Annotated in this window: 104 protein-coding genes, 1 tRNA gene, 2 other RNA genes and 5 pseudogenes (2 of these 112 cut by a window edge); 45 read left to right on the top strand and 67 right to left on the bottom strand. The window is 62.9% G+C overall.

Translation table 11 applies throughout. From position 1 onward, the window contains the following. Positions 1-983, top strand: the 3' portion of a protein-coding gene (locus ACCQ15_RS08440; protein WP_039417614.1) for a site-specific integrase. Its footprint begins 187 nt before the window's first position; only the last 983 of its 1,170 coding nucleotides appear in the window; its start codon lies off the left edge, out of view; its stop codon occupies positions 981-983. Between the two features lie 379 nt (positions 984-1,362). Here ACCQ15_RS08440 and ACCQ15_RS08435 read toward each other — a convergent pair whose 3' ends face one another. The 10 genes and pseudogenes from ACCQ15_RS08435 to ACCQ15_RS08390 form a co-directional block, all read right to left on the bottom strand. Next, positions 1,363-2,568, bottom strand: a complete 1,206-nt coding sequence (locus tag ACCQ15_RS08435) for a hypothetical protein (protein ID WP_039417612.1) — start codon at positions 2,566-2,568, stop codon at positions 1,363-1,365. Between the two features lie 207 nt (positions 2,569-2,775). Further along, positions 2,776-3,894, bottom strand: a complete 1,119-nt coding sequence (locus tag ACCQ15_RS08430; RefSeq protein ID WP_139370585.1) for a hypothetical protein — start codon at positions 3,892-3,894, stop codon at positions 2,776-2,778. 117 nt (positions 3,895-4,011) lie between these two features. Beyond that, positions 4,012-5,949: an N-6 DNA methylase gene (locus ACCQ15_RS08425; RefSeq protein ID WP_170913650.1), complete on the bottom strand. Its 1,938-nt coding sequence runs from the start codon at positions 5,947-5,949 to the stop codon at positions 4,012-4,014. Positions 5,950-6,113: 164 nt separating this feature from the next. Then, positions 6,114-7,253: a 5-methylcytosine restriction system specificity protein McrC gene (locus ACCQ15_RS08420; RefSeq protein ID WP_228884895.1), complete on the bottom strand. Its 1,140-nt coding sequence runs from the start codon at positions 7,251-7,253 to the stop codon at positions 6,114-6,116. A gap of 155 nt (positions 7,254-7,408) precedes the next feature. Then, positions 7,409-9,193 (bottom strand): AAA family ATPase, encoded by a 1,785-nt coding sequence (locus tag ACCQ15_RS08415; RefSeq protein WP_139370586.1) that lies wholly within the window; start codon positions 9,191-9,193, stop codon positions 7,409-7,411. Then, positions 9,190-10,146, bottom strand: coding sequence for a DNA adenine methylase (locus ACCQ15_RS08410; protein WP_170913651.1), 957 nt, complete (start codon positions 10,144-10,146; stop codon positions 9,190-9,192). The genes ACCQ15_RS08415 and ACCQ15_RS08410 overlap by 4 nt, the downstream gene beginning before the upstream one ends. Beyond that, complete coding sequence (locus tag ACCQ15_RS08405) at positions 10,115-10,351, bottom strand: hypothetical protein (RefSeq protein ID WP_078562081.1); 237 nt, start codon at positions 10,349-10,351, stop codon at positions 10,115-10,117. The genes ACCQ15_RS08410 and ACCQ15_RS08405 overlap by 32 nt, the downstream gene beginning before the upstream one ends. Before the next feature lie 225 nt (positions 10,352-10,576). Continuing rightward, positions 10,577-11,633, bottom strand: a pseudogene (locus ACCQ15_RS08400) (XVIPCD domain-containing protein); the annotation flags it as partial. Next, the gene (locus ACCQ15_RS08395) at positions 11,634-12,659 is read right to left on the bottom strand and encodes an SMEK domain-containing protein (protein ID WP_039418239.1); all 1,026 of its coding nucleotides are present in this window, start codon (positions 12,657-12,659) and stop codon (positions 11,634-11,636) included. It abuts the pseudogene before it with no gap. 200 nt (positions 12,660-12,859) lie between these two features. Beyond that, on the bottom strand, positions 12,860-13,540 hold the full coding sequence (locus ACCQ15_RS08390; protein ID WP_039418238.1) for a thermonuclease family protein: 681 nt from the start codon (positions 13,538-13,540) through the stop codon (positions 12,860-12,862). A 190-nt stretch (positions 13,541-13,730) separates the two neighbouring features. On the opposite strand from ACCQ15_RS08390, the gene ACCQ15_RS08385 reads away from it, so the two are divergent. Continuing rightward, complete coding sequence (locus ACCQ15_RS08385) at positions 13,731-14,153, top strand: hypothetical protein (protein ID WP_372381413.1); 423 nt, start codon at positions 13,731-13,733, stop codon at positions 14,151-14,153. Positions 14,154-14,394: 241 nt separating this feature from the next. Further along, positions 14,395-14,658: a hypothetical protein gene (locus ACCQ15_RS08380; RefSeq protein ID WP_372381412.1), complete on the top strand. Its 264-nt coding sequence runs from the start codon at positions 14,395-14,397 to the stop codon at positions 14,656-14,658. Here the strand turns inward: ACCQ15_RS08380 and ACCQ15_RS08375 are convergent. Continuing rightward, positions 14,655-15,742, bottom strand: a protein-coding gene (locus ACCQ15_RS08375) for an IS3-like element ISXac2 family transposase (RefSeq protein WP_089504397.1) whose coding sequence is annotated in 2 segments (ribosomal slippage) — positions 14,655-15,490 and positions 15,490-15,742 — 1,089 coding nt in all. Because the reading frame shifts where the segments join, the coding sequence is not laid out codon by codon here. The genes ACCQ15_RS08380 and ACCQ15_RS08375 overlap by 4 nt on opposite strands. Before the next feature lie 214 nt (positions 15,743-15,956). Between ACCQ15_RS08375 and ACCQ15_RS08370 the strand changes: the two genes are divergently transcribed. After that, positions 15,957-16,154 (top strand): hypothetical protein, encoded by a 198-nt coding sequence (locus tag ACCQ15_RS08370; RefSeq protein WP_372381411.1) that lies wholly within the window; start codon positions 15,957-15,959, stop codon positions 16,152-16,154. A gap of 120 nt (positions 16,155-16,274) precedes the next feature. Here ACCQ15_RS08370 and ACCQ15_RS08365 read toward each other — a convergent pair whose 3' ends face one another. The 6 genes from ACCQ15_RS08365 to ACCQ15_RS08340 form a co-directional block, all read right to left on the bottom strand. Continuing rightward, entirely contained in the window at positions 16,275-17,342 is a 1,068-nt protein-coding gene (locus ACCQ15_RS08365; RefSeq protein WP_078562082.1) for an ankyrin repeat domain-containing protein, read from the bottom strand. 93 nt (positions 17,343-17,435) lie between these two features. Next, complete coding sequence (locus ACCQ15_RS08360; protein WP_014089890.1) at positions 17,436-17,669, bottom strand: hypothetical protein; 234 nt, start codon at positions 17,667-17,669, stop codon at positions 17,436-17,438. Between the two features lie 170 nt (positions 17,670-17,839). Beyond that, positions 17,840-18,490 (bottom strand): hypothetical protein, encoded by a 651-nt coding sequence (locus ACCQ15_RS08355; protein WP_014089889.1) that lies wholly within the window; start codon positions 18,488-18,490, stop codon positions 17,840-17,842. A gap of 105 nt (positions 18,491-18,595) precedes the next feature. Next, complete coding sequence (locus ACCQ15_RS08350) at positions 18,596-18,952, bottom strand: ankyrin repeat domain-containing protein (protein ID WP_016851262.1); 357 nt, start codon at positions 18,950-18,952, stop codon at positions 18,596-18,598. Positions 18,953-18,961: 9 nt separating this feature from the next. Beyond that, positions 18,962-23,200: an RHS repeat-associated core domain-containing protein gene (locus tag ACCQ15_RS08345; protein WP_234703035.1), complete on the bottom strand. Its 4,239-nt coding sequence runs from the start codon at positions 23,198-23,200 to the stop codon at positions 18,962-18,964. 633 nt (positions 23,201-23,833) lie between these two features. Next, entirely contained in the window at positions 23,834-24,310 is a 477-nt protein-coding gene (locus tag ACCQ15_RS08340) for a JAB domain-containing protein (protein ID WP_041469569.1), read from the bottom strand. 402 nt (positions 24,311-24,712) lie between these two features. Here ACCQ15_RS08340 and ACCQ15_RS08335 point away from each other — a divergent pair, with 402 nt between their 5' ends. Together ACCQ15_RS08335 and ACCQ15_RS08330 are read left to right on the top strand one after the other, a co-directional pair. Next, positions 24,713-25,675: a chymotrypsin family serine protease gene (locus ACCQ15_RS08335; protein WP_139370570.1), complete on the top strand. Its 963-nt coding sequence runs from the start codon at positions 24,713-24,715 to the stop codon at positions 25,673-25,675. Between the two features lie 9 nt (positions 25,676-25,684). Next, positions 25,685-25,930 (top strand): hypothetical protein, encoded by a 246-nt coding sequence (locus ACCQ15_RS08330; RefSeq protein WP_014089883.1) that lies wholly within the window; start codon positions 25,685-25,687, stop codon positions 25,928-25,930. A gap of 165 nt (positions 25,931-26,095) precedes the next feature. Here the strand turns inward: ACCQ15_RS08330 and ACCQ15_RS08325 are convergent, their stop codons facing one another. From ACCQ15_RS08325 to ACCQ15_RS08310, 4 genes are all read right to left on the bottom strand, one after another. Further along, positions 26,096-26,491 carry an H-NS histone family protein gene (locus ACCQ15_RS08325; RefSeq protein WP_014089881.1) on the bottom strand — a complete coding sequence of 132 codons (396 nt, stop codon included), beginning with the start codon at positions 26,489-26,491 and terminating at the stop codon, positions 26,096-26,098. Positions 26,492-26,651: 160 nt separating this feature from the next. Continuing rightward, on the bottom strand, positions 26,652-28,133 hold the full coding sequence (locus ACCQ15_RS08320) for a site-specific integrase (protein WP_014089879.1): 1,482 nt from the start codon (positions 28,131-28,133) through the stop codon (positions 26,652-26,654). Positions 28,134-28,220: 87 nt separating this feature from the next. Continuing rightward, a tRNA-Ser gene (locus tag ACCQ15_RS08315) sits at positions 28,221-28,310 on the bottom strand. Between the two features lie 368 nt (positions 28,311-28,678). After that, positions 28,679-29,695 (bottom strand): LysR family transcriptional regulator, encoded by a 1,017-nt coding sequence (locus tag ACCQ15_RS08310; protein ID WP_003485786.1) that lies wholly within the window; start codon positions 29,693-29,695, stop codon positions 28,679-28,681. A 100-nt stretch (positions 29,696-29,795) separates the two neighbouring features. Here ACCQ15_RS08310 and ACCQ15_RS08305 point away from each other — a divergent pair, with 100 nt between their 5' ends. Then, positions 29,796-30,380, top strand: coding sequence for an FMN-dependent NADH-azoreductase (locus ACCQ15_RS08305; RefSeq protein WP_011347050.1), 585 nt, complete (start codon positions 29,796-29,798; stop codon positions 30,378-30,380). 321 nt (positions 30,381-30,701) lie between these two features. Here the strand turns inward: ACCQ15_RS08305 and serS are convergent, their stop codons facing one another. After that, positions 30,702-31,982, bottom strand: a complete 1,281-nt coding sequence (gene serS / locus ACCQ15_RS08300) for a serine--tRNA ligase (protein WP_008574929.1) — start codon at positions 31,980-31,982, stop codon at positions 30,702-30,704. 111 nt (positions 31,983-32,093) lie between these two features. Here serS and ACCQ15_RS08295 point away from each other — a divergent pair, with 111 nt between their 5' ends. Continuing rightward, on the top strand, positions 32,094-32,765 hold the full coding sequence (locus ACCQ15_RS08295; protein WP_008574928.1) for an energy transducer TonB: 672 nt from the start codon (positions 32,094-32,096) through the stop codon (positions 32,763-32,765). 358 nt (positions 32,766-33,123) lie between these two features. Further along, positions 33,124-33,591 (top strand): energy transducer TonB, encoded by a 468-nt coding sequence (locus ACCQ15_RS08290; protein ID WP_372381552.1) that lies wholly within the window; start codon positions 33,124-33,126, stop codon positions 33,589-33,591. Positions 33,592-33,729: 138 nt separating this feature from the next. On the opposite strand, the gene aroA is transcribed toward ACCQ15_RS08290, so the two are convergent. The 3 genes from aroA to serC all read right to left on the bottom strand — a co-directional run bounded on the left by aroA (position 33,730) and on the right by serC (position 37,552). After that, positions 33,730-35,052: a 3-phosphoshikimate 1-carboxyvinyltransferase gene (gene aroA, locus ACCQ15_RS08285; RefSeq protein ID WP_122273054.1), complete on the bottom strand. Its 1,323-nt coding sequence runs from the start codon at positions 35,050-35,052 to the stop codon at positions 33,730-33,732. A gap of 123 nt (positions 35,053-35,175) precedes the next feature. Further along, positions 35,176-36,384 carry a prephenate dehydratase gene (gene pheA, locus ACCQ15_RS08280; RefSeq protein WP_033478911.1) on the bottom strand — a complete coding sequence of 403 codons (1,209 nt, stop codon included), beginning with the start codon at positions 36,382-36,384 and terminating at the stop codon, positions 35,176-35,178. An 82-nt stretch (positions 36,385-36,466) separates the two neighbouring features. Further along, positions 36,467-37,552, bottom strand: coding sequence for a 3-phosphoserine/phosphohydroxythreonine transaminase (serC, locus tag ACCQ15_RS08275; RefSeq protein WP_011347046.1), 1,086 nt, complete (start codon positions 37,550-37,552; stop codon positions 36,467-36,469). Positions 37,553-37,728: 176 nt separating this feature from the next. On the opposite strand from serC, the gene msrP reads away from it, so the two are divergent. Further along, the gene (gene msrP, locus ACCQ15_RS08270) at positions 37,729-38,697 is read left to right on the top strand and encodes a protein-methionine-sulfoxide reductase catalytic subunit MsrP (protein WP_008576241.1); all 969 of its coding nucleotides are present in this window, start codon (positions 37,729-37,731) and stop codon (positions 38,695-38,697) included. A 125-nt stretch (positions 38,698-38,822) separates the two neighbouring features. Further along, entirely contained in the window at positions 38,823-39,479 is a 657-nt protein-coding gene (gene msrQ / locus ACCQ15_RS08265) for a protein-methionine-sulfoxide reductase heme-binding subunit MsrQ (RefSeq protein ID WP_122273055.1), read from the top strand. Here the strand turns inward: msrQ and ACCQ15_RS08260 are convergent. Next, positions 39,421-40,230, bottom strand: a complete 810-nt coding sequence (locus ACCQ15_RS08260; RefSeq protein WP_033479079.1) for an FHA domain-containing protein — start codon at positions 40,228-40,230, stop codon at positions 39,421-39,423. The two genes, msrQ and ACCQ15_RS08260, sit on opposite strands and share 59 nt — an antisense overlap. Positions 40,231-40,465: 235 nt before the next feature. On the opposite strand from ACCQ15_RS08260, the gene ACCQ15_RS08255 reads away from it, so the two are divergent. The 3 genes from ACCQ15_RS08255 to ACCQ15_RS08245 all read left to right on the top strand — a co-directional run bounded on the left by ACCQ15_RS08255 (position 40,466) and on the right by ACCQ15_RS08245 (position 43,001). Then, positions 40,466-40,741: a polyhydroxyalkanoic acid system family protein gene (locus ACCQ15_RS08255; protein ID WP_008576246.1), complete on the top strand. Its 276-nt coding sequence runs from the start codon at positions 40,466-40,468 to the stop codon at positions 40,739-40,741. Positions 40,742-40,903: 162 nt separating this feature from the next. Next, on the top strand, positions 40,904-41,464 hold the full coding sequence (locus ACCQ15_RS08250; protein WP_008576248.1) for a phasin family protein: 561 nt from the start codon (positions 40,904-40,906) through the stop codon (positions 41,462-41,464). A 538-nt stretch (positions 41,465-42,002) separates the two neighbouring features. Next, positions 42,003-43,001, top strand: a complete 999-nt coding sequence (locus ACCQ15_RS08245) for a restriction endonuclease (protein ID WP_372381410.1) — start codon at positions 42,003-42,005, stop codon at positions 42,999-43,001. A gap of 182 nt (positions 43,002-43,183) precedes the next feature. Here the strand turns inward: ACCQ15_RS08245 and hutC are convergent, their stop codons facing one another. The 3 genes from hutC to ACCQ15_RS08230 are packed head-to-tail and all read right to left on the bottom strand — an operon-like array spanning position 43,184 to position 45,608. Next, positions 43,184-43,921 (bottom strand): histidine utilization transcriptional repressor HutC, encoded by a 738-nt coding sequence (gene hutC / locus ACCQ15_RS08240; protein WP_372381409.1) that lies wholly within the window; start codon positions 43,919-43,921, stop codon positions 43,184-43,186. 28 nt (positions 43,922-43,949) lie between these two features. Next, positions 43,950-44,177, bottom strand: a complete 228-nt coding sequence (locus tag ACCQ15_RS08235; RefSeq protein WP_122273057.1) for a hypothetical protein — start codon at positions 44,175-44,177, stop codon at positions 43,950-43,952. 60 nt (positions 44,178-44,237) lie between these two features. Beyond that, a complete protein-coding gene (locus ACCQ15_RS08230) occupies positions 44,238-45,608 on the bottom strand; it encodes a formimidoylglutamate deiminase (protein ID WP_372167537.1) in 1,371 nt (456 codons plus the stop codon). A gap of 60 nt (positions 45,609-45,668) precedes the next feature. Here ACCQ15_RS08230 and hutI point away from each other — a divergent pair, with 60 nt between their 5' ends. The 5 genes from hutI to ACCQ15_RS08205 all read left to right on the top strand — a co-directional run bounded on the left by hutI (position 45,669) and on the right by ACCQ15_RS08205 (position 52,149). Further along, entirely contained in the window at positions 45,669-46,874 is a 1,206-nt protein-coding gene (gene hutI, locus ACCQ15_RS08225; protein ID WP_372381408.1) for an imidazolonepropionase, read from the top strand. A gap of 13 nt (positions 46,875-46,887) precedes the next feature. Continuing rightward, positions 46,888-48,429, top strand: a complete 1,542-nt coding sequence (gene hutH, locus ACCQ15_RS08220; RefSeq protein ID WP_372381407.1) for a histidine ammonia-lyase — start codon at positions 46,888-46,890, stop codon at positions 48,427-48,429. Between the two features lie 181 nt (positions 48,430-48,610). Next, positions 48,611-49,468: an N-formylglutamate deformylase gene (gene hutG, locus ACCQ15_RS08215; protein ID WP_136733805.1), complete on the top strand. Its 858-nt coding sequence runs from the start codon at positions 48,611-48,613 to the stop codon at positions 49,466-49,468. Between the two features lie 16 nt (positions 49,469-49,484). Continuing rightward, a complete protein-coding gene (hutU, locus tag ACCQ15_RS08210) occupies positions 49,485-51,152 on the top strand; it encodes a urocanate hydratase (RefSeq protein ID WP_014089866.1) in 1,668 nt (555 codons plus the stop codon). Between the two features lie 268 nt (positions 51,153-51,420). Beyond that, a complete protein-coding gene (locus ACCQ15_RS08205; RefSeq protein ID WP_008576266.1) occupies positions 51,421-52,149 on the top strand; it encodes a hypothetical protein in 729 nt (242 codons plus the stop codon). A gap of 389 nt (positions 52,150-52,538) precedes the next feature. Here the strand turns inward: ACCQ15_RS08205 and ACCQ15_RS08200 are convergent, their stop codons facing one another. From ACCQ15_RS08200 to mtnA, 3 genes are all read right to left on the bottom strand, one after another. After that, positions 52,539-55,007, bottom strand: coding sequence for a membrane-bound PQQ-dependent dehydrogenase, glucose/quinate/shikimate family (locus tag ACCQ15_RS08200; protein ID WP_372381406.1), 2,469 nt, complete (start codon positions 55,005-55,007; stop codon positions 52,539-52,541). A 224-nt stretch (positions 55,008-55,231) separates the two neighbouring features. Next, positions 55,232-57,931 (bottom strand): DNA gyrase subunit A, encoded by a 2,700-nt coding sequence (gyrA, locus tag ACCQ15_RS08195; protein WP_014089864.1) that lies wholly within the window; start codon positions 57,929-57,931, stop codon positions 55,232-55,234. Positions 57,932-58,140: 209 nt separating this feature from the next. Further along, a complete protein-coding gene (gene mtnA, locus ACCQ15_RS08190; protein WP_011347031.1) occupies positions 58,141-59,205 on the bottom strand; it encodes an S-methyl-5-thioribose-1-phosphate isomerase in 1,065 nt (354 codons plus the stop codon). 117 nt (positions 59,206-59,322) lie between these two features. On the opposite strand from mtnA, the gene ACCQ15_RS08185 reads away from it, so the two are divergent. Further along, positions 59,323-59,399, top strand: a non-coding RNA gene (locus ACCQ15_RS08185) — sX9 sRNA. 4 nt (positions 59,400-59,403) lie between these two features. Here the strand turns inward: ACCQ15_RS08185 and ACCQ15_RS08180 are convergent. The 3 genes from ACCQ15_RS08180 to ligA form a co-directional block, all read right to left on the bottom strand. Continuing rightward, on the bottom strand, positions 59,404-60,090 hold the full coding sequence (locus ACCQ15_RS08180) for a DUF3011 domain-containing protein (RefSeq protein WP_303400490.1): 687 nt from the start codon (positions 60,088-60,090) through the stop codon (positions 59,404-59,406). 108 nt (positions 60,091-60,198) lie between these two features. Then, the gene (epmA, locus tag ACCQ15_RS08175) at positions 60,199-61,161 is read right to left on the bottom strand and encodes an EF-P lysine aminoacylase EpmA (protein ID WP_041469562.1); all 963 of its coding nucleotides are present in this window, start codon (positions 61,159-61,161) and stop codon (positions 60,199-60,201) included. Next, on the bottom strand, positions 61,158-63,659 hold the full coding sequence (gene ligA / locus ACCQ15_RS08170) for an NAD-dependent DNA ligase LigA (protein ID WP_372381405.1): 2,502 nt from the start codon (positions 63,657-63,659) through the stop codon (positions 61,158-61,160). Before ligA ends, epmA begins: the two co-directional genes overlap by 4 nt. Before the next feature lie 344 nt (positions 63,660-64,003). Between ligA and ACCQ15_RS08165 the strand changes: the two genes are divergently transcribed. Next, positions 64,004-65,128: a pyridoxal phosphate-dependent aminotransferase gene (locus ACCQ15_RS08165; RefSeq protein WP_372381404.1), complete on the top strand. Its 1,125-nt coding sequence runs from the start codon at positions 64,004-64,006 to the stop codon at positions 65,126-65,128. A 181-nt stretch (positions 65,129-65,309) separates the two neighbouring features. Here the strand turns inward: ACCQ15_RS08165 and ACCQ15_RS08160 are convergent, their stop codons facing one another. The 7 genes from ACCQ15_RS08160 to ACCQ15_RS08130 all read right to left on the bottom strand — a co-directional run bounded on the left by ACCQ15_RS08160 (position 65,310) and on the right by ACCQ15_RS08130 (position 72,355). Further along, entirely contained in the window at positions 65,310-65,693 is a 384-nt protein-coding gene (locus tag ACCQ15_RS08160; RefSeq protein ID WP_031422049.1) for a hypothetical protein, read from the bottom strand. Between the two features lie 6 nt (positions 65,694-65,699). Continuing rightward, a complete protein-coding gene (zipA, locus tag ACCQ15_RS08155) occupies positions 65,700-66,431 on the bottom strand; it encodes a cell division protein ZipA (RefSeq protein ID WP_008576275.1) in 732 nt (243 codons plus the stop codon). A 56-nt stretch (positions 66,432-66,487) separates the two neighbouring features. After that, positions 66,488-69,991 (bottom strand): chromosome segregation protein SMC, encoded by a 3,504-nt coding sequence (gene smc / locus ACCQ15_RS08150; protein ID WP_011347026.1) that lies wholly within the window; start codon positions 69,989-69,991, stop codon positions 66,488-66,490. A 210-nt stretch (positions 69,992-70,201) separates the two neighbouring features. Next, positions 70,202-70,651 (bottom strand): 50S ribosomal protein L9, encoded by a 450-nt coding sequence (rplI, locus tag ACCQ15_RS08145; protein WP_003485864.1) that lies wholly within the window; start codon positions 70,649-70,651, stop codon positions 70,202-70,204. Positions 70,652-70,935: 284 nt separating this feature from the next. Further along, positions 70,936-71,166 (bottom strand): 30S ribosomal protein S18, encoded by a 231-nt coding sequence (rpsR, locus tag ACCQ15_RS08140; RefSeq protein ID WP_002804494.1) that lies wholly within the window; start codon positions 71,164-71,166, stop codon positions 70,936-70,938. 11 nt (positions 71,167-71,177) lie between these two features. Next, a complete protein-coding gene (rpsF, locus tag ACCQ15_RS08135; protein WP_003485869.1) occupies positions 71,178-71,609 on the bottom strand; it encodes a 30S ribosomal protein S6 in 432 nt (143 codons plus the stop codon). Between the two features lie 407 nt (positions 71,610-72,016). Continuing rightward, a complete protein-coding gene (locus ACCQ15_RS08130) occupies positions 72,017-72,355 on the bottom strand; it encodes a HesB/IscA family protein (protein ID WP_007966300.1) in 339 nt (112 codons plus the stop codon). A 204-nt stretch (positions 72,356-72,559) separates the two neighbouring features. Between ACCQ15_RS08130 and asnS the strand changes: the two genes are divergently transcribed. The 5 genes from asnS to ACCQ15_RS08105 are packed head-to-tail and all read left to right on the top strand — an operon-like array spanning position 72,560 to position 75,474. Next, positions 72,560-73,954, top strand: coding sequence for an asparagine--tRNA ligase (asnS, locus tag ACCQ15_RS08125; RefSeq protein ID WP_372172516.1), 1,395 nt, complete (start codon positions 72,560-72,562; stop codon positions 73,952-73,954). Next, entirely contained in the window at positions 73,955-74,212 is a 258-nt protein-coding gene (locus ACCQ15_RS08120; protein ID WP_029819147.1) for a hypothetical protein, read from the top strand. Further along, positions 74,209-74,514 carry a hypothetical protein gene (locus tag ACCQ15_RS08115; RefSeq protein ID WP_008576283.1) on the top strand — a complete coding sequence of 102 codons (306 nt, stop codon included), beginning with the start codon at positions 74,209-74,211 and terminating at the stop codon, positions 74,512-74,514. The genes ACCQ15_RS08120 and ACCQ15_RS08115 overlap by 4 nt, the downstream gene beginning before the upstream one ends. Further along, positions 74,511-74,837: a type 2 periplasmic-binding domain-containing protein gene (locus ACCQ15_RS08110; RefSeq protein WP_014089854.1), complete on the top strand. Its 327-nt coding sequence runs from the start codon at positions 74,511-74,513 to the stop codon at positions 74,835-74,837. The genes ACCQ15_RS08115 and ACCQ15_RS08110 overlap by 4 nt, the downstream gene beginning before the upstream one ends. Before the next feature lies 1 nt (position 74,838). Next, positions 74,839-75,474 carry an FMN-binding negative transcriptional regulator gene (locus ACCQ15_RS08105; RefSeq protein WP_014089853.1) on the top strand — a complete coding sequence of 212 codons (636 nt, stop codon included), beginning with the start codon at positions 74,839-74,841 and terminating at the stop codon, positions 75,472-75,474. A gap of 140 nt (positions 75,475-75,614) precedes the next feature. Here ACCQ15_RS08105 and ACCQ15_RS08100 read toward each other — a convergent pair. The 4 genes and pseudogenes from ACCQ15_RS08100 to ACCQ15_RS08085 all read right to left on the bottom strand — a co-directional run bounded on the left by ACCQ15_RS08100 (position 75,615) and on the right by ACCQ15_RS08085 (position 78,644). Next, positions 75,615-75,844 (bottom strand): annotated as a pseudogene (locus ACCQ15_RS08100) (hypothetical protein). Continuing rightward, a complete protein-coding gene (locus ACCQ15_RS08095; RefSeq protein WP_014089852.1) occupies positions 75,811-76,524 on the bottom strand; it encodes a response regulator in 714 nt (237 codons plus the stop codon). Before ACCQ15_RS08095 ends, ACCQ15_RS08100 begins: the two are co-directional and overlap by 34 nt. Before the next feature lie 371 nt (positions 76,525-76,895). Continuing rightward, complete coding sequence (locus ACCQ15_RS08090; RefSeq protein WP_039417640.1) at positions 76,896-77,765, bottom strand: hypothetical protein; 870 nt, start codon at positions 77,763-77,765, stop codon at positions 76,896-76,898. A 168-nt stretch (positions 77,766-77,933) separates the two neighbouring features. Further along, positions 77,934-78,644: a hypothetical protein gene (locus ACCQ15_RS08085; RefSeq protein WP_372381403.1), complete on the bottom strand. Its 711-nt coding sequence runs from the start codon at positions 78,642-78,644 to the stop codon at positions 77,934-77,936. Positions 78,645-78,696: 52 nt separating this feature from the next. Between ACCQ15_RS08085 and ACCQ15_RS08080 the strand changes: the two are divergent. Next, a pseudogene (locus ACCQ15_RS08080) lies at positions 78,697-78,885 on the top strand (hypothetical protein); the annotation flags it as partial. A gap of 11 nt (positions 78,886-78,896) precedes the next feature. Here ACCQ15_RS08080 and ACCQ15_RS08075 read toward each other — a convergent pair. The 5 genes from ACCQ15_RS08075 to ACCQ15_RS08055 are packed head-to-tail and all read right to left on the bottom strand — an operon-like array spanning position 78,897 to position 81,456. Next, the gene (locus tag ACCQ15_RS08075) at positions 78,897-79,370 is read right to left on the bottom strand and encodes a hypothetical protein (RefSeq protein WP_372381402.1); all 474 of its coding nucleotides are present in this window, start codon (positions 79,368-79,370) and stop codon (positions 78,897-78,899) included. Continuing rightward, on the bottom strand, positions 79,371-79,631 hold the full coding sequence (locus ACCQ15_RS08070) for a hypothetical protein (protein WP_008576302.1): 261 nt from the start codon (positions 79,629-79,631) through the stop codon (positions 79,371-79,373). Positions 79,632-79,677: 46 nt separating this feature from the next. Beyond that, a complete protein-coding gene (locus ACCQ15_RS08065; RefSeq protein WP_003485902.1) occupies positions 79,678-80,295 on the bottom strand; it encodes a DUF2589 domain-containing protein in 618 nt (205 codons plus the stop codon). 51 nt (positions 80,296-80,346) lie between these two features. Then, complete coding sequence (locus tag ACCQ15_RS08060; RefSeq protein ID WP_008576304.1) at positions 80,347-80,877, bottom strand: DUF2589 domain-containing protein; 531 nt, start codon at positions 80,875-80,877, stop codon at positions 80,347-80,349. Positions 80,878-80,919: 42 nt separating this feature from the next. Beyond that, positions 80,920-81,456, bottom strand: coding sequence for a glycoside hydrolase family 108 protein (locus ACCQ15_RS08055; RefSeq protein WP_014089846.1), 537 nt, complete (start codon positions 81,454-81,456; stop codon positions 80,920-80,922). Between the two features lie 155 nt (positions 81,457-81,611). Between ACCQ15_RS08055 and can the strand changes: the two genes are divergently transcribed. The 5 genes from can (at position 81,612) to ACCQ15_RS08030 (ending at position 87,928) form a co-directional block, all read left to right on the top strand. Then, the gene (can, locus tag ACCQ15_RS08050; RefSeq protein WP_008576307.1) at positions 81,612-82,274 is read left to right on the top strand and encodes a carbonate dehydratase; all 663 of its coding nucleotides are present in this window, start codon (positions 81,612-81,614) and stop codon (positions 82,272-82,274) included. A gap of 86 nt (positions 82,275-82,360) precedes the next feature. Beyond that, entirely contained in the window at positions 82,361-82,891 is a 531-nt protein-coding gene (locus ACCQ15_RS08045; RefSeq protein WP_008576309.1) for a 3-hydroxyanthranilate 3,4-dioxygenase, read from the top strand. A gap of 12 nt (positions 82,892-82,903) precedes the next feature. Then, positions 82,904-85,084, top strand: coding sequence for an FUSC family protein (locus tag ACCQ15_RS08040; RefSeq protein ID WP_372381401.1), 2,181 nt, complete (start codon positions 82,904-82,906; stop codon positions 85,082-85,084). A 33-nt stretch (positions 85,085-85,117) separates the two neighbouring features. Continuing rightward, the gene (kynU, locus tag ACCQ15_RS08035) at positions 85,118-86,389 is read left to right on the top strand and encodes a kynureninase (RefSeq protein WP_011347013.1); all 1,272 of its coding nucleotides are present in this window, start codon (positions 85,118-85,120) and stop codon (positions 86,387-86,389) included. 171 nt (positions 86,390-86,560) lie between these two features. Next, positions 86,561-87,928: an FAD-dependent oxidoreductase gene (locus tag ACCQ15_RS08030; RefSeq protein ID WP_277574989.1), complete on the top strand. Its 1,368-nt coding sequence runs from the start codon at positions 86,561-86,563 to the stop codon at positions 87,926-87,928. 34 nt (positions 87,929-87,962) lie between these two features. Here ACCQ15_RS08030 and ACCQ15_RS08025 read toward each other — a convergent pair. Beyond that, positions 87,963-88,039: non-coding RNA, sX9 sRNA (locus tag ACCQ15_RS08025), on the bottom strand. 147 nt (positions 88,040-88,186) lie between these two features. Between ACCQ15_RS08025 and sbcB the strand changes: the two genes are divergently transcribed. The 3 genes from sbcB to ACCQ15_RS08010 all read left to right on the top strand — a co-directional run bounded on the left by sbcB (position 88,187) and on the right by ACCQ15_RS08010 (position 91,006). Further along, entirely contained in the window at positions 88,187-89,632 is a 1,446-nt protein-coding gene (sbcB, locus tag ACCQ15_RS08020) for an exodeoxyribonuclease I (protein WP_209241996.1), read from the top strand. Continuing rightward, positions 89,629-90,315: a DUF2461 domain-containing protein gene (locus tag ACCQ15_RS08015; protein WP_218495638.1), complete on the top strand. Its 687-nt coding sequence runs from the start codon at positions 89,629-89,631 to the stop codon at positions 90,313-90,315. Before sbcB ends, ACCQ15_RS08015 begins: the two co-directional genes overlap by 4 nt. Positions 90,316-90,439: 124 nt before the next feature. Continuing rightward, on the top strand, positions 90,440-91,006 hold the full coding sequence (locus ACCQ15_RS08010; RefSeq protein ID WP_065627540.1) for a DUF2939 domain-containing protein: 567 nt from the start codon (positions 90,440-90,442) through the stop codon (positions 91,004-91,006). An 81-nt stretch (positions 91,007-91,087) separates the two neighbouring features. Here ACCQ15_RS08010 and ACCQ15_RS08005 read toward each other — a convergent pair. The 8 genes and pseudogenes from ACCQ15_RS08005 to ACCQ15_RS07970 form a co-directional block, all read right to left on the bottom strand. Further along, a pseudogene (locus ACCQ15_RS08005) lies at positions 91,088-92,053 on the bottom strand (5'-nucleotidase). Positions 92,054-92,220: 167 nt separating this feature from the next. Continuing rightward, entirely contained in the window at positions 92,221-92,997 is a 777-nt protein-coding gene (locus ACCQ15_RS08000) for an NAD kinase (RefSeq protein ID WP_008576325.1), read from the bottom strand. 220 nt (positions 92,998-93,217) lie between these two features. Continuing rightward, positions 93,218-95,353, bottom strand: a complete 2,136-nt coding sequence (rlmKL, locus tag ACCQ15_RS07995) for a bifunctional 23S rRNA (guanine(2069)-N(7))-methyltransferase RlmK/23S rRNA (guanine(2445)-N(2))-methyltransferase RlmL (RefSeq protein ID WP_057681557.1) — start codon at positions 95,351-95,353, stop codon at positions 93,218-93,220. Further along, positions 95,350-95,541 (bottom strand): hypothetical protein, encoded by a 192-nt coding sequence (locus ACCQ15_RS07990; protein ID WP_041469552.1) that lies wholly within the window; start codon positions 95,539-95,541, stop codon positions 95,350-95,352. Before ACCQ15_RS07990 ends, rlmKL begins: the two co-directional genes overlap by 4 nt. After that, a pseudogene (locus tag ACCQ15_RS07985) lies at positions 95,520-96,017 on the bottom strand (ATP-binding cassette domain-containing protein); the annotation flags it as partial. The gene ACCQ15_RS07990 and the pseudogene ACCQ15_RS07985, both read right to left, overlap by 22 nt. Positions 96,018-96,328: 311 nt before the next feature. Beyond that, positions 96,329-96,835, bottom strand: coding sequence for a GNAT family N-acetyltransferase (locus ACCQ15_RS07980; RefSeq protein WP_008576330.1), 507 nt, complete (start codon positions 96,833-96,835; stop codon positions 96,329-96,331). Positions 96,836-96,875: 40 nt separating this feature from the next. Next, positions 96,876-97,403 (bottom strand): alpha/beta hydrolase, encoded by a 528-nt coding sequence (locus ACCQ15_RS07975; protein ID WP_008576332.1) that lies wholly within the window; start codon positions 97,401-97,403, stop codon positions 96,876-96,878. Beyond that, positions 97,400-97,891: an MOSC domain-containing protein gene (locus tag ACCQ15_RS07970; protein ID WP_071118286.1), complete on the bottom strand. Its 492-nt coding sequence runs from the start codon at positions 97,889-97,891 to the stop codon at positions 97,400-97,402. The genes ACCQ15_RS07975 and ACCQ15_RS07970 overlap by 4 nt, the downstream gene beginning before the upstream one ends. Positions 97,892-97,914: 23 nt before the next feature. On the opposite strand from ACCQ15_RS07970, the gene ACCQ15_RS07965 reads away from it, so the two are divergent. Continuing rightward, a complete protein-coding gene (locus ACCQ15_RS07965; protein WP_008576336.1) occupies positions 97,915-98,490 on the top strand; it encodes an N-acetylmuramoyl-L-alanine amidase in 576 nt (191 codons plus the stop codon). Positions 98,491-98,709: 219 nt separating this feature from the next. Here the strand turns inward: ACCQ15_RS07965 and ACCQ15_RS07960 are convergent, their stop codons facing one another. From ACCQ15_RS07960 to ACCQ15_RS07945, 4 genes are all read right to left on the bottom strand, one after another. Further along, complete coding sequence (locus ACCQ15_RS07960) at positions 98,710-99,663, bottom strand: DUF1684 domain-containing protein (RefSeq protein WP_372381400.1); 954 nt, start codon at positions 99,661-99,663, stop codon at positions 98,710-98,712. 88 nt (positions 99,664-99,751) lie between these two features. Beyond that, positions 99,752-100,624: a sulfurtransferase gene (locus ACCQ15_RS07955; protein WP_372381399.1), complete on the bottom strand. Its 873-nt coding sequence runs from the start codon at positions 100,622-100,624 to the stop codon at positions 99,752-99,754. Next, positions 100,621-101,424, bottom strand: coding sequence for a CoA pyrophosphatase (locus ACCQ15_RS07950; protein ID WP_014089834.1), 804 nt, complete (start codon positions 101,422-101,424; stop codon positions 100,621-100,623). Before ACCQ15_RS07950 ends, ACCQ15_RS07955 begins: the two co-directional genes overlap by 4 nt. A 112-nt stretch (positions 101,425-101,536) precedes the next feature. Continuing rightward, the gene (locus ACCQ15_RS07945) at positions 101,537-102,235 is read right to left on the bottom strand and encodes an FKBP-type peptidyl-prolyl cis-trans isomerase (RefSeq protein ID WP_004429231.1); all 699 of its coding nucleotides are present in this window, start codon (positions 102,233-102,235) and stop codon (positions 101,537-101,539) included. Positions 102,236-102,398: 163 nt separating this feature from the next. On the opposite strand from ACCQ15_RS07945, the gene ACCQ15_RS07940 reads away from it, so the two are divergent. From ACCQ15_RS07940 to nth, 3 genes are read left to right on the top strand one after another with little or no spacing between them, the layout of a single operon-like run. Then, positions 102,399-103,181: an enoyl-CoA hydratase/isomerase family protein gene (locus ACCQ15_RS07940; protein ID WP_218195582.1), complete on the top strand. Its 783-nt coding sequence runs from the start codon at positions 102,399-102,401 to the stop codon at positions 103,179-103,181. A gap of 7 nt (positions 103,182-103,188) precedes the next feature. Further along, complete coding sequence (locus ACCQ15_RS07935; RefSeq protein ID WP_057681562.1) at positions 103,189-103,569, top strand: hypothetical protein; 381 nt, start codon at positions 103,189-103,191, stop codon at positions 103,567-103,569. Then, the gene (nth, locus tag ACCQ15_RS07930) at positions 103,566-104,276 is read left to right on the top strand and encodes an endonuclease III (RefSeq protein WP_057681563.1); all 711 of its coding nucleotides are present in this window, start codon (positions 103,566-103,568) and stop codon (positions 104,274-104,276) included. The genes ACCQ15_RS07935 and nth overlap by 4 nt, the downstream gene beginning before the upstream one ends. Positions 104,277-104,498: 222 nt before the next feature. Here nth and ACCQ15_RS07925 read toward each other — a convergent pair whose 3' ends face one another. From ACCQ15_RS07925 to ACCQ15_RS07915, 3 genes are all read right to left on the bottom strand, one after another. Next, positions 104,499-106,067: a SulP family inorganic anion transporter gene (locus ACCQ15_RS07925; RefSeq protein WP_008572157.1), complete on the bottom strand. Its 1,569-nt coding sequence runs from the start codon at positions 106,065-106,067 to the stop codon at positions 104,499-104,501. An 11-nt stretch (positions 106,068-106,078) separates the two neighbouring features. Further along, complete coding sequence (locus tag ACCQ15_RS07920; protein ID WP_011346996.1) at positions 106,079-106,759, bottom strand: carbonic anhydrase; 681 nt, start codon at positions 106,757-106,759, stop codon at positions 106,079-106,081. 115 nt (positions 106,760-106,874) lie between these two features. Then, the gene (locus ACCQ15_RS07915; protein WP_014089829.1) at positions 106,875-107,195 is read right to left on the bottom strand and encodes a hypothetical protein; all 321 of its coding nucleotides are present in this window, start codon (positions 107,193-107,195) and stop codon (positions 106,875-106,877) included. Positions 107,196-107,532: 337 nt separating this feature from the next. Here ACCQ15_RS07915 and ACCQ15_RS07910 point away from each other — a divergent pair, with 337 nt between their 5' ends. From ACCQ15_RS07910 to pstB, 6 genes are all read left to right on the top strand, one after another. Further along, a complete protein-coding gene (locus ACCQ15_RS07910) occupies positions 107,533-108,783 on the top strand; it encodes an OprO/OprP family phosphate-selective porin (protein WP_008572160.1) in 1,251 nt (416 codons plus the stop codon). A gap of 190 nt (positions 108,784-108,973) precedes the next feature. Next, entirely contained in the window at positions 108,974-109,993 is a 1,020-nt protein-coding gene (gene pstS, locus ACCQ15_RS07905) for a phosphate ABC transporter substrate-binding protein PstS (RefSeq protein ID WP_071118289.1), read from the top strand. Positions 109,994-110,341: 348 nt separating this feature from the next. Next, positions 110,342-111,433 carry a phosphate ABC transporter substrate-binding protein PstS gene (gene pstS / locus ACCQ15_RS07900; RefSeq protein WP_008572162.1) on the top strand — a complete coding sequence of 364 codons (1,092 nt, stop codon included), beginning with the start codon at positions 110,342-110,344 and terminating at the stop codon, positions 111,431-111,433. 112 nt (positions 111,434-111,545) lie between these two features. Next, complete coding sequence (gene pstC, locus ACCQ15_RS07895) at positions 111,546-112,520, top strand: phosphate ABC transporter permease subunit PstC (protein ID WP_003487154.1); 975 nt, start codon at positions 111,546-111,548, stop codon at positions 112,518-112,520. Next, positions 112,520-113,389 (top strand): phosphate ABC transporter permease PstA, encoded by an 870-nt coding sequence (pstA, locus tag ACCQ15_RS07890; protein WP_008572164.1) that lies wholly within the window; start codon positions 112,520-112,522, stop codon positions 113,387-113,389. Before pstC ends, pstA begins: the two co-directional genes overlap by 1 nt. A gap of 22 nt (positions 113,390-113,411) precedes the next feature. After that, positions 113,412-113,443, top strand: partial view of a phosphate ABC transporter ATP-binding protein PstB gene (pstB, locus tag ACCQ15_RS07885; RefSeq protein WP_005913798.1) — the start only. It continues 799 nt past the right edge of the window; only the first 32 of its 831 coding nucleotides appear in the window; its start codon is at positions 113,412-113,414; its stop codon lies beyond the right edge, outside the window.

Here is a 113,443-nt window from a genome sequence, read left to right as displayed (position 1 = left end):
TGCGTTGGGCGCCCGAAGACTTCATGACCAACCCCAAGCACCAGGGATTGAGCGTCGAAGCCTTGATCGCCAAGGGCCAACGTCAAGGACGCCCACAGCCGGCCAACGCAACACTCGAACTCCATCGGCGATTCCTCGCGTCCTTCTTCAACACCTTGGTCAAGGCGCGTGCCATCCCGCATTCGCCCTTGGATGCGTTCAAGCCTGCTAGGGAAGAGCTACTGGTTGATCAGGATGAGCCCGAGCGGCTGCTCTCACCAGAGGAAATCCAGAAGATCTTCAACCCCGAGACCTTCCTGCCCTGGGCCAAGAAGTATCCGCACCGTTGGTGGTGTCCGCTCATTGCGCTTTACACAGGCGCAAGGATCAACGAGATCGCGCAGCTCAAAGCCAACGACGTCGTCCAAGATCAAGGCGTGTGGTGCTTCTCGATCCAGAAGACGGTGGACGAGGACCTGGCGCAAAGCGCTGGCAAGCGCAGCCGGCAAAGCCTGAAAGGCAAGAGCGCGATCCGGAAGGTCCCCATTCACCCAAGCCTCATCCAGGCCGGCTTTCTCGACTTCCTGGCCGACATCAAGGCAAGTGGCCACAAGCGCCTCTTCCCTAACCTGTCGGCTGGCACTTGCCGCAAGACCGGTGAGCCTAACGGGCGCTACAGCCAGGGCTTCGTCAACCAATTTGCGGCCTACTTGAAGGGCTTAGGCTTTGGCAAAGGCATTGGATCGCATGCGTTCCGGCACACCCTTGCCACAGAGTTGGATGCAAAGGGCGTGCGCGTGGAGCACATTGCGCTGATCACGGGTCACGCGCTCAACAAGAAGGCTCCCGTTCTGCAGGACAACTATGTCCACAAATCGGTTGGGAACACTCGGAAGATCCAAGTCGAAGCGCTTGGCCACTATCAGCCGTCCGTGACGCTGCCGAGCTACGTGCGCGGGCAATTTAAGGAGCGGCTGAGGAAGGAGGCGAGAATGTATCCCTAAGACGAGCCATGTTTGCTACCAACGCCATGCCGCACAGATGCGGCATGGCTTGAGAACTTGTTCAGTGTAGGGGGTGCGTCACCGCATCATCAGGGTTTCCACGATCAATTCCCAAATCGGGCTAAATCCTAAGAGGAAGCGTGCCGGCTCAGCCTTCTGGCCAAATGCCTACGGGCACTCTGGACTCGTTGACATGTTGAAGACCTATGATCTACTCAAGCCCCATCGAGAGGAAGGTGGCCATTGGACCGTGAGTATGGCTGCTGCGTCTGATGCCGAGTAGATAGAGCAAAGTCAGGGGTGGCCGTTCAGCACCCGAGATAACGGCGCATGAGGTTCAAGATGCAAGCAACATTTGGGGATCACAAGATGCCGGCCGCTAGCCGTGGAAATTTATTATTGGAAGGTCTCGTAAATGCTTGATGCTTTCAACCATCTCTTCTGAGAATTGAAAAAATTTGTCAGGGTTGTGAACTCGATAGCACAACTCATAGAACATGCCATAAGAAATCACGTAGCAGGGGATACCGCGCTCCACCATCAAGGCATTCAGCACCTTCGCGTATTCCTCGCTCTCCCGCTCGAAGACTTCTTTGATGATCGTGATCGCAAAAAGCTCTCTCTGACCGATATCGATTGAATGCTCTTCGCCGTTGAGGATGTAGCGCAGCGTTCCTTTTCCCGCTTTGATGTAGCTATGCGCACCGCGAACCTGCCCCACTGCCTTCTTGAAAGCAGTCATCGCGTTCGTCTGCTTGCGACTGAGCTTCTGCTTTACGATGCGCTCGATGTTCGGACTGTCCTTAGCTTGGATGATGAGCAATCGATCGTCTGTGACGACCAAGACGTCACAAATTTCCTCTCTGTCAGTCGTTCGGAGGGGGCTATGATAGATCTGGCTTTGGGGAAAGCACATCGCCAGGCACTTGATGATGTCTTCCTCTTGGAAGTTGCCCGGCTCTTCCCGTTCCAACATCGAAATGCTGTAACCCTTTCCTCCATGGTGTTGATGGAGCGGATATCGCGAGTCCTGGATTGCTAGGCTCTCCCCAAAAGGGTTGTGCACCAACCTGACCGTTAGCGCTTCTTCGTCGTCCTGAGAGGTTCGCAGGCCGAACCAGTGAGCGACTCCATGCAGCATGTTCTGAGCCTGGATAAAATCGGACTCGAGCAGCCTCAACCCGTCCAGGCGAGCCCTGGTGACTTTTGGAAGATCAAGCTCAGCCTCATAGACTAGGAACTCTCTTCCATGCTCATCAAAAAAATGAACATTGACCAATGGACTCGTCAGTGTCGCCAACAGATGACGACTCTCAACGTCATCGACCAAAGGCGTGCGGATGATCAAAGGCTCGTCTTCGTCATCATAAAACGCGAAGACCAGCGCTAGCGTATCTGTTCCGCCAAGGTCAGCGGGACATACATAGACCTTGATGAAACCACTGATCTTGGCCGCGAGAAGAAACTCTTTCGTAGCCTTGACGATGAGGTAGGGATTACCACCGTCAGGATCAAGCGCAGCCATGATGCCGATTGGGTAGCTCAGAATCTGCTGGTATAGCTCAGGATGGAGGATTGTTAGCATCGGGCGAGCTTAGCGTCCTGCCGTTTGTCCGTGAAGTGGGAGTCATCATTCGACCACTCTGTGCACGGCTTGATCGCTAGCCGGGGTCAGCACGCCCAGAACATACTTTCGGAGCCGCTGGGGTATCGAGGTAAACCCAGGTAACTTAGACGCGCTGCTATGTTGTTCGAATTCAACGGGAGGACTTACCATTGATCACTGTCCGCATCAGTTGCCCTGAAACCACTTCTCTTTTGGCGCAGGTGGCTCTGTGGAGGGGAATCTCGGCAACTTCGGCGTTCCGCCGAGGGCCACTTCTGCCGCGTTGAACAACCGCGCCTGACATGCCTGTTCAATGTTCCTCCACGCTCGATCGAATAGCTCTGCGCTTTCCCGTTCTGCAACGATGCGGCAACTGATAGCAAGAATTTTGGCTTGACGCTTCCAATTGGCTGTTTTTCGCATCACTAGAATTTGTGTCAAGTTGAAACCTTGATCTTGGTAAACGCTCACCATACCCGAATCCACGCACTCGGAGAGTTGGGACAAGTAGCGTTGCCTGGTTCGAAGCCACGACTCCTTCCAAGCGTGGCGATCCACATTGGGGCACATCAAGCCATCCTTGTGCGTCAAGACGCCCTGACGGAATTCTTCTACCACTTGCTTGCTGATGTCTTGCGGGGCCGGGAGCCCGAAGTAGCTTTGATCCGCAATCTCCTTGTCAATAACTCCAAGGACGACTTGTGCAGGTTGAAGCGGGACTTTATTCACCCACTTATCTAACGCTTCATCGCCACCCGAAAACGGCAGGATATCGCGATCATCCAGCACACCCCTGGCCCAATAAAGCAAGGAACCCTTCAAGAGCGTTTTATGACCGTCCAGCAGCTGTTCGCGCTGATCGGCATTTTGGCCATTGAGGGTCGCCAGTTGTTGATCGAGCACACGACTAGATTGCCTAAGCTTTCCGACCTCCTGACTGAGACTACTTTGCTGCATTTGCAGGTCGGAATTTTGCTGCTGCAATGCTTCTCTGCGCACCTGAAGTTCGGAAAGACTCGCCTGCATCGCCTTTGCCTTGGCAAACGCTAGAGCATTCTGCTTTTCAAGCCTTTCTTTTTCCATTTGAAGCTTGGCGCTCTGCTCCTCCAAAAGATCCTTCTGATAGACCGGACGCACGGTGTAGAAATAACCAAAGCCGAGAAGGAGCAGCGTCAGAAGCTGGGACCAATTGGCAGCACGGCCACCCCAGCGGTCAAGCCAACTGGTGTGTTGTTCTTTAGGTTCACTCAATCTTCGCTGCGCCAGCAAACGCCGGTAATGCTCAACTCTTGATCGATCATCCATGCCACATCCCTTTGATGATTTGATGAGTTCTCAGGACTCGAAAGCTTCGCTCAGTTGCATGCCCTGCTGTGCCCGTTGAATTGAAGCTCTCAATAGCACCAATGACGTCCATTTCACTCAGAGCAACGCTTTGAACATAGCAGCTTCAATTACATCCAGAGCACGCGCGTCAGAATTGAAATGTCTCCAAAGTCCCCGGCGATCATTAACATTGCGATCGTAAATAACTTTGAGAAGTGTGACGTCGAGGCCAAGACCGGCTGCCACCGCTACTTCGATACTGGAAGCAGCCTCAATATAGTCCATCGGGCGTAGCTTTTTGGCAGTTGCGTGCCAGGGGGGAGAGCGTAATTCCTGAGAAGACAGGCCTGCGCGAGGGCTGTGGACACAAATGCTCCATGCAGCGGCAGCAATTAGTTCAAGCTCACTTGCTGAAACGCGGGGCCAGACGAGACCCTCCAAGATGAACTTGTTGAGATGCAGCCCGCTGATCATGCGGCGAGTAATCCAATCAAACACCATCGAATTCAATACGCCCAGACCAGCATATGCGCTCAGCGTGTCTGAGAATTCAAGCACGGGTGCCGTGTTACCGCATTGCCAGCCTTCTGGCACTAAGCTGGCAATCATGGTTCGTGTGTTAGTCGAAGCAGTGACATCGCAGAACGCGACGCGCGGCGGGACATTCATTTCCGCAGGCATCACATACTGTGGTGTGCACTGCGCAAGTAGTCTATCATCATTGTCTTCCCACACCGCAGTGCGACCAGAGCCGGATACCCAGCTTTTCTGGGCACAATCGTATGCGCCCACTAGACGGCCCTCCATCAAAGGAGCCAGCACAACTCCTTTTTTATTGCGGAATGTTCCATCCTTAAGTCTGGTCAGTCGCTCTTTGCTCACATGCTGAAAGCGGTCTCTTCCGAGACTTAAATCAACTTCGCGGCGATAGCGCACCCGACCAAGAGGACCAGGCTCAAACAGAGGAGTGCCTGAACTCAGAGCAGTTCGAAGCACATCTAGCTCACGCTTATGCGACAGCTCTGGAATGACGTGATGTTTGCCGCCAATCAACGCGATATCGCTACGTCGGAGCGGGATATGAGGCGCCTCAACCTCCTTGGGCTCGGTCGCGAAACTGCGCACCGACAACCGTTTGGTGCCTGCATTGGAGCGCGTCGCTGCCAAAAGACCAAACTTGTAGCGCCCGTCGATTGGGAAATAGCCCGCACGGTTCTCGTAGCCAGTCCATCGGGCTATTTCGAATTGTTGGAAATAGCGCTCTCGCAGTTCCGCCATGCCCGCATCAGACGCAAAGGCTGCCGGCAAAACCGCACCCAGTCGGCCGCCCTCAACAAGAAGATGAGGAACAAGCTCAACAAAACCCTTGAAGAGGTTGCGGTCCCCTTTACCCTGGGCGCTATAAAGTGGCGGCAGTCCAGGCGCTCCTTCTCCACAGACCGACATGCGCGCAATTGTCCTCGCTCGCTCCTCGTCGCCGCCCAAGCCAACGCTATGACGCAGTGATTCCCACGGGGGATTCATGAGAACTACATCATACAGCTCTTGCCCGGACCACCAATCACGCGTGAGCGCGTTATCCAAGCGAATATTTTCACTGACTTGTTGAAGGTTCACACCGGCATCGGCGCCAGCTAGCCACAGCAAGAGACAACAAAGCTCTCTTGCACGCGGATCAAGCTCGACACCATGCAACGAGAGGATAAAACGTTTGAGGTGGGACTTACTCCGCAGCCGGCCCCGCTGTTCGATTGCGGCGAGTAGCAAATTGCCCGCACCGACACTCGGATCAACTATCCGATGGATGCGATCCTCTGCCAAAGGCTCCAACGTGATCCGCGCTAACGCTGCGGCAAATGCGTCATGCGTGGCATACGCACCTAGGCTCTTCTGTGTGCTGGTTGCTCTCTGATAAGAAGCCGCCCAGGAGTGCATCCCTTCCAGCGCTTTACCCAAGAAAGAAGCGCTCAGTGCAAGTTCCGCAACACGTTGCCAGTCGTGACTGCTGCCATCGAATTCAGGCAGAGGCGACAACGCTAAATCGACGATCGCCGATCGCGCAGCCGAGCCACTCCAACGCTTTGCCCCTTCTCGCGCGCCATGGCGAGATGCAGCAGCAATCAGAAGGTTAGTCGCCCGAAGCGGCTCCTCTGGGCAAACGACATCAGCAGCCCGATACACAGCGTCCCAAGCTACTGTCATGGCGATGAGGCAACCAAAGCGTCACTCGCGCTGTCCAGTGCTGTATCAACTCCATCAAGAAATGCAAGCAGCTCAATTGCCTGCGACTCAACTTGAATGGGAGAGCGATACTTGAACAGATCTAACCCAACAGCCACGAGTTTCCTGGGAGTGTCACCGAACCCACAAGTATCCCACACCTGATGAGGAAAGGCTGCTGGGTAGATCAGAACAGAGAGCGGCGCTTGACAAGCCGCAGCGGTGCTGAGCGCTTGATAGATGTGCCCTCGCTCAGGAACTCGCTGATCAAACGCGACATACTTCGCCTCGAAAGCAGCTAATACCCGTCCCTCCTCCAGGAGAAGCGCGTCAGCACTAGGATTGAAAGCTCGGCCCATGCCCACGGGAGAAAGCAGCTGCACCTTGCTTTGCATTTGATAAGTAAGTGCTCTTCCTTGGCGAGCAGCAACTACGACTAGCGATCGGAGTGTTCTTTCCAGAAGGGTCTCCAAGAGAGGCCAACCCTCAACCGCCAATCCAAAGCCTGCGTGATGACCCGAAGCTCCTAACAATGAAGTCTTATTCAGGATTGCATTGGCAAGTGACCACGCAGGCTTATAAGCACTCCACTGCTCCGGGAGGGAACCCGCCCGTGCCTTGCTACTTGTGCCATTTGGGCCACTGCCTGGCGCTAGATCTCGAACCAATCGACGCAAACCGTTGCTAACGCGTGATTGGGTAGACGCAGCAGCGAGAGCCCTCGCAACGAAAACCAAGTTCTGCGTAAAGATATTGTCCGATACAAGAAGTGTCCGCGAAACGGGAAAGATATGAGGACGCCACAGCGCCGTTCGCGCCCAACGACTTACATCCAGTGTCCCTTGTAGGTGAGGAAGTTCGGACCTCCGACGCTCCATGATGGCAATTGGCCCTTCCTGTCGAAAAGCCCGCTCCAACCGATTGAGGTAGATGTCCGCCAAAACATCGAGCAAGGTGGCATGTGTCCGACTTGTCCCAGCCCTGCGCTCGCCCGCGATATGGATACCCTCGTCTCCCGTTAGGAGAGACACAACGGCCGTTGCCCAATCTTCGTTGCTGCTGACCTTAGGCGAAACTTGGATTGTCAAACCACGCCCAAGATCAATGGTTCCCAGCACATTTTGCAGACGCAACAATCCACCGTGCTCATATAGCAGCTTGAAACTAGGCCTTAGTTGAAGTCGAAGCAGTTCAGCTGCCGCCCTCAATCGCTCTGCATCTGCATTGGATAGCGCAAAATCTACCCCTTCGGTGACCTCGATAGTCCTCACTATCAGTCACGAGCAACAGCGAGAAGAACACGAAGCTGCTTCGTCGGATCGAACGCGCTGACTTCTCGTAAAACTAGCCTCTTAGGAGCGATGCTAGCAAGTGCAGACGGTGCGGAACGCCAGTAGCCTAATGCATCCTCGGGAGCCTCTCGATCACTGGAAACTCCGGTTGAATCTTTGATTCCCAGAACTACTGCTAGAACATCATCTTGGTCAAGGAACGTGGTGCGTAAAGTCGGAACGATTTTCGTATCCATTGCAATGGATAGTAGGCGCAAACGCGCAGCAGTGTCGCCTACACCTACATTCCAAACGAGGGCATGTCCAAGTAAGAAATCCTCGCCTAAGCAGAACTCGATGCGCTCATTAACGGTTCGAAGAACTCGAACAGCAAGCAACGCGACATCATCCGGCGTCCAATCGTCAGCGCTCTGGCTTGAAGGAAGATCCCTGTCAGCGTTCCCGGCATTTTCAAGCAGCCGCCTCACCAACAGATCATAGTCCGGGCCCACTCGAATAACGCTAAAACGGCGGCGCATTGCGGCATCAAGCGGCGCAACTGAGCGATCGGTGCTGTTCATTGCCGCTACAATGTGGAGCCCTGCCGGAAGCCTCAATTCGGAATCGAATTGCTCCTCTTCTGCCTCGTCCCGCCTGTAAATCGGGGCAACCAACATCTCTTGGTTGGGATAAGGACGCGAGATGTATGAGCCAGCCTTCCCCACGCCAGAGCGTTTATCGCCGTCCAAAAGTCCAAGCGTATCGCCAAAAATCGCAGCAGCCGAGCCACGATTGAACTCATCTAAAATCAAGAGCGCCTTTCGTCCAGGATCAGCGGAAGCCCAGTGACCTAAGGACAGCAGGGGCCCAGCCTTCGCTTCAAGCTTGATTGCGCCCTTACTGGTCGAGCTAGGGAAGAGCCCGGCTACGAACTGCTCGTAGCTATACGCAGGATGAAAAACCAGTGCCTCGCTTCGCGAATCCGAGGCACCCTCTTGCTGCACCTCAGAGCCATCAGTCCAGTTGCCAGGCCAAGAATCAGGGTCGAATTGCGGAGCCTTCTGAATTGATCGATAGTTTTCACGCAAATCTTCCAAAGCGACGCTTTTACCCGTTCCAGGCGGCCCAACGAGGAGCACGTTCGGTTCACGCTCCAAAGCCTCTAGCACCGCTTTGACGACCCCCGGAGCGCGAGGCTCACGCTTCTTGGGCTCTTCCCATCCCATCGCGCCAAGCCCAACACTTTGGGGCAGCGTCTTGATTGCAGCCAGGACCTCCGAAGGAAGTTGGTCCAATGCTCGATCCGAGAAATTTTCAGGTGGGTTTTCAAAGTAAACCCGCGTATGAAGCCTCGCACCTTCATCCGCAAGTTTTACAGCAATCAGCCAAGGCTTTGTATTTTGGCGACTGATCGCATCAAACACCGCATTTGCATCGGCCTCTGATTGCAAATCCGCAGCTCCTTCCAGGCTGATTTCCGGACGCGAGCCGACTTGACCGACACGCCAAGGAGAAGGTGGTTGGTTCGTCTCCCATCCCAAGTGGAGACGGTCGGCAGAAAATAGAAGGTAGCCATCTATTTGACCGCCATCGGGCCAAGCATAAGATAGATTGATTCTATCTCCCTCGAATCCCAGCGCGCCGGCAATTATCGAAGCCGCCTTTGCATTAATCTGAAAGTAGTCTTTGCTGTAACTATTGCCGCTCCTCAAGCGACCATAGAGCGCCTTGAAATTGGACAAGGTGTATCGCGCAAAGATCACGGCACGAACGCGCTGCTGGCTCATCGATTCGGCCCTCCTACAACAATGACTTCTGGCGAATCCTTAGGCTGAATATGCCTCTTGGCCTGAGCCGAAACCGAGCGACGCGTGGTGAATGAATAAACCTTGGCATGCGAGAAAATCTTGCGAATGTGCTCATTGTCTCTATTTGAGACAATCCAATGCACACCCCGCCTGGTTAGGCCCTCACATAAAAAGGCCAACTCTTCTAAATCGGCGGTTCGGAAGCGCTTCCCGTTGTAGCCTGCGAATTTACTGGTATCAGAAATGGGCAGATATGGAGGATCTAAATACACGAAATCACCCGGCTGTGCACGATTTACTGATTGACGGAAATCCTGCTCGACGATTTCCGTGTCTTTCAAAGTATCCGCTACCGCCTTCAAAGACAAAAAATCAATACCCCTGAAAGCACGTGCTCCCCAAGGCACGTTAAAGACGCCCCAACGATTTTCACGCCAAAGCCCATTCCATGAAGTCTGGTTCAGGTAAAAGAATCGTGCCGCTCGTTCAAGCGATCGAGTTGGCTCCTCGGCACGAATGGCATAATATTCATCCTCTCCTTGCCTATCCAGATAGGGCTGGAGACGGTTGAAAAGAGCGCGCGGTTTCGTTTGCACGACTTGCCACACATTGATAAGTTCGCTATTGAGATCGGACAAATAGCATCGATGCGCCCGCGCTCGAACTGCAAAAAACATTGCACCGGAACCCAAGAATGGCTCATGGAAATTTCTAAAACTTGTTGGGACGTGGGGGAGAATTGCGCTCAATAGCCGGGTCTTACCACCCGCCCAGCGCAGGAAAGGCTTTTGCGGTGGGCTGCTGTTAACAGCAACTGCCAGTTCTGCGTCTTCAATAGTAGGAAGCCCAGCCTCCTCATCTTGAAGAGAAAAAGAGCGGGAAATAGCTTCATTCATTTTTTTAACCGCGATGAGCGCGACTTGCGTCGGCATTGGTTGATTTCTCGGTGATCGTCCGGGTTTTGCGGTCGGATGCCAGCGAGGTATCAACCTGATGACCCGCATCAAAATAGCCTTCGATAAGGACCTCCAACATGTTGGAAAGTGTCCTATGTTCCCGATCGGCAGCCTCCCGGAGAAGCCCCTTGACTCTGGCGCTCATCCGCAGGTTCACGACCTCTGTTTTGCGCTCGGACATGTGGCCACCGTTGTCTTTACAATGTGTAGACAATACAGCCGCGATTCCGCTAAGGCAATGCGCGCAGGACGGCCTGACACGCATCGTGGAGGCAGTAAGGCTCACCAGGTGAGATTGCTCGACGCGCGCTCCGAACTCGATCAACTAGCCGAGCGGACGATCTGCAACCGTGGTATGCGCTGAGCGATCGGTAAGTGGAGGAAGCGCTGTGACCATCTCCCTACTTCATATCCCCCGAGTCGGCGCTGCCTGCTCTTGCGCTTGCTTCTGGGTCATCTCCACCTGCTGCTGGCGCACTTGGTCCTGCTTGATGACCTCTGCCTGCTGCAGATTCTGCTCCGCTGGCTGCTGGGCTGCTTCCCGTCCATCCACACGGGCATGGAAGAACGGGGATTTGTCGCCAAACGGCGCGTATACCGCCAGCACGTTCTCAGCCCCGTCCTTGCCCAGCGCACCGGTCACCCGGTCCACCCGCTTGATCAGAGGATCCTCTGCTTGCTGCTTGTAAAGCGCTGCTGAGACATTGCGGCTTTCTTCCGCGTTCCAGTTCCCGGTGCCTTTCACCCAGGAATGGATCGTCTGGTAGGTCGCATGGCCTGGGTGAGCGGGGTTGTCGGCTAGCAATGGACCAGATGGCGTTCTTTCCTGGGCCGGTTCGGCTTCGTGCTCTTTGCTACGGGGTGGCGCGGTCACCGAGACGGTGCCAAGCGTTGGCACATGCGCCATGGCGGGCTGACTGAGTTCAGCCTTGGCCTGACGCAACTCCTCAGGCGTGGTCAATGCGACCTGATGGGCCACGCCATCTTGCCCGACCTAGTGTGCACGATCGGGCTGTTGTAGCCGTATTGCCCCTGCTCGTTCGGCTTTAGCTGCTGCATCGTCGGGCCAGTGAGGCCTTCGGTCTCTTTCGTGCGCTGGGTGGCAAGTTTGACTGCCTCTAAGTTGTTGTCCTGAGCATTGAGGTCGACGCCTGCAGCGCGGTAGCGATGCAAAAGCTCGTTGCGCTCCATCTGCTCAGGAGTGGGTGCAGGACGAGCCTCAATGGCCGCCAAGGTCTCCTGCGCGCGTTCCAGCGAGGGCTGGCTCATCTGATTGGTGATTTCCAGCTCCACCGCCAGGTTGCCGGTGGCCCCCCGCCCTCTCCAAGCCACTGCCCGGCCTCATTGCGCTGGTAGGTATGACCATCGTGGCCTTGCACCCGGTCCTGCTTGGCACGAGCACTTTCCACGGCGGCAGGAACGCCGACCCCGTAGTCCTGCCCGCGCTGAGCACCAAGGCTCTCCTAAAATTGAGAGAGATCACCCGCACCTATTACGTTCCTGAGATTAAGGCCTTTTGCCTTTACAAAGCCTAGCAGCCCTATTGACAACGCGTCACTCTGGTGGGAAAGACGGACGCCAATCTCCGGTGCACGATCATAACCAGCGTCTACGCCCCTAATTTTGACAAAACCAGCGTGCTCAAGTATTCCCAGTTCATCGATCAAGTCCGACCCTCTGAATTCTCGCTTAACCTTTTCATAGAGCAGGTGGATCCACTTATCATCGAAGTATACCGAACCCTTCGACTCCCGCCGTTCAATTAGGGACACGAGGAATTCTCTCGAGACACGTGGGAGACGGGCAAGTTCCGCGCCCAAGATTTTCAGCCCACACTCTATCTCCGCGTGATCGACCTCCTGCACTGTGACTCGCCCCTCGGCAGCCGTGAACTCGACAAAGGCCGCGCCATTGCCTATCGCGGGCTCAATCCTCGGCTCCCACTGATCGTAACCATTGGTGGGGTAATCACCATTTTCGTCTGGTATCTCAAGTTCCACGCGCACTTTCGCGGAGTTCCTTCTAACCAAACGGTGCAAATCCGCGAGCCTGTCAATTTCCAGATCGATGGCCATGTGGGCAAGTGTGTCCATATCCCAAATATTGGCAACCTTAAATTTTACCGAATCTGCCAATCCCTTGTCCAAGGCGTAAGTGCTTTGTTTCCCACCAATAGAAAGCACAAAAAAATCTGTATATATCGACTTCATATCCTGGGTGAGCCCCAAAAGTGTGGAGTTCACCTTGCTCGCGTTTGCAGCGGAACTAATTTGGACCGCCAACTTTTTATTGCGATCCCCCAAATCGAGAGCGGGCGCATTTGGGATATCCTTATTCAGATTTTCGAAATTAGCCCCCAATAAACAGTTGAGAACGTCCCTAAAATAGTTTTCACAGAACTTTGACAGGTCGGTAAGGCCAAGCTTATTGCGCACCTTAACCTGAGCAGCAATTGAAGCGAACTCATCTACAATCTCGCCAATATACAATCCTCGACTAATCATGAATCAACGCCCCAGATAGATTGCACACAAAGTTGCCGCAGCTGGCTATCAAAGCTGCAACTCCATAAAAACGCAGGAAGCGCTACTTTGTCCTATACAGACATTACGGCAATCGTCTGCAACTTGGGAAGACAAAGTGGGCGAGTGTTCCGCCCCTCTCACCGACGACTGCCGCGCCAAAGGCATCAGCGCTTTGCCGGCTGCCAGCCTGCCCGTGCGGCCTCCTCCGAGCTGCAGAACATGCGCTCGCCACGGCTCAGATCAATGCTTGTGCGCTCATAGTCCCGCTGGCCAGGCGCGTGGTAGATCTTCTTGCCCTGCCGGGAGATGTTGCCTTTGATGCGACATCCGCTGGACACCGGCGGCGTGGCTACCTGAGCCTGGTGAGTCGCCTGCTCGCGCTTACCGCGCCGGTAGTCGGCGGGCATCTGGAAGGGCCCCTGCCAGAGGTTGCGCCGATGCTGCTTCGCATTGGCTTCGTCGGCGATGAACGCTTTTGCGTATTGCCGATACGCCACCGCCCAACCCGAGTGCACCATCCAGCGGTTGACGGATTGCCCCTGGACGAGGCACTCCGCGACTACCCGGCCATAGCGATCCGTGTCCTTGGGTTGGCAACTAACGGTCTTGTCCAACAGATAGCCATCCAGCGCGGCGGCGGACCGTCGACCACAGGGCCAAGAATGCCCATCCTTGGTGCTGCACTGCTGCGTGCTCTCGGGGGCGTCAATGCCCCATAGGCGGATCCGCTTTTTCGCTACGGTGAGCGTGTCGCCATCTGTGACGGTCGCACGCCCAACCAGTTCTGCGGCTGCCACTGGCGATGTGGCGAGCACAAAAACCAAAAACACCAAAGCTCTGAACACCTACACCACTTCCTTTCGAGACTGCCCTGGACTTGGTGCCAGGTTGCAAAAGATCGTGCACTTTAGCGGGAAGGGACCAAGAGAGGGAGGGCTATGTTCACAGCATTCAAGTTCATCGCATCTGGTGCGCATCTCAGCCTTGAATTGCAAAGCTGTGGGACACTCAGGCCATCTTCGGAGCCGCCCAGCCATGCAAATCGAACAACGAAAAGCTGCCCTGACCTTTTGGATGAGAGTGGAAGCACTTGCAGCACTGATGGCCCTATCACTTGCCGGGTGCACGGCAGGTGGCCCAGTCGCAAGCCGCCCCATTGAAGGCCCTGTGCGGTTGGGAGAGATCGCGGCGGTTGATGGTCCCAGGGTGCGTGCTGATCGCGTTATCGAAGACAGCCGTTGCCCGGCAGACGTTCAATGCATCCAGGCCGGCCGGCTGGTGGTTAGGGCGACCGTGCTTGGCGGCGGCTGGTCCAAGGAGATGGACCTCACGCTGGGCACCCCGGTCTTAGTTGCCGATGGCATGTTGACGCTGACAGATGCTACGCCCGCGCCGATCAGTGGGGAGAATGTCGCATCCGCCGCTCGCTTCACCTTCAAGTTTCAGGGCGGCCGTTAAGTCTCACCTCGGATACGCGCCCTAGGTGGGCCGAACTCGTAATTGCTCGGCTGGATTTCGGCAAGCACCTCCATCCCAAGGCCACAGATCAGTTCGCAATCTATGGGGTAGTGCACCTGCCCAGGCACGGTTAGCATGCAGACGTCGTCCACGATGGCCAAGGAGCCACCTGCCCAACCGCGACCCCATCCACGAACAACACGCTCCGCATGGACCACGCCATCTTCCAAGGATTTGCGCTATGGCCAAAAAAGGCAGTGAGGACGTCTCCTCGCCGGCGGAGACGAAAAAGCAGCTCAAGAAGCAAATCGACACCAAACAGCTGGAGAAAGAACTCGCAGCCCCGTCACCCGGCAGGCTCACAGGCGCTACTACCACGGTTGGCCGGGTCACCCAGGCACTAGAGGCCGGCGTGGACGTGACCAACTCGGTGGTCGAACTGAAGAACACCGTGATGAACCTGGGTAACCCCCCCACTTCTAGCGGTCGCCAGAAGTGGAGCTAAGCGGCCATCGCCAACTTCATGGCAGGCGTGATGCCGCCGAGCGCCATATTCGGGCGCTCGTGGTTGTACGTCCATAGCCAGCGGGTGGCTTTGTCCTGCACCTGGTCGATGGTGTCGAACAGGGTGCGGGCGAGCCAGGCGTAGCGGATGGTGCGGTTGTAGCGTTCAACGTAGGCGTTCTGCTGTGGCTTGCCCGGCTGGATGTGCTCGACCCGGATGCCAAGCCGCTGTGCCCAGGACAGCAACGCGCCACTGATGTATTCAGGGCCGTTGTCGCAGCGGATCACGGCGGGCTTGCCGCGCCACTCGATGATCTGCTCCAGCGATCGGATCACCCGGGCTGACGGCAGCGACAGATCCACCTCGATCCCCAGCCCCTCGCGATTGAAGTCGTCGAGCACATTGAACAGCCGGAAGCTGCGGCCGTCGGCCAACTGGTCGTGCATGAAGTCCATCGACCAGACCTGGTTGATGGCCTCCGGCACCGCCAGAGGCTCGGGCCGCTCACGCACCAGCCGCTTCTTCGGCTTGATCCGCAGGTTCAACTCCAGCTCGCGGTAGATCCGGTAGACCCGCTTGTGATTCCAGCCAAAGCCCTTCACGTTGCGCAGGTACAGGTAGCACAGGCCAAAGCCCCAGTCGCGATGGGCGGTCGTCAGGCGGACCAGCCAGTCGGCGATCCGGGCGTTCTGCTCGCTGGCCTTGGCCTGGTAGCGGAAGCAGGTCTGGCTCACCGCGAAGGTCTGGCAGGCGTGGCGGATGTTCGTGCGCCCGCTCGTGACTGCCGATTGGGCCATCTCGCGTCGCTGAGATGGCCTCACCATTTTTTTGCGAGCGCTTCCTTCAGCAGGTCGGTACTGAGCTGCGCCTCGGCGTACATCTTCTTGAGCCGGCGGTTCTCCTCCTCCAACTCCTTCATGCGTGCGACCATGGACACGTCCATGCCGCCGAACTTGCTACGCCACTTGTAGAACGTGGCCGAGCTGATGCCGTGCTCGCGGCACAGCTCCGGCACGGGCGCACCGGCCTGGGCCTGCTTGAGCACGGCGATGATCTGGCTGTCGGTAAAGCGGGACTTCTTCATGGAACCTCCTCGGGAAAGGGTACGAGAAAATTCCACTTCTGGCGTCTGCTAATGGGCGGGGGGATTACCCCTGTACAGCGCGTTCGAAGGAGCCGCCGAGTTTTGCGATCGGCACAGGACGCTTGAGCTGCTAGTCGTCAACGGCACCCAACAGCGCCTGATCTGGGAAGAGAGCTTCTTCGACTCGGTCACAACGTTCGCCGGCCCAACCCCGATGAATATCATGCCGATCGCAGAACAGTCGCTCACCGGCGCATCGCTCTGGGCTGTCGCAAACAGCAAGAAGTCGATTTTGACGGGCGTGTCGGGCGCGGGCAAGTGGCGCATCGGCCGCAGACACACACGCTTCGAGGCAATTCCTAACACTGCAGCCGACCAAGCAAGCAGGAGCACGCGCTTGCTCCATGTCTAAATCAGCCGGCTCCAAAACCCAAAGCGCCAAAGCCTTCCTTCCTTTTGCACCGGCTTGTTCGAGGGCGCTTTGCATCGCACCTCACAAAGCGCCAGCATCGCAAGTGACTCTCTGATCTAACTAAAATCGGGCGCTACGAGATGTGCTCCGTATCACCGGCTCTGACGCACCATTTTGCGCAACTCTCTTGCGCTCGTTGCCTTGAAGCTCCCGGTGTTGCTTCGCTGCATCAACTCTTGCAATCGCCTCGTCAAGCTTGGCTTCAACCTCTTCATCTGCGATCAGGTCGCGCACATGATCTAAATTCACTCGGCGAACCAACACATCCGCCACTTCATCGTGCCCGTTTCGAAGTGCTGCAACGAGGCCGTCCTCTGGATAGCAGGCTTTATTCGCAAACTCCAAAATCGACTTGACGATTGATGCATTGCCATTGCTTGACGCAGTGATCATTGCTTCCTGGCCAAAGTCACGTGGCGCATGGCCTGTTCTAACGATTGCCCAAAGCAGTGTCCGAACCAGTTGTTCATGACCTTGGGCAGCAGCGACGTTGAGACCCAACGAAAAGGTGTCCTCCGGATCCGGAAGACCAGCTTCGATCAAGAACTCAACGACGTCGACATGGTTGTTCTCGACCGCCGCCGCAAAGCCGTGTTGAGCACATTGAATTTTGGATGAAAACGGCAACAGATGCTTGACCACTTCCAAGTGGCCTTCCCGACAAGCGACGATCAGCGCTCGACTGTCCCTCGCCTTGGCGTCTGAGCATAGAAGCAGCTGAAAAACGACATTAGCATGGCCATGGAGCGCAGCTTCATACAGCGCCTGTGAGTCGCCTTGCAGCGGATTGCATCCTTTGAGCAGTCGTTTGACGCACTCCGTGTGCCCGTGCCTGGCAGCAAGCACCAATGCCTCGTCGTTTTCTGCGTCGCAAAACGCCATGAGCTGCTCAACTGCCCGCGCTGAACCCGCCTTGGCGGCGACATCAAGCGGATAGACCGCAAACGACTTTGACAGCAGTGGCGCCAGCTGATCAACCAAGCTTTCTTTGCCGCTCTTGATCGCCACCTCAATGGCGTAGCGTGCCGCAGCATCGATGTCACCCTGAGCCTGACAAAGCGACTGCACATATGTCTCGCTTCCCTGCTTCACTGCTTGTCTAATATTTCTTCTAATTGATTGGTCCATTTCGTCTCCTTTCCATTCAACTTAAGGCCGAAACGCCTTTCGTCAAGATCGCAGCGTGACAGCATCAGTCGATTGGACAAGCCGAGAAGGGACTTACAGATCGTCGATGTCAGGAACATGGTCCTCGTAGTCACACGCAATGAGCATGCCGGTTTCATCTTCGATGCGATGGATTTCGGGTGCACTAAACCATTCTTCGAAATCGAAGTCACTGTTCGCAATCGTGTCGACATCGCACTGAGCAAGCGCCTCCTGCGGCGAGCTTGCTTCAACTGTCATGTAGTGGGCGACTTGGACCGTCGCATTGATCTCGATGGTGTATTTCATCTTGCTCTCCGCGCTTGACGACTTGCCAAGCTTCGGAACGCAATCTATGCATCGCAGGCACGTCGCTACAGGACGAAATCGCCACGATCGCTGAACATCCATTCATCCGTCGCCGATAACGCCAGCGCCCGGATGCACCAGGCAGCCAATACGTGGGGTGGGCCGCCGCGCTAAACGGGCTTCGTGTCTTCGTCTAACTCTTGGTGATCCAGCCACGCCATCTTGGCATCATGGACCGCCATCAGATGCAACCGATAGGCGTTTCGCCAACGCCTCTTCTCAGGGTTTGATTGCCAAGGCAGCGCCAAGGCTTGATCGATGGTCAGGGCCAAGATCGTTGCGCCTTGCTGAAAAGCTTCTTCAATCACACTCATGTCGAGCCCCGTGATGCCCGCATGTGAGATCACGCTCTTGATCTTGCCAGCCGATTCACGGATCACAATGAATGGAATGCCCTTCCCCGTTCGACCGAATTTGCCCGAGATCGGATCTTGGATCTTCTCCCGGGCTTTGGTGACTTGCGCATACCACGTCAAGAGGTCCACTTTGGGGATAGATCTCGGCGTGCTCTTGCTGATCAAAAACGGATTGCCGTGTTCTCGTTTGAGCTTGTCGAACTGACGCCTTGGGATGCTGAGGTAAAACTCCGCCATGGCTTGGGTGAAGCGCGTCGTGCTCGGTGAGCGATCAAGTCGTTGCTTCAGGCCATCGAAATCCTGGCTGGTGATGATGGCCTCGCGCTCATCGCGCTTTGCGATGACTTCAAGCGCAGCCCGCAAAAATCCGTCTTCGAAGCTTTCCGCCTTGCTGATATTTGTCATAGTCACCTAGACCAGCCACGCTGTTTTTTAAGATTAGCTAGCACCAACTTATAGCCGAATATTGCAACCCTCCGGCTATATTTATTCGTCCACCACAGATCAAAACTAAGTATTCAATACTTCAACCAACTCTTTTTCGCCCAATACCACCGCAAGGCCCTTCGGAGTCATGCCCGCATCATTGACTGCCTCTTTGTTAGCGCCCCTTTCTAACAACCACTTTACGGCCACAACTATACCCTGCTCAACTGCGTTGTGAAGTGGCGTATAGCCATGCTCGCCAGCGCTATTGACGTCTGCACCAAGGGAGACGAGGACTTCCATCTCTGGAATACTCCCTCTGGTTGCAGCGATGTTTATGGGCCTATCCCCGAATAAGCTGACTTGATTAACATCAAGCAGCCTTATACCGACATACTCAGGCAGTTGACTATACTCTTCAAATAATTCGCTAACTAACATAAGTCCTCATCAACACTCGTCTTTGCAATAAATCCGGACATCCATTTCTTGGTTCAGAATAGCTTTACGCGTGTTGCTTATTTCTATCATGTGGCCAGGGTCTTGGTCACCAAACCATTTCTTACTGTATGCCTCTCTTAGTTGCAGGCACTGCCTTAGGCGAGCTAGGTTTGCTTTTGCGTCCAGGCACTTATCGCCGGAAGGAGGAATAGGCGATTTACATACACGACTGTACTCCTTTCGCTCCGTAGCTTGCGCAGCCTTATCCGAAACACCTGAGGCAGAATCGTTTGCAACAGATGCCTGAGGATGAGTTAGATCATACAAGTCAGTTCCTGGACTGCTTCCTCCGGACAAATACTCATAGCCCGCATTGAAGCCCGCACCAATGGCTGCACCGCCGAGCGCTGCCCACACGAGTGGATGGGGAGGCGGAAGCCCGGGCAGCGGAATTGGCATTGGCACTGCAATTTGCCCGGATGGGTCCGTCATTTGAATTGGTGACGATCCAACATAGGCATATGAGTTCATTCCCCCAGCAAGACCAATAGGGTCGCTCTGTGCATAACGCCCAGTGGCAGCGTCATAGTCACGGAAGTAGTTCTGATTTAGCCCACTGGCTGCATCGTAGCGTTGCCCTGGGAAGCGCATATCAAAGACGAATGCTGCACCATCGCCATCCGGGTCTTGATCGGGTGCGGTGTTACCGAATGCTTCGCCTTTCAGACTCCAATTCCAAACCGCCACATCGCGCACCGGGTCGATCACAACACGCGGGCTTCCCAAGTGATCGGGCTCGATGTAATGCAACTTCGTCGCATCAGTCAGAAGACCAACCGGCAAGTCGTCCAACCAAATTGCCTGCTGCCTTGCAATGCCGTTGGTATCGTAGTCGCCTAGCCAATGACCTGATTCATCGTAGAGCGTGTAGGTGTTGGTAGCTCCCAAGAACCGGCGAACCTGCTCACCTCGGCCGTTGTAGCGATAGTTCATCGTCACCGCGCCAGCGCGGCGGGCCTGGGTCATGCGACCCGTGGTGTCATAGGTGTATTGCCTGGCAGTGCCGCCGATGGCCGTAGCATTACCTGCGGCATCGTAAGTGCGTGTGACGCCTGCCACTGCACTCAAGCGATGGCTCGTCGCCGGATAAATATAGACCTGGGTAGCCGTGCCCACCTTTGCGGTCAGTCGGTTGCCGGTGGCATCGTAGGTATAGCCGTCGATCAGCGTTCCAGTGCCGCCATCTTTAAGGGCAGTTAGACGGCCCAGCGCGTCATAGCCCAGGCCGATCTCTGGCGTTGCGTTCCCAGCCGGTGTCAGCACGGTGAGATTGCCAGCTGGATCGAAGCCGAAGCCTACTTCTAGTCCGCCAGGGCGCGTGTCCTGAATCGCTTGCGGGCGGTAGTCAAGATCGTAGCGGCGTTCAAGCACACGGCCATTGCCGTAGGTCCAGTTTGCCGCTGGCCCAAAAGGATAGTAGCTCGCATTGCTAAGCAGCACTTGGCGGCTTCCGCCAAGTGGGGTGACACCAAGCTCGATGGTCAAACCTTGTGCATTGCGAACATAGTCAACCACCGTGGCATCTGGGTAGGTCATGCGTCGCAGCTGCCCACCGATGGTGTAGTCGTAACGCAACACCAAAGCTTTGCCATTACTGGTCTGCACCTTCCGCACCAAGTCACCGAAGCGGTTGTAGCAATATTGGGTGATCGCACCGCCATCTTGCATTTTGGACAAGCGACCAATGCCGAACGTCTCACCGCTCGCACAAACGGGCTGTATTGCGTCGTAGGTGTAAGTGACGTTGAGGCTGCTGGTTGGATAGCTGATCTTGGTTATGCGATTAAGCGCATCGTAACTGTATGCACTGGTGTTGCCTCGCGCATCGGTCTGAGTAGCCCGGTTACCTGCGCTGTCGTAGGTATAGGCAGTCACCCCAGTGTCTGGACTGGTGAGCTTCACCAAATCGCCGAAGCCGTTGTATTCGTATTTGGTGTCCAAGCCCTTGGGGTCAGTGACCTTAGTCAGGTTGTCCAAGGCATCATGCTCAAACTTGGTTTCCGCCTTGATACCAGCGATGTCTTGCAATGTGCGAGACAAGCGGTTGAGGGGATCAAAGTTGTTCTGAGTAGCGACGCCCAGCGCATCAATCACCGCATTAGCATTGCCGCTGGCGTCATACCCCAGATCTGTCGGATCACCCGCCGCCGTTGCTTGTGTTTTCAGCTGACCCAACTCGTTGTAGATCCGCGAAAGCGTCCGCTTGAGCGCACCTGAGGCGTCCTTCGTATCTTCCTTGATCCGCTTTCCGACATTGTCCAATGTGTAATGGACTGTATTGCCAGCGCTGTCCGTGATGTCAGTCAGTCGATGTGCCGCATCGTAAGTGAATGAAGTGAACCTACCATCCGGCTGAGTGACTTGCTTAGCCAAGCCAGTGGGCCAATAGTCGATGAGAGTAATACGATCGTCAGCTTCGCTCGACGCATCAGTGCCGCGCATCTTGATGGCACTGAGCCATCCACGCGGGTTGTAGGTGTAATCGGTGATGACGCCGTTGGCATCCTTAGTCGACAACGCGTGACCAGCACCGTCATAAGCAAGATATTCAGTGCCACGCCCAAGGCTATCGGTGATCTTCCACAGATCGCCCTTGCGGTAGGAGCAGACAGCAGGCACAAGTTCACAGCCGGGGTCGTCGCTGATGTAGTAGCTGTAAGTCGTGCTGTCTGCGATATCTTTGCGCGGGCCAATACTGGACAGCAGCAAGCCAGCCAAAGGACATGCGCCTGCCGCGACATCCGCATCTTCGCAATAGCGATGTGTCGTGATCCGAGCTGCACCGCTAGTGGGATCGATTTGCGCCGAGGTCAGAGTCTGGCCTCTGGCGTTATAGGACCACTCCTGTCTCTGGACCAGTTTGCCCTGTTCGGTCAGCGTGTAAGCAAGCGGCAAACCAGAGTTGAGATCAACCTCGTAATTTGAGGATCGCAACACAGCCCCGCTATCAGCTGAGCCCTCGGACTTCCTGATCAAGATGCCATTAGAATCATAATCGTAGTCATATAAATAACTACCCGCGCGTGAGACTTTGTCCAAGTTCCCTGCGCTGTCATAGGAATAGGTCTCTACCTGCTGAACGCAGTTTGTGCAATCTGCCGTAAGAGTGGTGACTTTCTTCTGTCCATTGACAGAACTAAACCCTCGTGTCTCGGAACTGCCTGATGCTGTCTGGACGTGACTACCGCCGCCGTCACCATAAGCAACAGAAAAGCGGTTTACGCCACCGGCATGCTGGGTTGCAACGGCTCTCCCTTTCTGATCGTAGAAGTAGGTCGCAAATCTGTCCCCATTCTCGTCAAATATTCCAGTCAGAGCGCCCGGAAGATCTGCGCCATCTGTGTAGTCTCGGGCGTTGTATTCATACCTCCGAGAACCGACCGAACGCGTGACCGAACTTAAGAAAGAAGAGCCGTCGTAAGCATAGGCAGCACCGTTTCCAGCAGAATCCGAGATGCCAGCGACCATCCCACTGATGTCATACTGAAACGACAGCCACCTTCCCTCGTCATTCTTGACTTGAGAAATTCTTTTCCCAAGCTGCTCGGCCCCTGGGAAGGCATAGCTAATTCCTATGCGCTGCCCACCTCTTTGCAAAATCTCGGTCAAACGTCCAAATGCATCATACTTCTCAATCTCGACCTTCTTAGCCGAGTTGTATTCCCAACCTATCGTTGCTCCTGAGGAGTCAACGACTGCCGTCAGTGAGCTTGATATTCCGGTATTTGGCACCCACTGGCTGCCTAACAGCGAAAACACTTCAACTCCGCCAGTTGGTCGGTAGACCTCGACTTTTGATACACCATCGACAGTCTTCAACACCACGCTGCGGCTATACGTATGTGTCCAAAAAGCGCCCAAGTCGCTGTTTGCCGAACCTGCCCGATCACTGTTGTAATAACGCACAAACTTAGGCAGACCAGCATCGTTCCAATCTGTCTCTACCTGGTATTTATTCCCGGTGCCGACATTGATCGGGTTGCCGCAGCTGAGACTGGGCGATTGACAGGAAGGCGGGCCCTGGCTTAAAGCAGGCTCGTAATCAGTCTCGTCCTGTGCAAATAGAGCAAGGTAAAAGCACCCGTCCGGATTTGACCATTGGGAGCAATAACCCGCAACCTTATCCCCCTCCATATACTCTTTGAAATAAGCCCCTGCTTGGGGAATTCGCTGCTGATGATAGTCCACGGCTTTCCTAGCAAGCGCAGCTGCAATTGCGCGAGTGCATTTCGTGGGTCTACCGCTGCAAGCATCTCCCGGATAGGGCGGAAATGTGCGCGCCCTGTAAAATGACAACCACCAACAGCTATCACCATAATTTTTCCAGCGAACGCACAAGGATGCGAACTCGTCACCAGGCGGGGCTGGCAGATCAACCAAATACGGCTGAATACTTGGAGGATAGTTCTGAGGATCACTAAAATATTTCAGCCAACCATCGGCGACCGCGCTGGCACGTGCAAACGAACAATCATCGGTTCTGCTAGCACAATGCGCATCTGGGCCATCTGCTTGCGCAGCGTGATTGAAGGCAAAAAAACCAAGGCATATAAGTAGCAAATTTAAACTTATACGCTTTACGTCAACACGCAACCGCTGCGAAGTAGATTCCATTCCGCCCTCAAATATTTATTTCGCCAACCCACTTTCGACGTGAGCTACGGCGATTCACAGGTCGTACAGCTTAGCACTTGGGCCTGGCGGCAGGAAGCGCTGTCATTGCTCGCTAAGCACGCGGGCCATTGCCGGAACGGAGGCAAGGTAGGGCCCTGATCTGGGGTGCGCCGGCTGTAGGCCGGTGCTGTCAGCCTACACAAGGGGCTATACAACCCCTTCCGCCAGGCTGGTGTGCTGACACCCACCGATGACCATGTGGTCCAGCACCCGGATGTCGAGGAGACTCAATGCCTGCTGCAGGCGCGCGGTGACCTTGCGGTCAGCTTCGCTTGGCTCCGGATTGCCGCTTGGGTGGTTGTGGAAAAGGATGACGGCAGCGGCGTTCAAATCCAGGGCGCGCTTGGCGACTACTCGGGGATGAGTATCGCAGCCGTCGATGGTGCCGAAGAAGAGATGTTCGGTTGCCAGGATCTGGTGTTTGATGTCCAGAAAGACGACCCCGAAGACTTCGTGCGGCAGATGAGCGCAGCGGGCAATGAGGTAGTCGCCAGCTTGCTCGGGGCTGTGGATGCGGCCTTGGCGTTGAAGGCGTTGTTCCAAGATGGTGGCTGCTGCGAGCAAGATGCCCTCTTCGTCCATCTGGAGTTGGTATTGAGCCTTGATGTCTTTGGTGCGCTTCATCGGTTCTTCTCCACCAGCGCGTTGTGCGCCTCGTGGGAACCGACAGGCGGAGCGTCCGGCTCGACCGCACCCGGGAGTGAGCACCGTGCAAGCGGCGCACAGCGAAGGGCCGCAACAAAGCGCCAGCGTCGAGAAGGAGGCCTGTCCTTGCGGTCGGGACAGCAAAGCTAAGGTCCCTTTTTCAGAGGCCCCGCGCTGGTGGATAGCAGTGATGCGCAACTCCCATGCCTGTGGTTGAAGCGCTAAGAGGGCTGCGTGCTGCTCGCATGCCATTGCCCTCGCTGCTCGCTCTTGAACAATGCGTGTGTTAAGACGTTCTTGGTAGACCTTCAATCTGCAGATGCTCAACGCTGTCAAAGAGCATTAGACCTCGACAACCCTGTTTTATTCATTGGAATCAATATGAAACTAGAGAGTGCCATCGAACTAAGAGACGAACTTATTTCTCAGTTTAAGCTTGAACCAAAGCTCACTCGTTCACCATCCACGGGCTTGGGCTTCCGCACTCGACGCCAGGTAGCGCCCCCTAGGATCGCAATAGGAATCTCACCAACAGATGTGCAGGAAGATGACTATTTAATAGCTGTTCGCGATCAACAACAGGACGCCAGTGCAAGAGAAATAATCGATCAGATTACTTCACGCTGTCGGGGTGAGGTTGATTATCGGCAGATGAGTATCCTTAGCCCACGAAGCGCCAACTTGGGTTTGATAAGACCCCTGGTCATTGGGGCGAGCATATCAAATGAGAATGTGACTTCAGGAACCATTGGCCTATTCGTCAAGCGTCCAAACAGCTCGAAGCGTTACCTGCTGTCCAACTCACACGTTTTAGTGGACGACAGATCTAGTTCTAGTCTTGTCATACAGCCTGGATCAAGTGAAAAAGTTCCTGGAAAAAACCGAGTTGCGACCCTTGCAGATTGGATTTCCGTTACCGTGGGCTCGGTTAACTATATTGACGCGGCGATTGCAGAGATTGATCCGTCGATCAAAGATAACGGCAACATCCTAGCCTCGGGCCAGCCAATTCAAGGCTTGGCGGAAGTTCAAGGCCCTGGCATTCATGTATCAAAGAATGGCCGAACTACTGGCTTAACACACGGCTTAACCCGAGGATTCGGCCTGGGCAATATTTCAGTAGAGTGGGATAATGGCGTAGCAAGCTTTAGCGATGTTTTCGAATCTTATTCTGCTAATGGCAATTTCTCAGCAGGCGGGGATAGTGGCTCACTCATCTATGACAAGCAAAACAGAGGAGTAGGACTGTTATTTGCGGGCGGTGAAGAATTGAATACAGGGCTCGATATCACTTATGCGATCCCCTTGACAACCGTGCTCAAGGCACTAAACGTAGTGATTTAGGAAATCACCATGATTAGCAATATCCTTAACGACCAAATCAAGCGAGTTGAGCAGCTGAAAGATATCGCCCAATCAGAAATTTCCAGATTGGCGCGCATTAATGGCGTTGGAATAACCTGGCATAATGAGAAAAACTGCCATGCACTTCAAATCAATCTATTGGATAATATTGCTGCAGAGCTACCGAGAGAATTTAGAGGAGTTCCGATTATTTATCACATCATGGGTCCGATCACACTTCGTCGCAGTGAATAGCCGAACCACCCAATTACAAATCAAACAACGCAACGTCTAGGCGATGCTGCGAGCAACCAATTGGTCGTAGCCTAGCGATTTTCTAAGCCGATACATGAAATTATATAGAAGCAAGCAAGGAGTGCCCAAGTTTTCGGGCATCCCTTGCTCTGGCATTTGCAAAACTCAACCTGGGAAAGCCGGGAACTTCTCATCCGGATGCTTGGCTTTCCATTCCTTGTAAGACGCACTGCCCTGCCAAATGGTGAAGGCCTTAGGCGGGCGACCACGCCCTGACCATGTCTCTTGGTTGTGGGGCAGCCAATACTTGGGCACCACTTCTTTCCTTGTGGAAGCAGCTTTCTTCGGCTTATCTATCCCAAGGCCCAGCAGAGCCGCAATCTCGGACTTCTGCTTTGCACTGAAATGCTCGGTGTATTGGTCGAGAAGCTTGACGATCTCCGAATAAGCTTCAGATGATTGCTGCTGGCGTAGCTGAGCTTCCTGCTCTTCCAACTTCCGAATTTCTTCTGCCAATTTCTCTTTAGCAGCGGCAAGGGCACTCAAAGACGCGGTTGTCATTCAGGACTATTCCAATCGGTTGATTAGCAAATCATTCGGGAGAAATTTATCGCAGCAAAGCTGTGTCTGGTCAAGTCAGCAAGCTCAACCCTTTGGCTTTAGTAGCATGTTTTCGCAACAGCCTAAGGAACTGGCCGAATAGGCCTAAACGATACAGCTTTCATGCCCCGTCTGCCCTCAGGCATTTGCGAAGAAGCTCGACCTTCAAGCCGTATTGCAACGACTTCAAGCCAGGAGAGTGCTTGCTCAAGCCGTTGAGCTTTTCTGCGACGGTGAAATCACGGCTATACGTCGCGTGGTGCTCGTCGTCCAATTCATGACCCACAATTTGCGCACGCAACTCCGAAGGACACCCAGCCCCTTGCAACTCCTGGATCACCGACTTACGAAGTGAATGGAAGCCGCGCTTGGCCTTCGGCCACTCTTTTCCGATCTCGGCAAGATGGCGACTGAACGCCTTGGTGATCCAATTGCCTGCTCCATTCTTGGCGTCTGCCCTCGCTTGGGGGAACAGTCGCTTGTGTCCAGCCGCCTTACAGGTATCGACCCACTCCATAAAACCTACGGCCAAAAGATCCGGATGCAGCGGCACCGTGCGCAAACTCACTTCGGTCTTGACCTTCTGGTGTTCACCTTCATCCGAAATCCGGATGCACGGAATCTTGCCCTCTTTGAACACATCAGCCACCAACAGCTGCCCGACTTCTGATGCTCGCGCGCCTGTATAGAGACCAATCAAGGCTGCCCATCGGGCATTAGCCGAGAGTCGTTCGAAGTTGACTGGCGAGAAGATCGTTTTGATTTGCTCACGGTCATAGGCTTTGAACCCAAGCTTGCGCCTGGCACGCTTCTCTCGCACGGAGTAGCTCACATGCCCGGATGCCGGATTGTCGCCTTTGGGGTAGTAGCCAGAGGCAATCGCCCAATCAAAGAAACCGCCCTTCCCGCCCACATAGCTTTGCTTGTTTGTGAGTGTTGGTGTCGAAGCACCCTTCTCCCGCATGTGCTGATACCAGCGAGCCAAATCAGGCCGCGTGATCGTGTGGAGCTTGGTCTTTGCCCCCAAAAAAGCGACCAGCGAATCAACAGCCGCCATCTTGATCGTGTAGGTCTTGGGGAGGGTGCGACTCTTGATGGTTGCCAACCAAGCCTCGCGCGCCTTCGACAAAACAATGACCTCGGCCACCTGCGGCAGAGAAGCTTTCGGTTGAACGGTATGACCAGGGTCAAGAGCGCCGATGGCGGCGACTTCTGCCGCATTGGCCCATGTCTGACTCTTGCGGAAGAGCCGAAGATCTTCGTCGTTGTCGATCTGCCAGCGCTCACTGATCGTGCCATCCGGTGCTTGCGTGCGATGCAAGGTGAGCTCACGAAGCGAAGCTCCATGGCCTAGGCGCTCGACCAAGGCTTCCATGTCTTTCTTACCCAGCTTATCCACACGTCGATCCCTCAACACGTCGAAGGCTTGAGCATAGCCTGCGGCAAGCAGCAATGCGCGCAGACGCGCACTTGCAAGCTCGCTGGTGTGGAGGGTTCGCTTGATGACCTTTTGGTCGAGCACACATTGCAGATCGACAGGCACGCGCTGACGAAAAGCCCAGTGACCCGTTGGAGAGCGAGTGAGGTGATGAGGGATACGCATCGGGGAGATGTGTCCCGATTTGTGTCCTGCCGAAGACCTTCATCAAACTAGAAATAATTGTTAAAAATCAACAACTTAGATCCAACTTGGCGGAGAGAGTGGGATTCGAACCCACGGAAGGTTTGACCCTTCGCCGGTTTTCAAGACCGGTGCCTTAAACCGCTCGGCCATCTCTCCGATGCTGCTGCGCGTGACCGCCGAAGGCGCCGGATGTCACGCGGGCAACCCGCCTTGCGCGGGTGGCCCTGTCTGTGGCCGCACGAACATCTGTGCGGCCGTTCTCCCAGGATCGCTCCCGGGCGCGCATTCTCGCATGCCCGGGCGCGTTTTGCTCAATGACACCAACGCCGTCAGCTGGCGCAGCGTGCCGCTCCCTTGATGGTACTCGGCCACTACCCCGCATGGTCGGCGAAGATGCCTGAGCACACAGGCAACCTGCCGAACATCTGCAGCGCACTGGCTGCGCAGCAGCTAGCGAACTGCCAACGTACGTGCCGGCCAGCCTCGACCGCCAACCCAGCCTTGGCCAGCTTTGTCACGGACGCTCAGCCCGCCTCGGCCACCACCAGGCGCGGCGCCGTGCCTGCGGCACGCTTGAGCTTTTCAGCCAACTCAGCGCAATTGCCGCCGCAATCCAGGCGCGAGCGTTCGATTTCCTGCGGCAGGTGTTCGGCCAGGAAGTCGATGAACACCCGCACCGCCGGCAGCAGGCCGCGACGCGAGGCGAACACGGCATGGCAGATGCCCTGCGGCAGCGACCAGTGCGGCAGCACCACTTCCAGCTCGCCGCTGCGCACCGCTTCGGCGCACACGGTTTCCGGCAGCATGGTGATGCCGAAGCCGTCGCGCGCCATCGATTGCAGCAGCGGGAAGTCGAAGCCGGCCAGGCGTGGCTGCAGATCGACGCGGCGCATTTCGCCGTTCGGGCCGTGCAGCTCCCAGCGCTGATGCGCTTCGTCTTCGCTGGTGCTCATGGTGGTGTGGTTGGCCAGCTCGCTGGGGTCCTTGGGGCGACCGGCGCGATCCAGGTATTTGGGGCTGGCAACCAGCAGTTCCTGCACCTGGCCGAAGCTGCGCATCACCAGGCTGCCGTCGTCGTCCAGGCGCGAGCGCACGCGCAGCGCAATGTCGTAGCCCTCGTTGATGACATCGACGCGGCGATTGCTGATATTGAGCTGCAGCCGCACCTTGGGATACTTGGCCAAAAATTCCGGCAACAACTTGGGCAACTGGATCTGCGCAAGCGAAACAGGAACGCTCACACGTACAAGACCGCGCGGCTCGGCGCTGAGACGATCCACCACCTCGCGCGCGGCCTGGGCTTCGGCAAGCATGGTTTGCGCGTGCCGGTGCACGCTGGTGCCGACGTCGGTCACCGCGAAACGGCGCGTGGAGCGCTGCAACAGGCGCACACCCAGGTCGGTCTCGAGTTGGCTGATGCGCCGGCTCAGGCGCGATTTGGGGATGCCAAGCGCACGCTCGGCAGCGGCAAAGCCGCCGTGATCCACCACCATCGCAAAGTAATACAGGTCATTCAGGTCGTGCATGGCGCAGGTATCCATGAATAGAACGATACGTGATATTTAACCACCTTTATTCCAACAGAGCAACGACCTAGGCTGCACACCTCCGCGGCGCTGCCGCTTGCCACAGGTCATCGTCATGAAACTGCTGCACCTCGATTCCAGCGCGCTAGGCGCCAATTCCGTCACGCGCGTGCTCAGCGCCGCCGTCGTGGAGCAGCAGCGCCGGCGCCATCCCGAGGTGGACGTGTCGTATCGCGACCTCGACCGCGACCCGATTCCGCATCTGACCGCGCAGACGCTGGCGCAGACCGACCCGGCAGAGGCCGCGGCCGCCGAAGCGGTGATGCAGCAGTTCCTGCAGGCCGATGTCATCGTGATTGGCGCACCGATGTACAACTTCGCCATCCCCTCCACGCTCAAGGCCTGGATCGATCGCATTGCAGTTGCCGGGCGCACCTTCCAGTACACCGCCAATGGTCCGGAAGGCCTGGCCGGCGGCAAGCGCGTCATCATCGCCAGCGCGCGTGGTGGCTTGTATGCCGATCCGACGAACGATTTTCAGGAGCCGTATCTGCGCCAGGTGTTGGGCTTCCTGGGCATCGACGACATCAGCTTCGTGCGCGCAGAGGGTGTGGCGTATTCGCCGCAGCATCGCGCCGATGCGCTGGCCTCGGCGCTGGCCGGGCTGGGTGAGGAAGAAGAGGCTGCTGTGAGCGCGTAAGCCTGCGGCGTGACGGGTTGACGCGTTGAAAGGTCGTCATGACTGCGAGTTGCCATAGCGAAAAACGGGACCACCGCTGGTCCCGTTTTTTTGTGTCGATTTCCAATAGCAAAGAAGCTCGCGCTCAAACGCCCTCGCACCATGTGCGCCAGACATCGCAGACTCCATTCGACACTCGCATGTGTGGAAGCTGCCAAGCGTAGCGAGCACGCGTCTGACAAGTGTCGATCTAACCGGGCAACCGCAGCGCCCGAAGCGATATGCGCACCGAACGCCGCCCGCGTCGCCTGGTGATGAGCGCCGTCCTCCGGTTACCCGCACTCAGCCGATCCGCTCGAGCCCGCCCATGTACGGACGCAGCACCTGCGGCACATCGATCGAGCCATCGGCGTTCTGGTAGTTCTCCATCACCGCGATCATCGCGCGGCCCACGGCAGTGCCGGATCCGTTGAGCGTGTGCAGCAACTCCGGCTTGCCGCTGACCGGGTTGCGCCAGCGCGCCTGCATGCGCCGCGCCTGGAAATCGCCGCAATTGGAACAGGACGAAATTTCGCGATAGGTGTTCTGCGAAGGCAGCCATACCTCAAGATCGTAGGTCTTGATCGCGGAAAACCCCATGTCGCCGGTGCACAGCAGCACCTTGCGATACGGCAGGCCGAGTTGTTCCAGCACCACTTCGGCGCAGCGCGTCATGCGCTGATGCTCGGCATCACTGTCTTCCGGCGCGCAGGCGGTCACCAGCTCCACCTTTTCGAATTGGTGCTGGCGGATCATGCCGCGCGTATCGCGGCCACCACTGCCGGCTTCGGCGCGGAAACACATCGAATGCGCGGTCATGCGCAGTGGCAGACGCTCGGCGTCGATGATCTCATCGCGCACGATATTGGTCAGCGGCACTTCGGAGGTGGGGATCAGGTAACGGCGCGACTCGCCCACTTCGGTCTGGAACAAATCGTCTTCGAATTTCGGCAGCTGACCGGTGCCACGCATCGAATCGGCATTGACCAGCAGCGGCACGTTGGTTTCTTCATAGCCATGCTCGCCCACATGCAGGTCCAGCATGAACTGCGCCAAGGCACGGTGCAGACGCGCGACCGGGCCACGCAGCACGGTGAACCGCGCGCCCGACAATTTGGCTGCCGTCTCGCCATCCAGCCAACCGTGCGGCGCACCCAGTTCCACATGGTCCTTGACGGCGAAATCGAATTGACGCGGCGTGCCCCAGCGCGATTGCTCCACGTTCTCGCTTTCGTCCTTGCCAAGCGGCACATCCTCGGCCGGCAGGTTGGGCAGGCCAAGCGCGATACCCTCGAGCTTGGCGCGAATCGCATCCAGCGCCTCTTCGGACGCCTTGAGTTCATCGCCGAACCCGGCCACTTCGGCCATCAGCGCGGCCACATCTTCGCCCTTGGCCTTGGCCTGCCCGATCGCTTTGGATTTGGAATTGCGCTGACTCTGCAGTTCCTGCGTGCGCACCTGGATACGCTTGCGCTCGCTCTCCAGCAACTCCAGTTCCGCAATGTTCAAATCGAAGCTGCGCGTGCTTCGCAGGCGCTCGGCAAGGTCGGCGGGGTGTTGGCGAAGCAGGGCCGGATCTAGCATCGGAATAGGTGCGTCAGTGGAATAGCGCGAGATTATCGCCTGTTCCGGCACCTGCTGCGATCGATTCACTAAGGCTATGCCAGAATTGCGACGATTCTTCAGGTGAGCCCTATGTCCGCGCCCCGTCCTGCGTCCGATCGCCATATCGTTCTGCGTCTGCCCCGCCACACGCTGAAAATCGCCGGCATCGCCTTCGCTGCCGGCCTGCTGTTGTTCCTGCTGGTCTGGGCCACCGGCCGCAAGGACGACTTCTATAAAGCCTCGCCGGCGCAGCCGACCGCAGGCGCGCAGACCGACGACACCATTGCGCCGCTGCCGGCGCCATTGCCCGCCCAGGACGGCGCAAGCGACATGCCGCAGGCCAAGCCGCCGGCCGAAACCCCCACCCTGGTGGACACCGCGCCACCCGCCCCGCCCGCGCCGACGCCGCTGCCGGAAAATGCGGTACCCGGCGCGCCAGGTGCCGCTGGCAGCGCCGCGCCGGTCAACGCACCGGTCGCTGGCGGCGATCGCCCGGTACCGATCCAGGGCCAGATGCCGCCGCCCCGCTACCCGTCGGCTGCGCTGCGTCGCGGCGATGCTGGCGATGTGGTGGTGCGGGTCGACGTGGATGCCGCCGGCAATCCCGGTGGCGTGACCCTGGTGCAGCGCAGCGGCTCGCGCGACCTGGACCGTGCGGCCATGGAAGCCGTGCGGCACTGGCGCTTCCACCCGGCGCAGCGCAATGGCCAGCCGGTGGCCGGCAGCATGGACATCCCGTTCGAGTTCAAGCCTGCGCAGTAAGTACAGCTAACCCTTCGCGCGTGTTGCTTGTCACTGCCTTGCCGATGTGGGGGCGCGACGGGGCAGGCCTTGGCTGACGCCACGCAGCCACAAACAGCATGCAGTTTTAACCGGGCCGCAATGTCAGCTTGACTAAGCTGAACTTTCAGCAAGCTCGAACGCTTCATTCGCCGTCCGCCTTAGCTGCCCCTCAGGTAGCGCCAACCAGACTGGTCTCGTCATCCTCAGATGCGCCAGGAGGTCGGCCATGTCCGTCACTTCAAATCCTTCATCCGCTCACCCGTCGTCGCTGCCGCAGCACGGCAGGCGCTCGATGGAGCGGCAGCAGAACGCAGCGAGCGACGGCGCTTCGCCCTGGATGTGGGCAACGCTGGTGGCGCTGCTCATTGTGGTACCCAGCTGGTGGTGGGCACGCCACAGCGACGAGTCACTGGCGACCGATACGCGGCCGCTGCCGGCAGCGAGTCGGCAGATCCTGCCGACGACCGATGGCCCGCGTGCGATGACGATGGTGGCGCACCAGCCTGCTCACCCAGCGGTCAGCAGCGTGGAAGCCAAGCCGCTGCCGGGCAATGCCATGCCGAGCTACCCGGCCGCCGTGGCGCGTGCCGGCATCCAGGGCAGCCGCACCGCACGTTTGCAGCTGGATGTGCAGGGCCGGGTGAGCGATGTCACCATCGTCGACCGGAGCGGAAGTGACGACCCGCGGCTGGATGCAGCGGTGATGGAGAGCTTGCGCCGGTGGCGCTTCGAGCCCGCCACGCGCGACGGCCATGCGGTGGTGAGCAGCGTGCAGGTGCCGGTGGAGTTCACCGCGCAGCGTTGAGAATTTGCTCAGCGCTGCGGCTCTTGACGGACGGCAACGCTCGCGATGTCGCGGCGCGTCGCCCGGCTCCTGACTCGCAAAAAGACATGGTCTTTCCGGACCCGGCGAGATCCGGGCCATCCGGCAACGGAAAACGCGTCACCGATGCCCGGCGATTTCCAGCCCGAATCCGGCGCCCTGCGCCAGCGTGTCGAACCCCGGGAACGAGGTCGCCACATTCGCCACATCGTTTACCTGCACCTGACCGATGGACAGCTGGCCGGCGATGGCGAACGCCATGGCAATGCGATGGTCGCCATGACTTTCGATCACGCCGCTGCCGATGCTGCCCCCGTGGATGGTGGCGCCATCCGGTGTTTCGTCAACCTGCACGCCAAGCGTGCGCAGGCCGGTGGCCATCGCCGCCAGCCGATCGGACTCTTTGACCCGCAGTTCGGCGGCGCCGGTCACCACGGTCTGCCCGCTTGCGGCAGCCGCGGCCACGAACAAGGCCGGGAACTCGTCGATCATGTCCGGCACCAGCGCTTCGGGGATCTGCGCACCGCGCAATAGCGCGTAACGCACGCGCAGATCGGCGACTGGCTCGCCGCCGTGTTCGGCGTGGTTTTCTTCGCCAATATCCGCGCCCATCAGGCGCAACGCAGCCAGCAGCCCGGTGCGGCGTGGATTCAATCCGACCGCGCGCAGCACCACCTCCGAGCCGGGAACGATGCTGGCAGCGACGATGAAGAACGCAGCCGACGAAAAATCCGCAGGTACCGCGATATCGGTCGCGCGCAGACGCTGCCCACCGCGCAGACGGGCCTTACCAGGCGAAAAATCGATCTCCACGCCGAACGCCGACAGCATGCGCTCGGTGTAGTCGCGGGTGGGATGCGGCTCGGTCACCGAGGTCTCGCCCTGCGCATAGAGACCGGCCAGCAGCACCGCTGACTTGACCTGCGCGCTGGCAACCGGCGAGACGAAATCGATGCCGTGCAGTGCCTGCCCACCGTGCACGTGCAGTGGCGGCGTGCCATCGTCCTGCGTGTCGATCCGCGCGCCCATCTGCGCCAGCGGGCCGGTCACGCGCCGCATCGGCCGCTTGGATAGCGACTCGTCTCCCACCAGCACGCTGTCGAAGCGCTGCGCCGCCAACAGGCCGGCGAGCAGACGCATCCCGGTGCCGGCATTGCCGCAATCCAGCGCCTCGGCCGGCGGCTGCAGACCATCCACACCCACGCCGTGCACGATGCGCTGCGACGCCGACGGCGTTTCGATGCGCACGCCCAGCTTGGCGAAAATAGCAGCGGTGGAGCGCGTGTCTTCGCCTTCGAGAAACCCATCGATCTGCGAAACGCCGTCGGCGAGCGCGGCGAACATGACCGCGCGGTGCGAAACCGATTTATCGCCAGGAATGGCCAGGCTGCCCTGCAGTGCGGTGCCGCGACGGGCAATCCAGTGGTGCGTGCTGCTGCTCATGCATGTGATCCGATGGCTGCGGCATCGCCAATGCTGAAGATGCGCTTTGAAGAAGGTTGCGGCGCTGCCGTCGATACAAGGTCGCGGCGCTCCGGCATGGATTGTCGTATCGAGCTTCGATGCTCAGGGAATGGCCACCGGATACGAACCCAGCACCTTGATCTGTGCCGAGTGCGCTTTCAGTTCGGCCAGCGCCTGCTTCATCGCATCGTCTTCGACATGGCCGATCAGATCGATGAAGAAGCCGTATTCCCACTTGGCCTGATGCGAGGGCCGCGATTCGATGCGATTCATGCTGATGCCGTGGCGTGCGAACGGGCTCAGCACGTCGAACAACGCACCTGGCTTGTCGTGGATGAACACCAGCACCGACGTGCGGTCGTGCCCGGACGAAGGAAAGATCTGCCGCCCGATCACCAAAAAGCGCGTGGTGTTGTCGTCGTCGTCCTCGATCGACTTCATGATGACCTTCTTCAAGCCATACACGTGGGCTGCGCTTTCGCCGCCGATGGCCGCGGCATCTTCAGCATTGCGTGCGCGGCGTGCGCCTTCGGCGTTGCTGGACACCGCGATCTTTTCCACCTTGGGCAGATGCGAGCGCAACCAACCCGCAGTCTGCGCGAACGATTGCGAATGCGCGTAGATGCGTTCGATATCTTCCAGCCGGCCGTTGCGCGAAAGCAGGTACTGATGCACGCGCAGCTCGACTTCGCCGCAGATTTTCAGGTTGGAGGTCAGGAACATGTCCAGGGTGACCTGGATGGTGCCCTGCCCCGAATTTTCCACCGGCACCACGCCGAAATCGGCGTTGCCGGCTTCCACTTCCTGGAACACTTCTTCGATGGTCGCCATCGGCAACCCCACCGCCGAGCGGCCGAAATGCTTGAGTACCGCCTGCTGGCTGAAGGTGCCTTCCGGGCCGAGGTAACCGATCTTCAGCGGCTCCTGCTGGGCCAGGCACGCCGACATGATTTCGCGGTAGACGTGCACCAGCACTTCGTCGCTGAGCGGGCCTTCGTTGCGGTCCACCACCATGCGCAGCACCTGCGCCTCGCGCTCGGGGCGATAGTAATCCACCGCTGCCGCAAGCTTGCCCTTGGCCTTGCCGACCTGATGCGCAAAGTTGGCGCGCTCGGCAATCAGCGCCTGGATGTTGCGGTCGATCTCGTCGATCTTGGCACGCACATCGGCCAGCACCGGCGCGGCGGTCTTGATCACGGCCTTTTCAGCCGGCGTGTTTGCAGGTTTGCTGTCTGAAGCACGCACCGATGTCTTGGTCGGCTTTTTCTTGCCGCCTGTGGCGGCCGTGGGCTTGTCGGACTTGGGGGCCATCGCTGGGCATTCCTAAAATGGCGGCGCATGTGCGCTGTCAGCGCATGCGCCTGCGCGGCAGACGCCGCAGGTAAATGAAGACTCAGCCGTGACGCTGCTGGAAGTCGTGCATGAACGCGGCCAGCGCTTGCGCGCCGGCTACCGGCATCGCGTTGTACAGCGACGCCCGAATGCCACCGACTGCCTTGTGCCCCTTCAACGCGAGCAGCCCGGCTGCCTTGGATTCGCTGACGAACAGCGCATCCAGCTGCTCGTCCGGCAGAAAGAACGGGATGTTCATGCGCGAACGCACTGCCGGTTTGATCAGGTTGCGATAGAAGCCGCCAGAGCCATCGATGGCGCCATACACCAGCGCGGCCTTCTCGGCATTGCGGCGCGCGAACTCCTGCACCCCGCCCTGTTCCAGCATCCACTTGACGGTCAGCCCGAGCACGTACCAGTTCCAGGTCGGCGGCGTGTTGAGCATCGAATCGCGCGCGGCATGCGAGGCGTAATTGAAGATGTCCGCACGCGGTTGCCCGGCGCGCTCCAGCAGATCGCGCCGCACGATCACCACCGAAATGCCCACCGGGCCAAGATTCTTCTGTGCGCCGGCGTAGATCAGGCCGTAGCGCGAGATATCCAGCGGCTCGGAGGCGATCGACGAACTGAAGTCGGCAAACAACGGCAACGTGCCCACGTCCGGCGTGTCGCGAAATTCGACGCCGTGGATGGTTTCGTTGGCGGTGATGTGCACGTAGGCCGAATGCGGCGACAAGGTCCAGCTGGCCGCCGGGGGAATGTCGACAAAGCCATCGGCCTGCGCGTCGGCGGCGATGCGCGCATCCACAGACGTGGCCGCCTGCTTGATCGCGGTCTTGCCCCAATGCCCGGTGATCACGTAGTCGGCCGCCTGGCCGGGCGCGGCAAAATTCAGCGGCAGCAGCGCCTGGATGGTGGTGGCGCCACCGGCGGTGAACAGCACCGCATAGTCGTCGGGAATCGACAACAAACTGCGCAGATCGGCTTCGGCGGCAGCCGCCACCGCCATGAAATCGGCGCTGCGGTGGCTGATTTCCACGATCGAGGCGCCGACGCCGTTCCACTCGACCATCTCTGCCTGCGCCTGCCGCAGGACCGATTCCGGCAATGTCGCAGGGCCGGCACTGAAATTGAACGCGCGTGTCATGGCACACCTTGGTCGAGCTAGCCTTCTAGTATGCCGCAGCGCATCGGGCTTGGCAGCGGACAAAAAAGTTGCAGCTGCATCCTTTTGACTGAGCCTGACGTAACGTAGACAGGTGCCCAGGCGAACTTTTGTCTTGGTTCGTTACTCTCACGCTGCAGCCACTGCCGGAGCCTGCCATGTCGTTTCGCGATGCTTTCAACTTGCCGTCCAGCGAGATCACCGATGAGGCCGTTTACCGCGACCGCCGCCGGCTGCTGCAGTTATTTGCGTTGACCCCCGCGCTGGGCGTGGCCGGATGTGCCGAAGCCGACCCGCCCCCGCCTCCCAAGACCGTGGTGACGCCGGCGCAGGCGCGCAGCGGATTTCGCACGGCCGAGGAACTGACCCGGCTGGAAGACGTCACCAGCTACAACAACTTCTACGAGTTCGGGACCGACAAGACCGATCCGTCCAAGGCGGCCAAGACCCTGAAGCTGTCGCCTTGGACGGTGAAGGTAGGCGGTGAATGCGAGAAGCCCGGCAGCCTGTCGCTGGATGAGCTGCTCAAGGGCATCGCGCCGGAAGAACGCATCTACCGGCTGCGCTGCGTGGAAGGCTGGTCGATGGTGATCCCGTGGACGGGCGTGCCGCTGGGCGAGGTACTCAAGCGCTTCGCGCCGACCTCCAAGGCCAAGTACGTGGCATTCACCACCCTGGCCGACCCGCAGCAGATGCCGGGCGTACGCTACCGCTCGATCAACTGGCCGTACCGCGAAGGCTTGCGCATCGACGAGGCGATGCATCCGCTGACCCTGCTGGCCACCGGCCTGTACGGCAAGCCGCTGCCGCAGCAGAACGGCGCGCCGTTGCGCCTGGTGGTGCCGTGGAAGTACGGCTTCAAGAGCATCAAATCGATCGTGGAAATCCGTTTCGTCGAAAAAATGCCCGAGACCGCGTGGCACGATCTGCAACCGTCCGAATACGGCTTCTTTTCCAACGTCAACCCGGCAGTGGACCACCCGCGCTGGAGCCAGAAGACCGAACGCCGCATCGCCGGCACCGCCAGCAAGCTGTTTGCCGAGCGCATCGCCACAAAGCCCTTCAACGGATATGCCGATCAGGTCGCTTCGCTGTATGCAGGCATGGATCTGAAAAAGTGGTTCTAGGCAACACACAATCTGGCATCGACCCGGCGTAGGAGCGCACCCGGGCGCGACGGGCATGACCACCAAAGCCAGTCGCGCCCGGGTGCGCTCCTACGCTTCAGCATCGTTTCCTTCTTCGAGATCGCATGGCCAAGACATCCACTTCCGTGATTGCTGCCAAGACGCTGGTGCATGCCGCCGCGCTGGCGCCGATCGCCCTGCTCGGCTGGCAATTCTGGCAGGTGTGGGAAGGCGGCAGCGACGCGCTGGGCGCCGACCCGGTGGCCGAGATCGAACACCGCACCGGGCTGTGGGCGCTGCGTTTCTTGCTGATGACCCTGGCGATCACGCCGTTGCGCCAACTCACCGGGCAGGCCGTGGTGATCCGCTTCCGCCGCATGCTGGGCCTGTACGCGTTCTTCTACGCCAGCGTGCATCTGGCGGCTTACCTCACGCTGGACCTGCGCGGCTTCTGGACGCAGATTTTCGAGGAGATCCTCAAACGCCCGTACATCACGGTGGGGTTTGCGGCGTGGTTGTTGCTGATGCCGCTGGCGATCACCTCCACCCAGGGGTGGATGCGTCGGCTCAAGCGCAACTGGGGCCGCCTGCACACGCTGATCTACCCGATCGGCCTGCTGGCGGTGCTGCATTTCTGGTGGCTGGTGAAATCCGATATCCGCGAGCCGGCCCTGTACGCCGGCATTCTTGCGGTATTGCTGGGCTGGCGCGTCTGGAAAAAACTCAGCGCGCGCCGAACCATAGCAAGGCGCTCAACGCCGCCGCCAGCAACACCGCGCTAAGCAGCAACCAGGGCCAGCGGGCCACCTTCACCGGTGCGCGCGTCGGCTCTGCAGCCGCACGCGGCGGCGGCGGGGGTTCAGTATCGGGCAGATCCCAGGTGGTGCCGTGGTGCGTCCGCGGCACTTCCACCACGAAACGGTGGCGCGCATCGAAGACGACCTGGTCGCCAGCCTGCAGCCAGCCGTCGCGCACCTGGACGCCATTGATCCAGCTCCCCTCTTCCGAACCCAGATCGCGGATCAGCACACGGTCGCCGTGTCGTTCCAGACGGGCGTGCTGCGCCGCAAATGCCGGGTCGTCGATGACGATATCGGCGGCAGCATCGCTGCCGACCAGACGCGCGCGATCCAGGGTGAAACTGCGACCATGATGGCGCCCGCCGATGCCGCGCAACAACAGGCAGACCTCGCCGAGGTTGGCCGTGTCGTCGTGGATATCGTTGGCCGGCGCACTGGACGGGGCACTGCGCAGCAGCATTTCCACGCCATCGGCATAGATCGCATCGCCCGCCCGTAGCAGCGCCATGCGACGCACCGGGCGCCCATTGACGTGGATACCGCGAATGCCGCTGGCTACCTGCAGCCACAGGCCGCGTTGGTCCAGGCAGAACTGCGCCAACAGCAACGCGCCCTGCGCATCGCCGACCACCCGCACGCTGCCGGAGGCATGACGGACGATCCGGTGGACGCCGGGCTTGAGGGAATGATCCGGCTGCTGCCGGTGGGTGAAATGAACTTGCAGGTCGCGCACCCGCCGCAGCCTAGCAGGTTTGCCCCCATGCGCGGCCATCGGTGGTGATCGGAGCCGTGCTGGATCGCTGCCGCGGGCGCGCCAGGATCGCGCTGCCGTCGGCTGAGCAGGCGGCAGCGCAGCTTGCAGACCTGTGTCTGCGACACGGACAGCAAGGCCACACATGGCCGCACTTGGAGCTGGGGCCTGGCATGCGCACAATGCGCCCTCACTTTTCGCATGACCCATCGCACCCATGTCCAGCATCGATATCCGCCACGACCATTCCTTGACGCCGGCCCAGGCACGCGCGGCCATCGACGAGGCGGCGCGCAAGCTGACCGATCGCTACGGCGTCGCTTCGCATTGGGAAGGCGACACTTTGCGCATCGCACGTGCCGGCGTGGACGGAGCAATCGCGCTGTTGCCGCAACAAGTGCACGTCACCGCCGAACTCGGCTTTTTGCTGTCGGCGGTGCAGCCGATGGTGGAATCGGAAATCCGGCGCTTGCTGGCCGAAAAACTGGCCTGATCGCGCGATTGGCGCTGCGCTGCTTCAGCGTCAAGTCACCTGCTCGGGCGCTTGCGGGTAGATGCTTTCGGCACGCCTGATCGGGCAGTGCTTCACCTGCCCGATGCAGGGTCGGCACTAGGGTGAACGCAATGTCACGTTGGCAACCTACAGGAGCATCGCATGACGACCGGATACGATCAGAACGGTAACCGCGGTAACGCGGCCCAGGGCTTCCAGGCGCAGGCGGAACAGATCTCGCGCCGGCTTGGCGAATCGGCTCAGACCGTATGGCTTGCCGGTCTGGGCGCGCTTGGGCGCGTGCAGAACGAAGGCAGCAAGCTGTTCGACTCGTTGGTGCGCGAGGGCGCCGCCTATGAGCGCACCGGCCAGCGCAGGGCGGCCGAGAGCGTCGACGAATTGCGCGAAGAGGTGGAAACCCAGTTCGAGCAGGCACGCGATACCGCGGTGCGCGGCTGGGACAGACTGGGCAAGGCCTTCGACGAACGCGTGAAGGGCGTGCTGCGCACGCTCAACATTCCCGAGCAGGAAGAATTGGAAAACCTGCGGCGCGAGGTCGAATCGCTGAAGGCCCAGGTCCGCGCAAATACCGCGGCCACCAAGCGTGCCAACCGTACCGCTAACCAGGCGGCGCAGGCGGCCAGCGAGACGACCGCTGCCGGCGGCGCGGGTGCCGGGGCGGCATCGTCGTCCAGCAATCCCGGTGCGTTCGACCCGGAATGAGCGCAACAGTGAAAGCAGCCGCGCTGTCATGTGACGGCGCGGTTGTTGCCCGAGTGGTGAAGGGAGTCATCGCCGAGTGCAGCTGCGCACTACGTTTCTGCACGCCGGCCAAGCGCGGCGCCCCCAGCCACCTCGAGCGGTGTCATCGGCTGGTGCTACCCGCGCCGATGGGTGCAACTCACCGTGGGTGGTGTATTGGCTAATCCGCAGCCGCGCGTTGGCGATGGACCGGCGTGAGGATGCAGCGTCGCTGACGTGCGATTTGGCTCTGCGCAGCCTTTTTGAATCAGTGGCTTAGCGCCAAAACGCAGCTCTTCCGGCCCGATGTTGCAAAGCAACATGATTTTTTGGACAATCGGGAACGACCCGCCAGTCCTGCGTTACGAAGTCCGTTTGCTCCCCTCCCCTCACGGCTTCGGACTGGCGGGTCTTTCGCTATCTGGATCACGGCTCGCGATATCACCGCGCACGATCCATTGACGAATCTTTCGCGAAGGATTCTTCTACACGCACGATTCGTTATACGCGCCATTGCTTGATGCTCATGCCTTCCTGGATTCTGGCGCCCTTGGCCGCACTGCTGCTCTGGCTGGCGGTGTCTGCCTACCTGTGGCTGGTACGACGACGCGCCAATGAAGTGCATGAAGGCGTCCGTGCGCTGGCCATCATGCACTGGCGCGATTTTTCCGCCGTGGTGCTGCGCGTCCTGCAGGATCAACGCGGATGGCAGCCCACCCAGCTGCCGCAGGATGGCCTGCCCACCGCCGACTTCATGATGCAGACCGAGCATGGCACCCGGCTGGTGGCCTGCAAGCACGGGCGCGGTTATCGCATCGGCGTGGCGGCGGTGAACGAGCTGGGCGCGATGGCACGGCTGGCTGGTGCAAACGGCGGCGTGATGGTGACCGAAGGCCGCATGGAGCGCGAAGGTATCGCCGCCGCGGAGAAACAATCGATCGAAGTGCTGGACGGTGTGCGTCTGTGGCCGCTGCTCAAACCCTATCTGCCAGGCGATGTGGAAGCCGGCGTAGTTGGTGCGGCGCGCCGCCGCGCGATCCGCCATAGCATCATCGCCGGCGCCGCGCTGGCGACGCTGGCCGTCATGGCGGTGCTGGCGCTGCGCCCGCCGGCTCCGACGCCGGCCACACCGCCCACTGCGGCGTCTTCACCGATTCCCGCACCGGCCCGCGTGGTCGCACCGCTCACGCCCTCCGCCAGTACCGCCCAGCCGGGGCCGTCACCCACTGCAGTGGCCCCGGCCGCGCCGGCAGCCGGCGCAGAACCGGATGCGGCCACCATCCAGGGCTATCAGCGCGAGGTTTCCAAGGCGTTGGCGCAGACACCGGGGCTGGTGCGTGGCATCTGGCTGACCCAGGCAACCCTGGTAGTGGATCGGACGGTGGAAGACAGCGCGGCATGGCCGCTGATTTGCCGCGAGCTGCAACGCTACCCGTACCTGCGCACGGTCCGCGTGCAACTCAACCCGCGCCCGGGCACCGCCGAGCCGGTGCGCTGGCGTCAGTGCAGCACGATTTGATCCTGGGGCATTGGCTGCTGTCGTCGTGCCGCGTCGCCTGCCTGCCCAGCCGGGCACCTGATCGTGAACACGCAGTCGCCGCCATCCCGGCGTGCAGCGACTGCAACACGGCCGGTACCGTTCAGCGAACCCCTGGCGACTTGAGCGCTGCAGTACCGCGCCCGTCGCCTGCCGACGTCATCTCAGCGCAGTCCCGGCGCGAACCGTGCCACCAGATCGTACGAACCGCCTAGAAACATCTGGCGCACGTAGGTGACCGGCAGCTCGCCGCGCCAGGTGTGGCGGTCGATCACCAGGCAGGCCGCGCCGTCGTCCGCCTGGAGCTGCTCGGCCTGCGCGGCGTCGGCACTGGCAGCGCTGATGCGGTGCTCGGCACGCGTCCATGGCACGTTGCGCAATAACCAGCTGCCCGGCGCCACCTCCGTAAACGGCTGGTCCAATGCGTCGGGCACGGTGTTGATGTCGATCACGCGGTGCTCCAGCGCAAACGGGCGGCCGTCGGCCAGGTGCACGCTCTGCAATTCCAGCACCTTGCCGGTGCTGCCCAGCGCACGTTCCTGCGGCACGCGCTGCCGCACGTTGCGCAGCTGCCGCGACAACAAAGAGAACCGGTACGCATGGCCGCGCGTGGTCATTTCCACTTCGATGTCCGGGATCGAGAGCGCCACCTGTTCCAGATTCGGGTGCTGCCGTGCGACGAACGAACCAGTACGGCGGCGGCGTTCGATCATGCCGGCATCGGCCAGCAAGCCGAGCACCTTGTTCACCGTCATGCGCGAGCAACCGTACTGCGCCATCAACTCGTGCTCAGGCGGCACGCGGTGCCCGGGCGGCCAGTCGCCGCTATGGATGCGTTGTTCCAGATCCTGGCGGATGCGCTGATGCAAGGTGCCAGGCACGATGGTGGTGGTGGCGGTCAAAGCGCGGGTCTCCGGAAAGAGCGGCTATTCAATCGGCATGCCGCATGGTCGGCAGCGTGCGCCAGCTGCACGTTGCGGCATGCACCATGCACGCTGCATGGACGAGCGCACTGCATGCACCTGCTCCGGCGACGCAGCTGCGTCTGCGGTGGCTCCAGGAGCAGCACTGCGCGCGCATCCGCTTGGAGCGGTTCAGGCGCAGCCACTGGCGGTTGCGGCCGGGGCCCGTCATCGGCAGGTGCAAAGCGTACACCACGACTCCTGCGCGCCGTTGGGCAGCCACCTGACCACTCTCGCCACCGTGCGATGAGCAATGTCACTGGCCCAGCAGGCTGCGCAACACCGCGGCAAACCGTGCGGCGATACGGGCGCGGTCGACATGCTGCCCCTCGCGCACCACCCAGCGCCCGCCGCGCCAGACGTTGCGCACCGCGGTGCCACGCGCGGCGAACAGCCAGCTGTCCAGCAAGGCGTCGTCGCTGCGCGCCAGCAGGGCCGGATGCGCGGTGTCCAGTTCGATCAGATCGGCCGCTGCTCCGGCACGGATGCCGGTCTGCGCGAGGCCCAGCGCCTGCGCGGCACCCATGCCGGCCTGATCGTAGAGCCAGCGTCCGCTCGACACGGGCCCCTGCGCCACGACATTGCGTGCCTGCAGCGTCAGGCGCTGGCCGTATTCGAGCAGGCGCAGTTCTTCGGCTGCATCGATCAGCACATTCGAATCCGAGCCCACGCCAAAACGCCCCCCCACAGCAGCGAAGGCCTGCATCGGGAACACGCCATCGCCCAGATTCGCCTCGGTGATCGGGCACAGACCGACGACCGCGCCGCTGGCGACAATTGCCTGCAGTTCGTGTGCATCCACGTGCGTGGCGTGTACCAGGCACCAGCGCGTATCCACCGGCGCGTTGGCCAGCAGCCACTGCACCGGGCGCTGCTTGGACCAGGCCAGGCAGGCATCCACTTCACGCTGCTGCTCGGCGATATGGATGTGGATGGGGCCATCGGTAAGCGGTACCAGCCCTGCCAGTTGCTGCGGAGTGACCGCGCGCAGGCTGTGCGGCGCCAGCCCGAGTACCGCGTCCGGCAGCGCTTTCAGGCTGTGTCTGCAGTCGTCCAGCAAGCGCGCGAAGCCGTCAATGTCGTGAATCAGACGGCGTTGCGCCGGGCTGGGGGTGGCACCACCGAAATCCGAGTGCGCATAGAACACCGGCAACAGGCTGAGCCCGATGCCGGTGTTGGCGGCAGCGGCGGCAATGCGCTCGGACATTTCGCCGGGCTGCGCATACGGCGCACCGCTGGCCGCGTGATGCAGGTAATGGAATTCGCCGACCCGGGTGAAGCCGCTTTCGAGCATTTCAACATATGCCTGCTCGGCGATTGCCTGCAGGCTGTCCGGGTCGAGCCGGTCGACGAAGCGGTACATCAGCTCGCGCCAGCTCCAGAAGCTGTCGCCGCTGCGCCCGCCGACTTCGGTCAACCCCGCCATGCCGCGCTGGAAGGCATGGCTGTGCAGATTCCCCAAGCCAGGCAACAGCACGTCGCAGCGCGTGTCGGTAATCGCAGCAGCCGCATTGGCCTCCACCGAAACGATGCGGCCCTGCTCTGCCGCGACCCGCACCTTGCTCGCCCAGCCGTCGGGCAACAATGCCCGGGCTGCCCAGAACACCTGCGTCTGTTGGTCTGCCACTGGACACCCTCGATCGCCGAACTTATTGTATATACATATCAGACACCACGAGCCTGCGCCATGCATTGCGACGTTCTGTGGCACAACGCGCAACTGATGACCCTGGATGCGACCGATGGCGGCCTGGGCATCGTGGACGATGGCATCGTCGCCTGCCGGCACGGCCATATCGTCTACGCCGGCGCAGCCGCACAGGCCCCGGCGCTGCAGCCCGACAGTGCGCACGACTGCCGGCGCCGCTGGATCAGCCCCGGCCTGATCGATTGCCACACGCACCTGGTGTACGCCGGCAACCGTGCCAATGAGTTCGAGCAACGCCTGCGCGGCGCCAGCTATGCCGACATCGCCGCAGCCGGCGGCGGCATCGTGGCGACGGTGCGCGCCACCCGCGCCGCCGACGGTGCGGCGTTGCTGGCCGCCAGCCTGCCGCGCCTGGATGCGATGCTTGGCGAAGGCGTCACCACGCTGGAAATCAAATCCGGCTACGGGCTCACCCTGGACGATGAAATCAAGCAGCTGCGCGTGGCGCGCAAACTCGCCGCGCTGCGCAAGGTGGAAGTGGTGCCGACCTTCCTGGGCGCGCATGCCGTGCCGCCTGGCGGGCAGGCGCAGCACTACATCGACCAGGTCTGCACGCAGATGATTCCGGCGATCGCCACGCAAGGACTTGCCGAGGCGGTGGACGTGTTCTGCGAGCATCTGGCGTTCTCGCAGGCGCAGGCCGAACAGGTCTTCGTTGCGGCGCAAGCGCATGGTTTGCGCATCAAGATCCACGCCGAACAATTGAGCAACCAGCACGGCGCCGAACTGGCCGCACGCTACGGCGCGTTGTCGGCCGATCACATCGAGTACCTGGACCAGGCGGGCATTGCGGCGATGGCCGCTGCCGGCACGGTGGCAGTGCTGCTGCCAGGCGCGTTCTACTTCACCCGCGATACCCAACTGCCACCGATTGCCGCGCTGCGCACGGCCGGCGTGCCGCTGGCGTTGGCCACCGATTGCAACCCGGGCACCTCGCCGCTGACCAGCCCGCTGCTGGCGATGAACATGGCGGCGACGTTGTTCCGCATGACCGTGGACGAATGCATCGCCGGGTTCACCCGCGAGGCTGCGCGGGCGCTTGGCCGCAGCGAGCGCCTGGGCCAGTTGCGCGCCGGCATGGACTGCGACCTGGCGATCTGGAACATCGATGCGCCGGCCGATCTGGTCTACCGCATGGGCTTCAATCCTCTTCATGCCCGCGTCTGGCGCGGGCATCTGTGCTGAATCCGGAGTCGTCATGAGTGTTTCTGTTGTCTTGCAACCTGGCCAGGTCACGCTGGCGCAATGGCGTGCGCTGTATCGCGGTGCCGACGTCGCGTTGGACGATGCATGCGCTGCCGCGGTGGCGCGCAGCGCGCAAACGGTGGAGGCCATCGTGGCGCGTGGCGAGCCGGTGTATGGCGTCAACACCGGCTTCGGCAAGCTGGCCAGCGTGCGTATCGAGCGCGAGGATCTGCAGACCCTGCAGCGCAATATCGTGCTCTCGCACGCGGCAGGTGTGGGCGAGCCCACGCCGGTACCGGTGGTGCGGCTGATGATGGCGCTCAAGCTCACCAGCCTGGCCCAGGGCGCGTCCGGCGTGCAGCCGGGCACGCTGGCGTTGCTGGAAGCGATGCTGCGCGCCGGCATCACCCCGGTGGTGCCGTGCCAGGGCTCGGTGGGCGCTTCCGGCGACCTGGCACCGCTGTCGCATCTGGCCGCGGTGATGATCGGCGTTGGCGAAGCCTTCGTAGGCGCGCAGCGACTGCCTGCTGCCGACGCGCTTGCACATGCGCAGCTGCAGCCGCGCGTGCTGGGCGCAAAGGAAGGGTTGGCCCTGCTCAACGGCACCCAGTTTTCCACCGCCTGCGCCCTGGCCGGTCTGTTCGAGATCGAAACCGTCCTGCAGGCCGCGCTGGTCACCGGCGCGTTGTCGGTGGAAGCGGCCAAGGGCTCGGATACGCCCTTCGATGCGCGCATTCATGCCTTGCGCGGGCAGCCCGGGCAGATCGCCACTGCTGCCGCATTGCGCGCCCTGATGGCCGATTCGGCCATTCGCGAATCGCATCGGCTGGGCGATGTGCGCGTGCAGGACCCGTACTGCCTGCGCTGCCAGCCGCAGGTGATGGGGGCGGCGCTGGATGTGATGCGTCAGGCCGCGCGCACCCTGCAGATCGAAGCCAATGGCGTGTCCGATAACCCACTGGTCTTCAGCGACACCGGTGAAGCGCTGTCTGGCGGCAACTTCCACGCCGAGCCGGTCGCCTTCGCCGCGGACATGCTGGCGATGGCGGTCTGCGAAATCGGCTCGATCAGCGAACGCCGCACCGCGATGCTGGTCGACCCGGCACTGTCCGGCCTGCCCGCCTTTCTCACCCCGCGCCCGGGCCTGAACTCCGGCTTCATGATTCCGCAGGTGACCGCCGCCGCGCTGGTGTCGGAAAACAAGCAGCGCGCGTATCCGGCCAGTGTCGACTCGATTCCGACTTCGGCCAATCAGGAAGATCACGTGTCGATGGCTGCGCACGGTGCGCGCCGCTTGCTGGCGATGGCCGAGAACGCCGCCAACGTCATCGGCATCGAGCTGCTGGCCGCCGTGCAGGGCTGCGATTTCCATGCGCCACTGCGCTCCAGCACTGCGCTGGAAGCGGCGCGTGCCCTGTTGCGCGCGCAGGTGCCGACACTGCAGGACGACCGCTACTTTCATCCGGACATGCTGGCTGCCAGCGCATTGGTGCGCTCGGGCGCGCTGGCGCAGGCAGTGGCGATCCCGTTGCCGGGTGTGGAGCAGGACATATGAGTGGGCAGCGCTTATGCAGCGCGTCGATACCTGCCTCGACGCGGCCGCAACTGCAGTCTTTCGCGATCTCTCCAAGCATACGCACTTGCGATGACGCCGTGCCGCGCACGCGAGGCATCCGCAACGCCCAGCTGCGCAACGCATGCCGCACGCACGCAGCACGCGTGCATGGAGCGCAGCGATGAACGCCCTGCCCGACTGGCTGGAACTGCACCGCGGCGACGCGCCGTTGATCGTCAGTTTTCCGCATACCGGCACCGAGTTACCGGAGGACGTGGCCGACCAGTTCGTGTCGCCGTGGCTGGCGCGCCGCGATACCGATTGGTGGGTACACCATCTTTACGACTTCGCACAGGCGCTGGGCGCCACCACGCTGCGGACTGCCATCTCGCGCTCGGTCATCGACGTCAATCGCGACCCGAGCGGGGCCTCGCTGTATCCGGGCCAGAACACCACCGGTCTGTGCCCGCTCACCACCTTCGACGATCAGCCGCTGTATGCCGATGGTGCGGCACCGGATCAGGCGCAGATCGCGTTGCGTCGCACGCGCTGGTTCGACCCGTACCACGCCGCGCTTGCCGGGGAAATTACGCGCCTGCGCGCGCAGCACGCGAAGATCGTGGTCTACGACGCACATTCGATCCGCTCGTTCATCCCGCATCTGTTCGATGGCGAATTGCCGCAATTCAATATCGGCAGCAACGAGGACCGCAGCTGCGACCGGCGCCTGGTCGATGCGGTGGAGCGCCTGTGCCGCAGCAGCGGCTCCAGCACGGTGCGCAACGGCCGCTTCAAGGGCGGCTGGATCACCCGCCACTACGCGCAGCCCGCGCATGGCGTGCACACCTTGCAGATGGAACTGGCCTGTCGCGGCTACATGCGCGAGCCCGACAGCCTCACGCCCGAAAACTGGCCAACGCCGTGGCAGCCGGTACACGCCGTGGTGCTGCGCGCGGTACTGCGCCACGTGCTGCAGGCCTGCCTGCACTTCGCCAATGCGCCCTCCTCCGACACCGCGCCGCCTGCGGCCAACCGCTGATTGCAAGGAACCCGGCATGACCCGTCACGATGCAACCCGCGTCATCCGCGCCGCCACCGGCACCACGCTCACCGCCAAGAGCTGGCTCACCGAAGCGCCGCTGCGCATGTTGATGAACAACCTGGACCCGGACGTGGCCGAGCGCCCGCAGGAACTGGTGGTCTACGGCGGTATCGGCCGCGCCGCGCGCGACTGGGAATCCTTCGACGCCATCGTCGCTGCGCTCACGCGGCTGGACGAGGACCAAACCTTGCTGGTGCAGTCCGGCAAACCGGTGGGCGTGTTCCGCACCCATGCCGATGCGCCGCGCGTGCTGATCGCCAACTCCAACCTGGTGCCGCGCTGGGCCAACTGGGACCACTTCAACGAACTCGATCAAAAGGGCCTGGCCATGTACGGCCAGATGACCGCCGGCAGCTGGATCTACATCGGCGCGCAAGGCATCGTGCAGGGCACCTACGAAACCTTCGTGGAAATGGGCCGCCAGCACTACGCCGGCAACCTGGCTGGCAAGTGGCTGTTCACCGGCGGTCTCGGCGGCATGGGCGGCGCGCAACCGCTGGCGGCGGTAATGGCCGGCGCCTCGTGCCTGGCGGTGGAGTGCCGCCGCTCCAGCATCGACATGCGCCTGCGTACCGGGTATCTGGATACGTGGACCGACTCTCTGGACGAGGCGCTGCGCCTGATCGAGGAGTCGTGCACCGCGAAAAAACCGCTGTCGGTCGGCCTGCTCGGCAATGTCGCCGACGTGCTGGACGAACTGCTGCTGCGCGGGATCAAGCCGGATCTGTTGACCGACCAGACTTCTGCGCACGACCCGGTCAACGGCTACCTGCCGCAGGGCTGGAGCGTGGAAGAGTGGGACGCAAAACGCGTGAGCGCGCCCAAGGAAGTGGAAGCCGCTGCGCGCGAGTCGATGGCCAACCACATCCGCGCCATGCTCACTTTCCACGCGCTGGGCGTGCCTACCGTGGATTACGGCAACAACCTGCGCCAGATGGCGCTGGAAGCCGGCATCGATAACGCATTCGATTTCCCCGGCTTCGTGCCTGCCTACATCCGCCCGCTGTTCTGTCGCGGCATTGGCCCGTTCCGCTGGGTTGCGCTCAGCGGCGACCCGGACGACATCGCAAAGACCGACGCCAAGGTCAAGGAGCTCATCCCCGACGATGCGCACCTGCATCGCTGGCTCGACATGGCGGCCGAAAAGATCGCCTTCCAGGGCCTGCCCGCGCGCATCTGCTGGGTGGGCCTGGGCGATCGCCACCGGCTGGGCCTGGCCTTCAACGCCATGGTGCGCAGCGGCGAGCTGAAGGCGCCGGTGGTGATCGGCCGCGACCATCTGGATTCGGGCAGCGTGGCCTCGCCCAATCGCGAAACCGAAGCGATGGCCGACGGCTCGGACGCGGTCTCCGACTGGCCGCTGCTCAATGCCCTGCTCAACACCGCCAGCGGCGCCACCTGGGTGTCGCTGCATCACGGCGGCGGCGTCGGCATGGGCTTTTCGCAGCACGCCGGCATGGTCATCGTCTGCGACGGCAGCGAGGCCGCCGACAAGCGCATCGAACGGGTGCTCTGGAACGACCCGGCCACCGGGGTGATGCGCCACGCCGATGCCGGTTACGCCATTGCAACCGATTGCGCGAAGGAAAAAGGGCTGGATTTGCCTGGCATTCTTCGCTGACCCGGCCGAACAGCGCCACGCTTGGGGGCACCGCTGCAGCATCCGGGCCGCTCCCGCCCGCAGCTTTGTTCATGCATTCCGCGGTCCCCCGCAAGGGCCCGCTGTCGGGCCTCTTACGGCTGCCATTGGCCACATCAGATGCTGTGCGCCGGCACCATGCAGTTGCCGTGTCTGGGCACGATGTCCCGGATCAGGGCATGCGCCGGGGATCAGCCTCAAGTCTGCGCGTTGCAGGCCGACAAGATATGCAACGTTTCGAGGAATCCCCATGGGCATCCTGATCTACCTGGTGCCTGCATTCGCACTCTGGGCGCTGATCGCGACCGGGCTGGCATTCGTGCGTGGCCGCCAGCTGCGTGCCGAATCCGGCGAGCTTGCCAGTACGCAGGACAGCCTTGGCCGCTATCAGGCGGCGCTGTCGCAACTGAAGGCGCGAGCGGCGGCCACCACGCTGGAACTGGAATCGCTGCAGCGTAGCTATGCCGTGCTCAAGCAATCGCTGGAACAGCATGAGCAGAACGCCTCCGAGCAGCAGGCAGCCGCTGCCGGCCAGGTGATTCCCATGGTGCTGGTGCAGCGGCTGGATATCGCCAGCGAGATCGGCACGCTGTTCGCGCATGTGGCGCGCGTGGCGCGCAGCCTGCGTCGCTACAGCGCCTACAGCCGCGGCCACAACGCACCCGAGCCTGCCACCGCGCGCTACGACCTGCACTGGCTTGCCGATTGTCTGCACAGCTTCGATCAGATCGGTCATGCGCTGGTACGTGGCAATGTCGCTGCGCTGATCACCGCCTGCCAGGATCTGCTATCGATGTACGAGCACTACCTGAAGGATGGCTCCGGCTACAACAGCCGCGACACCTTCCAGCGCCTGAGCAACGATGTGCCGCTGTCCGAGGCCACTGATGCGATCCGCTCGATCATCGTCAAGGCGACGCTGGCGCAGGATGTGCGCGATGCGGTGCAGGACGACGAGGTGGCGGCGAACGTTGGGTGATTCAGGAATCGGGAATCGGGAATCGGGAATCGGGAATCGGGAATCGGGAATCGGGAATCGGGAATCGGGAATCGGGAATCGGGAATCGGGAAAGCGTGCGGCCTGATGCATCATGTGGGCAAGCGCTGGGCAGATAGCGTCGTCTTGCCGAGATAGCTGAGCGCTTGCCAGATGTGCTTCAAGAAAAAAGCGCACCGCTTGCTGTGCGCTTTTTCGTGCTTCAACGGTCCTGAGTCACTGACGAATGGAGCGATCCCTCTTAGCTGCCGGAGGACGACTCACGGGCGACATCAGCATGTCTGCCTGCATTGCACACTCCGATTCCAGCCGCCAACCACGTGGCATGGCGTCTGCCTGTCTCTAGCAGCCGCCCCCGCTCGTCTCCGACTTCATTGCGCCTTCTGCGGTAACGCGTAGGCGATCAACGCATCGCCTGCCGGGGTCTCCATGAAGTGGTGGCCGCCGGCCATGATAACCAGATACTCGCGTCCATCGTATTCGTACACCATCGGGTTGGCCTGGCCGCCGGCCGGCAACTTGGCATGCCACAGCTCCTTGCCGGTGGCCAGATCGATCGCGCGGATCAGGTCGTCGGTGGCTGCGGCAATGAAGATCAAACCGCTTGCCGTCACCACCGCGCCACCATTGTTCGGTGTACCGATTTCGATCGGCAGGCCGGAACGGATGCCGAACGGGCCATTGCCGCGCGCACTGCCGAACGGGCGGTCCCACAACGTCTTGCCGCTGGCCAGATCGATGGCGCGGATGCCGCCATACGGTGGCTCCTTGCACAGCAACTTGGTGAACGGCAGACGCCAGCCGGCATTGACGTTGACTGCATACGGCGTGCCGGTCTGCGGGTCGCCTGCGCCTTCCGCACCGCCCGCATCGCCACGCACTTCATCGCGCGGTGCCCAACCCAGCTTGTCGGCCTTGGCGCGCGGCACCAGCAGGTTGTAGTTGGGCATGTCGTTGTAATTGGCCACGATCACACCGCGGTGCGGATCTACCGCCACGCTGCCCCAATCCGAACCACCGTTGTAACCGGGGTACTCGATCGAATGCCGGTCCGCTTCCGGCGGCGTGTAGATGCCCTTATAGCTGGCCTTGCGGAACTGGATACGGCAAACCAGCTGGTCGATCGGGGTCATGCCCCACATGTCGCGTTCGGTCAGATCCGGCTTGCGCAACGTGTGATACAGCGAGAACGGCTGCGTCCTGGCACGCATCTGCGGCTCCACGCCACCGCCTGGCACCGCACGCTCTTCCACGCCCACCAGCGGCTTGCCGGTGCGCCGATCCAGGACGTACAGCTCGCCCTGCTTGCTCGGCAACAGCACCGCCGGCACGTTGACGCCGTCCTTGGGGAAGTCGATCAGGCTCGGCTGCGAGCCCAGGTCGTAGTCCCATGCATCGATGTGGGTGGTCTGGAAATTCCATACTGGCTTGCCGGTGGCGACATCCAGCGCCACCAGCGAGGTCGCGTAACGGTTTTCCTGCGGCGTGCGCGAGCTGCTCCAGTAATCGGCTGTGGAATTGCCCATCGGCAAATAGACATAGCCCAACTGCTCATCGGCTGCGGCGGTGGTCCACATATTGGGCGTGCCGCGTGTCCAGCTCTGGCCCGGCGGCGGTGCGCCGTTCCATTCCGGATGCGTCATGTCCCAGGCCCAACGCAACTTGCCGGTGACCGCGTCGAAGCCTTCGATCACACCGGAGGGCTCGTAACGCTTCTGCCCGTCGAGCACCTGATGCCCGGTGACCACCACGCCGCGCACGATGGCCGGCGGCGAATTGATCGACACATAGCCCGGCGGCGTCTGGCCCATACCGACGGTGATATCGACCTGACCGTTGCTGCCGAAATCCGGGCACGGCGTGCCGCTGCGTGCGTCCAGCGCAATCAAGCGCCCGTCGAGCGTGCCTTCGATCACGCGCGTGCCGCACAGCTGTGCGGTTGCTCCAGCATCCGCAGCGGTGGCAGCCGCCGGCACTTCGTAATACGAGACGCCACGGCATGCCGCCGTGTACGGAATCGCCTCGTCCTTGACCTTGGGATCGTAGCGCCAGCGCTGCTTGCCGCTGGCGGCATCCAGCGCAATCACCTGGTTGCGTGCAGTACATAGGTACAGGCTGTCGCCCACCTTCAGCGGCGTGGTTTCCGCACCCCAGCGCTTGTCCGGCAGATCGCCGGTGTGGAAAAGCCAGGCTTGCTGCAGCTGCGTCACATTGTCGCGATTGATCTGCTGCAGCGGCGAATAGCGCTGGCCGGCCTGGCTGCGTCCGTATGCGGCCCAATCGCCGTCGGCCGGTGCATTCGCCGGCTGTACGCCGGACGCCTCGACCGGGGCGGAGGTGTCGCGGTTGACCAGACCACCGAGCATGCCTGCCGCATGCGCCAGCGCGCCATCGGCTTCAGTCACGCCATGCGGCATGAACGCCAATGCGAACGCCACCACAAATACCATCGCCAGCGCACCGGCCAGGCTGCGCGATACCGTGCGCGACACAGGGCGATGCAGTTTCGGTAGCAACAGCGCAAGCACGAATGCCAGACCCACGATCAGGCCCAGACGCGGCACCCAGCGCCAGTAATCGCTGCCTGATTCCCACCACGTCCAGAGCAACGAAACCGCCACTACGCCGGCAAACCACCAGGCGCCCGCATTGCGGCCACGAAACAGCAGCACACCAGCAATCAGCATCGCCGCGCCGGCCGGTGCGTAATACCAAGAGCCGCCCAACGCAGCCAGCCACACGCCACCGGCAAGCAGCACCGCGCCCAGTAAAGCAATCACGCCTCCCAAGGTCGCCAGCGCCCAATGGCCGCGACCGGAAGGACGATCCAGAATCGTCATCCGTTGTTCCTCTTCGACTCAGCGGCGACGCAACGCCGCCGCACCACCCACAACCTTCGACCCGGGCCAGTGAAAGAGCCGCGATCTTTGCGGCGAACGCATGAAGACACTGCGTTGCAGATGTCAGCACTCGCCATAAAGCGTGGCGCCCCAAACCTTCGCGCATAAAAAAACGCCGGTTTTCACCGGCGTTTTTGCTCAACTGCGTCGCGTTGGCGCTGCGATCATGCGTCAGTTGGCGGCGCCTCGCTCACACTTGCGCCTGCTTCGTCCACCACCTCATCCACTTCATCCAGCGACGCGTCCAGGCGTTCCACCGCCTGCAACTTTTCGCCCTTGGACAAGCGGATCAGCGTGACGCCCTGCGTATTACGGCCAACGCGCGAGATCTCCGAACCACGCGTGCGCACCAGCGTGCCGCCATCTGAAATCAACAGCACTTCGTCGGTGGCGCCCAGCAGCACTGCACGCACCAGCTTGCCGTTGCGCTCGGTGGTCTGGATGCCGATCACGCCCTGGGTGCCACGCCCCTTGCGCGGGTACTCGGTCAGCGGGGTGCGCTTGCCGTAGCCGTTCTCGGTGGCCGTCAGGATGTAGGCCACATTGCCGTCGTCGGCGACCTCGATCACGGCAGACTCGCCGCCATCGGTGGCTTCCACCACGTCATCGACCTCCTCGCCTTCGATCTCTTCTTCGACACCGCCAGCACGCTCGGCCACGATCAGGCTGACCACTTCCTCGCCCTTGGTCAGACGAATACCGCGCACACCGGTGGCGGTACGGCCCATCGAACGCACGGTGGATTCGCCAAAGCGCACGGTCTTGCCGTTGGAAGCGAACAGCAACACGTCGCGGTCGCCATCGGTCAAGGCCACCCCGACCAGCGCATCACCCTCGTCCAGGTTGATGGCGATCTTGCCGCGCGCCAGACGGAAGGCGAATTCGCTCAACGGCGTCTTCTTGACCGTGCCGTTGCGTGTGGCGAAGAACACGTAGCGGTTGTCGGCGTATTCGCGCACCGGCAGCACCGCCTGCACGCGCTCGCCGGCTTCCAGCGGAATCCAGTTGATGATCGGCCTGCCACGCGCATTGGAGCCGGCTTCCGGCAACTGGTGCACCGGCAGCCAGAACACCTTGCCGCTGCTGGTGAAAGTCAGCAGCGTGTCGTGCGTGTTGACCAGCCACAGCTGGTCGATGAAATCTTCTTCCTTGGTCGCTGCGGCAGAGCGGCCACGGCCACCGCGGCGCTGCGCGCGGTACGCGCTCACCGGCTGGCGCTTGGCGTACCCGGCGTGCGACAGCGTCACCACCACGTCTTCCGGCGCGATCAGATCCAGGATGTCCAGATCTTCTTCGCTGTGACGGATTTCGGTGCGGCGCTCGTCGCCATATTCTTCGCGGATATTGATCAGCTCGTCGCGGATCACCTGCAGCAGCACGTCCGGGTTTTCCAGGATGCGGATCAGGCCTTCGATGACGCCGAGCAACTGCTTGTACTCGTCGGTCAGCTTTTCCTGTTCCAAACCAGTGAGGCGATGCAGACGCATTTCCAGGATCTGCGAGGCCTGCACTTCGCTGAGCTGGTAGAAGCCCTGGATCAGGCCCACGCCCGGCGGCAGATCTTCCGGCTTGGAGGCTTCGGCGCCGGCGGCGCCCAACAGCGCGCCCACCAGGCCCGGTTGCCAGGTCTTGGCCAGCATGCGCTCGCGCGCTTCCTGCGGGTTGGCCGAGGTCTTGATCAACTCGATCATTTCATCGATGTTGGCCAACGCAACGGTCAGGCCTTCCAGCACGTGCGCACGCGCACGCGCCTTGCGCAGTTCGAAAATGGTGCGACGGGTGACCACCTCGCGGCGGTGGCGGATGAACGCCTCCAGCATCTGCTTGAGGTTCATCAACTGCGGGCGGCCGTCGATCAGCGCCACCATGTTGATGCCGAACACCGCCTCCATCTGGGTCTGCTGGTACAGGTTGTTGAGCACAACCTCGGCAGATTCGCCGCGCTTGACTTCGATGTAGATGCGCATGCCGTCCTTGTCGGACTCATCGCGCAACTCGCTGATGCCTTCGAGCTTCTTTTCCTTGACCAGCTCGGCGATCTTCTCGATCAGCCGCGCCTTGTTGACCTGGTACGGGATCTCGGTGACGACGATCGCCTCGCGACCGTTGTCGGCCACTTCCACATCGGCCTTGGCGCGGATGCGCACACGGCCACGGCCGGTGCGGTAGCCGGCCGCGATGCCGGCGGTGCCGTTGATGATGCCGGCGGTGGGGAAATCCGGGCCGGGGATGTATTCCATCAGGCCTTCGACATCCAGCTCGGGTGTGTCGATCAGCGCGATGCAGGCGTTGATCGCCTCGGTCAGGTTATGCGGCGGGATATTGGTGGCCATGCCCACCGCGATACCGGCCGAGCCATTGACCAGCAGGCTCGGGAACCGGGTCGGCATGACCGTCGGTTCCTGTTCCTTTTCGTCGTAATTGGGCTGGAAATCGACGGTTTCCTTGTCGATGTCGGCCATCAGCTCATGCGCCAGCCGCGACATGCGCGACTCGGTGTAACGCATTGCCGCAGCGGAGTCGCCGTCGACCGAACCGAAGTTACCCTGACCGTCGACCATCATGTAGCGCAGCGAGAACGGCTGCGCCATGCGCACCAGCGTGTCGTACACCGACTGGTCGCCGTGCGGATGGTATTTACCGATGACGTCGCCGACGATACGCGCCGACTTGAAGTAGGCCTTGTTGCTGTGTGCGCCCAGCTCGTGCATCGCGTACAGCACGCGCCGGTGCACAGGCTTGAGGCCATCACGGGCATCGGGGAGTGCGCGGCCCACGATCACGCTCATCGCGTAATCGAGGTAGCTCTTGCGCATCTCGTCTTCCAGGTTGACCTGGATGATTTCCTTGGCGGTTTCTGCCATTCGGGTTCCGTATGTGAGGTGGCGGGCGAGCCGGAAAGCCGCGTCGGGAGCGCCCTTGCATCAGGCTGCCGACCCCACGCTCCCGCCGATCGATTCAAGCGCCGGATTGTACCACGGCAGGGCATCCCGACGCCTCCGCTTTACCAGCCAGAAACAAGCACTTGCAGGGAGTTTGGGCGGCGTTGGAAGCCGGGCGGCCGGCCCCGGGCTCAGGCGCCGAAGGCGGCCTGCATCCGCGCCAGGTCCGGCTGCGCGATCACGCCGCGTTCGGTGACGATTGCGTCGATCAGATCGCCCGGAGTGACGTCGAAAACCGGGTTCCAGGCATGGATGCCATCGGCCACCGTCCTGACCCCGCCCACGCCGAACAACTCGCCGGGATCGCGCTGCTCGATCTCGATCTGGTCCCCGCTGGCCGTTGCCATATCCACCGTGGACGACGGCGCCACCACCATGAATTTGACCCCGTGGTGGCGCGCGGCGATGGCCAGCTGGTAGGTGCCGATCTTGTTGGCGGTATCGCCATTGGCGCAGATACGATCGGCGCCGACGATCACCCACTGCACCAGTCCGGATTTCATCAGATGCGAGGCCGCCGAATCGGCGATCAGGGTGGCGTCGATACCGTCCTGCTGCAGCTCCCACACGGTCAGGCGTGCGCCCTGCAGCCACGGCCGGGTCTCTCCGGCGAACACCTTGGCAATGCGCTGTTGCGCCATGCCGGCGCGGATCACGCCCAGTGCGGTACCAAAGCCGGCGGTGGCCAGCGAGCCGGTGTTGCAATGGGTGAGCACGCCGCTGCCCGGTGCGATCAACGCGGCGCCAAGCGCGCCCATGTGGCGGTTGGCGGCCAGGTCTTCATCGGCGATGGCCTGCGCCTCGCGCGCGATCACCTCGCGCCAGTCGGCGCCGGCCGCGCCCAGTACGCGGCGCATGCGCATCAGCGCCCAGGCCAGGTTGACGGCAGTCGGACGCGCCGCGTTGAGCCGCAGCAGCGCCGGCTCCAGCTTCTGCAGCGCAGCGCTGCCGTCGTCGGCAGCGATGTCGCGCGCGGCCAGCACCACGCCCCAACCTGCCGCGATGCCGATCGCCGGCGCACCGCGCACGGCCAGGGAATGGATCGCCTCGGCCACCGCGTCGCTGCTGTCGCAACGCACATGCGCCACCTCGAACGGCAGCTTGCGTTGGTCGAGCAACTCAAGGGCATCGCCGGTCCACAGCAGTGGCCGGATGTGGTCGTAGCGGGCGTAATCGATATGGGCGCTGTCGTTCATGCGCCCATTGTAAGGCGCGCGCAGCGCCTGCGCCGTTGCACGACCGCGCGGCCTTGGCGCGGCGAACAAACCCACTGCGCAGCCGGCAGGCGGCCGCGGCCGGTGCCCGGAATCGGCAGGTACCACTCGTACACCTGCGCTGACGGCGCGTCGTCCCGACCCGCCTGACGACTGCGCGCGATGTCGTGTTGGCCGCTCTCAGTCGACGATGAACTCGGCGCGGCAGCCGTCGTTCACCCACACCCCGTCGCGGCTCCAGCCCCAGGTCTGGCCTTCCACGCAGGCCGTTTTGGACATCTGCCGGCCCAGGCGCACCGCACGTTCCACCGACACCCCGCAGGTGCGCCGCGCGTTTTTCTTCGATTCGCAGGTAACCATGCGCGGCACCGCGACGAAGCCGGAGCCATCTTCTGCGCCCACTTCGAATTCGCCGTCGCATCCACGCGAGACCCAGATTTCGTTGCGGCGAACGCCCCAGGTGCGCCCTTCCTTGCATGGCCACATCGAGCGTTGCCGCAGCAGCCGCACCGGCGCGCCCCGCAGCACCACCGGGCAGGCCACCGTGCCGCCGTTGGAATCGCAGCGCACCACGCGGCGCATCACGGTTGCGGTCTTCGCACGGGTCGCTGCGAATTCGGCGCGGCAGCCTTGTTCGACCCACACGCCGTCGCGTTCGACATCCCATTCGCTACCGCGGATGCAGCTGGTTTCGGAGAGCTGGCGCACCAGTTGCACGCCTTGGGCGGTGTCCATCGCGCAGTGCACGCGCGCCAGGTCCTTGGACTCGCAGCGCACCACGCCGGCTGCGCGGTCGGACGCGCGCGCATCGGCGAGCAGCAGCAGCGGCAAGCACCACAAACCGCATAAGCTGACCAGCCACTTCATGCCGACAATCCTCACCCCGAACGATCTTCGTCGCGCCCCCGTGGACGTGAAGATGAGAGCATCATCGATGTGAAGATAGCAATACGGCGCCAATGACAGCCAGATGACTCAGGCGCGGGCGAAGTCGAACGCCAGCACGTCGGCAATCTGCGTGGTGCCGCGCAAGGCCATCAACAGGCGATCCACGCCCACCGCCACACCGGCGCAGTCGGGCAACTGCGACAACACCGCCAGCAGGCGCTCGTCCAGCGGCAGCTGCGGCAATCCACGTGCCGCACGCAAGGCGTTGTCGCGCACGAAGCGCGCACGCTGCTCCTGCGCATCGTTCAGTTCGTGATAGCCATTGGCCACCTCGAAACTGCCCAGATACAGCTCGAAGCGCTCGGCGACCGGCGGGTCGTCGTGGCGGATCCGCGCCAACGCACACTGACTGGCCGGCCAATCGTGCACCACCGTCAGAGTGTCGGCGGCAAAGCCCGGCTGGATGCGATGGGTCATCAGCAGGTCCAGCCAATCGTCGCGGGTCAGACCCACAGGATCGATCGCCACGTCATGCAAGGCAGCGCGTAGCGTTTCGATCGGGTCGCACAATGGGTCGATGCCCAACGCCTGCACAAAGAGCGCGCGATACGTCAGCACCTGCACCCTCGCCTGGCGCCCGACCAGCGCCAGCGCGCGACGCACCAGTTCGATGGTCTCCTGCGCCAGGCTGCGATCGTTCCAGCCCACCCGATACCATTCGAGCATGCTGAACTCGGGGTTGTGACGGCCACCGGCTTCGCCGTTGCGAAACACCCGGCCCAGTTCGTAGCAATCGCCCAGGCCGGCGGCTAGCAGGCGTTTAAGCGGATACTCCGGCGAGGTACGCAACCAGCGCAGCGGCGCGCCAGCATCGACATGACCGGTGAAGCGCGTACTGAAACTTTCGATATTCGGTTCGGTATTGCCGGCCTCCGAAAGCACCGGCGTTTCCACTTCCAGCACGCCGCGTTCGGCGAAGAAGTCGCGGATCGTGGCGTTGAGCCGCGCCCGCAACTGCAGCGCGGCCAGATCCAACTGCGCCGTGCTCATGGCTGTTGGCCGTGGTCGCCCAGGAAGGCCAGCAGACGCGCTTCGTCCCAGATCTCCACGCCCAGCGACTGCGCCTTGTCGAGCTTGGAACCGGCTTCTTCGCCGGCCACCAGAAATGCCGTCTTCTTGGAGACGCTACCGGCGACCTTGGCGCCCAATGCTTCGAGCCGCTGCTTGGCCGCATCGCGCGTCAGCGCAGCCAGGGTCCCGGTGATGACCACGGTCTGGCCATCGAGCGGGCCGGCCTGCAGCGCATCGGCTTGGGGCAGACGCGCCAGCACGGTTTCCATCGCCTGCTGCGCCGCATTCGCGAGCGCAGTGTTTTCGGGGCGATCCAGCCATTGCAGCAACGCGGCCACCACGGGTGCCGGAACGCCGGCTTGCTGCAAGGCATCGGCACCGGCCGTGCGCAACGCAGCGAACGAATCCACCGCCGCGGCAAGCTGCTGCGCACGCACCGGCGTCACCTTGGGAATGTCCATGTCTTCCAACACGCTGGCAAAACTCAGCGCCTCGCGCAGCTTGGGCGAAGGTGGATGCGTATCGCCGATGCGCACGCCACGCTGCAGCAGGTCATCGATGGCCTGCTGATTGCCGGCCTGATCGAAGAAGTGCCCAAGCGAACGCGCCACTTCGCCGCCGATGTCCGGCACGCGCTTGAACAGCGGCCACGGCAGATGCCGGATCAATTCCAGGTCGCCGAACCAGGCCGACAACGCCTTGGCCGTGCTTTCGCCCACATGCTCGATACCCAGCGCAAACAGGAAACGCTCCAGCGTGGTGTCGCGCGATGTTTCGATCGCCTCGATCAGATTCTCCGCCCACTTGGTGGCGATCTTCTTGCGGTTCCAGTCGAAGCGCGGCAAGCCTGCGCGCAGCAGGTCGGCCTGCCAGGTCTGCGGCACGTCGCGCTCGCCGGCCAGGTCCACGCCGATGCCGACCACGCTGGTTTCCAGCTGCGCATATGCGCCGCTGGCCAGATGCTCGCGCGCCTCGCGCAAGAACGCGTGCGGACTCTCGGCCGTGCTGATCAGGCGCAATTGCAGCAGCTGATCCACGCTTAGCAGATACAGGTCGGCCACGCCTTTCACCAGGCCACTGTCGACCAGCACTTCGATGAATTTTTCGCCCAGGCCGTCCACATCCATCGCGCGCCGCGAGACAAAATGCCGGAACGCCTCCTTGCGCTGCGCCGGGCAGGTCAACTCGCCGGAACAGCGCCAGACCGCCTGACCTTCTTCGCGCACGATCTGCGAACCGCACACCGGGCATTGCGTCGGCATCTGCCAGGCCTGGGTACCGGGCGGGCGCTGGTCGGCCACCACAGCGGCCACTTCAGGAATGACATCCCCGGCGCGGCGCACGATCACCGTGTCGCCCACGCGCACATCCAGCCGCGCGATCTGGTCGGCGTTGTGCAGCGTGGCATTGGTGACGATCACCCCGGCCACATGCACCGGCTTCAGGCGCGCCACCGGCGTGGCCGCACCGGTGCGGCCGATCTGGATCTCGATCGCCTCCACCGTGGTGGACTGCTCCTGTGCGGGGAACTTGTGCGCAATCGCCCAACGCGGCGCGCGCGAGACGAAGCCCATTGCGCGTTGCCCGGCCAGATCGTCGAGCTTGTACACAACGCCATCGATATCGAAGGCCAGCCCATCGCGTGCGGCACCGATGCGCTGGTAATACGCCAGCAGACCATCGCTGCCCTGCACCACCTCGACCAGCGCGCTGACCGGAAAGCCCCACGCACGCAGTTGCGCCAGGATCGCCGAATGGGTCTGCGGCAATGCGCCTTCGCTCACTTCGCCGACGCCGTAGGCAAAGAAGCTCAGCGGGCGCTGCGCGGTGATGCGCGCATCCAGCTGGCGCAGCGAGCCGGCCGCGCCATTGCGCGGGTTGGCCAGCACCTTGCCGCCCTGCGCACGCATCTGTGCGTTGTAGGCCTCGAACGCGGCGCGCGGCATGTAGACCTCGCCGCGCACTTCCAGCACCTGCGGCCAGCCCTCGCCGCGCAGCCGCAATGGAATCGCCTTGACGGTGCGCAGGTTGGCGCTGACATCCTCGCCGGTGGCGCCATCGCCGCGCGTGGCGCCCTGCACGAACTCGCCATTCTCGTAGCGCAGGCTGATTGCCAGGCCATCGAGCTTGGGTTCGGCGGAAAACAGCGGTTGCTTGACCTCCAGCCGCTCGCTGATGCGCCGCACGAACTCGGTCACTTCCTCCTCGCTGAAGGCATTGCCCAACGACAGCATCGGCAAGGCATGCCGCACTTCGGCAAATCGCGAGGCGGCCAGATGGCCGACGCGCTGGGTTGGCGAATCGGCACTGGCCAATTCCGGGTGCGCGCGCTCCAAGGCCTCCAGCTCGCGCATCAACTTGTCGTAATCGGCGTCGGCCATCTGCGGCTCGTCGAGCACGTGATACTGGTAGTTGGCGTCTTCGATGCGACGGCGCAGGGCATCGATGCGCTGAGCGGGATCCGGGCTGGCAGTCATACGATCGCAGGGCTGGCTCTGGGCCGCCTATTCTAACGGGCCATGCCGATGCCAAGGTCAGCGGTGCGGGTGCCGTTCGCGATGACTGAGCGATGCTTGAGCGATGGATGAAGTCGTTTGCGTCGATGCGCACCGGGTGCGTCAGCACCCATTCGCATCCGGGCTGGACAGCGGGCCCGGCAGGAGCACGGCCATTACAGCCAGCCACCGTCACGCCACCTGTCTCTGCCGTCCAACGCCTGCAAGCACGCGTCGAACCAGTTTTATGGCAATTCCCCGATAGGCAGACAGACACAAACCCGCTAGCGTGGCGCCCTCTTTGCCCGCCGCCTATGGAGTTCACCGTGTCGTTGCCCGTCTCGCGCCGTTCGTTTCTCAGCCTCGCTACCACCGGCGTGGCGGTTTCCGCACTGGGGCTGGCACCCGCAGCCGAAGCGGCCCGCAAGCGCGCCGCGGCGCCGGCAACGCCGGGCGTGGCCGCGGCGGCCGGCACGGTCTACCTCAACCTCAACGAGCATCCGCTCGGGCCTGCCCCGGCCGCCTTGGACGCTGCCACCCGTTCGCTGGCACGCTCGGGCCGCTACCTGCTCGAGATGGAGCAGGATCTGCGTAACCTGATGACCGGCGAGCTGCAGCTGCCCAACGATCATCTGTCGTTATTCCCCGGGTCGCGGGACGCGCTGAACCGTGCCGGCAGCCTGTTCACGTCCGCGCGTGCAGGGCTGGTGGTGGCCGACCCTAGCTTCGACCCGTTGATCGAAAGCGCCACCGCCCGCGGCGTGGCCGTACGCAAGGTGCCGCTGCGTGCCGATGGCGCGCATGACGTCAAGGCGATGGCCAAGGCCGACCCGACTGCCGGCATGCTGTACCTGTGCAACCCCGGCAACGCCACCGGCGCCATCACCCCGCGCGCCGACATCGAATGGTTGCTGGCCAACAAACCGGCCAGCGCCGTGCTGGTGGTCGACGAGGCGTACATCCACTACAGCAACGAGCCCTCGGTGGCCGATCTGGTGCGTCAGCGCCAGGATCTGATCGTGCTGCGCAGCTTCTCCAAGCTCTACGGCATGGCCGGCCTGCGCCTGGGCGCCGCCCTTGCCCCGCCCGGCCTGCAGACCAAACTTGCCGCTTTCGGCAGCAACCCGGTGTCGGTTCCGGCAATGGCCGCCAGTATCGCCAGCCTGCGCGACCCGCTGCTGGTGCAGACCCGCCGCGCCGAGAACGCCCGCGTACGCGAGGAGACCATCGCCTGGGTCAAGGGCAAGGGCTACACCTGCCTGCCCTCGCAAGCCAACTGCTTCCTGCTGGACGTCAAGCGCGATGCGAGCGTGTTCGCCGATTCGATGCAAAAGCAGGGCGTCATCGTCGGCCGCAGCTGGCCGATCTGGCCCAAGCGCGTGCGCGTCAGCGTGGGGACCGAAGCGGAAATGCTGCGCTTCCGCGAGGCATTCGGGAAAGCCAAGCGTTGAGCACTCAGCACTGAGTGGTAGATCCTTCTCCCTGGGGACATTGTCCTCTTTCATGGGGGAGAAGGTGCTCCGAAGGGGTGGATGAGGATGCGAGCGACGCCTGGCGTTGTCCGGCTGCACGAGGGCTTCGCCCCGTACCCGCACCCCACCCCCTCTCCCGCAGGAGAGGGGCTTTAAGTTCCTAGCGATCCAATCCATCAGGCTCCGGTGCGCGCAGCGTGCGGCGGATCCACAGATAGCTGATGACGAAGGTCAGCGCCATCGAGCCGGCGTTCCACAACAGCAGCTCGTGCAGTAGCGGCGGGCCTTGCAGGATGTGCAGGTAATAGCGGCGATCCAGCAGCGCGATGGCGTGCGGCATCAACACGCTGACGAAAGGCGTCGGCACCGGCGCGACCAGCAACGTGATCGCGGCAGCAAAGCCCACGACCACCCAGGGCGAATGTCGCGGCCTTTTGCGCAGGCGCGCGGCGATCCTGGTGAAGATCCACAACAACGGCATCGCCAAGATCGCCCACAGCACCAGCAGCAATGCCACCGCCAACACGCCCTGCAGGCTCAACATGTCAACTCACCAGCGCGGCGACTTGGTCAGCGGCGGTGCCTGGTGCTGGCGATCGTAGGCGCGTAGTTCGTCGCGGATATGCGCAACACGCTGGCGGCCCAACGCATTGCGGCTGTCGTCCAAAACGACGCCATCCAGCAGCTCGGCCATGCGCTGCACGGTGGGCAGCATTTTTTCCCAGGCGTCGAGCGCAGTCATCGGTGCCGGCAGCGTGAGGAAGAACGCAATCGCCGGCGTCTGCATCTCGCGGATGTTGGCCATGTCGAAACTGCCGGGCTTGAGGATGCTGGCCATGCTGAAGATCGGCCCGCGCTCCGGATGGCCTTCCACCAGGCGGTGGAACACGTTCATGTGGCCGAACACCAGCCCGGTCTTCTCTGCGGCCACCACCACATCTTCGCCGCGCAGCACCTGGCCCGCCTTGGCGGCCACGAACAACGACACGATCTTGTCGAAATCCTGGTTCGGGCGCTTGCCGACCTCGTTACCGCCGGAAGCATCCTGCCCTTCCAGGTTGAGCTCGCTCTGCTCGACGCCTTCTGCGCGTTCTGCAGCGTCACCCTCCACACCAAACTCGCTGGAAATCACCGGCTCGCGCCGTTCGCGCGGCTGGCCCTCGTCCTTGTCGACCCGGCGCCCTTGCGGCGATTTCTTCGGGCGACCAAACAGGAAGATGGCCGCGACCAGCAGCAGTCCAGCGATCAGGATCCCGATCCGGATCATGGCCATGTCGGACATTCAGCGTGCCTCCGCATAAGAGTGACAGGTGTCGTTATTCCAACAAGCATGGCACGTCATGCCGCACCCGCCAAACGTGCGGCCTCTTCCAAGTCCACGCTGACCAGACGGCTGACGCCCGGCTCGCGCATGGTCACGCCGGAGAGCTGGCGCGCGGCTTCCATCGTGGCCTTGTTGTGGCTGACGAACAGGAACTGCACCTTTTCGCTCATCTCGCGCACCATGTTGGCAAGACGGCCGACATTGGCTTCGTCCAGCGGCGCGTCCACTTCGTCGAGCAGGCAGAACGGCGCCGGGTTGAGCTGGAAGATCGCAAACACCAGCGCCACCGCAGTCATTGCCTTCTCGCCGCCGGAAAGCAGCGAAATGCTCGACACGCGCTTGCCCGGCGGGCGCGCCATGATGGTGACGCCGGTGTCGAGCAGGTCTTCGCCGGTGAGTTCCAGATACGCATGGCCGCCGCCGAACAGGCGCGGGTACAGCGCCTGCACGCCGGAGTTGACGCGGTCGAAGGTGTCCTTGAAGCGGCCGCGGGTCTCGCGATCGATCTTGCGAATGGCTTCTTCCAGCGTTTCCAGCGCGGTGTTGAGATCCAGGTTCTGCGCGTCCAGGTATTCGGAGCGTTGCGCGGCCTCGCCGTACTCCTGGATGGCGGCCAGGTTCACCGGCTCCAGGCGACGCATGCGCGCGTCGATCTGGCCAACGGCCGCTTCCCATTCGGCCACGTTGGCCGCCTCGGGCAACCCGTTGACCACGTCTTCCAGCACGAAGCCCGCCTTGACCACCGCCGCTTCCAGTTGCTCGGCATTGAGCACCAGCGCCTGTTGATCGAGCTTGCGTTGCGAAATGCGCTCGCGCTGCGCCAGCGCTTGTTCGTCGCGTTGTTGGCGGGTCTGTTCGAAGCTGCGCAGCTCGCTGTCGATGCTGTCGAGCAGGGTGCGCGCTTCGCCCAGCGCGCGCTCGGTGCGCACGCGTTCGCTCAACGCGGCCTGATGTTCGTGTTCCAGTGTTTCCACCGGCGAATCGCCTTCGCTCAGCTGGGCGACCAGATCTTCCAGGCGCGTATCGAGCTGCCCGCGCTGGCTGTCCATGCGTTCCAGGGTCTGGCTCAGCGATGCGATCTGGGTGCGTTGCGACTCCAGCGTCAGCGCCAATGCATGCATCGCATCGCGCACGCCGCGCGCGGCATCGCGCGCCTGATCGCGTGCATCGGTGAGTTGACGGCGCTCGCTTTCCAGCGCTTCGCGCGTACCCTGCAGATCGCCCATCAAGGTGACCGCATCTTCGAGTTTTGCGCGCGCCTCGCGGGCCTGCTCGCGGCTGGTGTCCAGCGTTTCCAGCAGTTGCGCCAATTCGGTTTCGATGCGCTCGATGCGCGTGCGCGCCGCCTCGACCTTGCCCTGCTGACTCTGCAATTGCCCGGCCAGTTCGGAAACGCTGCGGTGCGCCATGTACAGCTGGCGCTGCGCGTCTTCGCGCTGCTGCTCTGCCGCCAGCGATTGTTCGCGAAAGCTGGAGAGCTGATGTTCAAGCTCGGCTTCGCGCTCCTGCAAGGTTTCGATCTGCGTACGCAGTTCTTGAATCTCGCGCTCACGCAGCAACGCGCCCTGCTTGGCCGCGCCCGAGCGCGAGACGCGCACCCAACCCTCGCCCAGCCGCTCGCCAGTGCGGGTGATCACCGAATCGCCTTCGGGCAGGCTGCGTTGCAGCGTGCGCGCAGCGTCCAGATCCTCGGCGGTGTGCAGACGCGCAAGCAGGCGACGGATCGCGATCGGCCCCTGCACCTTGGCGGCCAGCGAGGTCGGCGCGAAGCTCGCATTGTCAGTGGCACTGGACACCAGCGCGATGCGACCATCGCCCAACTCGCCCAGCGCGTCGACCAGTTGCTCCGGCGCCTCCACCAGCACGCCTTCGATCAACTGCCCCAAGGCGCCTTCGACCGCGTTTTCCCAGCCACTCTCGACGCTGATGCGCTCGCCCACGCGCGCGGCCGAATCCAGTCCGCGCGACTTCAGCCACGCCACTGCGGCGCCCTGCTCCTGGCCGAGCGCGGCCTGCTGCAGGGTTTCCAGCGACGACAGCCGGCCACGCGCAGCCTGCGCCTGTTTGCGCACTTCGGCCAGCTCGCCCTGGCTGGCGCGTTGCTGTTCCTGCAGCCCAGCGAGCGCGTGCTTGCGCGCCTCGACCTGCTCGGTCAGGCCGTCCAGCGAGGTCTTCTGGGTTTCATGGCGCAGTTCGATCTGCTCGAACGCCTCGGCCAATGCGTCCAGGTCCAGCCCGGCACGCTCGTTGACCAGTGCTTCGCGGCGGCGGTCGGCTTCCAGTGCCTGGCGGTCCAGATAATCGACGCGCGTGCGCTCCACTTCACCGGCACGCGAGGCTTCGCCGGTGTCGCGGTTATGGGTTTCCCAGCGCTGCTGCCAGTCGGCCAGCCGCGCTTCGGCTTCGCGTAGCGACTCCTGGCGGAATTCGTGGTCTTCGCGCAGTTGCTCCAGTTGCGGTTCGGCAGCGGCGACCGCTTCGCGCAGCACGCTCAATTTGGCCGAGTCGCCGCTGATGTGCTGGGTCAATTCCTGCAGCTGGCTCTGCGCCTCATCGCGCGCCTTGTGCAAGCGATGCGAGAGTTCGCGTTGGTGCTGGATCTGCTGCTCGATACGCGCCAACGCGCCACCGACCTGGTAGACGTCGGCTTGTGCCTTGGCCACCGCTTCGGCGGCTTCTTCGCGGCGCACGCGGCCGGTCTCGATGCGTGCTTCGGCATCGCGTTGCTCGGCAATCAATTGCTGCAGGCGTGTCTCTTCCTGATTCAACTTCTCGCGCAGGCCCTGCAACCGACCATCCAGACCGCGGTATTCCAGCGCCTTCCACTCGGCGTCCTTGATCCGGCGCTCTTCCTGCAGTGCCTGGTATTGCTCGGCCTGCCGCGCCTGGCGCTGCAGATGCGCCAGCTGCTTGGTGATTTCTTCGCGCAGGTCGCTCAGACGGTCGAGGTTTTCGCGCGTATGCCGAATACGCGTTTCGGTTTCCTTGCGGCGTTCCTTGTACTTGGAAATGCCGGCGGCTTCTTCCAGATAGACGCGCAGGTCTTCCGGGCGCGCTTCGATGATCTGGCTGATCATGCCCTGCTCGATGATCGAGTAGCTGCGCGGCCCAAGGCCGGTGCCCAGGAACAGATCGGTGATGTCGCGGCGCCGGCACTTGGTGCCGTTGAGGTAGTAGGCGCTATTGCCGTCGCGGCTGACCAGGCGCTTGACCGAGATCTCGTTGAACGAGGCGAACTCGCCACTGATGGTGTGGTCGGAGTTGTCGAAGATCAGCTCCACCGTCGCCTGCGATACCGGCTTGCGTGCCGAAGAGCCGGAAAAGATCACGTCGGTCAGTGAATCGCCACGCAGGCGACTGGCCGAGCTTTCGCCCATCACCCAACGCACCGCGTCGATGATGTTGGACTTGCCGCAACCATTGGGGCCGACGATGCCGGTCATGTTGGTGGGCAGGTGCAAGGTGGTCGGGTCGACGAACGACTTGAAACCGGACAGCTTGATCGTGGACAGGCGCATGGGGGGCTGGAGATTCCGGGCACCGCGCGGACCAAGCCGGCAGGCGCTTTTCCTGTGAAGCCAGCACCCAAGCCCTTGATCCATAAGATCCGCGGGCCGTGGAACCAGCAATGGGGCATGAGTATAACGGGCATGCCCGCACTGGCGGCGGCGCCCCAAAAACGAAGGGCGCCCAACAAGGCGCCCTTCGGATGACACATGTGGCCTGGATCAGGCGTCGGATTCGACGATGACCTTGACCGTGGTTTCCACATCCGCGTGCAGGTGCAGCACAACGTCGTATTCGCCGACATTGCGGAATGCGCCTTCGCCCAGGATCACTTCGCTCTTTTCCAGCGGCAGGCCGGCGGCGGTGAACGCCTCGGCGATGTCGCGCGGGCCAACCGAGCCGTACAGCTTGCCTTCGGTCGATGCATGCGCACCGATGGTGACGCTGGCGCCCTCGAACTTGGTGGCGCGGCTCTGTGCCTCGGCCAGGATGCTGTTGGCCTTGGCTTCGTACTCGGCGCGCTTGGTTTCGAACGCTTCAACGTTGGCAGCGGTGGCCGGCACGGCCTTGCCCTGCGGCACGAGGAAGTTGCGGCCGTAACCCGGCTTGACGCTGACCTTGTCGCCCAGGTTGCCCAGGTTGGTCACTTTCTGCAGAAGAATCAGATCCATGGTGGTACTCCGTTATTCGTTAGCGCCGGCATGTGGAGGGCGCAACGGGTGCTGTCCGAATAGGAGAAGCCGGGAATCGGGATTGGGGAATCGGGAATCGTAAAGCCCCGACTGACACTGCACACCGAACCACCAGCCTCTATCAATTTAATAACCCGCACATGGACGTGTGGCCTCTTGTGAGGGACCCACATACAACCTGCCGGTTTTGCCTGTGACCCACACAAACCCGTGCGGGTCGTGCGCAAGGAGCCGCAACAATGCGGACTCCTGCGCGGAACTGCTTAGACGTCGTGGTTGTCCGTGTACGGGATCAGCGCCAGGAAACGTGCGCGCTTGACGGCCGTGGCCAGCTGGCGCTGGTACTTGGACTTGGTACCGGTCACGCGGCTCGGCACGATCTTGCCGTTCTCGGTGAGGTACTGACGCAGGGTGTTGAGATCCTTGTAGTCGATCTCTTTGACGCCCTCGGCGGTGAACTTGCAGAACTTGCGACGACGGAAGAACTTGGACATGACAGCGCTCCTTAAGCGGCTTCGGCGTTGTCGCCGTCGTTATCGTTGGCGGCGGGCGCTTCGCCCTCTTCGTCGTCACGACGACGACGCTCGCTACGCTCGGGCTTGTCGCCCTTCTCGTCCTTGCTCTTCATGATCAGCGACTGCTCGGTGTCGGCGCCATCGCGCTTGACGACCAGGTGACGCAGCACCGCGTCGTTGAAGCGGAAGCTTTCCACCAGCTCGCTCAGCACGGCCTGGTCGACTTCGATATTGAGCAGCACGTAGTGCGCCTTCACCAGGTTCTGGATCGGGTAGGCCAGCTGACGACGGCCCCAGTCTTCCAGGCGGTGGATGGTGCCGTTACCGCCCTCGATCAGCGACTTGTAGCGCTCGATCATGGCCGGGACCTGCTCGCTCTGGTCCGGATGGACCAGGAACACGACTTCGTAATGACGACTCATGTTGTTTTACCTTTCGGATGTGGCCACGTGGGCCGGACAGCTCCCCGGTGGTCCGCGCAAGCGGCCGGTGGAGCAAGGGTTCCCGCCCGGAATCGGGCAGGAAGCAAGAAAGTATGGCAGATCAGATGCTTAGCCGCAACAGACCGGGCAAGGGGTACTTTCAAAGCCCCTCTCCTGCCGGGGCTCCACGGCGCGGTCTGCGCGCCACTGGCGCGCGTGGCTTGGAGCGCCCGCGCCGCAAGCGCGGGCTGGGGCGCAGAGCGGGGGTTGGGGTGAGGATACGGGGCAAAGCCACTCGTGTCGTTCAACCACGCGAAGCTTCGCCCGTCCCCTCATCCGACCCTTTTGGGGCAGCCTCTCCCGGTGGAAGAAGAAAACACTCCAGCGCCGCCTGGCTCAGGTCGCGCTCAGCGATGCTCGTCCGCGGTGGTGAAGCTCTCCCCGCAGCCACATTCGGCCGTGGCGTTGGGATTGCTGAAGGTGAAGGTCTCGCTCAGGCCGTGCTTGCCGAAGTCGATGCAGGTGCCATCCACCAGCGGCAGGCTGGCAGGGTCGACGAAGATGCGTACCCCGCCCTGCTCGAAGACCGCGTCGTCGTCGCGCGCCTCGCGTGCCAGGTCGGTGACGTGACCCCAGCCGGAACAACCGGTCTTGGTCACGCCAAAGCGCAGACCCAACGCACCCGGGGTCTGCTGCACGAAACGCTGCACGCGCTCCAGCGCGGCGGGGGTGAGGCTGACGGCCATGAGGGCACTCCGAAACAGTGGTGGCAAGTATAGCGAGGCCGCAACAACCGGGCAGAACGCTGAGTGGCGGCGTCCGCAACAGATGGGGGCAGCCTGCGCCTGCGACAAGCGCCGCCGTCGGCACGCGGTTCAGATGCTCGCGCCGGCGCGGCCGCAGCCAGTAAACTCGCAGGCCATTCAAGGTCGCTACGGCGAGGAACAGTCATGACGGTGGTCAGCGTTGAACATGCGCTTGCGGGAAAGCTCCCGGAAGGCGGCGAAGTCACGGTACGGGGGTGGGTGCGCACCTTGCGCGGATCTGCCGGACTGGCCTTCATCAACGTGACCGACGGCTCGTGCTTCGCTCCGATCCAGGTGGTGGCCAACGACACGCTGCCCAATTTCGACGAGATCAAGCGGCTGACCAGCGGCTGCTCGCTGATCGCCAAGGGCGTACTCGTCAAGTCGCAGGGCAAGGGCCAGTCGTTCGAGATCCAGGCCAGCGGCGTGGAGATCGTCGGTTGGGTCGAAGACCCGTTGACGTACCCGATCCAGCCCAAGCCGATGACGCCGGAATTCCTGCGTGAAGTGGCGCATCTGCGCCCGCGCACCAACCTGTTCGGTGCGGTGACCCGCATCCGCAACTGCCTGGCGCAGGCGGTGCATCGCTTCTTCCATCAGAACGGCTTCAACTGGATCAGCACGCCGATCATCACCACCTCCGATGCCGAAGGTGCCGGGCAGATGTTCCGCGTCTCCACGCTGGACATGGTCAACCTGCCACGCGATGCCAGCGGCAATGTGGATTTCAGCCGCGATTTCTTCGGCAAGGAAACCTTTCTGACCGTGTCCGGCCAGCTCAACGTGGAGGCGTACTGCCTGGCGCTGAGCAAGGTCTACACCTTCGGCCCGACCTTCCGTGCCGAGAACAGCCACACCACGCGCCATCTGGCCGAGTTCTGGATGATCGAGCCGGAAATCGCCTTTGCCGATCTTGCCGAAGACGCACGCCTGGCCGAGCAGTTCCTCAAATACCTGTTCCGCGCGGTGCTCGATGAGCGTGGCGACGACCTGGCGTTCCTGGCCGAGCGCGTGGACAAGAACGCAATCACCAAGCTCGAAGCGTTCATCAATGCACCGTTCGAGCAGATCGACTACACCGAGGCGGTGAAGCTGCTGCAGAACTCCGGCAAGAAGTTCGATTTCCCGGTGGAATGGGGCCTGGACCTGCAGACCGAGCACGAGCGCTGGCTCACCGAAGAACACATCGGCCGCCCGGTGGTGGTGACCAATTACCCCGAGCACATCAAGGCGTTCTACATGCGCTTGAACGAAGACGGCAAGACCGTTGCGGCGATGGACGTGCTGGCGCCGGGCATCGGCGAAATCATCGGCGGCAGCCAGCGTGAAGAACGCCTGGACGTGCTCGACGCGCGCATGGCGCAGTTCGGCCTGGATAAGGAGCACTACAGCTGGTATCGCGATTTCCGTCGCTACGGCTCGGTGCCGCATGCCGGCTTCGGCCTGGGCTTCGAGCGGCTGGTGGTGTACGTATGCGGGTTGAGCAACATCCGCGACGCGATCCCCTACCCGCGTGCGCCAGGCAGCGCGGAGTTCTGAGTGAGCTTGCCGGCCGCCGTCCCCCTGCTGCAATCGCTGGCCTTCTGGCTAGCGGCGATCATGGCCGGGCTGACGGCGGTACGGAGCGTGTTGCTGGCGCGGCTGGCAGCGCGCCAACTGGAGCCGCAACGCTGGTGGCAGACCGACGCCGCGCGCGCCGCAACCCGGCATGCCACCGGTCCAATGCGTTGGTCCATCGCCGCGTTGGTCATCGGCGCGACACTCCCCAAACTCGCACTCCTGCTGGCGGCCACATGACCCTGTTCTTCGCACTGTGTTTTGTGGGTGTCGCCGTCGCCGGGTTGACCGCGCTGCTGATCTTCTGGCCGCTGACCCTGGTGCACATGCGCGACCGCCACCCGGAGGCATTGGCCAGCTTCGGCGACCCGGCCTTCATCAGCCCTGTGGCGTTGCGCTGGTTATTGGCGCGCCGTTACCGCAGCTACCGCGACACTGCACTGTCCGGTCTGGCCACACCCGCCTGGCTCTCGCTGCTCACCATCTTTTTCGGCCTGGGCATGGCGGCCCTGCTCGGCCTGCTTTCCAAGGTAATGCAATGACTACTTACGAAGACACCCTGCAGGGCGCCCGCGACTCCTGGTGGCTGGCCACGATCGGCCGCACGCTGATCTGGGCGCGCCTGCGCGTCAACGAAGCCGGCACCGCCGAGGTACTGGACAGCGACGGCAAGACGCTGCCCTACGACAGCGAAGATAGCGCACGCGCAGCCTTGTTCGACGCCGAATTCGTGGCACTGGATGGGCTGGACGAGGAAGACGCACTCATCCGCGGCTTTTCGCTGCATGAAGTCTCGCCGCCCCAAGGTAACGACGATGCCGAGCTGCGTGCGCGCATGGTCGTGAACATGGGCGGCCGCGCCTGACATGTACGCCCCGCGCGCATTTGCGCAGACCGATCTGGCCTTGCTGGACTGGCTGTTCGCGCGCGATGCGTTCGTCACCCTGATCAGCCAGGACGAGGGCGGGCAGCCGGCGATCTCGCACCTGCCGGTGCTGTATCAGCGCGATGGCCAGGATGTCGTGATCGAAGGCCATTGGGCACGCCCCAATCCGCAGGCGCACACTGCTGGCGACGCGGTACTGGTGTTGCAGGGCCCGCATGCCTATGTCTCGCCCACCTGGTACCTGGACAAGGACGCAGCTGCGCGTGTACCCACCTGGAACTACGCCGTTGCGCACCTGCATGGACGCTGCAACCAGGTGAGCGATGAAGACGCGCTGGGCAGTTTGATTGCGCGCATGAGCGCGCACTTCGAGCAACGCGTGGGCAGCGATTGGCAGTTCGAAATGGAGCGCGACAGTCATCGCCGGCAATTGCGCGGCCTGGTCGGCTTCCGCTTCGTTCCAAGCCGCATCGAGCTCACCTTCAAGCTGAGCCAGAACCATCCGGCCGGCAATCAACGCAGTGTCGCCCAGTTCCTGACGCAGCAAGCCGACCAAGACGCGCACGCCATCGCGGCATTGATGCAGGCGGCGCTGGACGCCGATAAGACGCGCTGAGGCAGCCGTATTCGTACCCCGAACGGCTAGTCACCAAACGGCTGGGGCGCGTCGGCCACACTGCGGCCGACGCCTGCATCGGCCCGCGCACAGGTCATTGCAGGTGTCCCCACTTCGCAAGGAATTGCCCTTCGCGACGCTCATGGCATGAGCAGTAGTTTGCCGGTGCGGTCATGTTCGAGCATTCGCCCCAGCCATTGAATCGACTCCAAATTGCCGCCTCGCGCGCCGGCAACGGCACCATTGCCGGCCTTGGACAGCGCGCCAGCCAGATCGGCGCTTTTGGCGCTCAGAAATGTGCCGACGTCGATGTACCGCAGTGCATGCCGACACGCCTCAGCCGGCGCGGCGCATGTGCTGCGCTACGCAGCCATCGGATGACTCACTGTTACCGTCGATTGCAGCTTCAAGTGGAGAAAGGCCCTGGGCGATCGCATAACGGGTCAGCTGAGCGATGCTTTGGATATTGAGCTTCAACATGCAGTTTTCGCGATGCGTCCCCACCGTCTTCACGCTCAGGTGCAAGCGGTTGGCGATCTGCCTGGTGGACAGGCCTTCCGAATAGAGCTGCACGATTTCGCGCTCGCGTGAGGTGAGTCGGGTGTAGGCCGAATCGGCCTTGGCGGCTCGACGCAGCCCGGCGATCAGCGAACGCGACATCTGCGGGCTGATATAGGTCTGATCCTGGATGACGCATTGAATCGCCCGCAGCAATTCGGCAAAGCGACTGGTTCGCGCCAGATATGCCTTGGCGCCGGCTTCGAAGACTGCGCTGGCCTGGGTACAGGCATCGGACGGAGCGATACAGATTGCCCGGCTGTTGGGGCTGCGCTGCATCAAGCGCCGCGTCAGATCGATACCATTGAGGCCGGGTAGTAGCACATCCACCAGAACGATATCAGGGCGCTCTCTGGCGGCGATCTGAAGACATGCAAGCCCGTCTTCTGCATGGCCTACCACTTCGATACCGGGAACCTTTTGCAGCAAAGCGACCATCCCTTCCACAAGGATGGTGCGATCGGCAGCGACGACGATACGTGTCTTCATCATACCCTCTGGTGCACGAATGGGGACCGCGCTGTGCAGCGGCTTGCACGCGGCGCGCTGCAGCGAATCGGCAGATGCTCGGCAGGAGCACTTGAGCGAGCTTGTCACACGCTTATCTCCGGGCCATCGGTCTTGAACTGATTTGGCGAGCATCAGATGCTGGTATCGACAGCGCCGCTAATGTCGCTGAGGCGCCGTGTCGGGTGCGCCTGCCTGAAGCGTGTTACGCAATTTGCGCCGACGCCGAAGCGAGCTATGCCGCACGATGCGAACGCGCGCTGCCACCTGATGCCCGGCAGGCCGTGCCAAACCGCACTCTACGGACGGGCAAAGAAGGGCGCACGTGGGTCTGAGCGCATTTCATGCGCGAACGATCAGGACTCGTCTGACATCATCTGCCTGGCAAGGCCGGTCAGTTGCTGGCGCACCTGATCCAGGCGCGGGTCGGCCTGCATCTCACGCTGCAGGTCCAACAGACCCGCGGCAAGTTCGCCACGGGCGCGGATGCTTTCGGATTCGGCCGACGCACGCTGCGACTGGATCGCGGCAGCGGCTTGTTGGCCGGAATCGCCGCGCACGACCGTTTCCATGACCTCGACCATGCGTTGCAGCAGGCGATACACCGCGCTTGCCGAGAAGCCGCCCATCATCGCCAATGCGGGCTTTCCGAACGCGCCCAGGCTGCTGTCAGCAAAAAGATTCTCCGGCAGCAACTCCACCAGGATCAGGCCAGCGATGAGACCGAGGATCATGCGCGCGGCATAGGAGGAATCGAAGCGCGGATCGTATGTTGCGTCGGCAACGTAACGATGGGCTTGGAACAACGCGGAAAACGCTGCACCGAGTCCGGCACAGGCCAGGATGAACATCACGTTCCAGCCCAGCGTGCTCCCCGAGGAAGCGAGGAAGCCCAGCGTGATGTTGTGCTCGTTCACCAGGCTGGACATTGCCAGACCGACCACTGAGGCCAGGCAACCGACCGAGGTCAAGGTCAAGGTGCGGATCAACGGAATCGGCCCCAGCCAGCGCAACCAGCCACCGCGCAGGCGCTCGCGCTCGATCAGCACCACCGCCTGCGGCGTTGCCGGCTGGATCGCACGCACCAGCTGTCGGTGCAGACCGGCCAATTCGCGCGCGCCGGATTCGCCGTGCAAGGAGGCGCCAGGCATCACGCGCAGCTCTGCCAGCCGGCCAGGCAGATCGGGAGACATCGCCAGACCTTGCTTCAGTGCGTAGGACACCATCGCCCGGCATTCGAGCTCCAGTTGTTCGAGCACGCTGGAAAATGCCGGCCCGCCGAAATCCGCCGGCGGGACCGGATGGGCCACTGCACGTCGTCGTAGGCCGGCGCGCCGACTGGCTCGCTTCCACATAAATGACGTCCTTACTGGCAGCCAGGCGGCGACGACACCTCAAGGCATCCGCTCGAACAGCGCCGTCTCTCGCTGTCCCTTCAACAGCAATGCAAGCTCGGCACTGCCATCTGCACGAACCTGCAGACTGGCCTGGGCATCGCTGAGCTGACGGCAATAGCCTCTATCGTTGGCCACGACCCAGGCATTCAACGCACCTGCTGCACGCCCGGCATAGCGCAATTCCACCTGGCAATCCCGTGGAGCACCGTAACGCAGGCGACCGAGCACGTCGCCGGGACGGATCGTGGTCGCCACGATCTCCAGCTGGGCGGAGATCAGCCCCGCACCACGCCAGCGCCCGGCTTCGGCCAATCCAGCACTGCTCTGACTCAGGGCAACGACCAACGGCGAGGCGCCGCCAGACAAGGTGAGCTGCATCCCGTGCGCCCCACCATCTGCGATCTGGAGTTGGGCAACCCCGCCGGTCAGCGCCTCGCAGAACTTGCCGCCATTGCGCGACAGCAACCCATACCCGTCCGGCTGCGCGCGCAACTCGAGCGCGCAACTGTAGGGAGGCCCGAATCGCAGATCCGCCACCTGGGTGCCCTCGCCTCCAGCCGCGCGCGCACTCAGACGGACGTAGACCGGGCCGGTACTGCCGCTGGCGGACAGGATGCCGCGCCAGTCACCAGCCGGAATCCCGCCCGCCGGAGCTGCCTGCGCTGCGGTCAGCGATACACACAAGGCAAGTGCCGAGGTGATGCGCAAAATGTGATGTCGATAGCGATGTTGACCAGCCATGAAAAAGCTCCGATAAGAAATTGGAAAGCATGGAGAGATCGATCACGCTGCCGCTCAGCACACCGAACGCAGCGATGACCAGAACAACAAGCAGGCAGATGACGAAGCTGGATCGCAGCTTGCGCCAGGACTGCCGACAGAGATCTGCATGCAAGGTGGCCACATCGGTTCCCAGCCGCTCGGCGAGCGCCCGGGCATCAGCATCCGACAGCAGCAGCCTCACCGCAGCGCTCCTGGATCGGATAGTGGCACGTCCATGAACGGGTGCAGCGTCCACTCCTTCAACGCGACACCATCGAACCAAAGCACGCCATGCGGACGCTCGGTTCCTTGATAGCTGATCTTCAGCGTATGCCCAGGCGTCCGGCCACCTGGCGGCGCAAGACGCAATGCCAACCCGGGCGCACCGTCGGCCTGCGTGACCGGCTCGATCTGCACTTGCAGCGTCAACGAAAACTCGCTGATTTGCTGCAGCCGCAGCGCACGCAATTGGCACACAGGAATGGAGAACAGGGTTGCCGTTTCGGCCTGCGCCGTTTGCTCTGCATCCATGCACTGCACCCACAGGTCGCATGCGGCCGCCGCGGCATTTACAACTGCAGCGTGCCGCTGGCGGCACCGCTGTTGCGCGCGTCGGACTGCCTGGTCGAGCAGCTCCACGAAGGTGTCGAGGCAATCGCTCGCACGTGCCATCTATGCCTCCGTCAGCCATACCGGCTTGCGCTTGAACCCGACGTGGTAGCACAGCCATTGCAGCACGACCTGGTGCTCGCCCAACTGCAGGATATTGAAGCTCTTCTCGATTCCGAGAATCGCCCCCCTGGGCGCTTCGCTGAGGCAGCGATTGAGCAACTGCTGCGCGGCTTCGACCTGCTCGGCAGTCTGCATTTTTGCCGGGTTGTCGCTGCCGACGACGATGCGCTTGATGAAACTGACTTCTGAAAAATCCATCATCGGCAACGACTCGGGTTAGGGGAAAGTACGGGACGCACCAGCGACGTTACGGCACCGGCACAGGTGCGGTGACTTTGCGTGGGGCCGCAGCGGTCTGCAGGATGTCGAGCACACGCGACAGGCCTTCGGGCGTGCCGCGATCTTCGGCGTGCAGCGCGACGTGATACTTGGCCGAGTTATCCGAAGAGCGGGTATTTTCCTTGTGGCTGGACACGGAGCCCTGCACGTTGACCTTGGCTTTGAAGACACCCCAGCCGACGCTGGCTTCCAGATCCACCTTGAGGCTCTTGTCTTCGGCTTCCTTTTCCGAGAACGAGGATTTGACTTCCATATCGAAGGTGACGTCCACGGTCTGAATGCTCAGGTTGGGTACGTTGACGAGGGTCAACAGCGGTACAACGATCTCCACTTCCTCCTCTGCCATGCCGGTACCGCTAGGGTCTTCGACCGGGCGCTTGAATTTGAACTGCGCGGTGCGCGTGCCGCCGTTCCCGTTGGGATCGGCAGGGTCGGTTGGCGGCAGAAAGCCGATGACCTTGATGAAGTCGGCGGTGGCCCGTGCCAGCATGACCTGCGCATCGCAGGCTGCACGCAACGGGGCGCCGATCAGGTCTGCCATCGGCAGGCCCTTGAACTGGTCGGACATGTTGACGATATCGCTCATGATGTTCTCCTGAAGAACGGTTGTTTAAGAAGAAAGCGATGACGGCGGGCGTTACTCTCCCTTGACCGTCTTGAACACACCTTGCGACTGCGCAAGGCGATTGATGAGACGTGCCACGCCCTCGGTCGGCTCGCTGCCTTCCACGCGCAGCACGACGTGCACCGCACTGTTTCGTGCATTTTTTGCGTTGGAGCCGAGGTCGATGCCGATCTGGCCTGGCAGCGCCGGCGGCTTGGGATGCCAGTCCTCGACGACGGATGCAACCGCCAACGCATCCGGCACGCCTGCTTCGTCCAGCTCGCTGAGTTCACCGAGCTGTGCATCGAAACTGATCTCTACATCCTTGATCCGCAGGACGTTGGACGACACCAGCGGCAACAGCGGTGCCCGATACAGGTCTTCGTCGTTCTCACCCGCTTCCGGGTGCTGCGACGGCAAGCGGATCAGGACGCTTCTGGGACGGTTGTCTTCGTCGAAGAACGCACCCAGGTTGGCCATCTGGTGTTGCTCGATCCGGTCCTGGGCGTCGATGACCGCGCCGGCCAGTGCTTCGATCAGATCATTGAGGGATATCTGCGCCATGTCGGGCTCGTCGGTGGGAAGTGTCGCTGGGCCGCTGCCGGCTCAGACCGAGTCGGGAAAGGAATCCACGCGCGCCAGCCAGCCCTTGAGAAACTTGCCAAGCGCCGGTCGCGCTGCGACGAGCCTGTGGTAATAGTCCCTGCGGCCGGCCTTGTAGCGTGCATACAGGTCTTGCTGGTTGCTGGATGCCAGCGCCGCGAAGGTGGCCGGCCCCATGCGGCCGTCAGCGACCAACTTGCCGCCGGTCTGGCTGTTGAGCACGGTCTGCAATAGTTTGATGGCGTTGTTGCCGGCGTTGACGTAGAAGTCGAACACGATGTTGGCTAACGGCTGCAGCGCGATCTGATCGGCGCGCAGCCGGTCCCAGTACTGCGCCTTGTAGATGACACCAGCCTGGGCGTCGGTCAACGCACGCAGGTTCGCCAGACTTGGCTCGATGCCCAGCAGGTTCTGCGCGTAGGCCTTGAAGGTCGACAGGGTGATGCCCTTGTTGGTGGCTCCGCCCGGATCGACGGGATCGTTGACGAAGCCGCCTTCGTGTTTGAGCAAGGTCGGAAAGAATGCGTTGAAGTCGGCCATCGGCGCCACCTGTGGAGTTGATCGGTGGCGCCAGTTTCCCCAGGGGTGCACTGGCCGCACATCGGTCGTTCGCCGAGACCGGGAAGCCTGAAAGCTGATTCATCCTGGGCGCTCATAGAAGCCGCCACCGCCACGTTTTCTGGAATACTGCACGCATGAACGAGCTTAACCACTTGCTTGAAAACAACCGCGCCTGGTCCGAGCGTATCCGCCGCGAGGATCCGGAATTCTTTTCCAAGCTCTCGACCCAGCAGACGCCGGAATATCTGTGGATCGGCTGCTCCGATTCGCGCGTGCCGGCCAACCAGATCATCGACATGGCGCCGGGCGAAGTCTTCGTCCACCGGAATATCGCCAACGTGGTCGTGCATACCGATCTGAATTGCCTGTCGGTGATCCAGTTCGCGGTGGATGTGCTCAAGGTCAAGCACGTGCTGGTGGTCGGCCATTACGGCTGCGGCGGCGTGTTCGCCAGCCTGACCCAGAAGCGCATGGGCCTGGTCGACAACTGGATCCGCCACGTCACCGACGTGGCCGACAAGCACGAAGCCTGCCTGCACAACGCCGGCGAGCTGTCGGTGCAGCACGCACGCCTGTGCGAGCTCAACGTGCTCGAACAAGTGGTCAACGTGTGCCGCACCACCATCGTGCACGATGCCTGGGAGCGCGGCCAGCAATTGAGCGTGCATGGCTGGGTATACAGCCTACGCGATGGCCGCGCGCACGACCTGGGCATGTCGATCGACCGCCCCGAGTTGCTGCAGGAACGCTATGACGCAGCGCTGGCGCGGATTCAGGCCGATCGCGCCGAGCGCTGAGCCGCACGCACACCTGGCCGGCCGCAGCGTCCATGGGACATAGGCGGCCGGCTGAGCCGGATACCTTACTTTGCCGAGGAACGTCGATGCTGATCCCGCCGATCAACCTGCACGCCTGGATCGAGGAACACCGCCATCTGCTCAAACCGCCGGTGGGCAACAAGTGCATCCAGCAGGATGGCTTCATCATCATGGTGGTCGGCGGGCCAAACGCGCGCACCGACTATCACTACGACGAAGGCCCGGAGTGGTTCTTCCAGCTCGAAGGCGAAATGGTGCTGAAGGTGCAGGACGAGGGCGTGGCGCGCGACATTCCGATCCGTGCCGGCGAAGTCTTTCTGCTGCCGCCCAAGGTGCCGCACTCGCCGCAACGCGCGGCCGGCTCGATCGGCCTGGTGATCGAACGCGAGCGCCTGCCCAACGAGCAGGACGGCCTGCAATGGTATTGCCCGCAGTGCAATCACAAGTTGTATGAAGCGATGTTTCCGCTGAAGAACATCGAAACCGACTTCCCGCCGGTGTTCGATCGCTTCTACCGTTCGCTGGCGCTGCGCACCTGTTCGCAGTGCGGGCATCTGCATCCTGCGCCCGAGCGCTATGCCACGGTCGAGGACTGACAGCGCGATGGCATGCGGCCGCGCGCAGCAGGTTTGCCGCTCGCATGCTCTGAAACCGGCACCATGCTGCGCGCACTGATCGACCTCAAACCGCGCGACGTGCCCCTGCGCGTCGCGCTGCGCAACACCGTTGCAGTCGTTCTGCCGCTGGCGATCGGCGTGGCGACCGGGCAGGTTGCCGCCGGCCTGGCGGTGTGCAGCGGCGCGCTCAATACCATGTTTTCCGACCAGCCCGGGCCGTATCGCGCGCGTCTGCAACGCATGTTGATGGCAGCCCTGGCGGCCGGCCTGGCTGCCTTGCTCGGCATCTGGGTCGGCCACAATACGCCGACGCTGGTGCTGGCCGGCCTGTTGCTCGGCCTGGGCGGCGGCTTGCTGGTGGCGCTCGGACCGGTGGCCGCGCGGGTGGGCCTGACCAGCATGATCCTGCTGGTGGTCAGCGCAGACATGCGGCTACCGGTGCAGCAGGCACCCGGTGTAGCGGCGCTGATCTTCGCTGGCGGACTGCTGCAGGTGGTGCTGGCGTTGGCGGCGTGGCCGCTGCAGCGTTATCGCCCGGAACGCTTTGCATTGGCAGACCTGATGCGCCAGCTGGCCGGCATCGCGCGGCAGCGCCCGGACGCCAGTGCGGCGCCGCCGGCGACGCAGGAAGTACTCGACGCGATGGTGATGCTGCACGGCGAGCATCGCTCGCGCGCGATCGCGGTGCAGAGCTTTCGCATCATCGCCGAGCTGTGCGATCGGGTGCGGCTGGAGCTGCTGTCGTTGGCCGATGCCGAGACGCGCCTGACCGACTCGCAGGCGCGACCGGCGATCGAACGCGTGCTCGAACGCAGCGCCATCGTGCTGGAACAGCTCGCGCACGCGATGACCATGGGTGAAGACCCGCAGGCCGCCAATGCCTCGATGACCGGGTTCGACGATCTGGTCGGTGCATTGGCACAGTTTCAGCACGACAACGCCGACACGCGCGAACGCCGCCTGGTGCGTGTCGCCGTCGCGCGCGCGCAAGGCCTGGGCGGCCAGCTGCGCGCGCTGATCCGCAACGCGCACTGGGCCAGCAGCCGTGGCGAAATCCAGGCGCAACTGGCCGAAGCGCGGCTGCCGTCGGCGTTGCGCCCGGCCGCGACCTGGGCCACGTTGCGCGCGAATCTGGACCTGTCGTCGGTCGCCTTCCGGCACGCGTTGCGCTGCGGCGTGTGCCTGGCGCTGGCCATCGCCTTCCAGCGCTGGCAGCAGATTCCGCACGGCTTCTGGATTCCGATGACCACCGCCATCGTGCTCAAGCCCGATTTCGGCGGCACCTTCAGCTTTGGCGCGTTGCGCGTGGCCGGCACCTTCGTCGGACTATTGCTTGCCACCTTGCTCGCGCACCTGGCCATGGACGGCGCCAGAGTCCGCATGGCCCTGCTGGCGCTGTTTTGCCTCGGGTTTCGCTTGCTGACACAGGTGAACTACGGCATCGGCGTGGCGTTTTTGACTGGCATGCTGGTGCTGCTGCTGTCCTTCGAAGGCGTTGCACCGGGCGAAGCGGTCGGCGCGCGCCTGCAGGCGACAGTGGCCGGCAGCGCGCTGGCGCTGGTCGCCTATGCGTTGTGGCCCACGCGCGAACGCCGGCAGATTCGCGCCTCGCTGGCGCACTTGCTCAGCGCATATCGCGACCATCTCCGCCATGTGCTGCTCGGCCAGATGGAGGGCCTGAGCGATACGCGTGCCGCCGCGCGTGTTGCCCGCACCAATGCACAGGCCTCGATCGAGCGTCTTCGCGGCGAACCGCGCAGCCGCCGCAACCTGCAGGAGCTCAAGCTGGCCGAATCGCTGCTGGCCAATGGCAACCGGCTGATCCGCGCCAGCTTGTTGCTGGAAGCGGCGCTGCGCGATGGCCATCCGTTGCCCACGCTGGACGCGCTGCCCATCTTCGCGCGGCAGGCCGATGAGGCGCTGTCCGCGGTGATCGACTGCCTACGCACTGGCGGTATTCCTGCCGCGACCACCTTGCGCAACGCCGAGCGCCAGCTTTCCGATGCGCTGGCCGCATTGCCCGACAGTTCCCCAACCACCGCCGCGCTGGCCGACACCATCGACCGCGTCACCGACAGCATCGGCACGCTCACCCACCTGCTGCGCCCTGCCCGACCGGCCTCGGCCGATGCGCCGGCCGTGCATGACGGCGTGCACGATGCGGGCAGGTAAACTGCCGCCCTGATCCGTGTTGCGAGCCCGACGATGACCGACCTGCTGTCCCGCGCCCATGCTGTCGCCCTGGATGCCGCCGACCCGCTGCGCGGCCTGCGCGATGCCTTCGTGTTCCCGCAGCACGGCGATGACGATCAGACCTATTTCGTCGGCAATTCGCTCGGCCTGCAGCCGCGTGCGGCACGTGCGATGGTGGACGAGGTGCTCGACCGGTGGGGCGCGCTGGCGGTGGAAGGTCACTTCACCGGCCCGACCCAATGGCTGACCTACCACCAACTGGTGCGCGACGGGCTGGCGCGCGTGGTCGGCGCGCAACCCGGCGAAGTGGTGGCGATGAACACCCTCAGCGTCAATCTGCATCTGATGATGGCCAGCTTCTACCGCCCCACTGCCGAGCGCGGCGCGATCCTGATCGAGGCAGGCGCATTTCCATCCGACCGCCACGCGGTGGAATCGCAGCTGCGCCTGCACGGGTTGGACCCGGCCACGCATCTGATCGAAGTGGACGCCGACGAACCCAACGGCACCGTCTCGATGACGGCCATTGCCGAAGCCATCGCGCAGCATGGCCCGCGCCTGGCCTTGGTGCTGTGGCCGGGCATCCAGTACCGCACCGGGCAGGCCTTCGACCTGGCCGAGATCGTGCGGCTGGCGCGCGCGCAGGGCGCGGCGGTGGGTTTCGATCTGGCGCACGCGGTGGGCAATCTCCCGCTGACCCTGCACGACGACGGCGTGGATTTCGCGGTGTGGTGCCACTACAAATATCTCAACGCCGGCCCCGGCGCGGTGGGCGGTTGCTTCGTGCACGCGCGGCATGCAAATAGCGACCTGCCGCGCATGGCCGGCTGGTGGGGACATGAGCAGCAGACCCGCTTCCGCATGGACCCGCAGTTCGTGCCCTCGCCCGGCGCCGAAGGCTGGCAGCTGAGCAATCCGCCGGTGCTGGCGCTGGCACCGCTGCGCGCGTCGCTGGCGTTGTTCGACCAGGCCGGCATGGCTGCGTTGCGCGCCAAATCCGAACAGCTCACCGGGCATCTGGAGCAATTGATCCACGCGCGGGTGCCGCAGGCACTACAGATCGTCACCCCGGCCGAACCTGCACGACGCGGCTGCCAGCTGTCGCTGCGGGTGGCCGGCGGACGCGCACGGGGCCGCGCGCTGTTCGAGCATCTGCACGCGGCCGGCGTGCTCGGCGACTGGCGCGAACCGGACGTGATCCGTATTGCGCCGGTGCCGCTGTACAACCGCTTCAGCGATCTGCATACCTTCGTCGAGCAGGTGGAAGCCTGGGCGGCTGCTTGAGCGCGGCAGTCTGACTGCAGTGCCACCAAAGCACCTGTACGGCACGCGGAATCGCCGCGCGCCCACGTACACTCCCAGCCCGCCCGGCGTTGCTGCCGGGGCCACCGTCGTTGCCAGTCGCTGTCTTCCCCTTTTCGCCGGCGCTGCGTCCGGCTGCTGCCGGACATTGCATTGAGCCCAGTTTCTCCGCGTTCCCTGACCCTGATCGGCGCCGGTCTGGCCGGTTGCCTGCTGGCCATCCTGCTGTCGCGTCGCGGCTGGCAGGTCACCGTATACGAACGGCGTGGCGACCCGCGCATCAAGGGCTACGAGTCCGGCCGCTCGATCAACCTGGCGCTGGCCGAGCGCGGCCGGCATGCGCTGCGCCAGGCCGGCGCCGAAGATGCGGTGATGGCCAAGGCGGTGATGATGCGTGGCCGCATGGTGCACCCAATCATCGGCCAACCGCAGCTGCAACGCTACGGGCGCGACGACAGCGAGGTGATCTGGTCGATCCACCGCGCCGCGCTGAATGTCGCGCTGCTCGACCTGGCCGAACAGGCCGGCGCGCGCGTGCATTTCTACCGCCGCCTGCATACCGTGGACTTCGACGCCGGCTATGCGCGCTTCATCGACGACCGCGACGACCAACCGCACGAGATCCACTTTCAGAGCTTGATCGGCAGCGATGGCGCCGGCTCGGCCTTGCGCGCGGCGATGCAGCGCAAATCGCCACTGGGCGAACGCACCGAATTCCTCGATCACTCGTACAAGGAGCTGGAAATTCCGCCGCAGCCGGGCGGCGGATTCCGGATCGAAGGCAACGCGCTGCATCTCTGGCCGCGCGGGCGCTACATGTGCATTGCGCTGCCAAACGATGGCGGTACGTTCACCGTCACCCTGTTCTTGCCCAACGCCGGCGAGCCGAGCTTTGCCACCACGCGCACCGGCGATGAAGCATTGGCCTTGTTCGCACGCGATTTCCCGGACGCATTGCCGCTGATTCCGCAGCTCAGGGAGCATTGGGAAGAGCATCCGCCCGGACTGCTCGGCACGCTGACCCTGGATCGCTGGCATCTGGATGGCCGCGCATTGCTGATCGGCGACGCCGCCCATGCGATGGTGCCATTCCACGGGCAGGGCATGAATTGCGCATTCGAAGATTGCGTGGCGTTGGCAGATCAGCTGGACGCGCACGACGACCTCGCCAGCGCGTTCGCGGCCTTCGAGACTGCGCGTCGCGACGATGCGGCCGCCATCCAACAGATGGCGCTGGAGAACTACCTGGAAATGCGCGACCGCGTCGACGACCCCGACTTCCTGCTGCAGCGCGAGCTCGAACAGCAATTGCAGGCGCGCTGGCCCACCCGCTTCGTGCCGCACTACACCATGGTGACGTTCCTGCGCACGCGCTATTCGATTGCGCTGGCGCGCAGCGAGATCCAGCGCCAGATCCTGGTGGAGGCCACGCGGGGACACCGCGATCTGTCGCGCATCGACTGGGCTGCCTTGGAAGCGGTTGTGCACGCACGCCTGGAGCCGCTGGACGGCGCGCATTGACCTCTGCGGAAGACACGGAGGACAGCCTTAGAGCGGCTAACAAAACGTAGTGAGCAGTCGTCAGGTGGGCGCGGACGGCGCGCTCAGAACCGCAGTGCACGAGTGGTACATGAGGATTCCGAGCACCGGCCGCACCCGCCTGGCGGCTGCGCGGTAGTTTTGTTGGCTGCTCTTAGCGTGACGTTGCCGCGATGAGGGATACTGGGCGGCACCGGCAGCGCATACGCCGTGCGCCGCGCATCTGGATGTCGTACCCGCATGCCTGACAGCTTTCTCTTCTACGACCTGGAAACCTTCGGCCAGGATCCACGCCGCACCCGCATCGCACAGTTCGCTGCGGTGCGCACCGATGCGCAGTTGCGCGTGATCGAAGAGCCCATCAGCTTTTTCGTGCAGCCGGCCGATGATCTGCTGCCCTCGCCCTATGCCACCATGGTGACCGGCATCACCCCGCAACATGCGCTGCGCGAAGGCGTCACCGAAGCAGAGGCGTTCGCGCGCATCGCCGAACAAATGGGCCGGCCCCAGACCTGCACGCTGGGCTACAACTCGATCCGCTTCGACGACGAATTCATCCGCTGCGGCCTGTTCCGCAATTTCTACGACCCGTACGAGCGCGAGTGGCGTGGCGGTAACTCGCGCTGGGACCTGCTGGATGTGCTGCGACTGGTCCATGCGCTGCGCCCGGACGGCATCGTCTGGCCGCAGCGCGAAGATGGCGCTACCTCGTTCAAGCTGGAGCACCTGGCCGATGCCAACGATGTGCGCGAAGGCGATGCGCACGAAGCCTTGTCGGACGTGTACGCCACCATCGGCATGGCGCGCAAATTCCAGCAGCACCAGCCAAAGTTGTGGGACTACGCGCTGCGCCTGCGCGACAAGCGCTTTGCCGCCACCTTGCTGGATGTCATCGCCATGCAGCCGGTGCTGCATATCTCGCAGCGCTACCCCGCCTCGCGCCTGTGCGCCGCGGCGGTGTTGCCGCTGACGCGCCACCCGCGCATCGACAGCCGCGTGATCGTGTTCGATCTGGAGGGCGACCCGGAGGTGTTGTTGCGGCTGAGCCCCGACGATATTGCCGACCGCCTGTACATCCGCGCCGCGGATCTGCCGGAAGGCGAACAGCGCATTCCGTTGAAGGAAGTGCATCTGAACAAGTCGCCCGCGCTGGTGGCCTGGCAGCATCTGCGCGCTGCAGATTTTCAGCGCCTGGGTGTGGATCACGACGCGGTAGTGGCCAAGGCGGCACGCTTGCGCGCCTTGGGCCCTGAACTTGCCGAGAAGGTGCGCCAGGTCTACGGCAGCGAACGCGCCGCGGCAGCGGCGGTCAACGATGCCGATGCCTCGCTCTACGATGGATTTCTGGCCGAAGGCGACAAACGCCTGCTTGCACAGGTCCGCGCCAGCGCGCCGGACGAACTGGGCGCGCTGGAAGCGCGCTTTCGCGACCCGCGCCTGATCGAGCTGCTGTTTCGCTACCGCGCTCGCAACTGGCCGCAGACACTCTCGTTCGAGGAACAGGAGCGCTGGAACGTGTATCGCCGCCAGCGCCTGCTAGAAGACCGCGGCCTGGGTGAAGTCACCCTGGAGCAATACCACGCGCAGATTGCGGATTTACGGCGTACTCACCCCGACGATGCTACCAAGCAAGCCCTACTCGATCAGCTCGCCGCCTGGGGTTCGGACCTCCAACGCACGCTATGACCACCTACTTTTCCGACGCCAGCTTCAAGTTCCTGCGCGCCCTGGCCCGCCACAACGACAAGACCTGGTTCAACGACCATCGGCATCAGTATGAGGCGCATGTGCGCCAGCCGTTTCTGCAGCTGATCACCGATCTGCAGCCGGCACTGGCACAGGTCAGCGAACACTATCGCGCCGATCCCAAAACCCAGGGCGGCTCGCTGTTTCGCATCTATCGCGATGCGCGGTTTTCCAACGACAAATCGCCTTACAAGAACTGGCAAGGCGCACGCCTGTTCCATGAACGCCGCCGCCAGATGCCGGCGCCATCGTTCTATATCCACCTGCAGCCGGGCGAAAGTTTTGTCGGCGCTGGCCTGTGGCATCCGGAGCCGGACACGCAACGCAAGCTGCGCCAGTTCATTTTCGACAATCCCGGCAGCTGGAAGGCCGCCGCGCATAACCCGAAACTGCTGCGCAAATTCACCATGGACGACAGCGAAAAGCTGGTGCGCGCACCGCGTGGATTCCCCAACGACTTCGAGTTCATCGACGATCTCAAGCACCGCAACTGGGCGTACCTGCGTCACCTGGACGACAGCATCATGACCGGGCCGCGACTACGCCAGACCATCGAGACGGACCTGGTGACCCTGGCCCCGTTCGTCGATTACCTGTGCGCGGCCTTGGACCTGGAATTTTGATGACACACTTGGCACGCGAATCGTGCCGCGCTGCGCCGATCCTGCGCGCACCGCAGCGACGTTACGCAGCCCTCGCCTACCTGGCGACCACGCTCCCGGCTTCAACAGCACCGGAATGCACACGATGAGGAAGCGCTGGCTGCTGCTGCCGGTGCTGGCCGTCGTGCTGCTGGCCGGGTACGTCGTTGCCGGACCATATCTGGCCATCCGCGGCATCAGCCAGGCTGTGGCAAACCGCGATGCCGGACAGCTGGAGCGACACGTGGATTTCCCGACTCTGCGCGTCAACCTCAAGGCGCAGCTGGACGATTACCTGGTGCGCCAGGCCGGGAGCAGCCTGCAATCGAGCTTGCTCGGCGGGTTCGCCTTGCAGCTCGCCAGCGGCATCGGCGGCGCGGGCGTGGATACTCTGGTCACGCCGCTTGGGATTGGCGCGCTGTTGCAAGGCCACAGCGTCTGGAATCGGGTCACCGGCGACACCGTCAGCGCCGACACCTACGCCGCGCCAGCGCCCGCACGGCCGCTGCGAGGCGCCGAACAACGCTTCGAGTCCACTCGCCGCTTTACCGCAACTACGCATACCGCCACTGGCGCGCCGGTGGTGTTCGTGTTGACGCGGCAAGGCCTGCGATGGCGGCTGACCGATATCCGCCTGCCGTTGGCTGACGCGCAAGCGGGACAGGGACGCTAAGCGTCCCTTCGCGACAATACTTTGGCGCGTCAGCCAGCGCAGACGCCGCGCAGCCCGTCCTGTCGTGCGCGGGTGTGTGGCTCAGGCAAACGGCGGATCGTTGGCCACGCCGTGCGGCACATGTCCGGCGGCCACGTGTTGATGCTGGCGCGCACTGTCGATGTTGTGCTGCGAATCGTCGAAGAAGATATCCGCACCAAACGCCTAAAGAAACGGGCCCTTGTGACGCCCGCCCAGGAACAGCGCCTCGTCCAGACGCACGCCCCACTCGCGCAAGGTGCGGATCACCCGCTCATGGGCCGGCGCCGAGCGCGCAGTGACCAGCGCCGTGCGGATCGGCGAGGCCTGGCCGGGCGGAAACGCCGCCTGCAAGGTATGCAGGGCCGCCAGAAAATTACGGAACGGCCCCACCGACAACGGCTCGCGTGCGCGTTCGCGCTCGTGACGCCCGAACGCTTCCACGCCCTGCTCGCGCGAGATGCGTTCGCTCTCGTCGCCGAAGATCACCGCATCGCCATCGAAGGCGATCCGCAGCTGCGTCGACAAACGGCTTTCGTCGTTGTCCACGATTGCCGCCGCGGCCTCGGCGCGTTCGCCCAGTGCGCGCGGCATGATGGTCGCCGCCGCGATGCCATGGCTCAGCGCGCGCCGTACCGATTCCGGATTGGCCGAGAGAAACAGGTCGGTCCCGAACGGCTTGACGTACGGCCAGGTCGGCTTGCCCGAGGTGAAGGTGGCACGCACGATGCCCAGGTTGTAATGCTGGATCGAGTTGAAGATGCGCAGGCCGGTATCGGCGGAATTGCGTGACAGCAGGATGACCTCCACCCGCGGCGCGTCCTCGGGCACATCGTGATTGAGCGCCAGCAGCTTGCGCACCACCGGGAACGCAACGCCAGGTTGCAGGACGTCGTCCTCATGCTCGCGCTGGAATGCCGAATACGCCTCCACTCCGTCGGCCTCGAACAGCGCATGGCCTTCTTCGAGATCGAACAGGGCGCGCGAGGTCACCGCGACGGTCAATAACCTTGGGGAGTTGTCGGGCATTGGGGAGGCCGGGATTGGGGATTAGGGAGTGGTTTAAAGCAGGACTGGAGGTCGGGATTTGATCGCCCATCCGCGCAGCATCGTAGCGCGTGCGCGCGATTCTAAAGACGACGTGGCACGCTGCTGCCGTTGCCAATCCCGAATCTCGAATCCCAAATCCCCGCTCCTCAAACCGCAAACTGCTCGCTGAAGATGCGCTCTTCCAGATTGTGTTCGGGATCGAACAACAACGTGACCTGGCGTTGCGTGGATTCGCGGATGGTCACTTCGACCACGTCGCGAATTTCGTGCGAGTCGGCAGTGACGCTGACCGGGCGCTTGTACGGGTCGAGCACGCGGAAGCGCACTTCGGTATCTGCCTTGAGGATGGCGCCGCGCCAGCGCCGCGGACGATACGGCGCGATCGGCGTCAGCGCCAGCGTATGCGAGCCCAGCGGCAGGATCGGCCCGTGCGCCGAATAGTTGTACGCCGTGCTGCCGGCCGGCGTGGCCACCATCACGCCGTCGCCGATCAGCTCGGCAATGCGGGTCTGGCCGTTGAGATCCACACTCAGATGCGCGGCCTGCCGGGTTTGCCGCAACAGCGAGACCTCGTTGTAGGCCAGCGAGCCGGCACTGGCACCGGATTCGGTCTGCACCTGCATTTCCAGCGGCCGCAGATACGCCGGCTCGGCGCGCTGCAGGCGCTCGAGCAGGTCGTCTTCGTTGTCGCGGTACTGGTTCATCAAAAAGCCGACCGAGCCCAGCTTCATGCCGAACACCGGCTTGTCGGAGGCGCCATGCCGGTGCAGCGTCTGCAACATGAACCCGTCGCCGCCCAGCGCACAGACGATGTCGGCGCTGTCCAGGGCATGGTCGCCATAGCGCTGCGTAAGGCGTGCGCGCGCGGCCACCGCCGGCTCGGCGGGGCTGGCAAGAAAAGCGATGCGAGGTGGTGCGGTCATCGTTGACTCCAGAGCATGCGAATCAGCATACCGCAGCCCTGTGCTGGGCTTGTTGTGGGTGCGTTGCGATCATGCCCACGCCTTCTGCGCGTGCACGGCAGCGGTCGCGTCGTGGCAAGCACGCGCTCCCGCGCCTGCGACGCATGGCACCTCGGCAACCGCGTCTGCTGGCGTCTACGCGAGCCGAGCCGGCGCGCCATCGGACGCAACCGGCGCGAGCTCAGGCCGTCAACCGCCAGGCGCGATGAATGCGCGCATGCCGCTCGAAATCCGGGTCGATGGTGCGCGGGCTGATTTCTTCGCACTGCGCGAACTCCGCCACCCCTTCCTCGTCCAGCTTGAAGCGACGGAAGTTGTTGGAGAAATACAACACGCCCCCCGGCGCCAACCGCGCCACGGCCGCGCGTAAAAGACGCACATGCTCGCGCTGGATATCGAAATCTTCCGCACGCGCTGAGTTGGAGAAGGTCGGTGGGTCGCAGAAGATCACATCGAAGTGCGCACGCTCGGCTTCCAGCCAGGCCAGCGCATCGGCCTGCACCAGTTTGTGCTTGCTGCCGGCCAGCCCGTTCAACGCAAGATTCTCGGCGCACCACTGCAGGTAGGTTGCCGACAGATCCACGCTGGTGGTGGACGCCGCACCGGCCACCGCCGCTTCCACGCTGGCCACGCCGGTGTAGCAGAACAGGTTGAGGAAACGCCGGCCCTTGCTCTGCTGCGCCATGGTGCCGCGCAGCGGGCGATGGTCCAGGAACAGCCCGGTATCCAGATAATCGAACAGGTTCACGCGCAGCAACGCGCCGTGTTCGCGCACGTGGACGATTTCGTTGCGCTGTTCGAAACGGCCGTACTTGCTGCCGCCCTTGCCGCGCTCGCGCGACTTCAGCGCCACGCGCTCGGCCGGCACCTCGAAGACCTCGCGTGCGGCGGCCAGCAATTCGTTGAGACGACGGCGCACATCGGCCTCGGGAATCGTCGCTGGCGCTGCGTATTCCTGCACATGCAGGAAGATGCGCCGGTCGCCGTCGGCTTGCTGGTACACGTCGATGGCGGCGGAATATTCCGGCAGGTCGGCGTCGTAGGCGCGGAAACATTCGATGCCTTCGCGCGCGCGCCACTTCTTGAATTTCTGCAGATTCTTGCGCAGCCGGTTGGCCACCATCTGCGCGCCCTCGCTGAGCGCGGTCGGCGCTGCCAGCGGGGTGCGTCGCGGCACTGCGATCGGGTCGCAGACGATCAACGCGCATTCGATCGCACCGTTGAACAGCTGGTATTTCTTGCCCGCGCGCAGGCCGGTGGCATACGCCAGCTCGGCATTGCCGCACAGCAGGCTGGCACGCCACTGCGGCACGACGCGCTGCAAGGTATCGCCCAGACGGCGATACAGCGCCGCATCGGCGGCCAGGCGCTCGTCGTACGGCGGATTGCACACCACCACGCCGGTGGCCTGCGGCGGCGTCTGCAACTCACCGACTTCGCGCACGCCGAACCAGATCGCCTCGGCCACGCCGGCCACCTGCGCATTCTCTTTCGCGGCGCGGATGGCGTGCGGGTCCATGTCGCTGCCATGGATCACCTGTTTGAGCGCAGCACGGCCGACGCTGTCGCGTTCGCGCGCCTCGCTCACCAGCTGCTGCCAGCTCTCGCGGTCGAAGCCGCGCCAACGGCTGGGCACATCGCTGCCGTAGCGCTGCAGACCGGGCGCGACATCGGCGGCCATCAGCGCGCCTTCGATCAGCAGCGTGCCGCTGCCGCACATCGGGTCGAGCAAGCCGCCGCCATCGGCATAGGCGCGCGGCCAGCCGCCGCGCATCAGCACCGCTGCGGCCAGATTTTCCTTCAACGGCGCCTCGTTCTGCGCCATGCGCCAGCCGCGTCGATGCAGCGGGCCGCCGCCCAGGTCCACCGAAATGGTGGCGCGGCCCTTGCGCAGCGACAGGTTCAGGCGCAGGTCGGGGTTTTCCACGTCCACCGACGGGCGCTCCAGGCCCTGCCGGCGCATGGTGTCCACCACCGCGTCCTTGATGCGCTGCGCCGCATAGCGTGCGTGGGTGATGGCGGTCCCGGACACATGTGCGTCCACCGACAGCGTATGCCCCACAGACAGATGCGCGTCCCAGGGCAGTTCGGCCACGCCGGCGTACAGCGCGTCTTCGTCCGGGCAATCGAATTCGGTCAGCGGCCACAGCACGCGGCTGGCCAGGCGCGACCACAGCACGGCGCGCTGCGCATCGCGCAGTTCGCCTTCGACGTTGACGCCGGAAATAGTGGCGGTGGCCTTGCTGGCACCGAGCGCAAGCAGCTCGTCGGCAAGCAGGTATTCCAGGCCCTTGGCGCAGGATGCGAAGAATTTCACGTAGGCAGGTATCGATAAAGACGCTGGCCGCGGCGGCGAGCGTGAAAGCAGGACAGCGGGCCGGCGCCTGGGTAGGCAATGCCGCGGCCGCGGTGGACGGGCCGCAAATGGTCGGCCATCGCGGCCGGCATTACCAGCCCGGCGCCCGGATCGCCCGCCGCACGGTTCACCACGGCGCCAGCCGCCATTGCGCCTGTGCCGTGTCCAGGCGCTGCTGCAGGCCCAACCACTGTAGGAAGGCGGCATCGTGCGAGGCGACGACCAGCGCCCCCTGATGGCCGCGCAGCAGCGCCTCGATCGCTTCCACCGAGGCCAGATCCAGGTGGTGGGTGGGCTCGTCCAGCAACAGCAGTTGCGCCGGCTGCGCCCGGTACAGCGCGCAGGCCAGTGCCGGCTTGAGCCGCTGGCCGCCGCTGAGGCGGCTGCAGGGCAGGTCGGCACGCGCCCGGTCCAGCCCCAGCAGCGCCAGGCGCAGCCGCTGTGCGTGGGCCGGCGCAGCTGGATCCGCGTCCTGCAACTGCGCAACGACCGAGCGCGCCGGGTCCAGCAGCGCCAGGTGCTGATCCAGATAGGCGGCCGGCGCATGCACCTGGCAATGCCCGGCGCCGGGCTGCAGGCGCCCGGCCAGCAGCTGCAGCAATGTGGACTTGCCGCTGCCGTTCGGGCGACCAGGCCAATCCGCCCGACCAAGCCGGTCGCGCGTTGGTCGATATGGATGTTCAGATCGGAAAACAGCGCGCTGCCATCGGGCAGCGCATGCGCCACGCTTTCCAGCGTCAGCGACGGACAGTCATCCGGGTCTCCATTGCATGCCAGCACACGTGACGATCCAACCGGACCAGCAGCGGGTAGGCCGTCATCACGACGGCGGCATCAATGGCGCATCGGACCAATCCTCAGGTGAAGTGCAGCCAGTCCAACCAGCCGCACTGGCAGCGACACCGGCGCAACAGGCCGGGCCAATGCAGCCGGCGCTCAACCCAGCCCGAACGCCGGGTGGTAAGCCACATCGGCCAGCGGCAGCAGCCGGTCGCCGAACGCCAGGGCTTGCAATTCCGATGCAGGCACCTCGGGCAACGCCAGGCCAGGTTCGACCGCAAAGCCCAAGCGCCGGAAAAACGCCGGCTCGCCCAGCGCCAGGCAGCCTGCGGCGCCGCGCTCGCGCAACGTGGCAAGCGCGGCCTGCACCAGCCGCGTCCCCAGCCCTTGCCGTTGATGGCCGGGCCCCACGGCCAGCGGGCCAAGCGCGAACCAGCCGGGCGAATCGTCCGACAGCGCCACCGGCGAGACGGCCAGATGCCCGACCACGTAGCCGTCGTGGTCGGCGACCAGCGACAACACGAGTGCGCCGTCCTGACGCAATCCTGCAATCACCTGGTGCTCGTCATGCCGGCTGTGTTCGGCGCGCATGAAGGCCACCATGGTCAGCAGTTCGATGGCAGCGGCGTCGCCTTCGGTGGCTTCGCGGATCAACACGTTCATCGGTGGCACCGCGCGCAGCCATGGCTGGCAACCGTCCGCATCACAGGCCCTGCAACAACGCTGCGAACGCGCGCGCCGAGGCGTCGACGTGCGAGGCCAGACGATGGTCATCGTCGACCAGCAGCAGGCGCGCATGCCGGGCCTGCGCCCAGGCGATCACGTCGGCGGCCGGAATCAACGCGTCGCGCCAGGCATGCACGATCGAGATCGGCACCGATGCGGCGTCCAGCGCCGGCATCGGGCCCATCTTGGTCGGCGGCACCATCAGAAACAGGCCGCGCGTGGGCACCTGCAACGACACCATCCCGGCGATATACGAGCCCAGGCTGGAGCCGGCCAGCACCACCGGCCCCTTCTCGGCCGCCGCCCGCGCAATTTCCAGCAGGCGTTGCAGCCGGCCTGGCACGTCGCCCAGCGTACTCACCTCGCGGCGTGCATCCAGGTCAGTGTAATCCGGGCGCTCATGGGTCCAGCCCAACTGCTCGGCCACGTTGGCCAGCGCGGTCACCTTCAAGGCGTCCGGGCCGCTTTCGAAGCCGTGCGAGAGGATGCAATGGCCGCGACTCATAGCGCCTGCACCGTATCGCCGATGCGCAGCACGCCGCCGCGCAGCACGCGTGCGCACAGCCCACCGTGGCCGCGCATGGCGTTATAGCCGCCCGCACCCAGGGCATCTTCCATGCGCGAACATGGGTCGCACGGGTCGGTGCCTTCCAATTCGATTTCGCCGATTCGGAATCGCCGCCCTTTCAGCGCGATCAACGCAATTCCGGACACCACCAGGTTGCGCCGCAGCGTCGCCGGCGAGATGGTGCCGTGTCCTGACAGCGCCGCGATCACCGGCAAATGCTCGGCCTGGATCAGGGTCACGCCGCGCTTGCCGCTGCCACCCTTGTAGCGGTCTCCCACAAGACCCATACCGGTGCTCACCTGCGCCGCGTCCACTTCCTGCATCGCCACCTCACGCGCCGGGCGCACGCCGATCCAGGTCACCTGACCGGTCTGTGGCAGCGTCGCCATCAATTTGCCCAGAGGGCTGTCGGGATTCAAAGCCATCGGGCAATGCTAGCATCCGCTCCATGTCCGATGCCGTCTTGCCGTCGCCGCCAATCACCTATGCGCCGTTATCCTACGAATCGCGGTTGGCCAGGCGCGCGCTCACCCAGATCGACATGGTGGTCATCCATTGCACCGAATTGCCGGACATGGCGATGGCGCGCGAATACGGCGAACGCGTGCTTTATGACAGCGGCACCGGCAACAGCGGGCATTACTACCTCGATCGCAACGGCAGCATCCAGCAATACGTCGCCCTGGAGCGCGTTGCGCATCATGTGCGCGGGCACAACCCGCATACGCTGGGCATCGAACTGGTCAACCGCGGCCGTTATCCGCACTGGCTGGATTCGCGGTATCAGCAGATGACCGAACCCTATCCCGAAGCGCAGATCGCCGCGCTGATCACCTTGTTGCAATGGCTGCAGCAGCAGCTGCCCTCGGTGCGGCGCATCGCCGGCCATCAGGCGCTGGATACCACCCAGGAAGCCGCCAGCGACGACCCGGCCCGTAAAATCCGGCGCAAGCTCGACCCCGGCCCGCTGTTCCCGTGGCCGCGCATCGAAGCGGCGGTGAGCTGGTCGCACACGCCGCGTTAGGAGGCGCTTTCTTGCCCCTGCCGGTGGGCGAGTCACTGCGTTACGTCGGTCATGCCCGGTCGCGCCCGACAGCGCCGAGAAGCGATCCAACCTGCGTGCCAGCCGCGCCGTCGAAAGACAGCGTCGCCCGGAGAACACGCACGTGACCGCTCCCGGATGCTGTGATGAGCCATTGAAAACACCTCTTGCCTCGCACACCGTCCACCCGTTGCAGCACACTCAACGTTCGGTCGCACGGTAAGTCTTCTCGCCGGCATTCACTGCCACGTCCAACCGGTTTTCAGGCGGCGCGATGGGGCAGACCACATGGGTCGTCAGTGCGCATGGCGGGTTTTCGGCCAGATTGAAATCCAGGACCACCTGACCATCGCGGGGCGAGGTGGCAAACAGATACCGCGCGCCGCCATAACTCTCCTTGCCGCTGGTGCGGTCGGCGAACAGGAAGAACAGGCCCTGGCCATCTTCCTGCAGCAGCGGCCGCAAGCGGTATTCGTGGCCGTTGAGCGAGAACACGGCTTCTCCCGGCACCTCCACGGTGAGCGGCGTGCCGATCGAGGTCAGCAAGGTGGTCGTGCGCGGCGTTGGATAGGGTTGCCACTGCGCCTGGATGCGCCACTGCGGATCGGTCGGGAAATATTCCAACCCGTCGAACTGCGTCAGCGCCGGCGCTGCCGGGTCGCGGAAGCGCCAGCCGTACAAGGCGCCGGTCTGCACCAGGTAGAACTGTCGGCCACCCACGTCCAGCCGGTCGCCGCGCTGCCCTGCCCGCTCTGGTTGCAGGCGCACGTCGCCGATGCGCTGCCCGTTGAGCGTCACCGCGGCGGAGACATCTGCGCGAAAGCGTATGTGTCCTGCAGCATCCAGCGTCAGTTGCCCCAGCTGCGCAGGGCCGGCAGGCAGGACGATATCGCTGAGCGGGTCGCTGCCCACACGGTACTGGCCGGCGCGCACGCGCCCCGAACCGGTATAGCTCAACCACCCATCGGGCGCCCGCAGCTGCCTCAGCCGCTCCGCACGCGCGCGTTCCAGCGCGACTTCGTACACATCATGCGGCGCCGCATTGCCATGAGCGACCGCAGGCGTATCGCTGACATCGGCGGACGACTCCGCCGAACAGGCAGCCAGCGTCCATACCGCGACGCACAGCGCGCCAACCCGTAACTGCAACCGCATGGCTCACCCAGCACTGCAAGAAACTGCGCTCCGCGCAGCGAACCTGCGTCCCCACAGGTCACCGTTCCTGCCGCCATTGTGCCTGCAATCAGGCGCCGGTCGCGACCGGGCGCGAGGCATCTTGCAGCCAACCGCTCCAGGAACTGGCGTAGACGCGCGCGCCGGACAACCCGGCCACTTCCAATGCCAGCAACAGATGGCAGGCCGTCACGCCCGATCCGCACATCACCACCGCCTGCTCGGGCCGGTACGCACCCAGCAACGCGGACAACTCGGCGCGCAGTTCGGCAGCTGGTTTGAAGCGACCATCACGCAGGCTTAGTCCCAGCGGGCGACTCACTGCACCGGGCACGTGCCCGGCCACCGGGTCGATCGGCTCGACTTCGCCACGGAAACGCTCGCCTGCCCGTGCGTCCAGCAACCAGCCCGGCGCCTGCTGCAGGCGCTGCGCGATCTGCTCGGCATCCACCACCGCCGTGGCGTCAAAGTGGCCCGGATACGCGGTGCCGCTGCGCGAGGCAGGCGACTCGGAGCTTTCCGCAAAACCGGCCGCACGCCACGCGGCCAAGCCACCGTCCAGCACCGCCACCCGGCGATGGCCCATCAGCCGCAACATCCACCATGCGCGCGCGGCCGCCATGCTGCCATCGCCTGCGTCGTAGACAACCACCTGGCTCTGCGGATCGATGCCCCATTCACCGAGGCGTCTTGCAAAGGCCTCGCTATGCGGCAACGGATGCCGCCCCTGCGCCGGCCGTGACAGATCTGCAAGGTCGTGGTCCAGATCGGCATAGTGCGCGCCGGGCAGATGCCCCTGCGCGTACGCCTTGCGCGCTGCGTGCGGGTCTGGCGCAGTCGGTGGCGCGGCACGCGCATCCAGCAGACGCAGCTGTGGATGCTGCAACGCGGCCGAAAGCGTGGCGGCATCGACCAGCGTGGTCCAGTTCGGATCGGCACTCATGCAACCTGCTCCAGGCGACGACGAAGATTGAGAAGAATGGCGGCGGTGGCGCCCCAGATACGGTGGGCAGGCCAGTCGTATTCGAGCACGCGTCGCGGGCGTCCGCGGAACTCCAGTTCCACACTGCGCAGATTGTCCGGGTCCATCAGATAGGCCAGCGGCACTTCGAAGACGTCCGCTACTTCATCCGGCTGCGGCACCGCCACGAACGCCGGGTCGATGACCGCCACCACCGGCGTCACCCGAAATCCGCTCACCGTCACAAACGGATCCAGGTACCCCAAGGCATGCACGTGCTGCGCCCCCAGCGCGATTTCTTCGCAACTCTCGCGCAGCGCTGCAGCAGCGGCATCGGCATCGGACGGCTCCATCCGCCCGCCGGGGAAGCTGACCTGCCCGGCATGATGGCGCAGGCTGTCCGTGCGCCGGGTCAGCAACACCGTCGTGCCCTGTTCGCGCGGCACCAGCCCGCACAGCACCGCCGCTTCGGCAGACGGGTCGCCGTCGGTCAGGTCGATCAGCTCGGCATGGTTCCAACCCGGCCCGGCCGGCGCGGTATCCAGCGGATACAGCGCCCGCCTCAACTGCGCGTATTCGGGCAGCCGCGCCGTCAGCGCGCGTGCGGGCAGCACCGTGTGCAGATAGTCCTGGCGTTCGGCGTCGCTCATGCTCATCCAGCGTGCAATTTCATCCAGGCTGCGCAAACAGCCGACGCAGTGCGACTGCGCGTCCAGCGAACATACACCGATACACGGACTGGGCAGAGGGCCTGCCTCGGATCCGACATCGTTGCCACTCATCGCTGGGTCCTGCAGCCGCTGCATCGTTGCATCGTTCTCTTCAGACAATCGCTGGACCAAAACGACAACGCCGGCCTGGTGGCCGGCGTTGTCGCAACAACATCACATGCAATTACTTGACGCTGACCAACTTGATCTCGAACTGCACAGCCACGTTCGGCGGGAACGGGGTACGCGGGTCGGCACCGTAGGCCTTTTCCGGCGGCAGGGTCACTTCCCACTTCGAGCCGGCCGGCATTTGCAGCAGCGTGTCGCGCATGGCCTGCATTTCGACTTCGCTGACCTTGATGGCCGGGATCTGCTGCGCCGGACGTGCCTTCTCGCGGTCGCCGAACGGGAACGGACCGGCCACTTCCAGCTGCACGGTGCTGGCCTGGGTCGGCTTGGCGCCCTTGCCGGCTTCGATCACGCGGTACTGCACGCCGCTCGGCAGCGTCTGCACGCCGGCGGTGCTCTTGTTCTTGGCCAGGAACGCATCGCTCTTGGTCTTGTTGGCTGCAGCGGCCTTGTCGTACTCGGCCTTGGCCTGCTGGGCACGGCCCTGCTCGCGCTTCTGGAACGCCTCAACGGCCGGCTTCAACTGGTCGGCAGTGATGGCCGGCTGCTTCTTGGCATAGGCGTCCTGCAGACCCTTTACCACCGAGTTGATGTCGAGCTGCTCGCCGCGGCCGGTGAGCTCGGCAAGGTTGTTGCCGTAGTCGTAGCCGAAGTAATAGCTCAACTTGCCCTTCTCGGACGTCGTGTCCTGGGCCAGTGCATTGCCCGTCAGGGCCAGGGCCGCCACAGCGACCGCGATAGAACGCAACTTCATCAAACAATTCTCCAGGGTGGTGGCACAGGACGGGTCTGCCGCCTGAGATGACGCGCTAGGATAGCGGCCGCGATACCGAACCGCTACTTATCGCGAAAGCTAGGACCAGCAAGGGTTTGGGAAGTTCCGTGTTTACTATTTTTTTACGTTCGCAAGGGTTCACATGTCCAATCACGTCATTCTGATCGCCGATCACGCCAGCGTCCGGACGATTACGGTCAATCGGCCGGACAAACTGAACGCATTGAACCGGCAGACCATGCAGGCCCTGGATCAGGCGTTCCAAGACGCAGCCAATGCGGACGATGTACGCGCCGTGATTCTCACCGGCGCCGGCCCCAAGGCCTTCGTGGCGGGTGCCGATATCGCGGAAATGAGTGACCTGTCGGCAATCCAGGCGCGCGAGTTCTCGTTGCTGGGCCAGCAGCTGATGCGCCGGATCGAGCGCATGCCCAAGCCGGTGGTCGCGATGATCAATGGCTTTGCGCTGGGCGGCGGCCTGGAGCTGGCAATGGCGTGCCACCTGCGCATCGCCGCAGCAACAGCGCGCCTGGGGCAACCGGAAATCAATCTCGGCCTGATCCCCGGCTTTGGCGGCACGCAGCGCCTGCTGCGCCTCACCGGCCGCGCCGCAGCGCTGGAACTGTGCCTGCTCGGCCTGCCGATCGACGCGGCCCGCGCACTGCAATTGGGCCTGGTCAATCGCGTGGTCGAAGCGGATGCCCTGCACGAAGAAACCCTGGCGCTTGCGCAACGCCTGGCAACTGCAGCGCCGCTGGCACTGCGCGGCATTCTGGATGCGGTGGTGTTCGGCGGCGAATGCGCCATCGAGGAAGGCCTTCAGCTGGAAACCGCGCAATTTGCGTTGTTGTTCGCCACCGACGACATGCGCGAAGGCACTCGCGCATTCCTCGATAAACGCCCCGCCCAGTTCCACAACCGCTGATATCGCCATGACGCTCGAGCTCATTCCGGCATCGCGTCCGTTGCCGCTGCGGTTGTTCGATTGTGTGCAGGCCGACGACCTGGATCGTGCGCTAGCACTCGGCTTGATGGCGTATCTGCCCGACCCGCAGCACGATACGCTGGACGCCGACTGCCCGCAGGTCTGTGCCACGTTGCTCAGCGCGCAACGCCGTCTACAAGACGCCTGGGCCGCGCGCGAACGCTACCGCGCGCGCTCGGCGCGCCTGCAACGGCGCGCCGCCGAACGCGATGCGCGCAGGGCGCCCGCCCTGGCACCCAGCCAACCGGCAACGCCCGCACTGCCGCCGCTGGCCGCTGCCATCCTGGCGCGCGCGAAGGCGAAAGCCGCTGGCGGAGCGCAGCCATGAACACACCCCAGGCAATGGTACCGGCGCGTCGTGGCAGCAGCATGCGCAAGCCCGAGATACAGGAGATGTTCGAGCGCCTGCGCGAACTCAATCCGCACCCCACCACCGAGCTGGAATACACCACCCCATTCGAGTTATTGATCGCGGTGCTGCTGTCGGCGCAAGCCACCGATGTCGGCGTCAACAAGGCGACCCGCAAGCTCTATCCGGTGGCCAACACCCCGCGCGACATTCTCGATCTCGGCGAAGAAGGCCTGAAGCGGTACATCTCCACCATCGGCTTGTTCAACGCCAAGGCCAAGAACGTCATCGCCACCTGCCGCATCCTGCTGGAGCGCTATGGCGGCGACGTGCCGCACGATCGCGCCGCGCTGGAAGCGCTGCCCGGCGTGGGCCGCAAGACCGCAAATGTGGTGCTCAACACCGCCTTCGGCGAGCCCGCCATGGCCGTGGACACGCATATCTTTCGCGTTTCCAACCGCACCGGCCTTGCACCAGGCAAGGACGTACGCGCCGTCGAAGACAAGTTGGTCAAGGTGATCCCGGCCGAGTTTCTGCACGATGCGCATCACTGGCTGATCCTGCACGGCCGCTACGTCTGCAAGGCACGCAAACCGGATTGCCCGGGCTGCGTGATCCACGATCTATGCCGCTACCGCGACAAGACGCCACCGGCGCCTGAGCGGCAAACAAAAACCAAGAATTGAGGCAGCAGTGGCGCCGGAGCAACGGCGCAACCGCGCAACCTGATCCCACTCAGCAAACCACAAGGTCGCAGGCTTTCACGAATCCCGACTCCCGACTCCCGAATCCCGACTCCCCACTCCCCCAAAAAAAAAATCGTGACCGGATGATGCGTCTTTCGGCGCCATGCATCACCCGATCACGATGGGGGTCACCCGGCGCGAACGCCGGGCGTTTACAACACTTTACGCAGCTTTCGCCTGCTCGACGCGCTGTTCCACCAGCACGCCATCCACTGTGGGCTGGCCTTCGACACGTCGATCCAGCTCCTTCCAGTCCACCACCAGTTCGCAGCCGCGTGAGGCCGCATTGCGGCTCCAGTCGCGCAACAACTCGATGCAGGCATGATCGACGTGGTGCAGCTTGGCCACATCCAGATGCAGCGCAGTGTTCGGCGGCACGCTTTCCAGCGTACGTGCCATGGCCGGCACCTTCAGGAAGGTGGCCGAACCCTGCAGGGTCAGATGCATTTCGTCCTTCTTGTCGGCGTGCTCGCGCACCTCGACCTTCAGACGCGACGAATGCAGTGCCAGACGGAACAGCGACAGACCGAAGCCGATCAGCACGCCGGTCAGCAGGTCGGTGGCCACGATCGCGAAGGTGGTCGCCAGGTAGATCGCGGCCGTTCCGCGGCCATAGGTCGCCAGCTCCTTGACCTGCCCGATCTTGATCATCTTCACGCCGGTATAGACCAGGATGCCGGCCAGACAGGCCACCGGCGTCATCCGCAGCAGCCACGGCAACAGCATGGCGAACACCAGCAGCCAGCTGCCATGCAGGATGGTCGATGCACGCGTTGCCGCACCGGCCTGCACGTTGGCCGCGCTGCGCACGATCACCCCGGTCATCGGCAATGCCCCCAGGAAGCCGCAGAGCATATTGCCCACGCCCTGCGCCGCCAGCTCACGGTCGTACTGCGTCCGCGCCCCCTGATGCATGCGGTCCACCGCCGCCGCCGACAGCAAGGTCTCGGCGCTGGCGATGAAGGCGAAGGTCACTGCCGAGACCAGCAAGGTGTGGTTGAACACGCCGAAGATGTCGGAAATGCTGGGGATGCTGATCGCAGAGAACAGATTGGTCGGGACATCGACTTTGTTGACGTTCAAGCCCTGCAACTGCACGGTCGCGGTGACAACCACCACCGCGATCAATGCACCCGGCAAAAACCGCAGGCGCTGCGGGCGCAGCTTGTCCCAGGCCAGGATGATACCGATCGTCGCCAGACCCACGAACAGCGCATTACGGCCGGTTCCCTCGCTGATGGCCTGCCACAACACGCCAGGCAATGCAGCGAAGTTTTCCAGACCGCGGGCCTTGGGCGCGGCATCCATCAAGACGTGCGCCTGCGAGGCCACGATCAGGATGCCGATGCCCGACAACATGCCGGCCACAACGGCCGGCGATGTCATCCGGAACCAGACGCCTGCGCGGCACAGACCGGCAATCAGCTGAATTGCGCCGGCCACCAAGATCACCGGCCCGAGCGCAACAGCGCCGTGCTCCCGCACCAGTTCGAACACCAACACAGCCAGGCCGGCGGCCGGCCCGCTCACCTGCAGCGGAGAACCCGCCAGAAAGCCGACGACCAGACCACCCACGATGCCGGTGATCAGGCCCGCGGCGGGCGGCATGCCGGATGCGATCGCGATACCCATGCACAGCGGCAGCGCGACAAGGAAGACCACCACGGACGCCAATAAATCACGCCCAAACAGTCCCTGGCGGAAATATCCGCCGATACCTGATGTGTTCATGGCAGGCTCCGTCAGGCGAGTTCAGCGCGCACGACTTGCTGCAGTCGCGGGCGTGGAGTGGCTTCGGGGGTGCTTTCGGCCAGCAGTGGCCGGAAGCCACCCTTCTCGGCATCGAAGGCGCGGATCTCCCCGTGCGCGATATCGTAGATCCAGCCGTGGATGCGCAACGTGCCTGCCGCCAGGCGCGCTGCCACCACCGGCTGCGTGCGCAGGTGGTCCAACTGCGAGACCACGTTCTCTTCGGTCATGCAGCTCAGCGCTTCATGGCTCTGCGGATCGTGCCCGTGATGCGCGGTGACATGGCGCGCCGCATCGGTGTGCTTGAGCCACGCTGCCACGGAGGGCACGTCTTCCAGCGACTCCGGCTTGAGCACGGCCTTCATCGCACCGCAGTCGGTGTGCCCGCAGATCACGATGTGGCGCACGCCCAGCACTGCGATGGCGTATTCGATCGCTGCCACCACGCCACTGACATGTTGCGAGTACGGCGGCACCACATTGCCGATATTGCGATAGACGAACAATTCGCCTGGCTGTGCGGAGAAGATCAGCTCCGGCATGACGCGCGAGTCTGCGCAGGTGATGAACAGCGTATGCGGGCTCTGGCCGCCTGCCAGCTCCTGAAAGCGCGCACTCTGGCGCGGATAGACTTCCTTACGGAAATGGCGAAAACCTTCTAGCAAACTTTCCATGGGAGATTCCTCTAGGCAACGAATAGCCATCCGCGGCGCAAACCGCGAATTGCAAAGACAAACAAATCAATTGGGAATCCGGCGCGGAACGCACCGGGTGCAGCGAAAGCGGGGATCAGCCAAGCAGTGCGTTTGGAGGGCGCAGCTGTGGGATCAGGTCGCGTTTTTGATTTGCCGGCGCATGGTGCGCGTGCCAAGAGGGGGAATACCGCGCCAGCATCGGCCATGCTTGGGAGAGCAAGGGGATATCGTCTGCAGGCTGTGTGTCGACTTGGCTCTGTGTATCGCCGTCGTCCTGCGGATCTTCTGCTGCATCGCGTTCTTCGCCAGCATCCACCATTACCGCCAGGCCGTCGCCCACGAACGCATGATGCATGCGCGCGTGCGCATTGGCTGCCGACCACGCGGAAAGCGCGAGCAGGCAGACCAACAGCATTTGGAGGAATCGAGGAAACATGGCCTCGAAGCTAACAATTTTGACGCCGCGTATGCAAGTGGTGCGCCGCACAAACTGACGCATGTGTTCAGGCTGACATAGCGCCAGTTCAGCCCGTCAGCGCCACAGCTGGGAAATTCAAGGCGTTGAGGTTGGCACCGAGTACTGTCATAAAACAGCGCCGTTCAGTTTTTTGACACACACTGACATAGTTGAAACGCACGTAAACTCTTGTCTTTATTGGCAAAAATGACGTATTACGTTTCTGTTGTTTTGTCATATTAACGCAACCTTCACACCCTAGCCTGCGCCCACTTTCTCAGGTCGCAAGGCATCTATGAAACTCGCTCCCACCCTGCTTGGTTCCGCGCTGCTGCTGGCACTGGCCGCCCCTGCAGCACACGCCGAGATCGCCATCGATGTAATCGGTGGTTCGGAAATCTCGCTGGAAGGCCTGGTCCAGGCCGACGGCAACTGGTTCCACAACGATGTGCAGGACCTCAATGGCCCGATCGGTGCCAATGGCGACAATTCCGAGTTCAGCATCCGGCGCGCCGAGCTGGTCCTCAAAGGCAAGGGCCCGGGCAACTTCGAATGGGTCGCCGGCTATGACCCGAGCGTGCTGAAGGAGGTCACCATCCGTGGCACCACCATTCGCAGCACGGGCCGCTTCCTGGATAACAACATCAAGTACAAGTTCGGCGGCAACGCGAACAATTACCTGCAGATCGGCCAGTTCAAGCAGCCCAACAGCCTGGAAGAACTGTCCAGCACCAAGAACAACGACTTCGTCTCCAAGGCGTCGGTGACCAACACCTATGGCATCTCGCGCCGGTTGGGCGTGGCCTATGGCATGGGCGACAACAATTGGAGCGTGACCGCCAGTGCATTCGGCCGCGAGCTGACCCGTAACCAGGCGCACGGCAACGGCTATGGCGCGCGCGGCACCTGGGCGCCGATCAACGAGACTGGCAACGTGCTGCACTTCGGCCTGAGCTACCTGGCCTACGACACCGACGACGACACCTTGCGCCTGCGCGCACGCCCCGACGCCGACCTGACCACCGTTCGCCTGATCGACAGCGGCGCCATCACCAATGTGGACAACGTTGGCGTGGCCGGTGCCGAGGCGATGTGGATCACCGGGCCGTTCAAGCTGCAGAGCGAGTACTTCCAGGAAAACGCTAACCGCATCGGTGCCAATGCGCACGACTATAAGAGCGACGGCTGGTACGTGAGCGGCGTCTGGAACCTCACCGGCGAAACCTGGGGCTACAAGGCTGGCGTGCCGACCACCCCGCTGCCCAACGAGCCGGCATCGGGCATGTGGCAGCTGGCGGTGCGCTACGACACCCTGGACCTCAACGATGGCCACCTGGTCGCCAACGGCAACACACCGTTCGTCGATGGCGTGCTGGGCGGCAAGATGAACATCTGGACGGTCGGCGCCAATTGGTACTGGCGCTCGAACTTCAAGTTCGCCCTCGACTACGCCAAGGTCGACAGCACCCGCTACAACAGCACCACCCGCGGCCTGGTCGACGATAACCCGTCGATCATCGAAGCACGCGCGCAGTTCTACTGGTAAGTGCGTCGCTGCCGCGTGCGATCGGTCGAGCGCACGCGGTGGCAGCGCCGCCACTTCCTGCCGGCCTGAACATCCGACGGCGCAATGCCGTCATCGCCCTGTCATTTCCCAGACACCGCATGGTCATGCCATTGCCCTGCAATGGCACCACGGCGGGACGTCCTCATCCCTTCGCTACAGGAGCTGTTCCGTGATCCACTCCTTCAAGACCCGTCTGGCCGTCGGCGTACTCGCCGCCTCGCTGGCACTGTGTGCCCAGGCTGCCGATGTCACCGGTGCCGGTGCGTCGTTCATCTACCCGGTGATGTCCAAGTGGTCGGCCGACTACAACGCCGCCACCAAGAAGCAGGTCAACTACCAATCGATCGGTTCGGGCGGCGGCATTGCCCAGATCAAGGCGGCCAGCGTGGACTTCGGCTCGTCCGATGCCCCGCTCAAGCCGGAAGAATTGGCCGCTGCCGGCCTGGCGCAGTTTCCCTCGGTGATCGGCGGCGTGGTGCCGGTGGTCAACGTTGCGGGCGTCGCCGCCGGTACGCTCAAGCTGGACGGCAAGACGCTGGGCGACATCTTCCTAGGCAAGGTCAGCACCTGGAACGACCCGGCCATCGCCGCGCTCAACCCGGGCATGAAACTGCCGGAAGGCAAGATCACCGTGGTGCACCGCTCCGACGGTTCGGGCACCAGCTTCAACTTCACCAACTACCTGTCCAAGGTCAACCCGGACTGGAAGAGCAAGGTTGGCGAAGGGACTGCCGTGCAGTGGCCGACCGGCATCGGCGGCAAGGGCAACGAGGGCGTGGCCGCCTACGTGAAGCAGATCAAGGGCGGCATCGGCTATGTCGAGTTGTCGTACGCGCTGCAGAACAAGATGGCCTACACCGCAATGAAGAACGCGGCCGGCAAGTTCGTGCAACCATCGGATGAAACCTTCGCCGCCGCGGCCAACAGTGCCGACTGGGGCACGGCCAAGGACTTCTATCTGGTGATGACCAACGCCGCTGGCGATAACGCCTGGCCGATCACGGCGACCAATTTCATTCTGGTGCAGAAAAAGCCGAAGAACCCGGCTGGCCTGAAGAACACGCTGGACTTCTTCCGCTGGGTCTACACCAAGGGCGATGCGCAGGCCAAGCAGTTGGACTACGTGCCGCTGCCGGACACGCTGGTTACCCAGATCGAGGCGTATTGGGCCAAGAATCTGCCGCACTAAGGACGGCGCAGCCTCTGGTGCAGCGCCAAGGTGGGCAAGCCATGCCTTGAACGGCATGGGCGGTTGTCTGGTCCATGCCGGCGACCTGCAGTGCCGCCTGAAATGGCAACCAGGTGCCCCGCACCGAGGCTCGGCAGCCAGCACGAAAACGCGTAAAGGAACGACGCCGTCTCTCTCCCCGGCGTCGGCCCCGGGACGCGGATCCCGGAGGGTGCCACGCCCTCCGCGGTCCGCGTCCTTTTTTTTGTGATGCGTTGGCCAGAAGGCACTGTCATGCAGGTGTAACAAAAACATCATTTCATAGTGTGGTCTGCCGGAGACACCGGCCAATCCAGCCTCGGAGCTTCCATGAAATTGCAGTCGGCCAGCCTGACCGCCCTGTCCCTCACCATCGCCCTCGCCCTGGCCGCGTGCTCGCCCGGCAAGGACGCGCAGTCCGCAGACGCCGCAAAGGGCGCGCCGACCGCAGGCGCCACTGCCAGCGACAGCAAGGGCGCTGAAATTTCCGGCGCCGGTGCGTCCTTCATCTATCCGCTGGTGTCCAAGTGGTCGGCCGACTACAACGCCGCCACCGGCAACAAGGTCAACTACCAGTCGATCGGCTCCGGCGGCGGCATTGCGCAGATCAAGGCCGGCACCGTGGATTTCGGCTCGACCGACAAACCGCTGGACAGCACGGAACTGCAACAGGCTGGCCTGGGCCAGTTCCCGTCCGCCATCGGCGGCGTGGTGCCGGTGGTGAATCTGGAAGGCATCGCGCCGGGCAAGCTGCGCCTGACCGGCGCCCTGCTGGGCGATATCTTCCTGGGCAAGGTCACCATGTGGAACGACGCGGCCATTGTGGCGGCCAACCCGGGCGTGACCCTGCCGGCCACCAAGATCAACCTGGTGCATCGCTCGGATGGTTCGGGCACCACCTTCAACTTCTCCAACTACCTGTCCAAGGTCAGCCCGGAGTGGAAGAGCAAGGTCGGCGAAGGCACCTCGGTGCAGTGGCCGGGCGGCGTGGGTGGCAAGGGCAACGAAGGCGTTGCCTCGTATGTGCAGCAGATCAAGGGCTCGATCGGTTACGTCGAGCTGGCCTACGCCCTGCAGAACAAGATGCCGTACACCTCGCTGCAGAACGCGGCCGGCCAGTGGGTCGAGCCGAACGCGGAAAGCTTTGCTGCCGCCGCTGCCAGCGCCGACTGGGCCAACGCCCGTGACTTCAACCTGGTGATCACCAATGCGCCGGGCGAGAAGGCGTGGCCGATCACCGCGACCAACTTCATGTTGATGCACAAGCAATCCAAGGACGCCGCGCGCAGCAAGGCGACGCTGGACTTCTTCAAGTGGGCGCTGGAAAACGGCCAGGCCCAGGCCAGCGAATTGCACTACGTGCCGCTGCCGCCGGAGCTGGTGAAGCAGATCGAAGCCTATTGGGGCAGCGAGTTCAAGTAATGCCCTGCACCCGCCCATGCGGCGGGCTGCGCTGCGGCGAGGTACCTGAAGGTGCCTCGCCGTTCCTGCTGTCTCACGCTCCCGCCATTGCGCGGGTGACGAGTCCAATCGAATGAATGCCACCGCCATTCCCGAAGCGATGACCGCGCCACGCGGCCGCGACCTGCGCGACGCACGTGCCGATCGCCTGTTCAAGCTTGCGCTGGCCGCTACGGTCGTTTTCGTCCTGTTGGCGCTCGGCAGCGCGGCACTGTCGATGCTGTGGGGCGGACGCCATGCCTTGCAGATGCAGGGCCTGAGTTTCTTCTATTCGGCCGACTGGAATCCGGTCGAAAACAAATACGGTGCGCTGGCACCGATCTACGGCACCCTGGTCACCGCGGTGATCGCGATGCTGATTGCGGTACCGGTGAGTTTCGGTATCGCCTTCTTTCTGACCGAAGTGGCACCGCGCTGGCTGCGTGGCCCGGTGGGCACCGCCATCGAACTGCTGGCCGGCATTCCGTCGATCATCTACGGCATGTGGGGCCTGTTCGTGCTGGTGCCGGTGATGACCGAACATGTCACGCCATGGCTCAACGATCATCTCGGCACGCTGCCGCTGATCGGCCCATTGTTCCAGGGCCCGCCGTTGGGCATCGGCCTGCTGACCGCCGGCTTCGTGCTGGCGATCATGGTGATTCCCTTCATCTCTTCGGTCATGCGCGAAGTGTTTTTGACCGTGCCCACGCGCTTGAAGGAATCGGCATACGCACTGGGCTCGACCAAGTGGGAAGTGAGCTGGGACATCGTGCTGCCCTACACCCGCTCGGCGGTGATCGGCGGCGTGTTCCTGGGTTTGGGGCGTGCGCTGGGCGAAACCATGGCAGTGGCGTTCGTGGTCGGTAACACGGTGCGCCTGTCGCCGTCGCTGCTGGAGCCTGGCACCACCATCGCGGCGTTGATCGCCAACGATTTCGGCGAAGCCACTGAAACCTACCGGTCGGCATTGCTGCTGCTGGGCTTCGTGTTGTTCATCGTGACCTTCATCGTGCTGGCCATCGCACGCTTCATGCTGATGCAGCTGTCGCGTCGGGAGGGCAACTGATGTCCGCCGCTTCGGTGTCGCAATCGCTGTACAACCGCCGCCGGGTCGTCAACGCCATTGCGTTGCTGCTCTCCTGCGTCACTGCGTTGTTTGGTTTGTTCTTCCTGGCCTGGATCCTGTGGACGCTGGTGTCCAAGGGCGTGCCGGGCATCGACCTCAACCTGTTTACCAAGATGACGCCGCCGCCGATGCAGGAAGGCGGCCTGCTCAATGCCTTCTTCGGCAGTGCGGTGATGTGCGGGCTGGCGCTGGCCATCGGCACGCCGCTGGGCATCGCCGCAGGCACCTGGCTCGCGGAGTACGGCAATGCGCGCAAGGCCGGCGTGGTGGTGCGCTTCGTCAACGACATCCTGTTGTCGGCGCCCTCGATCGTGCTGGGCCTGTTCGTCTACACCTTGTACGTGATGCAGACCGGTGGGCGCTTTTCGGCATTCGCCGGCGCACTGTCGCTGGCCTTCATCGTGCTGCCGGTAGTGGTGCGTACCACCGACGAAATGCTGCGATTGGTGCCGGCGCAGATGCGTGAAGCCGCATTGTCGTTGGGCATTCCGCAGTGGAAAGTCACCGTGCAGGTGCTGTACCGCAGCGCCTCGGCAGGCATCGTCACCGGCGTGCTGCTGGCACTGGCGCGCATCAGCGGCGAAACCGCACCGCTGCTGTTCACCGCATTCGGCAACCAGTACTGGAACAGCAACATCTTCCAGCCGATGGCCAGCGTGCCGGTGATCATGAATCAATTCGCCGGCAGCCCGTACGACACCTGGCAAACGCTGGCCTGGGCCGGCGCGCTGGTACTGACCGTGTTCGTGTTGCTGGTGAGCCTGGGTGCGCGTGCCCTGCTCTTGCGCAACAAGATTTCCAATGACTGACCTTTCCCTCCGGACACCCGACATGAACGATCTCCAAAACGCCAAGCCGATGCA

Origin of the sequence: Xanthomonas sp. NCPPB 1754 (genome assembly GCF_041475725.2) — a bacterium.
Classification (GTDB): Bacteria; Pseudomonadota; Gammaproteobacteria; order Xanthomonadales; family Xanthomonadaceae; genus Xanthomonas; species Xanthomonas euvesicatoria.
The sequence above is the reverse complement of the archived record's forward strand: the minus strand, read 5'-3'. Positions and strand labels throughout refer to the sequence as shown.

Coding starts and splice junctions, on each gene's coding strand:
- ACCQ15_RS08110 (WP_014089854.1), top strand. CDS start 74,511: ATGACTACTTACGAAGACACCCTGCAGGGCGCCCGCGACTCCTGGTGG.
- ACCQ15_RS08405 (WP_078562081.1), bottom strand. CDS start 10,351: ATGTCCGAGCGCAAAACAGAGGTCGTGAACCTGCGGATGAGCGCCAGA.
- zipA (WP_008576275.1), bottom strand. CDS start 66,431: ATGTCCGACATGGCCATGATCCGGATCGGGATCCTGATCGCTGGACTG.
- rplI (WP_003485864.1), bottom strand. CDS start 70,651: ATGGATCTGATTCTTCTGCAGAAAGTGACCAACCTGGGCAACCTGGGC.
- ACCQ15_RS08435 (WP_039417612.1), bottom strand. CDS start 2,568: ATGCTAACAATCCTCCATCCTGAGCTATACCAGCAGATTCTGAGCTAC.
- hutU (WP_014089866.1), top strand. CDS start 49,485: ATGACCCGTCACGATGCAACCCGCGTCATCCGCGCCGCCACCGGCACC.
- ACCQ15_RS08105 (WP_014089853.1), top strand. CDS start 74,839: ATGTACGCCCCGCGCGCATTTGCGCAGACCGATCTGGCCTTGCTGGAC.
- ACCQ15_RS08295 (WP_008574928.1), top strand. CDS start 32,094: ATGTCCGCGCCCCGTCCTGCGTCCGATCGCCATATCGTTCTGCGTCTG.
- pstC (WP_003487154.1), top strand. CDS start 111,546: ATGAATGCCACCGCCATTCCCGAAGCGATGACCGCGCCACGCGGCCGC.
- rpsF (WP_003485869.1), bottom strand. CDS start 71,609: ATGAGTCGTCATTACGAAGTCGTGTTCCTGGTCCATCCGGACCAGAGC.
- ACCQ15_RS08325 (WP_014089881.1), bottom strand. CDS start 26,491: ATGACAACCGCGTCTTTGAGTGCCCTTGCCGCTGCTAAAGAGAAATTG.
- ACCQ15_RS07915 (WP_014089829.1), bottom strand. CDS start 107,195: ATGCTGTTGGTCTGCCTGCTCGCGCTTTCCGCGTGGTCGGCAGCCAAT.
- ACCQ15_RS07990 (WP_041469552.1), bottom strand. CDS start 95,541: ATGGCGGCTGGCGCCGTGGTGAACCGTGCGGCGGGCGATCCGGGCGCC.
- ACCQ15_RS07940 (WP_218195582.1), top strand. CDS start 102,399: ATGTCCAATCACGTCATTCTGATCGCCGATCACGCCAGCGTCCGGACG.
- ACCQ15_RS07965 (WP_008576336.1), top strand. CDS start 97,915: ATGTCCGATGCCGTCTTGCCGTCGCCGCCAATCACCTATGCGCCGTTA.
- can (WP_008576307.1), top strand. CDS start 81,612: ATGAACGAGCTTAACCACTTGCTTGAAAACAACCGCGCCTGGTCCGAG.
- ACCQ15_RS08090 (WP_039417640.1), bottom strand. CDS start 77,765: ATGGTGTCCTACGCACTGAAGCAAGGTCTGGCGATGTCTCCCGATCTG.
- ACCQ15_RS08310 (WP_003485786.1), bottom strand. CDS start 29,695: ATGGATACCTGCGCCATGCACGACCTGAATGACCTGTATTACTTTGCG.
- ACCQ15_RS07980 (WP_008576330.1), bottom strand. CDS start 96,835: ATGAACGTGTTGATCCGCGAAGCCACCGAAGGCGACGCCGCTGCCATC.
- ACCQ15_RS08320 (WP_014089879.1), bottom strand. CDS start 28,133: ATGCGTATCCCTCATCACCTCACTCGCTCTCCAACGGGTCACTGGGCT.
- ACCQ15_RS08095 (WP_014089852.1), bottom strand. CDS start 76,524: ATGATGAAGACACGTATCGTCGTCGCTGCCGATCGCACCATCCTTGTG.
- mtnA (WP_011347031.1), bottom strand. CDS start 59,205: ATGAACGACAGCGCCCATATCGATTACGCCCGCTACGACCACATCCGG.
- ACCQ15_RS08370 (WP_372381411.1), top strand. CDS start 15,957: ATGAATATCATGCCGATCGCAGAACAGTCGCTCACCGGCGCATCGCTC.
- pstA (WP_008572164.1), top strand. CDS start 112,520: ATGTCCGCCGCTTCGGTGTCGCAATCGCTGTACAACCGCCGCCGGGTC.
- ACCQ15_RS08305 (WP_011347050.1), top strand. CDS start 29,796: ATGAAACTGCTGCACCTCGATTCCAGCGCGCTAGGCGCCAATTCCGTC.
- ACCQ15_RS08350 (WP_016851262.1), bottom strand. CDS start 18,952: ATGTTAGTTAGCGAATTATTTGAAGAGTATAGTCAACTGCCTGAGTAT.
- ACCQ15_RS08355 (WP_014089889.1), bottom strand. CDS start 18,490: ATGACAAATATCAGCAAGGCGGAAAGCTTCGAAGACGGATTTTTGCGG.
- ACCQ15_RS07960 (WP_372381400.1), bottom strand. CDS start 99,663: ATGCGGTTGCAGTTACGGGTTGGCGCGCTGTGCGTCGCGGTATGGACG.
- ACCQ15_RS08115 (WP_008576283.1), top strand. CDS start 74,209: ATGACCCTGTTCTTCGCACTGTGTTTTGTGGGTGTCGCCGTCGCCGGG.
- ACCQ15_RS07975 (WP_008576332.1), bottom strand. CDS start 97,403: ATGAGTCGCGGCCATTGCATCCTCTCGCACGGCTTCGAAAGCGGCCCG.
- ACCQ15_RS08410 (WP_170913651.1), bottom strand. CDS start 10,146: ATGCCGACGCAAGTCGCGCTCATCGCGGTTAAAAAAATGAATGAAGCT.
- ACCQ15_RS07935 (WP_057681562.1), top strand. CDS start 103,189: ATGACGCTCGAGCTCATTCCGGCATCGCGTCCGTTGCCGCTGCGGTTG.
- pstS (WP_008572162.1), top strand. CDS start 110,342: ATGAAATTGCAGTCGGCCAGCCTGACCGCCCTGTCCCTCACCATCGCC.
- ACCQ15_RS08065 (WP_003485902.1), bottom strand. CDS start 80,295: ATGAGCGATATCGTCAACATGTCCGACCAGTTCAAGGGCCTGCCGATG.
- ACCQ15_RS08180 (WP_303400490.1), bottom strand. CDS start 60,090: ATGAAGTGGCTGGTCAGCTTATGCGGTTTGTGGTGCTTGCCGCTGCTG.
- epmA (WP_041469562.1), bottom strand. CDS start 61,161: ATGAGCACGGCGCAGTTGGATCTGGCCGCGCTGCAGTTGCGGGCGCGG.
- ACCQ15_RS08045 (WP_008576309.1), top strand. CDS start 82,361: ATGCTGATCCCGCCGATCAACCTGCACGCCTGGATCGAGGAACACCGC.
- aroA (WP_122273054.1), bottom strand. CDS start 35,052: ATGAGCAGCAGCACGCACCACTGGATTGCCCGTCGCGGCACCGCACTG.
- ACCQ15_RS08330 (WP_014089883.1), top strand. CDS start 25,685: ATGATTAGCAATATCCTTAACGACCAAATCAAGCGAGTTGAGCAGCTG.
- sbcB (WP_209241996.1), top strand. CDS start 88,187: ATGCCTGACAGCTTTCTCTTCTACGACCTGGAAACCTTCGGCCAGGAT.
- msrP (WP_008576241.1), top strand. CDS start 37,729: ATGTCGTTTCGCGATGCTTTCAACTTGCCGTCCAGCGAGATCACCGAT.
- ACCQ15_RS07970 (WP_071118286.1), bottom strand. CDS start 97,891: ATGGCTTTGAATCCCGACAGCCCTCTGGGCAAATTGATGGCGACGCTG.
- ACCQ15_RS07950 (WP_014089834.1), bottom strand. CDS start 101,424: ATGAGTGGCAACGATGTCGGATCCGAGGCAGGCCCTCTGCCCAGTCCG.
- ACCQ15_RS08415 (WP_139370586.1), bottom strand. CDS start 9,193: ATGAGCCAGCAGCGCGTTCGTGCCGTGATCTTTGCGCGATACACCTTG.
- ACCQ15_RS08245 (WP_372381410.1), top strand. CDS start 42,003: ATGCTCATGCCTTCCTGGATTCTGGCGCCCTTGGCCGCACTGCTGCTC.
- ACCQ15_RS08060 (WP_008576304.1), bottom strand. CDS start 80,877: ATGGCGCAGATATCCCTCAATGATCTGATCGAAGCACTGGCCGGCGCG.
- ACCQ15_RS08255 (WP_008576246.1), top strand. CDS start 40,466: ATGTCCAGCATCGATATCCGCCACGACCATTCCTTGACGCCGGCCCAG.
- ACCQ15_RS08365 (WP_078562082.1), bottom strand. CDS start 17,342: ATGGACCAATCAATTAGAAGAAATATTAGACAAGCAGTGAAGCAGGGA.
- nth (WP_057681563.1), top strand. CDS start 103,566: ATGAACACACCCCAGGCAATGGTACCGGCGCGTCGTGGCAGCAGCATG.
- ACCQ15_RS08000 (WP_008576325.1), bottom strand. CDS start 92,997: ATGACCGCACCACCTCGCATCGCTTTTCTTGCCAGCCCCGCCGAGCCG.
- ACCQ15_RS08200 (WP_372381406.1), bottom strand. CDS start 55,007: ATGACGATTCTGGATCGTCCTTCCGGTCGCGGCCATTGGGCGCTGGCG.
- ACCQ15_RS07920 (WP_011346996.1), bottom strand. CDS start 106,759: ATGGAAAGTTTGCTAGAAGGTTTTCGCCATTTCCGTAAGGAAGTCTAT.
- msrQ (WP_122273055.1), top strand. CDS start 38,823: ATGGCCAAGACATCCACTTCCGTGATTGCTGCCAAGACGCTGGTGCAT.
- ACCQ15_RS07955 (WP_372381399.1), bottom strand. CDS start 100,624: ATGAGTGCCGATCCGAACTGGACCACGCTGGTCGATGCCGCCACGCTT.
- ACCQ15_RS08430 (WP_139370585.1), bottom strand. CDS start 3,894: ATGGATGATCGATCAAGAGTTGAGCATTACCGGCGTTTGCTGGCGCAG.
- ACCQ15_RS08360 (WP_014089890.1), bottom strand. CDS start 17,669: ATGAAATACACCATCGAGATCAATGCGACGGTCCAAGTCGCCCACTAC.
- ACCQ15_RS07910 (WP_008572160.1), top strand. CDS start 107,533: ATGAAACTCGCTCCCACCCTGCTTGGTTCCGCGCTGCTGCTGGCACTG.
- ACCQ15_RS08070 (WP_008576302.1), bottom strand. CDS start 79,631: ATGATGGATTTTTCAGAAGTCAGTTTCATCAAGCGCATCGTCGTCGGC.
- ACCQ15_RS08290 (WP_372381552.1), top strand. CDS start 33,124: ATGTGGGCAACGCTGGTGGCGCTGCTCATTGTGGTACCCAGCTGGTGG.
- ACCQ15_RS08160 (WP_031422049.1), bottom strand. CDS start 65,693: ATGTTGAGCCTGCAGGGCGTGTTGGCGGTGGCATTGCTGCTGGTGCTG.
- ligA (WP_372381405.1), bottom strand. CDS start 63,659: ATGACTGCCAGCCCGGATCCCGCTCAGCGCATCGATGCCCTGCGCCGT.
- ACCQ15_RS08340 (WP_041469569.1), bottom strand. CDS start 24,310: ATGAAGCGCACCAAAGACATCAAGGCTCAATACCAACTCCAGATGGAC.
- ACCQ15_RS08010 (WP_065627540.1), top strand. CDS start 90,440: ATGAGGAAGCGCTGGCTGCTGCTGCCGGTGCTGGCCGTCGTGCTGCTG.
- ACCQ15_RS08385 (WP_372381413.1), top strand. CDS start 13,731: ATGCAAATCGAACAACGAAAAGCTGCCCTGACCTTTTGGATGAGAGTG.
- kynU (WP_011347013.1), top strand. CDS start 85,118: ATGACCGACCTGCTGTCCCGCGCCCATGCTGTCGCCCTGGATGCCGCC.
- serS (WP_008574929.1), bottom strand. CDS start 31,982: ATGCTAGATCCGGCCCTGCTTCGCCAACACCCCGCCGACCTTGCCGAG.
- ACCQ15_RS07945 (WP_004429231.1), bottom strand. CDS start 102,235: ATGAAGTTGCGTTCTATCGCGGTCGCTGTGGCGGCCCTGGCCCTGACG.
- asnS (WP_372172516.1), top strand. CDS start 72,560: ATGACGGTGGTCAGCGTTGAACATGCGCTTGCGGGAAAGCTCCCGGAA.
- ACCQ15_RS07925 (WP_008572157.1), bottom strand. CDS start 106,067: ATGAACACATCAGGTATCGGCGGATATTTCCGCCAGGGACTGTTTGGG.
- serC (WP_011347046.1), bottom strand. CDS start 37,552: ATGACACGCGCGTTCAATTTCAGTGCCGGCCCTGCGACATTGCCGGAA.
- ACCQ15_RS08055 (WP_014089846.1), bottom strand. CDS start 81,456: ATGGCCGACTTCAACGCATTCTTTCCGACCTTGCTCAAACACGAAGGC.
- ACCQ15_RS08380 (WP_372381412.1), top strand. CDS start 14,395: ATGGCCAAAAAAGGCAGTGAGGACGTCTCCTCGCCGGCGGAGACGAAA.
- ACCQ15_RS08335 (WP_139370570.1), top strand. CDS start 24,713: ATGAAACTAGAGAGTGCCATCGAACTAAGAGACGAACTTATTTCTCAG.
- hutH (WP_372381407.1), top strand. CDS start 46,888: ATGAGTGTTTCTGTTGTCTTGCAACCTGGCCAGGTCACGCTGGCGCAA.
- gyrA (WP_014089864.1), bottom strand. CDS start 57,931: ATGGCAGAAACCGCCAAGGAAATCATCCAGGTCAACCTGGAAGACGAG.
- ACCQ15_RS08250 (WP_008576248.1), top strand. CDS start 40,904: ATGACGACCGGATACGATCAGAACGGTAACCGCGGTAACGCGGCCCAG.
- rpsR (WP_002804494.1), bottom strand. CDS start 71,166: ATGTCCAAGTTCTTCCGTCGTCGCAAGTTCTGCAAGTTCACCGCCGAG.
- ACCQ15_RS08075 (WP_372381402.1), bottom strand. CDS start 79,370: ATGGCACGTGCGAGCGATTGCCTCGACACCTTCGTGGAGCTGCTCGAC.
- ACCQ15_RS08205 (WP_008576266.1), top strand. CDS start 51,421: ATGGGCATCCTGATCTACCTGGTGCCTGCATTCGCACTCTGGGCGCTG.
- ACCQ15_RS08015 (WP_218495638.1), top strand. CDS start 89,629: ATGACCACCTACTTTTCCGACGCCAGCTTCAAGTTCCTGCGCGCCCTG.
- ACCQ15_RS08040 (WP_372381401.1), top strand. CDS start 82,904: ATGCGGCCGCGCGCAGCAGGTTTGCCGCTCGCATGCTCTGAAACCGGC.
- hutG (WP_136733805.1), top strand. CDS start 48,611: ATGAACGCCCTGCCCGACTGGCTGGAACTGCACCGCGGCGACGCGCCG.
- smc (WP_011347026.1), bottom strand. CDS start 69,991: ATGCGCCTGTCCACGATCAAGCTGTCCGGTTTCAAGTCGTTCGTCGAC.
- pheA (WP_033478911.1), bottom strand. CDS start 36,384: ATGGCCCCCAAGTCCGACAAGCCCACGGCCGCCACAGGCGGCAAGAAA.
- hutI (WP_372381408.1), top strand. CDS start 45,669: ATGCATTGCGACGTTCTGTGGCACAACGCGCAACTGATGACCCTGGAT.
- ACCQ15_RS08130 (WP_007966300.1), bottom strand. CDS start 72,355: ATGGCCGTCAGCCTCACCCCCGCCGCGCTGGAGCGCGTGCAGCGTTTC.